Annotated in this window: 77 protein-coding genes, 1 tRNA gene and 1 pseudogene (1 of these 79 only partly in view); 53 read left to right on the plus strand and 26 right to left on the minus strand. The window is 61.8% G+C overall.

Annotated features, from left to right (window positions below):
* The 4 genes in view from glpK to ACKFRT_RS10570 are tightly spaced (at most 56 nt apart) and all read right to left on the minus strand, a layout consistent with a single transcriptional unit that may run on beyond the window.
* On the minus strand, positions 1 to 411 hold the 5' end (the start) of the coding sequence (gene glpK / locus ACKFRT_RS10555; protein WP_408925246.1) for a glycerol kinase GlpK. 1140 nt of this gene lie to the left of the window's left edge; only the first 411 of its 1551 coding nucleotides appear in the window; the start codon lies at positions 409 to 411; its stop codon lies beyond the left edge, outside the window.
* Between the two features lie 36 nt (positions 412 to 447).
* Entirely contained in the window at positions 448 to 1065 is a 618-nt protein-coding gene (locus ACKFRT_RS10560) for a hypothetical protein (RefSeq protein ID WP_408925247.1), read from the minus strand.
* A gap of 24 nt (positions 1066 to 1089) precedes the next feature.
* On the minus strand, positions 1090 to 2889 hold the full coding sequence (locus ACKFRT_RS10565; RefSeq protein ID WP_408925248.1) for an acetyl/propionyl/methylcrotonyl-CoA carboxylase subunit alpha: 1800 nt from the start codon (positions 2887 to 2889) through the stop codon (positions 1090 to 1092).
* A gap of 56 nt (positions 2890 to 2945) precedes the next feature.
* The gene (locus ACKFRT_RS10570; protein ID WP_408925249.1) at positions 2946 to 3812 is read right to left on the minus strand and encodes a sulfurtransferase; all 867 of its coding nucleotides are present in this window, start codon (positions 3810 to 3812) and stop codon (positions 2946 to 2948) included.
* Between the two features lie 151 nt (positions 3813 to 3963).
* Between ACKFRT_RS10570 and ACKFRT_RS10575 the strand changes: the two genes are divergently transcribed.
* The 3 genes from ACKFRT_RS10575 (at position 3964) to ACKFRT_RS10585 (ending at position 7891) form a co-directional block, all read left to right on the plus strand.
* On the plus strand, positions 3964 to 5028 hold the full coding sequence (locus ACKFRT_RS10575) for a Cj0069 family protein (protein WP_408925250.1): 1065 nt from the start codon (positions 3964 to 3966) through the stop codon (positions 5026 to 5028).
* A gap of 114 nt (positions 5029 to 5142) precedes the next feature.
* Positions 5143 to 6639: a 2-methylcitrate dehydratase PrpD gene (gene prpD / locus ACKFRT_RS10580; RefSeq protein ID WP_408925251.1), complete on the plus strand. Its 1497-nt coding sequence runs from the start codon at positions 5143 to 5145 to the stop codon at positions 6637 to 6639.
* A 19-nt stretch (positions 6640 to 6658) separates the two neighbouring features.
* The gene (locus ACKFRT_RS10585) at positions 6659 to 7891 is read left to right on the plus strand and encodes a bifunctional 2-methylcitrate synthase/citrate synthase (protein ID WP_408925252.1); all 1233 of its coding nucleotides are present in this window, start codon (positions 6659 to 6661) and stop codon (positions 7889 to 7891) included.
* 5 nt (positions 7892 to 7896) lie between these two features.
* On the opposite strand, the gene ACKFRT_RS10590 is transcribed toward ACKFRT_RS10585, so the two are convergent.
* Genes ACKFRT_RS10590 through ACKFRT_RS10600 form a run of 3 tightly spaced genes read right to left on the minus strand, consistent with a single transcriptional unit; the run spans position 7897 to position 10054 of the window.
* Positions 7897 to 8481: a Maf family protein gene (locus tag ACKFRT_RS10590; RefSeq protein ID WP_408925253.1), complete on the minus strand. Its 585-nt coding sequence runs from the start codon at positions 8479 to 8481 to the stop codon at positions 7897 to 7899.
* Positions 8482 to 8484: 3 nt separating this feature from the next.
* Positions 8485 to 8679, minus strand: coding sequence for an acyl-CoA carboxylase subunit epsilon (locus ACKFRT_RS10595; RefSeq protein WP_408925254.1), 195 nt, complete (start codon positions 8677 to 8679; stop codon positions 8485 to 8487).
* A 10-nt stretch (positions 8680 to 8689) separates the two neighbouring features.
* Positions 8690 to 10054, minus strand: coding sequence for an acyl-CoA carboxylase subunit beta (locus ACKFRT_RS10600; RefSeq protein ID WP_408925255.1), 1365 nt, complete (start codon positions 10052 to 10054; stop codon positions 8690 to 8692).
* A 55-nt stretch (positions 10055 to 10109) separates the two neighbouring features.
* Here ACKFRT_RS10600 and ACKFRT_RS10605 point away from each other — a divergent pair, with 55 nt between their 5' ends.
* The 4 genes from ACKFRT_RS10605 to purE are packed head-to-tail and all read left to right on the plus strand — an operon-like array spanning position 10110 to position 13239.
* Entirely contained in the window at positions 10110 to 10982 is an 873-nt protein-coding gene (locus ACKFRT_RS10605; RefSeq protein WP_408925256.1) for a biotin--[acetyl-CoA-carboxylase] ligase, read from the plus strand.
* Entirely contained in the window at positions 10979 to 11482 is a 504-nt protein-coding gene (locus tag ACKFRT_RS10610) for a hypothetical protein (RefSeq protein ID WP_408925257.1), read from the plus strand. The genes ACKFRT_RS10605 and ACKFRT_RS10610 overlap by 4 nt, the downstream gene beginning before the upstream one ends.
* Positions 11483 to 11487: 5 nt before the next feature.
* Entirely contained in the window at positions 11488 to 12723 is a 1236-nt protein-coding gene (locus ACKFRT_RS10615; protein WP_408925258.1) for a 5-(carboxyamino)imidazole ribonucleotide synthase, read from the plus strand.
* A 3-nt stretch (positions 12724 to 12726) separates the two neighbouring features.
* A complete protein-coding gene (gene purE, locus ACKFRT_RS10620; protein WP_287861887.1) occupies positions 12727 to 13239 on the plus strand; it encodes a 5-(carboxyamino)imidazole ribonucleotide mutase in 513 nt (170 codons plus the stop codon).
* Between the two features lie 34 nt (positions 13240 to 13273).
* Here purE and ACKFRT_RS10625 read toward each other — a convergent pair whose 3' ends face one another.
* Both ACKFRT_RS10625 and ACKFRT_RS10630 read right to left on the minus strand, forming a co-directional pair.
* On the minus strand, positions 13274 to 13726 hold the full coding sequence (locus ACKFRT_RS10625; RefSeq protein ID WP_408925259.1) for a hypothetical protein: 453 nt from the start codon (positions 13724 to 13726) through the stop codon (positions 13274 to 13276).
* Positions 13727 to 13833: 107 nt separating this feature from the next.
* The gene (locus ACKFRT_RS10630; protein WP_034992003.1) at positions 13834 to 14277 is read right to left on the minus strand and encodes a hypothetical protein; all 444 of its coding nucleotides are present in this window, start codon (positions 14275 to 14277) and stop codon (positions 13834 to 13836) included.
* Positions 14278 to 14456: 179 nt separating this feature from the next.
* Between ACKFRT_RS10630 and ACKFRT_RS10635 the strand changes: the two genes are divergently transcribed.
* The 7 genes from ACKFRT_RS10635 (at position 14457) to ACKFRT_RS10665 (ending at position 21119) form a co-directional block, all read left to right on the plus strand.
* Positions 14457 to 15656 carry a sensor histidine kinase gene (locus ACKFRT_RS10635; RefSeq protein WP_408925260.1) on the plus strand — a complete coding sequence of 400 codons (1200 nt, stop codon included), beginning with the start codon at positions 14457 to 14459 and terminating at the stop codon, positions 15654 to 15656.
* Positions 15657 to 16340, plus strand: coding sequence for a response regulator (locus ACKFRT_RS10640; RefSeq protein ID WP_408925261.1), 684 nt, complete (start codon positions 15657 to 15659; stop codon positions 16338 to 16340). It begins immediately after the preceding gene.
* A gap of 170 nt (positions 16341 to 16510) precedes the next feature.
* Positions 16511 to 17671: a DUF222 domain-containing protein gene (locus ACKFRT_RS10645; protein WP_408925262.1), complete on the plus strand. Its 1161-nt coding sequence runs from the start codon at positions 16511 to 16513 to the stop codon at positions 17669 to 17671.
* Positions 17672 to 17730: 59 nt separating this feature from the next.
* Positions 17731 to 18666, plus strand: coding sequence for an ABC transporter ATP-binding protein (locus ACKFRT_RS10650; protein WP_408925263.1), 936 nt, complete (start codon positions 17731 to 17733; stop codon positions 18664 to 18666).
* Positions 18667 to 18692: 26 nt separating this feature from the next.
* Positions 18693 to 19433, plus strand: a complete 741-nt coding sequence (locus ACKFRT_RS10655) for an ABC transporter permease (RefSeq protein WP_408925264.1) — start codon at positions 18693 to 18695, stop codon at positions 19431 to 19433.
* Positions 19434 to 19452: 19 nt separating this feature from the next.
* Positions 19453 to 20385, plus strand: a complete 933-nt coding sequence (locus ACKFRT_RS10660) for an ATP-binding cassette domain-containing protein (RefSeq protein WP_408925265.1) — start codon at positions 19453 to 19455, stop codon at positions 20383 to 20385.
* The gene (locus ACKFRT_RS10665) at positions 20385 to 21119 is read left to right on the plus strand and encodes an ABC transporter permease (RefSeq protein WP_408925266.1); all 735 of its coding nucleotides are present in this window, start codon (positions 20385 to 20387) and stop codon (positions 21117 to 21119) included. The genes ACKFRT_RS10660 and ACKFRT_RS10665 overlap by 1 nt, the downstream gene beginning before the upstream one ends.
* Here the strand turns inward: ACKFRT_RS10665 and ACKFRT_RS10670 are convergent.
* The gene (locus tag ACKFRT_RS10670) at positions 21112 to 21693 is read right to left on the minus strand and encodes a TIGR03089 family protein (protein ID WP_408925267.1); all 582 of its coding nucleotides are present in this window, start codon (positions 21691 to 21693) and stop codon (positions 21112 to 21114) included. The genes ACKFRT_RS10665 and ACKFRT_RS10670 overlap by 8 nt on opposite strands.
* A complete protein-coding gene (locus ACKFRT_RS10675; RefSeq protein ID WP_408925268.1) occupies positions 21693 to 23351 on the minus strand; it encodes an LCP family protein in 1659 nt (552 codons plus the stop codon). Before ACKFRT_RS10675 ends, ACKFRT_RS10670 begins: the two co-directional genes overlap by 1 nt.
* Positions 23352 to 23398: 47 nt before the next feature.
* Here ACKFRT_RS10675 and ACKFRT_RS10680 point away from each other — a divergent pair, with 47 nt between their 5' ends.
* The 4 genes from ACKFRT_RS10680 (at position 23399) to ACKFRT_RS10695 (ending at position 26941) form a co-directional block, all read left to right on the plus strand.
* Positions 23399 to 24223: an SDR family oxidoreductase gene (locus ACKFRT_RS10680; RefSeq protein ID WP_408925269.1), complete on the plus strand. Its 825-nt coding sequence runs from the start codon at positions 23399 to 23401 to the stop codon at positions 24221 to 24223.
* Between the two features lie 11 nt (positions 24224 to 24234).
* The gene (locus ACKFRT_RS10685) at positions 24235 to 25104 is read left to right on the plus strand and encodes a glycosyltransferase family 2 protein (protein WP_408925270.1); all 870 of its coding nucleotides are present in this window, start codon (positions 24235 to 24237) and stop codon (positions 25102 to 25104) included.
* 74 nt (positions 25105 to 25178) lie between these two features.
* The gene (locus ACKFRT_RS10690; RefSeq protein ID WP_408925271.1) at positions 25179 to 26261 is read left to right on the plus strand and encodes a sugar phosphate nucleotidyltransferase; all 1083 of its coding nucleotides are present in this window, start codon (positions 25179 to 25181) and stop codon (positions 26259 to 26261) included.
* A gap of 314 nt (positions 26262 to 26575) precedes the next feature.
* On the plus strand, positions 26576 to 26941 hold the full coding sequence (locus tag ACKFRT_RS10695; protein WP_034971252.1) for a WhiB family transcriptional regulator: 366 nt from the start codon (positions 26576 to 26578) through the stop codon (positions 26939 to 26941).
* Here ACKFRT_RS10695 and ACKFRT_RS10700 read toward each other — a convergent pair.
* Positions 26938 to 27393 carry a metallopeptidase family protein gene (locus tag ACKFRT_RS10700; protein WP_408925272.1) on the minus strand — a complete coding sequence of 152 codons (456 nt, stop codon included), beginning with the start codon at positions 27391 to 27393 and terminating at the stop codon, positions 26938 to 26940. The two genes, ACKFRT_RS10695 and ACKFRT_RS10700, sit on opposite strands and share 4 nt — an antisense overlap.
* 76 nt (positions 27394 to 27469) lie before the next feature.
* On the opposite strand from ACKFRT_RS10700, the gene ACKFRT_RS10705 reads away from it, so the two are divergent.
* Genes ACKFRT_RS10705 through manA form a run of 3 tightly spaced genes read left to right on the plus strand, consistent with a single transcriptional unit; the run spans position 27470 to position 30373 of the window.
* The gene (locus tag ACKFRT_RS10705) at positions 27470 to 27886 is read left to right on the plus strand and encodes a DUF3499 domain-containing protein (protein WP_408925273.1); all 417 of its coding nucleotides are present in this window, start codon (positions 27470 to 27472) and stop codon (positions 27884 to 27886) included.
* A gap of 15 nt (positions 27887 to 27901) precedes the next feature.
* Complete coding sequence (locus ACKFRT_RS10710; protein ID WP_408925274.1) at positions 27902 to 29278, plus strand: phosphomannomutase/phosphoglucomutase; 1377 nt, start codon at positions 27902 to 27904, stop codon at positions 29276 to 29278.
* 12 nt (positions 29279 to 29290) lie between these two features.
* Positions 29291 to 30373, plus strand: a complete 1083-nt coding sequence (manA, locus tag ACKFRT_RS10715) for a mannose-6-phosphate isomerase, class I (protein WP_408925275.1) — start codon at positions 29291 to 29293, stop codon at positions 30371 to 30373.
* Here manA and ACKFRT_RS10720 read toward each other — a convergent pair.
* A complete protein-coding gene (locus ACKFRT_RS10720) occupies positions 30351 to 31139 on the minus strand; it encodes a hypothetical protein (RefSeq protein WP_408925276.1) in 789 nt (262 codons plus the stop codon). The two genes, manA and ACKFRT_RS10720, sit on opposite strands and share 23 nt — an antisense overlap.
* A 168-nt stretch (positions 31140 to 31307) precedes the next feature.
* Here ACKFRT_RS10720 and ACKFRT_RS10725 point away from each other — a divergent pair, with 168 nt between their 5' ends.
* The 9 genes from ACKFRT_RS10725 (at position 31308) to secA (ending at position 42344) form a co-directional block, all read left to right on the plus strand.
* Positions 31308 to 31697, plus strand: a complete 390-nt coding sequence (locus ACKFRT_RS10725) for a DUF4259 domain-containing protein (protein WP_408926105.1) — start codon at positions 31308 to 31310, stop codon at positions 31695 to 31697.
* A 64-nt stretch (positions 31698 to 31761) separates the two neighbouring features.
* The gene (gene ahcY, locus ACKFRT_RS10730) at positions 31762 to 33201 is read left to right on the plus strand and encodes an adenosylhomocysteinase (protein ID WP_408925277.1); all 1440 of its coding nucleotides are present in this window, start codon (positions 31762 to 31764) and stop codon (positions 33199 to 33201) included.
* A gap of 2 nt (positions 33202 to 33203) precedes the next feature.
* Positions 33204 to 33854, plus strand: coding sequence for a dTMP kinase (locus ACKFRT_RS10735; RefSeq protein WP_408925278.1), 651 nt, complete (start codon positions 33204 to 33206; stop codon positions 33852 to 33854).
* Between the two features lie 5 nt (positions 33855 to 33859).
* A complete protein-coding gene (mtrA, locus tag ACKFRT_RS10740) occupies positions 33860 to 34537 on the plus strand; it encodes an MtrAB system response regulator MtrA (RefSeq protein WP_296213052.1) in 678 nt (225 codons plus the stop codon).
* Positions 34538 to 34675: 138 nt separating this feature from the next.
* Positions 34676 to 36337 carry an MtrAB system histidine kinase MtrB gene (gene mtrB / locus ACKFRT_RS10745; RefSeq protein WP_408926106.1) on the plus strand — a complete coding sequence of 554 codons (1662 nt, stop codon included), beginning with the start codon at positions 34676 to 34678 and terminating at the stop codon, positions 36335 to 36337.
* A complete protein-coding gene (gene lpqB, locus ACKFRT_RS10750) occupies positions 36330 to 38048 on the plus strand; it encodes an MtrAB system accessory lipoprotein LpqB (RefSeq protein WP_408925279.1) in 1719 nt (572 codons plus the stop codon). The genes mtrB and lpqB overlap by 8 nt, the downstream gene beginning before the upstream one ends.
* 116 nt (positions 38049 to 38164) lie before the next feature.
* Positions 38165 to 38737 carry a ComF family protein gene (locus ACKFRT_RS10755; RefSeq protein WP_296213058.1) on the plus strand — a complete coding sequence of 191 codons (573 nt, stop codon included), beginning with the start codon at positions 38165 to 38167 and terminating at the stop codon, positions 38735 to 38737.
* 130 nt (positions 38738 to 38867) lie between these two features.
* Positions 38868 to 39560 (plus strand): ribosome hibernation-promoting factor, HPF/YfiA family, encoded by a 693-nt coding sequence (gene hpf, locus ACKFRT_RS10760; RefSeq protein WP_296213061.1) that lies wholly within the window; start codon positions 38868 to 38870, stop codon positions 39558 to 39560.
* 180 nt (positions 39561 to 39740) lie between these two features.
* Positions 39741 to 42344 (plus strand): preprotein translocase subunit SecA, encoded by a 2604-nt coding sequence (gene secA, locus ACKFRT_RS10765; RefSeq protein WP_408925280.1) that lies wholly within the window; start codon positions 39741 to 39743, stop codon positions 42342 to 42344.
* Here the strand turns inward: secA and ACKFRT_RS10770 are convergent.
* Positions 42341 to 42841 carry an Rv3235 family protein gene (locus ACKFRT_RS10770; RefSeq protein ID WP_296213066.1) on the minus strand — a complete coding sequence of 167 codons (501 nt, stop codon included), beginning with the start codon at positions 42839 to 42841 and terminating at the stop codon, positions 42341 to 42343. The two genes, secA and ACKFRT_RS10770, sit on opposite strands and share 4 nt — an antisense overlap.
* Before the next feature lie 136 nt (positions 42842 to 42977).
* On the opposite strand from ACKFRT_RS10770, the gene ACKFRT_RS10775 reads away from it, so the two are divergent.
* A complete protein-coding gene (locus tag ACKFRT_RS10775) occupies positions 42978 to 43388 on the plus strand; it encodes an HAD family hydrolase (protein WP_296213069.1) in 411 nt (136 codons plus the stop codon).
* Between the two features lie 3 nt (positions 43389 to 43391).
* Complete coding sequence (locus tag ACKFRT_RS10780; protein ID WP_296213072.1) at positions 43392 to 43898, plus strand: DUF6912 family protein; 507 nt, start codon at positions 43392 to 43394, stop codon at positions 43896 to 43898.
* 8 nt (positions 43899 to 43906) lie between these two features.
* On the opposite strand, the gene rsgA is transcribed toward ACKFRT_RS10780, so the two are convergent.
* Together rsgA and aroA are read right to left on the minus strand one after the other, a co-directional pair.
* The gene (gene rsgA / locus ACKFRT_RS10785; RefSeq protein ID WP_296213075.1) at positions 43907 to 44911 is read right to left on the minus strand and encodes a ribosome small subunit-dependent GTPase A; all 1005 of its coding nucleotides are present in this window, start codon (positions 44909 to 44911) and stop codon (positions 43907 to 43909) included.
* Positions 44912 to 46201, minus strand: a complete 1290-nt coding sequence (aroA, locus tag ACKFRT_RS10790; protein WP_296213078.1) for a 3-phosphoshikimate 1-carboxyvinyltransferase — start codon at positions 46199 to 46201, stop codon at positions 44912 to 44914.
* Between the two features lie 72 nt (positions 46202 to 46273).
* On the opposite strand from aroA, the gene ACKFRT_RS10795 reads away from it, so the two are divergent.
* Genes ACKFRT_RS10795 through rsrA form a run of 3 tightly spaced genes read left to right on the plus strand, consistent with a single transcriptional unit; the run spans position 46274 to position 47823 of the window.
* Positions 46274 to 46906, plus strand: coding sequence for an SOS response-associated peptidase (locus ACKFRT_RS10795; protein WP_296213082.1), 633 nt, complete (start codon positions 46274 to 46276; stop codon positions 46904 to 46906).
* Positions 46907 to 46939: 33 nt separating this feature from the next.
* The gene (locus tag ACKFRT_RS10800) at positions 46940 to 47554 is read left to right on the plus strand and encodes a sigma-70 family RNA polymerase sigma factor (protein WP_296213085.1); all 615 of its coding nucleotides are present in this window, start codon (positions 46940 to 46942) and stop codon (positions 47552 to 47554) included.
* 5 nt (positions 47555 to 47559) lie between these two features.
* Positions 47560 to 47823 carry a mycothiol system anti-sigma-R factor gene (rsrA, locus tag ACKFRT_RS10805; RefSeq protein WP_408925281.1) on the plus strand — a complete coding sequence of 88 codons (264 nt, stop codon included), beginning with the start codon at positions 47560 to 47562 and terminating at the stop codon, positions 47821 to 47823.
* A gap of 66 nt (positions 47824 to 47889) precedes the next feature.
* On the opposite strand, the gene ACKFRT_RS10810 is transcribed toward rsrA, so the two are convergent.
* From ACKFRT_RS10810 to ACKFRT_RS10825, 4 genes are all read right to left on the minus strand, one after another.
* Entirely contained in the window at positions 47890 to 47964 is a 75-nt protein-coding gene (locus ACKFRT_RS10810) for a 50S ribosomal protein bL37 (RefSeq protein ID WP_380023015.1), read from the minus strand.
* 83 nt (positions 47965 to 48047) lie between these two features.
* On the minus strand, positions 48048 to 48314 hold the full coding sequence (locus tag ACKFRT_RS10815; RefSeq protein WP_296213091.1) for a WhiB family transcriptional regulator: 267 nt from the start codon (positions 48312 to 48314) through the stop codon (positions 48048 to 48050).
* A 425-nt stretch (positions 48315 to 48739) separates the two neighbouring features.
* Positions 48740 to 50035 carry a hypothetical protein gene (locus ACKFRT_RS10820; protein WP_408925282.1) on the minus strand — a complete coding sequence of 432 codons (1296 nt, stop codon included), beginning with the start codon at positions 50033 to 50035 and terminating at the stop codon, positions 48740 to 48742.
* Positions 50032 to 51363, minus strand: coding sequence for a DEAD/DEAH box helicase (locus tag ACKFRT_RS10825; protein WP_408925283.1), 1332 nt, complete (start codon positions 51361 to 51363; stop codon positions 50032 to 50034). Before ACKFRT_RS10825 ends, ACKFRT_RS10820 begins: the two co-directional genes overlap by 4 nt.
* 120 nt (positions 51364 to 51483) lie before the next feature.
* Here ACKFRT_RS10825 and ACKFRT_RS10830 point away from each other — a divergent pair, with 120 nt between their 5' ends.
* The 7 genes from ACKFRT_RS10830 (at position 51484) to ACKFRT_RS10860 (ending at position 63958) form a co-directional block, all read left to right on the plus strand.
* Positions 51484 to 51747 carry a DUF3107 domain-containing protein gene (locus ACKFRT_RS10830; RefSeq protein WP_408925284.1) on the plus strand — a complete coding sequence of 88 codons (264 nt, stop codon included), beginning with the start codon at positions 51484 to 51486 and terminating at the stop codon, positions 51745 to 51747.
* A 17-nt stretch (positions 51748 to 51764) separates the two neighbouring features.
* Complete coding sequence (locus ACKFRT_RS10835) at positions 51765 to 52724, plus strand: DUF3152 domain-containing protein (protein WP_408925285.1); 960 nt, start codon at positions 51765 to 51767, stop codon at positions 52722 to 52724.
* An 8-nt stretch (positions 52725 to 52732) separates the two neighbouring features.
* Positions 52733 to 53632 carry a TIGR02569 family protein gene (locus ACKFRT_RS10840; RefSeq protein WP_408925286.1) on the plus strand — a complete coding sequence of 300 codons (900 nt, stop codon included), beginning with the start codon at positions 52733 to 52735 and terminating at the stop codon, positions 53630 to 53632.
* Positions 53633 to 53720: 88 nt separating this feature from the next.
* The gene (locus ACKFRT_RS10845) at positions 53721 to 57086 is read left to right on the plus strand and encodes a PD-(D/E)XK nuclease family protein (protein ID WP_408925287.1); all 3366 of its coding nucleotides are present in this window, start codon (positions 53721 to 53723) and stop codon (positions 57084 to 57086) included.
* Entirely contained in the window at positions 57087 to 60761 is a 3675-nt protein-coding gene (locus tag ACKFRT_RS10850) for a UvrD-helicase domain-containing protein (protein WP_408925288.1), read from the plus strand.
* A 13-nt stretch (positions 60762 to 60774) separates the two neighbouring features.
* Positions 60775 to 61857: a potassium channel family protein gene (locus ACKFRT_RS10855; protein ID WP_408925289.1), complete on the plus strand. Its 1083-nt coding sequence runs from the start codon at positions 60775 to 60777 to the stop codon at positions 61855 to 61857.
* Between the two features lie 10 nt (positions 61858 to 61867).
* The gene (locus ACKFRT_RS10860) at positions 61868 to 63958 is read left to right on the plus strand and encodes an ATP-dependent DNA helicase UvrD2 (RefSeq protein ID WP_296213119.1); all 2091 of its coding nucleotides are present in this window, start codon (positions 61868 to 61870) and stop codon (positions 63956 to 63958) included.
* A 42-nt stretch (positions 63959 to 64000) separates the two neighbouring features.
* Here ACKFRT_RS10860 and ACKFRT_RS10865 read toward each other — a convergent pair whose 3' ends face one another.
* Positions 64001 to 64882, minus strand: coding sequence for a hypothetical protein (locus ACKFRT_RS10865; protein WP_408925290.1), 882 nt, complete (start codon positions 64880 to 64882; stop codon positions 64001 to 64003).
* A 113-nt stretch (positions 64883 to 64995) separates the two neighbouring features.
* On the opposite strand from ACKFRT_RS10865, the gene ACKFRT_RS10870 reads away from it, so the two are divergent.
* Positions 64996 to 65586 (plus strand): SprT-like domain-containing protein, encoded by a 591-nt coding sequence (locus ACKFRT_RS10870; protein WP_408925291.1) that lies wholly within the window; start codon positions 64996 to 64998, stop codon positions 65584 to 65586.
* A 21-nt stretch (positions 65587 to 65607) separates the two neighbouring features.
* Here ACKFRT_RS10870 and ACKFRT_RS10875 read toward each other — a convergent pair whose 3' ends face one another.
* Complete coding sequence (locus ACKFRT_RS10875) at positions 65608 to 67104, minus strand: zinc-dependent metalloprotease (RefSeq protein ID WP_408925292.1); 1497 nt, start codon at positions 67102 to 67104, stop codon at positions 65608 to 65610.
* Positions 67105 to 67246: 142 nt separating this feature from the next.
* On the opposite strand from ACKFRT_RS10875, the gene ACKFRT_RS10880 reads away from it, so the two are divergent.
* Positions 67247 to 68326, plus strand: a complete 1080-nt coding sequence (locus ACKFRT_RS10880) for a PDZ domain-containing protein (RefSeq protein WP_408925293.1) — start codon at positions 67247 to 67249, stop codon at positions 68324 to 68326.
* A 3-nt stretch (positions 68327 to 68329) separates the two neighbouring features.
* On the opposite strand, the gene ACKFRT_RS10885 is transcribed toward ACKFRT_RS10880, so the two are convergent.
* Entirely contained in the window at positions 68330 to 68890 is a 561-nt protein-coding gene (locus ACKFRT_RS10885; protein ID WP_296213132.1) for a PPA1309 family protein, read from the minus strand.
* Between the two features lie 128 nt (positions 68891 to 69018).
* On the opposite strand from ACKFRT_RS10885, the gene ACKFRT_RS10890 reads away from it, so the two are divergent.
* Complete coding sequence (locus ACKFRT_RS10890; protein WP_408925294.1) at positions 69019 to 72063, plus strand: UPF0182 family protein; 3045 nt, start codon at positions 69019 to 69021, stop codon at positions 72061 to 72063.
* Positions 72064 to 72159: 96 nt separating this feature from the next.
* A tRNA-Met gene (locus ACKFRT_RS10895) sits at positions 72160 to 72233 on the plus strand.
* A 126-nt stretch (positions 72234 to 72359) separates the two neighbouring features.
* On the opposite strand, the gene ACKFRT_RS10900 is transcribed toward ACKFRT_RS10895, so the two are convergent.
* From ACKFRT_RS10900 to ACKFRT_RS10910, 3 genes are all read right to left on the minus strand, one after another.
* Positions 72360 to 73739 carry an IS3 family transposase gene (locus ACKFRT_RS10900; RefSeq protein ID WP_408924681.1) on the minus strand — a complete coding sequence of 460 codons (1380 nt, stop codon included), beginning with the start codon at positions 73737 to 73739 and terminating at the stop codon, positions 72360 to 72362.
* A 63-nt stretch (positions 73740 to 73802) separates the two neighbouring features.
* Positions 73803 to 74987 carry an IS1249 family transposase gene (locus tag ACKFRT_RS10905; RefSeq protein ID WP_408925295.1) on the minus strand — a complete coding sequence of 395 codons (1185 nt, stop codon included), beginning with the start codon at positions 74985 to 74987 and terminating at the stop codon, positions 73803 to 73805.
* 316 nt (positions 74988 to 75303) lie between these two features.
* Positions 75304 to 76443: a YbfB/YjiJ family MFS transporter gene (locus ACKFRT_RS10910; protein ID WP_011273995.1), complete on the minus strand. Its 1140-nt coding sequence runs from the start codon at positions 76441 to 76443 to the stop codon at positions 75304 to 75306.
* A gap of 498 nt (positions 76444 to 76941) precedes the next feature.
* Between ACKFRT_RS10910 and ACKFRT_RS10915 the strand changes: the two are divergent.
* From ACKFRT_RS10915 to moaC, 7 genes and pseudogenes are all read left to right on the plus strand, one after another.
* Positions 76942 to 77232, plus strand: a pseudogene (locus ACKFRT_RS10915) (transposase); the annotation flags it as partial.
* A gap of 152 nt (positions 77233 to 77384) precedes the next feature.
* Entirely contained in the window at positions 77385 to 78368 is a 984-nt protein-coding gene (moaA, locus tag ACKFRT_RS10920) for a GTP 3',8-cyclase MoaA (RefSeq protein ID WP_011273993.1), read from the plus strand.
* 138 nt (positions 78369 to 78506) lie between these two features.
* Complete coding sequence (locus ACKFRT_RS10925; protein WP_005293793.1) at positions 78507 to 78740, plus strand: MoaD/ThiS family protein; 234 nt, start codon at positions 78507 to 78509, stop codon at positions 78738 to 78740.
* Complete coding sequence (locus ACKFRT_RS10930) at positions 78712 to 79158, plus strand: molybdenum cofactor biosynthesis protein MoaE (RefSeq protein WP_050760825.1); 447 nt, start codon at positions 78712 to 78714, stop codon at positions 79156 to 79158. The genes ACKFRT_RS10925 and ACKFRT_RS10930 overlap by 29 nt, the downstream gene beginning before the upstream one ends.
* Positions 79155 to 79919: a HesA/MoeB/ThiF family protein gene (locus tag ACKFRT_RS10935; protein ID WP_077536253.1), complete on the plus strand. Its 765-nt coding sequence runs from the start codon at positions 79155 to 79157 to the stop codon at positions 79917 to 79919. Before ACKFRT_RS10930 ends, ACKFRT_RS10935 begins: the two co-directional genes overlap by 4 nt.
* The gene (glp, locus tag ACKFRT_RS10940; RefSeq protein ID WP_011273990.1) at positions 79916 to 81154 is read left to right on the plus strand and encodes a gephyrin-like molybdotransferase Glp; all 1239 of its coding nucleotides are present in this window, start codon (positions 79916 to 79918) and stop codon (positions 81152 to 81154) included. Before ACKFRT_RS10935 ends, glp begins: the two co-directional genes overlap by 4 nt.
* Complete coding sequence (moaC, locus tag ACKFRT_RS10945; protein WP_408925296.1) at positions 81151 to 81621, plus strand: cyclic pyranopterin monophosphate synthase MoaC; 471 nt, start codon at positions 81151 to 81153, stop codon at positions 81619 to 81621. Before glp ends, moaC begins: the two co-directional genes overlap by 4 nt.
* Positions 81622 to 81632 lie beyond the last annotated feature (11 nt).

Below are 81632 nucleotides of genomic sequence, written 5' to 3' on the forward strand. Positions count from 1 at the left end.
GGCGTTGAGGCCGGTGCGCTCGAAGATCATGGCCTTTTGTTCGTCACTCAGGGCGTTCACGATTTTGTCGGTGCGCGTGTCTTGCCAGACGATAGCGTTGTAGATCGGCTTGCCAGTGTTGCGGTCCCACACGACGGTGGTTTCGCGTTGGTTGGTGATGCCCACCGCGGCGAAGTCCTCCATCGGGATGTCGTGAGAGGCTGCCGCGTCGGCCATCACACGCCGGGTGTTGCGACGGATCTCTTCCGGGTCGTGCTCTACCCAGCCTGGCCGAGGGAAGATCTGCCGGTGCTCCATGTGGCTGGAGCTGATGATCTTGCCGTGCGCGTCAAAAATGATGCAGCGGGTAGACGTGGTCCCCTGGTCGAGTGCCAAAACGTAGCCCCGCTTGGAGCTTTTCCATTTAGCCAAGGTTCCAGTCAGCTGGTTTGTTAGGTTCTCTACCACTTAGTCTTCGGTGTTCTCTTCTGCAGGAGCATCTACCTTCTTCCGCTGGCTCGCAAACGCCGCCAGAATCAGGATCGCCACACCGGCCGCGCCGCACAGCATCGTCACCCATCGCAGTGCTTGCAGAGTTCCGGAGGAGAACGTCGAGATGTAGATGTTGCCCTGGTTGCAGTTGTACTTGACGTTCTCGACGTCCTCGGCGAACTTAATCGAGGTGTACACGCCCTTGTTCTTCGTCAGCGGCAGCGAGACGTCCGTGATCTCCAGATCATCCTGGTTGAATTTCAGATCCGCGGCTTCGATGCGGTCGGCGAGGTTCCTGCTGTTGCCGTCGATCAGGGTGCACTGGTTGGCGTTCAGCGCCTCTTCGTCGGCCAGCAGGAAGTACTCTTTGCCGGCCTTCACGTCGTAGCCTTTGCTGAAGTCCTTCACACCCACCAGCGACACGATGGCCGTAATGACGGCAACGATCAGCAGACCGAGACCGAGGAAGACCATACTCTTCGGTGTCTTCTTCTCGTTTTCTTCCCGCTTTGCCGGGTGCTGCACAGCGGAAGCTTCCGCTGTGGCGTTGTCGAGGGTGGAATCGGAATCGTTGTCCGGGCTACGGTGAGTCATCGTGGCTGCTTCCTGTTAAGTAATTTATTCTGCGACACTATCAGCAGAGCTGTCATCCTTCAGCTCCATCAGTGCTTGGTTCTTTGTGACGCCATCACCGCTTCCGACGCTCAGCGACTGCACCACACCGGTCTTGTGCGCCTTCACGGCGTTTTCCATCTTCATCGCCTCCAGCACCAGCAGAACGTCGCCCTCGGCTACCTCGTCGCCTTCGGAGACTTCCACCTTGATCACGGTGCCCTGCATCGGAGCAGCTACAGTGTCGCCAGTGATGGCGATGTCGGCGGCGTTCGCACGGCGTTTCTTCGCCCGGCTCACGGAGCCGCGACCTGCCAGGATCTCTCCCGGTACCAGCACCTCCACGCGGCGCCCGTCGACCTCCACGACCAGCTTTTCCTTCGGCAGCTCAGCCTCAACAGCAGTGGCGAGAGTCTCCTCGTAGGCGGGTAGCTGATTGTCCCATTCTTCCTCGATCCAGCGGGTGTACACGCGGTAGTCGCCGCCCGCGGCGACGAAGGCCGGGTCGGTCAGTGCCGCCTGGTGGAAGGGGATCACCGTCGGGATTCCCTCGACTTCGTATTCTTCCAGCGCGCGCAGGGAGCGATGGATTGCTTCGTCGCGATCCGCACCGGTGACGATGAGCTTGGCGAGCATAGAGTCGAACTGGCCGCCGACCACGGCGCCGGTCTCGATGCCGGAATCCATGCGAACGCCGGGCCCCGCGGGCTCGCGGTAAGTCTGAATGCGCCCCGGAGCGGGCATGAAGTTATTGGTCGGATCCTCGCCGTTGATGCGGAACTCGATGGAGTGGCCGTGAATCTTCGGATCCTCCGTGTGGGAGAGCTCCTCGCCACGGGCAATGCGGAACTGCTCGCGCACCAGATCCCAGCCGGTGACCTGCTCCGTGACGGGGTGTTCCACCTGCAGACGGGTGTTCACCTCCAGGAAGCTGATCAGCCCGTCGGAGCTCACCAGATACTCCACCGTGCCCGCGCCGTAGTAGCCGGCCTCGCGGCAGATGGCCTTGGCGGAAGAGTAAATACGCTGGTTCTGCTCGTCGCTGAGGAACGGAGCTGGGGCCTCCTCGATGAGCTTCTGAAAGCGACGCTGGGCGGAGCAGTCACGGGTGGAGGCCACCACGACGTTGCCGTGCTTATCGGCCAGCACCTGCGCTTCCACGTGGCGGGCGCGATCCAGGTAGCGCTCTACGAAGCACTCGCCACGGCCGAAGGCGGTGATGGCCTCGCGGGTGGCGGATTCGAAGAGATCCGGAATTTCGTCCATCGTATAGGCAACCTTCATGCCACGCCCGCCGCCACCGAAGGCGGCCTTGATGGCAATGGGTAGTCCGTGGCGCTCCGCAAAGGCGGTGACCTCTGCGGCATCCGCGACGGGTTCCTTAGTGCCCGGAGTCATAGGGGCGTCCACACTAAGGGCAATGTTGCGAGCCGTAACCTTATCACCGAGCTTGCGAATAGCCTCCGGTGGCGGGCCAATCCAGTTCAGACCCGCATCGACGACCGCCTGGGCGAAGTCCGCATTCTCCGACAGGAAGCCGTAACCGGGGTGAACCGCATCGGCGCCGGACTTGCGGGCAGCGGCGATGATCTTGTCGATGTCCAGGTAGGTCTCCGCCGAAGTCTGACCGCTGAGAGCCAGTGCCTCGTCCGCCATGCGCACAAAGGGTGCCTCGGCATCCGGATCCGCGTAGACGGCAACGGTGGCGATGCCCTCGTCGCGCGCAGCCCGGATGACGCGCACTGCGATTTCGCCACGGTTGGCGATCAGTACCTTCGTCAAGGGGGCGGCGGTGCTGGAAGTCACGGGCAATCCTTTCGGGTTATTAGTTAGGGGTTAGTTAATGAGGCTACACGCCCGGGTTAGCCACGCTCGATGGGCACGCGCATCATGTTTCCCCATTCAATCCAGGAGCCATCGTAAACGCGCACATCCTCCCACCCCAACAGGAAGCGCAGAACGAACCACTCGAGTGCGGCCCGAGCGCCGTTGTTGCAGTAGGCCACAGTGGGGCGAGAACTATCTAGCTGCAGTTCCGCGTGGGTGGATGTGATGTGGTCGATGGGGCGGAAGCGGGAGTTGGCCAACAGTGAGGAATCAGCGCGGAGGTTCACGGCGCCAGGCACGTGACCGTTGCGCCGAATGGGGTGGCCGGGCAGGATGACGTCGCCGTTGTATTCCTCCGAGTTGCGCAGGTCGATCAACTGGGAGCCCTCGAACTTGGTGCGCAGCTCGTCGACGAAGATGCGGTTGGTGTGGTCGTTGCGGCGGGCGGCCACGGAATAACCGGTCTGGTTGGGGGATTCGTCCACCGCGTAGGAGATCTCGCGTTCCTCCTGCATCCAGGCATCGCGTCCGCCGTCCAGGATGCGCACGTCGGGGTGGCCGAATAGTTCGAAGACCCACAGTGCGTATACGGCCCACAGGTTGGCGTGGTCACCGTAGAAAACCACCGTGTCGTCCCGGGCGATGCCCAGGCGATCCATCAGTTTTTCGAACTCTCGGGATCCGATCAGGTCGCGCCACACGTGGTCAGAGAGGTCCTCGTCCCACTTCAGTCGTACCGCGGTGGGAATGTGACCAATATCGTATAGCAGCGCGTCCGCGTCGACCTCTACGACCTTGAGGCCGGGGGTGCCTAGCTTCGCTCCTAGCCACGCGTTCGTGACCAGCTTGTTTGGGTGGGCATATTGCTTCAGCTGAGGGCTGGGGTCGAACTCGATTCCCATGGGTTACCTGCCTTTCGATCGTTTGAAAGTCTAGCGCCTTGTGGCGCAGTTATCTTCCACTGCCGCAAAAGGTTTCCGGCCGTAGAATTGTATGTGTTGGCTAAACGTGGCCACACGCACCGCATTTTTACTTCTAGAGCTAGGGGAAACCGTGCACAAGAACATTGTTGTCTTTGAGGTCCAGGGCGGAAACGACAAGGGTGAGGACGGCCACCGCCGCGACACCATGCCGATCGTTGAGGCTATCCGCGAGAAGGGTTGGGGGGCCGAAGTTGTCTACTTCGACCCGGAGAAAGCCGACGAGATTTACGACGAGGTTGCTGCGACCTACGATGCCTACATTTCCCGCGTTAACCCGGGCCACATTCCCGGCGGCGAAAAGGGCTACTTCGACATGCTGACCAAACTGACGGAGGAGGCCGGCCTGATCGGTATGTCTACTCCGGCTGAGATGATGGCCTACGGCGCCAAGGACGCGCTGGTGAAGTTGAACGATACCGACCTGGTGCCGGACGATACCGCCGCTTACTACGATGTCGATTCCTTCCACAAGACCTTCCCCTCCTCTCTGTCTTACGGCGAGCGCGTGCTGAAGCAGAACCGTGGCTCCACCGGCTCCGGCATCTGGCGCGTGCAGCTGGAGGACAAGCAGCTGGCCGACACGATCGAGCCGGGCACCGCGCTGCCTTTGGATACCAAGCTGAAGTGCACCGAGGCTGTCGACAACCACACCGAGGTCCGCGAACTGGGCGACTTCATGGACTTCTGCGACCAGTACATCGTTGGCGACAACGGCATGCTGGTGGACATGCGCTTCATGCCGCGCATTGTCGAGGGCGAGATCCGCATCTTGCTGGTCGGTCCGCACCCGGTGTTCGTGGTTCACAAGAAGCCGGCCGAGGGCGGCGACGCGTTCTCCGCAACCCTGTTCTCCGGTGCGAAGTACACCTACCAGAAGCCGGAGGAGTGGCAGGATCTGGTGGACATGTTCGCCGAGGCTCGCCCGGTCATTGCAGAGAAGCTGGGTGGCGACAACATCCCGCTGATCTGGACCGCCGACTTCATGCTGGCTGATGACGACGAGACCGGCGAGGACACCTACGTTCTGGGCGAGATCAACTGCTCCTGCGTGGGCTTCACCTCCGAGCTGGATATGGGCATCCAGCAGCTGGTTGCCGAAGAAGCCATCAAGCGGGTCGAGGAAAAGCACGCCTAAACACAAACTGACGTTTTGGCGTCAAAAAATGTTTGTTTAACTACATAAATTGCCGCGGGGCGTTAGAGTGAGGCGCATCACAGCCTCAATTTCCGAAAGGACCTAACCCCCGCGATGATTAACCACGACGTTCGCGTCCACCCCTCTGCCGACGACTTTCCGCAGGAAGAACACCTCGCCTGGAAGGTCGCGCAGGTCGCCGCCGACCCGGTCGAGGTGCCGCAAGATACCGCGGACATGGTGGTCAACCGCATTATCGACAACGCGGCCGTCGCTGCTGCTTCCCTTGTGCGCCGCCCCGTTACGGCGGCGCGCACCCAGGCGCTGTGCCACTCCGGGCCCAGCGCCGTTTTTGGTACGGACGCCACAGTTTCCCCCGAATGGGCTGCCTGGGCCAACGGCGTGGCGGTGCGTGAGCTGGATTTTCACGATACGTTCCTGGCCGCCGAGTACTCCCACCCAGGTGACAACATTCCCCCTATCCTGGCCGTAGCGCAGGCGCGCGGGCTGGGCGGGCACGACCTAATCCGCGGTATTGCCACGGGTTACGAGATCCAGGTGGACCTGGTCAAGGGTATTTCCCTGCATAAGCACAAGATTGACCACGTTGCACACCTGGGGCCTTCTGCGGCCGCGGGCATCGGCACGCTGCTGCGCCTTGACCCACAGGTGATTTACCAGGCCGTCGGCCAGGCACTGCACACCACCACGGCCACGCGCCAGTCCCGCAAGGGGCTCATCAGCTCGTGGAAGGCCCATGCGCCCGCGTTCGCCGGAAAGATGGCGGTGGAGGCCGTGGATCGCGCCATGCGTGGTGAGGGCGCCCCAGCGCCGATCTGGGAGGGCGAGGACGGCGTGATCGCCTGGCTGTTGGACGGGCCGGACGCTCATTACGTCGTACCCCTGCCGGAGGCGGGGGAGCCGAAGCGGGCGATCCTGGATACCTACACCAAGGAGCATTCTGCGGAGTACCAGTCCCAGGCTCCGATCGACCTGGCCCGCCGCATGCGGGACGAAATCGGGGATCTCAGCCAGGTGGAAAGCATCGTGCTGCACACCAGCCATCACACCCACTACGTGATCGGCACCGGTTCGAACGATCCGCAGAAGTTCGATCCCCAGGCTTCGCGCGAGACGCTGGACCACTCCGTGATGTACATCTTCGCCGTCGCTCTCGAGGACGGCGAGTGGCATCACGAGCGCTCCTATGCACCCGAGCGCGCCCAGCGCCCAGAAACCGTGGAGCTCTGGCACAAGATCTCCACCGTGGAGGATCCGGAGTGGACCCGCCGTTACCACTCCACCGATCCGGCCGAGAAGGCCTTCGGCTGCAAAGCGGTGGTCACTCTGCGCGACGGCACCGAGATCGTCGACGAGCTGGCGGTGGCAGACGCTCACCCGTTGGGTGCTCGCCCTTTCGGCCGCGCCGATTACATCAACAAGTTCCGCACCCTTGCCGAGGGCGTGGTGGACGAGGCTGAGCAGGATCGCTTTCTCGCCGTCGCCGAGGCCACTGCAGACCTGGCGCCTGGCGAGCTCGGCCAGCTGAACCTAGTGGTCAGCGACGACGTGCTCGCACGCGCCCCGCAGATCCCCGGCGGCATCTTCTAATTCGAAAGGACACCTCACCATGACTAAGCCCATCAAGGTTTCTAACGCACCCTTCGACCGCGGACGCACCAACTTCACCACGCCCCGCGCCCAATCCAGCAAGACCTCCAACGCCACTGGTGCTGAAAAGAACATCAACAAGGGCCTCAACGGCGTGGTGGTGGACACGTCCGGTGTTTCGAAGGTGAACCCGGAGACCAACTCCCTGACTTACCGGGGCTACCCCGTCCAGGAGCTGGCCGAGCACTGCACCTTCGAGGACGTTGCCTACCTTCTCTGGAACGGCGAATTGCCGGACTTCCGTGAACTGGAGCAGTTCCGCCAGCGCGAGCGCGCCCTGCGCCCCATCGACCGCAGCATGCTGGACCTCATCAACTCTCTGCCGAAGACCGCCCACCCTATGGACGTGCTGCGCACGGCAGTCAGTGTGTTCGGCACGGAGGACCTCAACGCGGACGACCGCAGCCCCGACGCGGTACGCCGCACGGGGCTCACGCTACTGGCGAAGCTGCCGACGATCATCGCCTACGACCTGCGTCGTCGAAAGAATCTGGAGTACATCCCGCCGTCTCGCGACCGCGACATCGCCGAGAACTTCCTCTACATGTGCTTCGGCGACGAAGAGGGCAGCCCCGCTAACAACCGCGACGATGTGGAGGCCTTCGACCAGTCCCTCACCCTGTATGCGGAGCACGGCTTCAACGCCTCCACCTTCACCGGCCGCGTGATCAGCTCCACCATGAGCGACGTCTACTCCGCCGTCACCGGCTCCATCGGCGCCCTCAAGGGACCGCTGCACGGTGGCGCGAACGAGGCCGTGATGCACAACTTCCTGGCTGTCGAGGACCCGGCAGCCGCCGAGCAGTGGGTGCTGGATCAGTGCGACGCGAAGAACAAGATCATGGGCTTCGGCCACCGCGTGTACAAGAAGGGCGACTCCCGTGTGCCCACCATGGAGGCCGCCATGCGCCGCACTGCCGCCAACCACGACGGCCAACGCTGGGTGGATATGTACGACAACATGCAGAAGGCCATGGACCAGCGCACCGGCATCCAGCCGAACCTGGACTTCCCAGCGGGCCCGACCTACTACATGCTGGGCATCGATATCCCGTTCTTTACCCCGATTTTCGTCATGGCTCGCGTCGTCGGCTGGACCGCCCACATCGTGGAGCAAAACGAGGACAACGCCCTGATCCGCCCGCTATCCAGCTATGTCGGCCCGGAGCAGCGCTCCGTCAAGGCCGACTAGCCGAACTAGCCCCACAGGTCGGAGAAGTCGTAGCCGAATTGGTTCAGCCCCCGCCGCAGGGCGGGGAGCGATAGGCCGATCACGGCCGACGGGTGCCCGTCGATGCTCTCGATGAACCACCCGCCGAGGGCCTCCAAGGTGAAGGCGCCAGCACATTCCAACGGCTCGCCAGTAGCCGCGTATGCTTCGATCGCTCGTTCGGAGACGTCGGCGAACTGAATCTGAGTGGCCACTACTTCTTCGTAGATTTGGCCCGTGGTGGCGTCAATTAGCGCATGCCCGGTGACTAGCTCCGCGCGCTTCCCGCGCTGCTGGCGCCACCGGCGCACCGTCTCTTCGCGCGTGTGCGGCTTGCCCTGCAGCTCGCCGTCGATCAGCAGCATGCTGTCGCCGCCCAGCACTAGTTCACCGTCTACCGCCCGCGCCTTCGCGGTGGCCAGGTGCTGCACATACTGCGCCGGGGTAGGGTTCACCAGCTCCGCCACCGCGGCTTCTTCGTCCACGCCGGGGGAGACCTTGCGTGGGTACACCCCGGCGGCGTTGAGCACTTTCTCCCGCGCTGGCGAGGTGCTGGCCAAGGTTAGCTCCATGGCCTAGCCTCGCGGCATCCGTGGGTTGCGAAATGCCCCCGGGTTGCCGTGTAGCACGCTGTGGCCGTAGTGCCCGCGCGTATCCGGCTTCGCGTTGCGCAGTGCCTCGGCCTCCGCGGCCAGGTCGTCGAGGATGAGCTGCAGCGCCCGGGTCTCTACCTCGTTCGGGTTTCCCTTAATTACCTGAAAATCAGTCACGCGCTTCCTCCTAGAACGGCAGGTTGTCGTGCTTGCGCGGATAGCCGTCCTCGGCCTTGCGCTCCACTAGGCGCAGGCCGTCGACGATGCGGGCGCGCGTCTCGTGCGGCGGGATCACAGCGTCTACCAGGCCGAGCTCCGCAGCGGAGTAGGGCTCCGCCTGGTAGCTATCGTCCTGCGCGATCTGCGCGGTTGGCCATGCGTACACTAGGTCGGTGCCCAGGCGCTTCGCACCCAGGGAGAGGTAAGCATCCCCGAATGCCTTGCGAGTCACCACCGCGATCTTGCCCACGCTCGCCGCGGCCGTCACGCCGATCAGCTTCGCGGTGCGGCGGAACAGCACGTCCGGTGCGTAGCCCGCCGAGTCCACGAAGGTCACTAGCGGAACGTTGAAGGCGTCGCAAAAGCGGATGAAGCGCGCTGCCTTCTCGGCCGCCGCGTCGTCGATCGCCCCTGCCTGATGTTCTGGCTGGTTCGCGATGACGCCCACACTCCGGCCGCTCACCCGCGCCAGCGCCGTAATCAGGTTCGGTGCGTGGAACTTCTGGAGTTCCAGTACAGAGCCCGCGTCGACCACACGGTTCAGCACCTCGTGCATGTCGTAGGCTTGCACGTCCGAGTCGGGGATCAGGCCGTCCAGCTCGTCTGTAGCCGCTTCCGTCTCCGTCTCGTCCCCGCGCAAAGGGAGCGCCCGGTTGTTACTGGGCAGGTAGCCCAGAATGTCCGCGACGAGTCCCAGCGCGGAAGCGTCGTCCTCGGCGACGACGTGGGCGGTGCCGTCTGTAGCGTCATCTACCAGTTCGCCGGCTCCCTTGACCGCAATGACAACGTCGGACAGAACCACCGAGTGCACCAGCGCACCGCTGGTAGGGCCGGCTACCAGGGCGATCTGCGGAACCACGCCGGAGAGCTTCGTCTGCAGGCTCTGGATGCGGGAGAAGAACTCCAGGGCGGCGATGCCCTCGTTCGGGCGGGCGCCCGCGCCCTCGTAGATGCCGATCAGCGGGGTGCCGGACTTCACGGCCAGCTCCATGACCTTCAAGATCTTCTCGCCTGCGGTCTCGCCGATCTGGCCGTCGAACAGGGTCGCATCTTGCGAGAACACGCACACCGGGCGCCCGTCGATGGTGCCGTAGCCGGAGACAATGCCGTCGGTGAGTGGGCGGAACTTGTCGGCCTTGAAGGCGGTAGAGCGGTGGCGCGCCAGCGCGTCGGTCTCCACGAAGCTACCAGCATCCAGCAGTGCGTCCACGCGACGGCGGGCACGTGGGATATCGTCCCCCTGCGGCTTGTGGGTCTCCGCGAGACGATCGCGGAGGTCGGCGATCTTCCCGGCGGTGGTCGATGTGTCGGTGGTAGAGCTCATGGTCGCCATAATACGGTGTAAAAACTTCTATGCCGTTATTGGTGGGGCTAGAGTGTCTTGGGGAATGCATGTGAACAGAAAGGACGGTGCAGCCATGCGCGCCTCGCTGGACCCTCGCAACCTGGCCGAGCGCCTGGCCCCACTGGGCTATCGGCATGTCGAAATAGTCGAATCCACCGGCTCCACCAGCACCGATCTGGCCGACCGCGTGCGCCGCGGCGAGGACTTGCCCGACATGTCCCTCTTGATGGCCGAAGAACAGACTGCCGGGCGCGGCCGTAAGGGGCGTACCTTCGAAGCCCCGGCCCGCAGCCAGCTGATCTGCTCCGTACTGCTGCGGCTGCCGGACGTGCCGGTCGACCGAATTAGCCTGCTGCCGCTGTTGACCGGCCTGTCGATCGTGGAGGGCGTGCGCGCATCCGCCGACATTCCCATCCAGCTGAAGTGGCCGAACGACTGCGTGCTGGACGGACGCAAACTGGTAGGCATCCTGGTGGAAGCCGTGCACCTGGACCCGCACCCCGCCATCATCCTAGGCTTCGGCATCAACTACGACCTGCAGACCGACGAGCTGCCCGTCGCTCACGCCAGCTCCATCGACCTAGAATGCGCCCGCCTGGGGCAACCCTGCCCGAAGCGCGAAGACGTCGCGGTGGCCGTGTTCGCTGAGTTGGCGGCGAATCTGGAGAGGTGGCGTCGATTAGGAGGGGCAGCACAAACCGTCCTGCCGCGATACCGCCAGCTATCCGCAACCATCGGTACCTCCGTGCGCGCCTTTCTACCCGGCGACGAAGTAGTGGAGGGGACGGCCACTGACATCGACGACGACGGCGAGCTCCTTGTGCGTACTGCCGACGGCACCCGTGTGATCCGCGCCGGGGAGATCGTGCATCTGCGCGCTGACGGCACGGGCGACTACGGAGGGCGCTACGCATGAGCAAGATCACCTTCGACCCCGGCGAGCAGGTCCTTGCCGAGCTGAGCCCCGCCCGTCGTTCCATGTTCTTCCCTGTACTGCGCCTACTGCTGTGGACCGGTTTGTTCTGGATGGGCATCGGCGTTCTGGACCAGTACTTGGCCACCAATGCTTTGGACGCCCCTACCGTGGAAGCCTTCCTCTGGCTCCGCCGGGGCCTGCTGGTTGCGTGGCTGTGGGTCTGCTGGAGGCGCTGCGTGCGCCACCTGATCTTCCGCGCGCGCTCCCGCATGCTGCTGACGGACAGGCGGCTGATCACCGCCACCGGCCACCTGCGCAGCCGGATCGGGCAGATCCCGCTGGCTAATGTGGTGGACTGCCGCTCCCACCGCGGGGACGTGGCGGTGTATGTGGCAGGCGCCCGGGTGCCGCTGGTGCTGCATTCGGTTCCCTATACCCGCAAGTTCGAGAGGCTGCTGAAGAGCCAGCTTAGGCGTGTCGGCCCGGGGAACTATAGTTAGGAGCTGTGAGTGAAAACAACGGGAAGAACACAGCCGATTGGTCGCTAGCCCGCGAGGCAGCGCACGCGCCGGGCGCACCGCTGGTGACGATCATCGGTGACGGGCAGCTGGCGCGAATGACACAACAGGCGGCGATCGAGCTGGGCCTTAGCTGCCGCGTGCTGGCCGGGGCGCCGGATTCCTCGGCCGCGCAGGTGACCGCCGACGTGGTGCTGGGGGACTACGCGCTGGAGGAGCACGTCCGCGAGGTCTCCCGCGACTCCGACGCGGTGACCTTCGACCACGAGCACGTACCGAACCGCTTCCTGGATGCCCTTATCGACGAGGGCGTGAATGTGCAGCCGCAGCCGTCTGCGCTGATCCACGCGCAGGACAAGCTGGTGATGCGCAAGAAGTTGCGAGAGCTGGGTGCTCCGGTGCCGGCCTTCGCCGCGATCGAGTCCGCCGACGATATCGCCGGGTTCTTTGACGCCGTGGGCGGCCAGGTCTGTCTAAAGGCGCGCCGTGGTGGCTACGACGGCAAGGGCGTATGGTTCCCCGCCTCGGTGGAGGAAGCCCGCGAGCTGGTGGAGAAGCTGCTGGAGAAGGATATTCCGCTGATGGCGGAGAAGAAGGTCGCGCTGGTCCGTGAGCTGTCCGCTATGGTGGCTCGCACTCCGTCCGGTCAGGTGCAGGCGTGGCCAGCGGTGGAATCGCTACAGGAAGATGGCATCTGTGTGGAGGCCGTGGCCCCCGCCCCGAACTCCACGCCGGAGATCCTGGCCGCCGCCGAGCAGTTGTCCCGTGACGTCGCCACGGAGTTGGGTGTCACGGGTGTGCTGGCGGTGGAGCTGTTCGAGACTACCGACGAGAACGGCCAGCCGGAGATTATCGTCAATGAGCTGGCCATGCGCCCGCACAACACCGGCCACTGGACCCAGGATGGTTGCATCACCAGCCAGTTCGAGCAGCACGTCCGCGCCGTGCTGGACCGCCCGCTGGGCTCCACGGAGCCGACCGCGTCGGTGGTAGTGATGGCAAACGTGCTGGGAGCGGCCGAGGATCCGGCGATGCCGATGCACGAGCGCATGGATGCGGTGTGGCGTCGCTTCCCGAACGCAAAGATTCACATGTACGGCAAGGATTGGCGCCCACGCCGCAAGATCGGCCACGTCAATATGCTGGGGGAGGATCCGGTGCGCACACGCGAGCAGGCACGCTTGGCCGCAAAGTTCCTGGAAACCGCCGAATGGGAGGACTAACCGATGACTGAGAATGCACGCACCCCACTGGTGGGCCTGGTGATGGGCTCCGATTCCGACTGGCCGACTGTCGAACCAGCAGCCGAGGTGCTGGCCGAGTTCGGTATTCCCTTTGAGGTCGGCGTGGTCTCCGCCCACCGCACCCCGGAGCGCATGCTTGACTATGCCCGCACTGCCCACTCCCGCGGAGTAAAGGTGATCATTGCTTGCGCCGGCGGTGCCGCCCACTTGCCGGGCATGGTCGCCGCGGCCACTCCGCTGCCAGTGATTGGCATCCCGCGCGCTCTGGGCAACCTGGATGGCCTGGATTCCCTGCTCTCCATCGTGCAGATGCCGGGCGGAGTGCCGACTGCAACCGTCTCCATCGACGGTGCGAAGAACGCTGGCCTGCTGGCTGTGCGCACCCTCGCGGTGGCGGATGCAGCGCTGATGGACAAGATGGTCGAGTACCAGGAGAACATGCGCGACGCGGTGCTGGAGAAGGATCGTGCCCTGCAGCAGAAGCTGATGGGGTGAAGCGTTCTAACTGGGTAGTGCTCGGCGGGGCTGCCTACTCATCGACTTTGTGGAGAACGGGGAAAACTCCTTGAGGCCTGTCGGTAGCAGAAAAACTATCTTGCAAAGTTCTTATAAAACCATCTTCGCAGAGGATTAAACTATCTGGTTTCGTGTCGTCTAGTTTCGCGGCCTGAACTCGGTATTTATCCCCTAAATGTGTCAGGGTTACATCATCTATATGGTCAATGCTGCCAATTTTGTGAAGTCGAGTTCCTTTCTTGACGCTTATCTCTTGAATATTTGTGGAGTAGGATGATTTATCCTTGCTTCCTTGGTAGAGGTCGACAATTCCGGGAAGAAAATCAACTTCATAGTCCCCGTCGGGCGTGGTTATTCTTAGGAAGCTGACGGTCAGAATCTGCCCTGTGTCTGGATTGGATACAACATCTCCATCATTCGGGCGACTTAATGGGTTTCCGGATGGGTCGATGATTAAATAGGCCATAATTTACCTCATCTCGCAATTTGTGTAGCCCAAGAGACCGACTCATCCCCAGTAGGTGTGAATCGTATCGTCTGGATGGCTGATTTTAAACCAGGTATCAAAGAAAATCAAGATCCTCGATCGATAAGATTCTTATCGAACTCGGTAGAAGTATTCCTTGGGGGGATTAATGGCTCAAGAATCTCATTTAGGATTGCGCAAACAAGGGCGGCAATTAGGCAGGCATAGAAAGGCGTAAGGATAATGTAAAAAACAGCAGCCAAGAGAAAGGTGCCACCAATTGTGGACGCCCAGTACTCTGACGGGCAGATTCCGAGCATAATGAAAGCTCTAGCAACAATCGCAACTGAGATGTCCAATATCGGCGACAGGATGAGGACGGTTAAGCTCCACAGTGGCACAGCCCAAACGCCGCCGACGCTGAATCGCCAGTGCGCGTTTGGGATGATCCACTGCGTTGCAATCACAGTCAATACTATCGGGAGACATATGGCCGCAAGGGTGAGGGTTAATGCAATGAGTGAGCCAAGTTCGCCGATTTGCTTCTTCATCAGTTTTAGAAGCCTAACATGATCTCCAGCCAATCTGCCATGTCTCGGGCTAGGTCTGGCGACATCCTCTGGTTGATCATATAGCGTTCGAACGCCATTTGTTGTCGAGCAGAAGTTGTTTCGTCAATGGCCTGCTTGTTTACGGCGATAGGGTGCGACTGTAACTAGACTCTTCATACATGTCTTATGAAGCAGTTCCTCGCCCGGTGTGGTGGCGGGATGCCTCCTGGTGGGTGTTCGTATCCATCGCGGGCTTCCTATACTTCTTCCTCGGTGCCGGCGCGACATTCGGCAGCGGGATCGTTAGCGCCACCTGGCAGGTCGTGCTTGCAGTCGTTGGGCTGATCACCAGCTTCATCGGCCTGCTTCTGCAGAGGTTTCGGCCCGAGCCGGGCGTGGCAGTCGTGGCGCTCGGCATGTTTTTTTTCGCTGCGTCTGCGATGCTGGTCTGGCCTCTCGGCTACCTGGTCGTGGCCTACGAGGCTTACTTCATCTCCGCGAAGCTGACGCTGCGCCGCAAGCTGTGGCTGACTTTGCTGCTGCTCGGCTCTTTCTTCGCGATGGTGTGGGCGACTTGCTACAACGCGGGCACCACTGGGGTCGGCGTAGACTCTCGGACCGGCGAGTTCTGGCTATTCTGGGGGCTAATTGTCCTGCTCACCGTCTTGACCGTCGCCCTGATGTGGCTGACGGGCCGCTATTCGCTGCGCCGTGACCAGGCCGTTGAGGCGTTGGCCGCCCGCGCCGAACTCGCCACCGTCAGCGAGCGCAACCGTATCGCCCGCGAACTTCACGACATCGTCGCGCATTCCCTCACTGTCGTCATCGCGCAGGCGGACGGTGGTCGTTACGCGGGTCGCAAGGATCCCGACAAGGCCATCGAAGCCCTCGACATGATCGCCGCGCGTGGTCGTTCGGCTTTGACCCAGATGCGGGAGCTGCTCTCTGTTCTTCATGAGGACGCCCCCTCGCCGCGATCTACCAGCGTCACCCCTGGGGTGGCCGGCGTTCCCGACCTGGTGGCGGATGCAAAGCGCAGTGGGGTTCAGGTGGAGCTGCACGTCACTGGTGAACCACGTCAGCTGGATGAGGTCCGCGACTTGAGTGTTTACCGCATCGTGCAGGAATCCCTGACCAACGTGCTGAAGCACGCGGGTTCTGTGCCCGCGCAAGTGAGGCTGGAGTGGGAGCCCGCCCAAGTCACCATTAGCGTGGACAATGCACCTGGCGACGAGCAGATCGAGGGATCTGGCCGAGGCTTGACGGGTATCCGCCAGCGCGTTGCCATCCACGGAGGCCAGGCCAAGTGGGGTGCTTCCGCGGTGTACCCCGGAGGGTGGAACGTGACCGCGACGGTACCTTTTGCGAAGGAGGATTAAGTGATTCGGGTGGGTTTGGCCGACGACCAGCAGTTGGTGCGTGCCGGGTTTGGGCTGGTGTTGGATTCGCAGGACGATATCACCGTCCGTTGGCAGGCCGCCGACGGGCAGGAGGCCTGCGAGTTAGCAGAGTCGCAACCGGTGGACATCATCCTCATGGATGTGCAGATGCCCCGGATGGATGGCATCGAGGCCACCCGTCAGGTGGTCGCCGGCGGAACGGACGCGCGCGTGATTGTGCTGACCACCTTCGACAACGACAATTATGTCCTCGGTGCGGTCGAGGCCGGGGCCAGCGGTTTCCTCCTCAAGGACACCGACCCCGAGGATCTCATCTCCGCCGTCCGCACCGTTGGTGAGTCCGCGGCCGTCATCAGTCCGAAGGCCACCGCACGCCTGCTGCGCAACATCCGCATGGCGCAAACTCCGCGGCGCCGTGAGCCGGTGGAACTCGACCTTCCCGATCCTCTGACCCCGCGCGAGCTGGAGATTCTGAAGCTTATTGCGCTGGGCTTCAGCAACCAGGAGATCGCCGACAAGCTTTTCATTTCGCTGCCCACCGTCAAGACGCACGTTGGCCGGGTGCTCACGAAGACGCAGTCGCGCGATCGCGTCCATGCGGTGCTGTTTGCCTTCAAGCATCACCTGGTGGACTCTGACGATATACTAGATCAAACGTTCTAAAACCTCTACTGTAGGTTTAGGGGAATTTCCCCTGTTCGGGCTGGTGGCGTCAATAAAAAAGAAAAAGCTTCAGCTAGGGTATTGACGTGATTTGGTTGTGTGTTCTATTCTCTAATTAGGAAGTTTGGCGGGGAGCACCACAGCCCCGTCGTCGAATTAGGGGAAATACCATGGCTACCTCACCACCATCATTTCGAATAGCCACGTCGCAGGATCCGCTGACGGTTGCTGCGCGGCAGCTCAATCGGCAACAGTTCCAACTGATCATGGCATGCGCCCCGGACGGGGAGGATTTGGTGCCGGATTTCTGCACCCGCCTCGCCGTGCGCTTGGGTGTGTCCGCCGGTGTAGCGGAGGCGTGGGCAGAGGCCGCCTTCGTGCTGCGCGACTACCCGCGTCTCGCCGAGCTATTTGGCGAGGGCTGCTTTACCGCCCGGCACGTGCTACGGGTGGCGCAGGATCTGCTGCCGGTGGCGCCGGATGATCGCTCGTCCGTCGAGGAAAAGGTTCTTTGCGAATTGACGCCCTCGCGTCCCGACCAGCACGTATTCTCCCCGAGGACGATTCACAACCGCATCTCTAAGATTTTGCGGGAGGTGGATCGCGACGTCGTACCTAGGGATGAGGCCACGGCTACCGAGCAGAGTTTTAATGTGGACTGCCGCGACCCGGAGTACACCACGTTCACCTTGCGAGTTCCACGCATGGAGGGCATCGAGATCGACAAGATTGTGCGTGCCACTGCGGCTAAGTACGAATGCTCACAGCCCGAAGCGATGATGCGGCTGATCGCCGGCAAGGCCGAGGTTTCGGTTACCTTGAACCTGTACCACGACCCGGCCAACGACGGTGCGGTGCTGGGGGAGGATCACTGGCTGAACCGCTCCGCCTCCCAGACCTGGCTGCAGCGGGTGACGCACCTGTCCGCGCCGGGTTATGCGAAGTGTGAGGGGTACGTACCGACGGAGAGCATCAAGGCCGCGGTCGCGGGCCGCGACCTGCACTGTCGCTTCCCTGGGTGCGAGGTTCCCGCCTACAAGTGCCAATACGACCACGTAAGGCGATACGGCAGCGGACCGACGTCCACGGCGAACCTGCACCTACTCTGCTCGAAGCACCACAACCTCAAAACCGCTGGCAGTTGGGATGTCGCCCTGCACCCCGACGGGCACGAGGTGTGGACCTCCCACGGTGACGGGCACAGCGTGATCACCGAGGCGGAGGGGCCACTGGGGCGGGAGACCTTTGCTCAGCGCAACGTCCGCAAGACCAAGGCGCTGGCCGAGTACCACCGGGCAATAGAGGAAAGGGGAGGCGGACCATCGTACTGAGGTATGACACCTAAGATCAGCCCACCGTCCGATGTGGAAGCCCCACCTCGGGCGGCAGCATGGGAACCATGATCATCGTGGAAAACCTCAGCAAGAGGTACGGCAAGAAAACAGTAGTCAACGACCTTTCATTCACCGTCCCGGACGGGCAGGTGACCGGCTTCCTCGGGCCCAACGGCGCGGGCAAGTCCACCACCATGCGCTGCATGCTCGGACTAGATAGGCCGAGCGCCGGCAAGGTGGCCTTCAGCGGCAAGGGGTACGCCGGAGATTTCGCGAGCCTGGACAACAAGTCCAGCGTCGCCGGCGCAGTCCTCGACGCAGGCTGGTTCACGCCTGCCCGCAGCGGCCGCAACCACCTGCGCGTTATCGCGAAGGGCGCCGGCATCTCGGACAAGCGTGTCGATGAATGCCTCGACATGGTGGGGCTCACCAGCGCGGGCAAGAAGAAGGTCGGCGGCTACTCGCTGGGCATGAAGCAGCGCCTCGGGCTGGCCGCAGCCCTCCTCGGCGACCCGCAGCACCTGATCCTCGACGAGCCGGTTAACGGCCTCGACCCAGAGGGTGTGTCCTGGATGCGTCGCATTATCCGCCAGCTCGCGGACGACGGCCGCGGCATACTGGTCAGCTCCCACCTGCTCAGTGAAATGCAGCAAACCGCCGACCGTCTTGTGCTTATCGGACAAGGCAGGCTCATTGGCGAGCAATCCCTGCAGGATTTCCTCGCGGGCGGCGCCCACGTAGAGGTCGAGTGTAAGCAAGCGGTCCTGCTGGCAGACAGCCTGCGCAGCCGCGGCTTCCAGGTGGATCTGGAACGAGATCGGACGCTGCGTGTGGGCGTCGACAACATGCCAGAGCACGAGGTACGCGCGGCAATCGCGGCAACGGCGCTGGAGGAAAGGTTCGCGGTGACCAAGCTCGCGACGACAGCAGACAACTTGGAACAGCGCTTCCTCGCCGCCACGGCGGGGCAGCAGGAATACCGCAGCCACTAGGTCCAACAACAGAAAAGAGAACCACAATGTTTAAGGCAATTTCCTCCGAGGTCACGAAGCTGCTGAGCCTTCGCAGCACCTGGATCTACGTAATCTTGTTCACGGGCTCGCTCTACGGCCCAGTTACGCTCTACCTGCTTTTTAGCGACGCCGAAGGTCTCTACTTAAACTGGCCCGACCTGCTCATCGGCGGGATGATCTTCCTGATGATCTCCATAATTTTCGGTGCCTCGACGACCGGCGGCGACATTAGCAACCGCATGACGGCCCACGCGTTTCTCACTCAGAAGGGCAGGAGCGCCTGGCTACTGGCCCGCGCACTGGTGGCAGCCGTGTTCGTAGAGCTGAACTACATACTCGGCCTGGCGCTCAGTTGGGTAGTGGTTACTGTCTTCCCGGCCGGGCACTTCACCGGAGAAGATCAGTTACTGATGTGGGGCTACGCCGTCGCCGCTCCGGCATTCGCTGTGATGGCCGTCGGCATCGCCGCACTGCTGCGCAATCGAGTGGGTGCCATCGCGCTGCCGCTGGTGTGGATGCTGGTGGTCGAGGGGCTGCTGTACGCGGGCAGCGAGAAAATCTCCTTCCTCAAGACGCTGTACCACCTGTCCCCGGGCAGCCGCGTGCAAGATATGCAGGCGTGGATTTACACCCCGGACCACTCCGACATGGTCAGCCCCGGCTTCGGCTTCGCGGTGATGATCGCCTGGATGGTCGTCCTGCTGGCGCTGGGTTTGTACAGCAACAAGGTGCGCGACGTGAAATAGGATTTGATAGCCTGTCGGCATGATCGCAGTCAAAGAATTAACTAAAAAGTATGGGTCCACGGAGGTTCTCCATGGGCTCACTTTTTCTGTCCCAGATGGCCAGGTCACAGGTTTTCTGGGGCCGAATGGTTCCGGAAAGTCCTCCACGATGCGCTGCATTCTGGGGCTGGATACGATTGGCAGGGGAGAGGTCACTTTCGACGGCCAACCTCTGCATGCCTACCGTGCGCAGCGTCCTCACATCGCTGGCGCTCTTCTCGAACCCACCTGGTACATGCCGGGTCATTCCGCCCGGACGCACATCCGCTCCATTGCTCAGGCGGCGGGGATCTCGCAGTCCCGCGCCGACGAGTGCTTGGAGCAAGTCGGCCTGACAGGGGTGCAGAAGCGCAAGATCAAGAAGTTCTCCCTCGGTATGAAACAGCGCCTCGGCCTGGCCGTGGCTCTGCTGGGCGACCCGAAGCACCTCATCCTCGACGAACCGGTCAATGGACTCGACCCCGAGGGCGTGCACTGGATGCGCGAACTCATTCGTCGCAGCGCGTCCGAGGGGCGCGCCGTGCTGGTCAGCTCCCACCTCCTGCACGAAATGGAGCTCACCGCCGACCGCTTGGTCGTCATCGGCAAGGGCTCCCTCATCGGCGAATACACAATGGACGAGTTCCTCCGTTCGGGCACCCAGCCCACCATCCGGATGCGCGTTGCCGATCCCGATTCTTTTGTGGACGCCACCTCGCGCCTGGAGGGCATCAACCTCACCCGGCAAACCGACGGCTCCCTGGTGTTCGCCTCCGAAGCTCCCGACCTGGATAGGCTCCTCGGCGAACTGGCACGCGATACCGGTGCTGTGGTTCTGGAGATGGCACCCCAGCGCGCCGGCTTGGAGCAGAAGTTCCTGGACGCGACCGGGCAGGCAGTGGAGTACAAGACCCAGGGGAGGGAAGGCCAATAATGTTTGGAATTATCCGCAGCGAATGGACGCGCTCGCGCGCGATGTGGGGCACCTGGATCATGTTGGGCTTCGTCCTGCTGTTCTACGTGGGCGCCAACGTCTTGACCCTGAGCTACTACAGATCCGAGTACGGGGCCAACGAGCCCGAGGTGAACTTGGCGGAGCTGGGCGTGGGCCTGCTACCGGCCTACCTGATGATCCTGTCGCTATCGGCCGTGAGGGTCAGCGGCACCCGCGGGCACAACCTGCACGCGCAGTCCTTCTTGGTGATCCCCGCCCGCTGGCAGCAGCTGTTCGCGCAGATGTTCGTCAATGCCGCCCTGGCGGTGGTGACCATGGTTGTGGCGGTGGGCGTATCGCTGGCGATGGTGGCCACCCTGCCGCAGAAGATGAACACCGAGCAGCTGCCGCTGCTGGGCTACACGATCCTTTTCGCCGGTTTGGTTAGCCTCATGGCTTCGGCCATCGGCGTGTTGATTCCCTCCTCGGCCGGCGCGGTAGCGCTGCCGCTGGTGTGGGCCACTGCGGTGGAGCTGATCTCTCAACAGCTCAGCCAATGGATTGCCGACAACATCGCGCCCTACCTGCCATTCAACAACATCTGGATGGTGCTCGGAGGCAATGTCTCCGTAGGGGCGCACGCCACCCCGGTCAGCGTGGCGATCGTTTGCGCCTGGACCGTGGCGCTGGTGGCCTGGGCGTTCCTCGTCCACCAACGCAGGGACGTTAAATAGTCGCGTTCTCCGCCGCTGCGATCTCGGCAGTGGGCTCGGTGGCCATCACCACCGAGCCGCCGTCGCGCAGCGGCTTTAGTGTATCCAGCATCGACTGGGTATCAGTCCACGCGCGCACCAGCACCCGTGGGCCTTCTGGGGCGGGGGCTGCCGCCGGGCCGGGGTAAGCATCGGGCTGTACGCGCAGCTCAGGGGAAAAGTCGTTCACACCGAAGGGCAGCTCGCCACCGGACTCCTCCACGCCACGGCCGAAGGGGTCGTCGGAGAGTACGAAAACCTCGCCCGAGTGGGCCTCCGCCAGGGTTAAGTCGTCGGTAAAAAGCACGTCGCACGAGTCGGCGTCCACAATAGGAACATCAGTGCGCCAGCAACCCAGAACAATCATGAGCGGCTGCCACCCCGGGGCGCAGGCGATCCCGACCGAGGCCGGGGCGAGCGAATCCAGTAGGTGAGCGGCCTTCGACTGCCAGTTGTGCAGCGTCTGGGCGGACAGCTCCATGCGGCCGGCCGGGGTGTACGTAGTCAGCCGCGGGGCGGCCGGATCCTGGGCTACGAGGGGGGCAATAATATCCATTAGTTCACACACATCGGACCGTCGCCGCCGGCGTCGATCGGGTCTTTACGGTCGGTGCCCTCGCCGGAGCCCGGCGTGCCGACGGTGGTGGGCTTTTCGGTGTTGGTCGCGGAGCCGCTAGTAGTGGCGGTTTCGTCCGGGATGCCGTCACCGTCGAGGTCCTTAATGCCTTCGGTGAGCGTGCCCACGTTTGGATCGTCTGGCTTAGTCAGCGGGGCCGACTGCGCCAGGATGCCCGGGCCGGAGTAGGTGCCGGATAGGGTGACAGAGAGCTCGTGCTCGTCCAGCGAGGGATCCTCTACCACGTGCAGGCCACCCAGCTGCTTGGCTAGGGCGCGGGCGGCGGGATCATCGGCGCTTTTCGCATTGACCTGCGATTCCGACACCCCGGTCTCCGCGTAGTTGCCGACCTTGCCCGCCTTGTAGCCGTAGGCCTTCGTCAGGTCCGCAACGCGGGCGGCCAGGCCGGCCTGCTCGGAGGCGTTGAAGACGTTGACCTTGTAGTCTTTGGCCTCGTAGTCGGTGATGCTGGCCGGCTTGTCCGAGTCCTTCTTCTCTTCGCCTGGCTTGTCGCCCAGGAGCTTTTCGAAGAACTTGTGAACCTGGTCGGTATCTACCGTCACGACGGATTCGCCGTAGTCACCGGTGCCGTCGATGCTGGTCACGGGAATGGTCTGGAAGCTCACGTCGCCGCCGGCCATGTTCTGCATCTGCGTGGCCAGGCCCATGACATCCCAGCCGCTATCCAGCACCACGGAGCGCTGCACAGCGTCGTTGAGCTTGGACATGCTGCCGGGGTCCGTCAGGGTCTTGGACGACAGCACTTGGTTGGCCAAGCTGGCCATGTAGGCCTGCTGGCGGGTGATGCGATCCAGGTCGCCGCGCGGCAGTTCGTGGCGCTGGCGGACGAAGCTCAGCGCATCCTGGCCGTCGAGCGTCTGGCGGCCCTTCTTGAACTTCGCGCCGGACAGTGGCTCGTTCACCTTGTTCTTCAAACAGACGTCCACGCCGCCGACCGCGTCGGTGAGCAGCACGAAGCCCAGCAAGCCGACCTCGGCGTAGTGGTCCACGTTGATGCCGGTGAGGTCGGCCACGGAGCTGATCAGCGCCTGGCGCCCCGCCTCGGTGGATTTCTTGTCGATATCGGACTCACTGTTGTCGCTGTCTTTGGCCAGCTCCTGCGACTTCTCGAACTTCGCCGTGCCGTACACGCCGTTGAGCTTCATGTTGCCGTTGTCGCGGGTGCTGACGTACGTGTCGCGAGGCAGAGAGACCGCAGTGGCCGAGGAGCCATCGTTCGGAATACGGATCAGGATCATCGTGTCCGTGTTCGTGACGTCCTCTTCGCCCGCACGGAGCATGTCGATTTCCTTCTGCGACAGCGGGTTGCCCTGTGCGTCCGTTCGGGAATCCACGCCCACCAGCAAGATGTCGGTCGCACCGTCCGGCTGGTTGCCGAGGTTTAGGTTGTCGGCCTGAGCCAGCCCGTCGTTCAGGTTTCCGACGGTCATGTAGCCAATGCCCATGACTGCCAGCGCGAGTGCCGAGATCGCAGCCAGCACCCCGCGCGACCATCCGGAGCCGATCTGCTTGGCCTCCGGACCACTGGGAGCTGCCTGAATGCGCCGCGAATGGCGGCCTCTCTCATGCTCTGTCATTGTTCACACTTTAGCGGCAAAGATGGCGCTGGTGTAGTACTAAATTCATGAGTGTTTTGGTTTTCGGAGCTTCCGGTCAGGTCGGCCGGGCTCTGCTGCGCCTCCGCCCCGACTTTGTGCCGGTAGGGCGTGCGCACGCGGACCTCGCCCTCGCGGGTTCTGTGGACTCTTTCCTTTTGACGCCGCCGTCTCCCGTGTCGGCCATCGTCAACCTCGCCGCATTCACAGCCGTTGACGATGCCGAGAAGCCTGAGAACGCGAGCGTGGTGCATCAAGTAAACGCGGTAGCCCCGGGGAGGTTAGCCTCCTGGGCACAAGTGCACGAGGTGCCGATGTGGCACGTCTCCACCGACTACGTGTTCTCGGGGAATCTGCCGGTGGGCTACGAAAACCCGGTCGATGGCCAGCCTGGCCCGGTCAATGCCTATGGCCGCAGCAAGCTGGAAGGGGAGCGGCGCGTGCTGAACCTCGGCGGGCGCGTGGTGCGGACTGGCTGGGTCTATGACGCGACTGGGCGGAACTTCGCCACCACAATGGCACGCCTGGCTCGGACGGGCGTGAACCCCAGGGTGGTGGACGATCAGTACGGCCGCCCCACCCACGTAGACGTCTTGGCCACAGAATTGGCGGCGATGGTGGACGGGCGACAGGCCTCGGCAATTAGCCATGTGACCGGTTCTGGCCCGCTGACCACCTGGTGTGGCTTTGCCCGGGAGATCTTCGCCACAGTGGGCCACGACCCAGGCCGTGTGAAGGCAATTGCGAGCAGCGAGTATCCCACCCCGGCGTGCCGTCCGCACAACAGCGCCTTGCAGATTCCGGCGACCGGCCTGCCCGCGTGGCGGGATAGTTTGCGGGCAGCCCTGGGGTAACCTCAACGCCCATGACAGAGGCACCCATCGCGATTATCACCGTGACCTATTCACCGGGGGAGTACCTGAACAAGTTCCTGGACTCGGTGCCGACTAACGCGCGGGTCGTCATGGTGGACAACGGCTCCACGGACGGCGCTCCCGAGGCCGCTGCGGAGGCCGGCCGGGCAGAGTTGGTTTATAGCGGGGGCAACGTTGGCTACGGAGCCGGTATGAATCTCGGCGCCCGGCACCTGCGCGCGGCGCGGGAGGCTGGGGAGATCAACCCAGACTACCTGGTGATTTCTAACCCGGACGTCGTGTTCGGTGACGGCGCGATCGAGGAACTATTGGCGGCGGCGCGGCGTCATCCACGAGCAGGGTCGCTAGGCCCCCGCATCGTCGAGGCAGATGGCAGCGCTTACCCGTCTGCGCGCGCAGTACCGCAACTGGGCTCGGGCATTGGGCATGCGCTGCTGGGCAAGGTCTGGCCGTCGAACCCGTGGACGAAGCGCTACCTGGATGACGACGATATGGACACTGAGCGGACAGCGGGCTGGTTGAGTGGGTCCTGCCTGTTGCTGCGCTGGGATGCCTTCGAGGCTCTGGGCGGCTTCGACGAGCGCTACTTCATGTACATGGAGGACGTGGACCTGGGCGACCGATTGGGGCGCGCGGGCTGGCTGAATGTCTTTGTGCCCAGCGCCGAGATTCGTCACGCCAAAGGGCACGTGGCGGGTAAGCACCCGGACGTGGTGCTGAAGGCTCATCACGATAGCGCTTATCGCTTCCAGGCTGACCGTTTGCCGGGTGTGCGCTACCTGCCGGTGCGGCTGGTACTGAAGGCGGGACTCAAGATCCGCGAGAAGATTGCAATTGCGTTAGCACACGGCGTGGGGTGACCAGCAGGGCGCAAACAGTGACTAGTGTGTGAAAACCAATAGTAAGAGCAGTAAGGAATAGAAAGGCCAAAGAAGTGGTAGATCTCGCAGCCACGACCGATGCAGTGATCCTGGTCGGCGGCAAGGGCACCCGACTGCGCCCCCTGACTAACTCCATCCCGAAGCCGATGTTGCCGGTGGCGGGCGCGCCTTTCCTGGAGCACCTGCTGGCACGCATCAAGGAGGCTGGTATGACGCACGTCGTGCTGGGAACCTCCTTTAAAGCCGAGGTCTTTGAGGAGCACTTCGGTGATGGTAGCCACTTGGGTCTTGAGATCGAGTACGTGGTGGAGGAGGAACCGCTGGGCACCGGCGGCGGTATCCGCAACGTGCTGGATCATCTGCGCTACGACCGTGCGATGGTCTTCAACGGCGACGTCTTGGGCGGCACCGACCTGCAAGCCGTGCTCAACACCCACGTGGAGCAGGAGGCGGATGTTACTTTGCACCTGCTGCGCGTCTCCGATCCCCGCGCATTCGGCTGTGTGCCGACGAACGCCGATGGCCGAGTGAGCGCCTTCTTGGAAAAGACGGAGGATCCGCCGACGGACCAAATTAACGCGGGTAGCTACGTATTCAACCGTTCCGTGATAGAGAAGATCCCCGCCGGACGCCCGGTTAGCGTGGAGCGTGAGATCTTCCCCGGCCTGCTGGAGGCCGGTGCCCGCGTGTTCGGCCACGTGGACCAGGCGTACTGGCGAGACATGGGTACGCCGACGGACTTCGTGCGTGGATCCTCTGACCTGGTGCGCGGAATCGCTCCGTCGCCTTTGCTGGCTGGCCGTCACGGGGAAAGCCTGGTGGACGAGTCCAGTGCCATCGCCGGTGGTGCCTTGCTGTTGGGTGGCACGGTGATTGGCCGTGGTGTGGAAGTTGGCGGTGGCGCGCGCGTGGAGGAGTCCGTCATTTTCGACGGCGTGCACATCGAGGCGGGCGCCACCGTGGAGCGCTGCGTGGTGGCTGCGGGCGTGCGCATTGGGGCGCGGGCTCACCTGGTGGACTGTGTAATCGGCGAAGGTGCCGTTATCGGTGCCCGCTGTGAGCTGCGCGATGGCCTGCGTGTGTGGCCGGGAGTGACCCTGCCGGATGGCGGAGTGCGTTTCTCCTCGGATATTTAGGTTTTTTCGGGAATCTTCCCCTCTAAAGAAAAATTTTGGAAAATTTCACTACATCTAGTGTGTCCTGAACTAAAGGTTCAGGAAAATTTCCATATATTGTGGTTTCGAGTAGGGGGTCGCGCACACATTGTGGTCGTGCGCGGGACCATTTTCTTAGGGGGCTGGGGGAATTGGGGGCTGTGTGGCTGGTGTGACTCCAGTGACTGACGGGATTTCGCTAAAGCTTGACGCAGTGTAATTACCAGTGTGTAATCTTCAATAGAGCGACAAAGACAGGCCGGAAACCAAACACCCATCAGATGAGGAGAACCCCCGTGGACAAGTCAGTAGACACCGCCCTTCGTGGCCACTTTGCTGACGGCTCCTCGGCGGTGGAGCAGGAGGCGAACGTGGACAACGAAGCTCGCCAGAAGAACCTCTTCGACCTAACGCAGGACTTCGACCTGCTGTTCGATGCGGTGGAGCAGGATTGGCAGGAGCAGGCTCTGTGCGCCCAGACTGATCCGGAAGCTTTCTTTCCGGAGAAGGGCGGCTCCACCCGCGAGGCGAAGCGCATCTGCCAGGCTTGCGGTGTGCGCGACGAATGCCTGGAGTACGCACTGGAGCACGACGAACGCTTCGGTATCTGGGGTGGGCTCTCTGAGCGTGAACGCCGCCGCCTGAAGAAGCGGATCGGCTAGCTCATCCGAGGGTCGATCTGATCGGGAGAGACGTTCAGGTAGCAGGCCACCAGGCGGACGATAATCATCCGCAGAATGTTCTGTAGATCCAGTGCGGAAGCGGCGCGGGATTCCACCGGACGGCGGAAAATGATGATCCGCGGGCGCGTCGGCGCGCCCGCATTGTCCACGCCCGCGGCCACTAGCCGCCCCAGTGGTACCTGACCGTCGGCCACCACATCCTCCGGCCACTGCCGGTATCCTGCACTCAGACGCATGCGCGGTACGACGTCGACGGCGATGTCGAGGCTGGAAAGCTCGGCGTCAAAACGCTCCAAAATGGGCTCGAACGCATCGATGACCGCATCGTCGAAGCGCTGCGAACGGGACTTATTCCGAGGCACCTCCGGCAGCAAGATACCCCGAATGCCCCTGCCGCGGGGATCTTGCCTCATGCGCGCGTCCTGCTTCATAGGGACTCATCTTAACCGCGCCGCGGCGACATGCCACGAGGGCACGCTCGAAAGCGAGGGTAAAAGGGCTACACTAATGCGCGTGACTTTCATCCGACAATGCTCTCGCCCCGGCTGCGGCAAGCCTGCCGTAGCTACGCTGGAGTTCAACTATGCAGAGCAGCGTGCCATTGTGGGGCCGCTGAGCGTTAGCGGAAACCCTCACCGGTGGGATCTGTGTGAAAACCACGCCCGCCGTACTACTGTCCCGCAGGGCTGGACGTTGGAATTTGCCGACGAACCCGCCGAAGAGGCCGACGAAGAAGACCTCATGGCGCTGGCCGAGGCCGTACAACAAGCTGCCGAGCACGAGGCCGAGGTGGAGTCGCAGCCCGCCCCGAGGCTCTACCGGCGCTCCGAGATTCCGGAATCCACGCCGCATCACCCTTCCATGAAGAACCTGCCCAGGTCCACACCGCGCCGCCACCTGCGCGCGGTGCGCGACCAGCACTAGCGAAAGGAAACCCCCATGGCTACCCATTCCCCCACAGACGTAGCAGCGGCCATTAAGGCCTACGACGTCCGCGGAGTCGTCGGCGAGGGCGCCGGATTCTTGAACGAAGAGTTCGTGCGCGACGTGGCGGCATCCTTTGCCCGTCTGATGCGCGAAGAGGGCGCGCAGCAGATCGTTATCGGCCACGATATGCGCGACAGCTCCCCGAGCCTCGCCGCTGCCTTTGCGGACGGGGTGAATGCTCAGGGACTGAACACCGTTACCCTGGGGTTGACTAGCACTGACGAGCTGTACTACGCCAGCGGCGTGAAGCAGTGCCCGGGAGCTATGTTTACGGCTTCCCACAACCCGGCGAAGTACAACGGCATCAAGCTGTGCCGTGCCGGCGCGCGCCCGGTGGGCCAGGATTCCGGGCTGGATCGGATCTCCGCCGAGCTGGTCGCCGGTGTGCCCGCCTACGACGGTGAGCGTGGTGCCAACACCACCGAGGACGTGCTCGCGGGCTACGCCGAGTATCTGAACAACCTCGTGCCGCTCGATATCCGCCCGCTGAAGGTCGCGGTGGACGCGGGCAACGGCATGGGTGGGCTGACCGTCCCGGCCGTGCTGAAGCAGGACTCGCTGGAGATCTTCGACCTCTACTTCGAGCTCGACGGCACCTTCCCGAACCACGAGGCCAACCCGTTGGACCCGAAGAACCTGGTGGATCTGCAAAAGTTCACCGTCGACAAGGCAGCGGACCTGGGCATTGCCTTCGACGGCGACGCGGACCGCTGCTTCATCGTTGACGAAAAGGGAGAGGCCGTGTCTCCTTCCACCGTGTGCGCGATGATCGCCGAGCGCTACCTGGATGAGCAGCCGGGCGCGACGATCATTCACAACCTGATTACCTCCAAGTCGGTACGCGAGCTGGTGGAGGCCAAGGGCGGCAAGCCGGTGCGCACCCGCGTGGGCCACTCCTTCATCAAGGCTCAGATGGCAAAGGAAGGCGCAGTCTTCGGCGGAGAGCACTCCGCGCACTACTACTTCAGCGACTTCTTCAACGCGGATTCCGGCATGCTGGCCGCCCTGCACGTCCTGGCGACCCTGGGCGGGCAGGATAAGCCTCTGTCCGAGCTGAAGCGTGCCTACGAGACCTACCGCGCCTCCGGCGAGATCAACTCCGAGGTCGCCGACCAAGCCAAACGTACCGAGGCCGTGGTTGAAGCCTTTGCCGATCGTTCTGTATCCGTCGACCGACTGGACGGGGTGACCATCGAGCTGCAGGATGGCTCGTGGCTGAACGTGAGGGCGTCGAACACAGAGCCCCTGCTGCGCCTCAACGTCGAGGCGCGCGACGACGAGGGAGTGCAAGCCATCGTCGACGAAGCGCTCGCGGTAATCCGGGCTTAGGGGGGGGCACCTATGCAGCGCATTGAAGGTGCAGTGCAAAACTACGCCTGGGGTTCGCACGAATCCCTGGCGAAACTGCAAGGTCGGCCCCTGCCTACCGCGCAGCCCGAGGCCGAGCTGTGGTTTGGCGCGCACCCAGGGGCGCCGGGCGTGTTGCTGGACCTCATTGAGTCCGACCCAGAAGGGCAGTTGGGCAAGGGGCATACTCGCCTGCCGTTCTTGCTGAAGCTGCTGGCAGCCGAGCGTGCCCTCAGCATCCAGGTGCACCCCACCAAGGCACAGGCCGAGGCTGGTTTCGCCGCCGAGAATGCCGCGGGGGTTGATCGCGGCGCGTTTGAGCGCAATTACAAGGACGACAACCACAAGCCCGAGCTGCTGGTTGCCCTGGGTACGTTCGAGGCGATGGCGGGCTTCCGGCCGGCCGCACGCACAGCGGAGCTGCTGGACTGGCTGGCTCTGCCCGAGTTGGATTTCCTGCGTGGCGATCTACACGGTGCGGTCGAATGTGCCCTGAAGCTGCCGGAGAGGGAGCTTTCTGGGATTATTGACGCCCTCACGGGGCGCTGCCAGCAGCTCGCAGCCGACGCGGACGACTGGAAGGGCGAGGTTGCGGACCTGGTGCTGCGCCTGGAGGAGCAGTACCCGAACGACCGGGGAGTGTTCTTTGCGCTGCTGCTGAACCGCGTGGTCTTGGAGGAGGGCGAAGCCCTGTACCTGGATGCCGGGCAGCTGCACGCTTACGTGCGTGGCACGGGTGTGGAGATCATGGCGAACTCGGACAACGTGCTGCGCTGCGGCTTGACTTCCAAGCACATCGACGTGGACGAGCTACTGAGCGTGGTGCGTTGGGAAGAGCTCGACGACCCACGGCTGCGAGCCGACACGGACGGGGTTTACCACACCCCGGCAAAGGAATTTAGCCTCCGCCGACTGGAGGGAGAGGCAGGGGTCCCCGGCCCTGCGATCGTGCTGGCCGTTGGGGGTGTGGCACGGTGCGGCGAGCTGCATATCGATAGCGGCTCCGCCGCGTGGGTGCCCGCCGGCGAAGAGGCGCGCGTTAGCGGTCGGGCCTTTATCGCTCGTCCTGGCGAGTAGTAGTCTTTGGCCCCGCCGTGGTGTCGGTGGGTTCCGAGGGCTCAGCGGACTCAGTGGGCTCAGCGTGCTCCGAGAGCTCAGTAGACTCAGCGGGCTCGTCGGCATTGTCGGAGACGGAAGGGGCCTCCGTCGGTTTCGTGAAAATCGGGGTTTCGGTGCTCTGGTCCGTCGGCTGGCTAGGCTGTGTCGGTCGAGTCGGCTTCGTAGGATTGGATGGCTTTGTCGGAGGTGTCGTGGTCGGCGGCACGATCGGCCCGTTGTCCTGCTCGGGGCGGGTTTGGGGCTGGGGCTGGGGTTGGGGCTGGGCGGGAGCCTGTGTCTGGGTCCGAGTCGGAGCCTGCGTAGTCGCGCGCGGATCCAGACCCTCCGCGACGATTGTCCGGGATGGCTGCACGTTGGAAGTTTGGCGGCCGTTCCAGGCATTCGGCGGAAGGTAAGGATCCTGCCCCAGCGGAGCAATATTGCGGAAATTCGCCCCGTCGCCGGCCTCCGGACGGTGTGTCGAGTAAGAGGGAGCCTTTGGCTGTGACGAGGGCTCATCGGAGACCACGTCGTAATCCTGGGATGCTGCATCGGTGCTGATGGCAATCGTTGACTCGTCCGAAGAGTTCCGCTTCGGAGACGTCGCGTCCGAGCCCGCCTGCCATGTCCACACGCCGATTACCCCGGCCAGAACCAGGCCGACAATGGCGATGCCGCTGATGACGCGCGGCACCGGTGAGTGTTCCTCTTCGGTGGTGTAGAAATCTTCTTCCTCCGTGGCCATCTGGCTCACCTCCTTAGAATGGCTTGTGCTACCACAGTGCGATCACGACGAAGATCACAATTTGATTAAGGCAGAAGCGAGCCTATCAGGGATACCGTTCTTTCACCAGCGTTCCCGAGCGTGTAAACGCGCTACAGTCGGTAATTGAGCAACAGAAAGGGCAGCACGATGAGCAACTGGGACGAATTCATCTTCGCGCAGGAAGACAACGTGGACTTCCTTGACGAATTGGCAGACCTCGACGGCCCCGACCTCACTGAGGCTTTAGTGGATGCCGTAAACCTGGCCCTGCGCGACGACCAGCCCGGCTCGGTGGACCACTCCATCGGCCTCTGCGCTGCCACAGTCGCAGCCATTTGGGGCGGCGCGCCCTTTAGTACGGCCACTGTGGCCGACGAGCACCCCTTCATCCGCGCGCACATTGGAGAATGCCCGAACAGCTTGCAGGAGGTGGCGCTGCAGCTGCTGGATGGAGAGCTCGAACGCCGCGAGGGCCGCCAGGACGAGGACGCACTAGAAAACGAGGGGCTGGAAACCTTTGTCGAGGCCTTAAGCTAGCGGGCAAGCTAGTAGACTGTCGGAAGAAAATACAGCCCTGTAGTTACGAGGAGTAGCCCCACCCATGGAGTTTAAAGTCAAGGATCTCTCGCTGGCAGAGGCCGGCCGCCACCAGATCCGCCTGGCGGAATACGAGATGCCCGGGCTGATGCAGCTGCGTCGCGAATACGCGGAAGAGCAGCCCCTGCAGGGCGCCCGCATCGCCGGCTCCATCCATATGACCGTGCAGACGGCCGTGCTGATCGAGACTCTTGTCGCACTCGGAGCGGAGGTGCGCTGGGCTTCCTGCAACATCTTCTCCACCCAAGACGAGGCCGCCGCGGCCGTCGTTGTCGGTGACGGCACCCCGGAAGCTCCGGCCGGCGTGCCGGTCTTCGCTTGGAAGGGCGAGACCCTGGACGAGTACTGGTGGTGCCTGAAGCAGATCTTCACCTGGGGTGAGGGCATCGAGGCCAACATGATCTTGGACGACGGCGGCGATGCCACCATGGCAGTCATCAAGGGCATGGAGTTTGAAAACGCGGGTCTCGTACCCGAGGCTGAAGAGCAGGACGCTGACGAGTACAAGGCTTTCCTCGGGATGCTGCGCGAGGCGTTGGCGGAAGACGATAAGTTCTGGAACCGGGCGTCCCAAAACATCAAGGGCGTGACGGAGGAAACGACGACGGGCGTGCACCGCCTGTACCATTTCGCGGAACAGGGCCTCCTGCCTTTCCCGGCGATGAACGTCAACGATGCGGTGACGAAGTCCAAGTTCGATAACCGCTACGGCACTCGACACTCCTTGATCGACGGCATCAACCGCGCCACTGACATGCTGATCGGTGGCAAGTCCGTACTACTGTGTGGCTACGGCGACGTCGGCAAGGGCTGCGCCGAGGCGCTGGCGGGCCAGGGTGCAATCGTGAAGGTTACCGAGGTTGATCCGATCAACGCCCTGCAGGCGCTCATGGACGGCTTCGAGGTCGTGCAGGTCGAGGACTTTATTGGGGACGCCGACATCGTCATCACCGCGACGGGGAACCTCGGAATCATCACGTTCGAGCACATGCAGATGATGAAGAACCACGCGGTGCTGGGCAACATCGGCCACTTTGACAACGAGATCGATATGGCCAGCCTGATGCACCGCGATGACGTTAGCCGCGTGACCATCAAGCCGCAGGTCGACGAGTTTACCTTCCCTGGAGTAAACGGCGACCCGGTCTCCATCGTGGTGCTAAGCGAAGGCCGACTGCTGAACCTGGGCAACGCCACTGGCCACCCGTCGTTCGTCATGTCCAACTCCTTTGCCGACCAGACGATCGCGCAGATCGAACTGTTTACGAAGTCCGACCAGTACGGCAACGAGGTTTACCGCCTGCCGAAGATCCTGGACGAGATGGTCGCCCGCATCCACGTGGAGGCGCTCGGCGGCAAGCTGACGACCCTGACTAAGGAACAGGCGGAGTACATCGGCGTGGACGTCGCCGGTCCATTCAAGCCGGAGCACTACCGCTACTAAGCATGATCGTTAGCTTCGAAGGAGTCGATGGCGCAGGGAAGAACACCCTGGTCATGGCCGTAGAAAAGGAATTGGTGGCGCGCGAGGTGCCGGTGGCGCGTATCGCGTTCCCGCGCTACGAGGAATCTAACGCGGCGATGCTGGCACGCGAGGCGCTACACGAGAACCTGGGCGACCTGATCGATTCTGTGCACGGCATGGCTACTCTGTTTGCTCTGGACCGGGCTGAGATTGGAGTGGAGCTGGCGAGCTTCGACGCCGACGGTTATATGATTTTGATCGACCGTTACACGGCCTCCAACGTGGCGTATTCCGCTGCCCGTACGCATGGGGACGTGGCCGAGGTCGGCGAATGGATTATGCAGCTAGAGCAGGACATGCTGGGGATTCCCGCCCCCGATCTGCAGATTCTGGTGGATGTGGAGGCTCAGGTGGCCGGGCAGCGCGCGGAGTCGCGCGAGGCGCAGGACCAGACGCGGGCGCGTGATGCCTATGAGCGCGACAGGAGCCTGCAGGAACGCACCGTCCAGGCCTACCGGGCGCTGGCCGAGCAGCAGTGGCTGAGTCCGTGGGTAACAGTCGACAGTACCGGGGACGACTATGAGGGCCGCGCAGAGAAGGTCGCGGATCTGCTGGAAGAAATGAGAGGATGACAACCGTGGAAACAACAATTCTGGTGGTCGACGACGACCCAGCTATCGCGGAGATGTTGACCATTGTCCTGCAGGGCGAGGGCTTTCGTACCGTCGTCGTAGGTGATGGCGTAGAGGCAGTGAAAGCCGCCGAAGAGCACAACCCGGACCTCATTCTGCTCGACGTCATGCTGCCGGGGATGAACGGCATCGACGTCTGCAAGGCGATCCGGGAGAACTCCACGGTGCCGATCGTCATGTTGACCGCGCGCACCGACACGGTGGACGTGGTGCTGGGTCTGGAATCCGGCGCAGACGACTACGTACACAAGCCCTTCAAGCCGAAGGAACTGGTCGCGCGCGTACGCGCTCGCCTGCGCCGCACCCCGGAGGAGAACCAGGCGGCTTCCATCGAGGTCGCGGACCTGAAGATCGACGTCCCGGGCCACCAGGTGATCCGTGACGGCCAGGACATCGCCCTGACCCCGATCGAGTTCGACTTGCTGGTCACGCTGGCCTCTCGCCCCCGCCAAGTGTTCTCCCGCGAAGAGCTGCTGGAGAAGGTGTGGGGCTACCGAAAGTCCAGCGATACTCGCTTGGTGAACGTTCACATTCAGCGACTTCGTTCGAAGGTGGAGAAGGACCCAGACGACCCGAAGATTATCCAGACCGTCCGCGGAATCGGCTACAAGACCGGCGAATAGGTTTTCGTGGAGCAGGAGCAAGCCCGCCCAGTGAGGCGACTGCAAGCCGCGCAGCCGCGGCCGAAGAAGCGCAAGAAGCCCCGCCCGGCGCAGTCGGGTCCCACGCGCTGGCGCGACCCGGAGGCCACTTTCTACCCGTTGAAGAGGCGGAGGAAGACGTTAGGCGCAGGCGCAACGTTCCGATCCGTGCTGCGCGATTTCTTCCGCAGACCCCGGGATACTTCACGGCGCGCAATCAACTCGCTGCGGCTGCGCTGGCACCAGTCCATCCAGCTGCGCGTGATCGGCAGCGTGCTGGCCTCCAGTACATTCGCGTTCCTGCTGATCGGCTTCCTGCTGGTGGGCTTTTTGAGCCAGCAGCTGCTGGCTACAAAGTTTTCCGAGGCAGTCGACGGCATGGATCGGGCGCGCTCGTTGGTGGAGGAGCAAATCAGCGCCACCGATTCTTCCAATCCCGTTTCCGTGCGTCTGACCTCCGCCAGGGCTGTGCTGACGAACCGTTCGGCCGGGGTGAATCAGTCGAGCGGCTCGGTGTACGAGTCGGTGCTCATCGCCTCTAATGCGAGCGACGCCGAAACGCGGATCCCAGATAATGTCGACATCCCCGATAGACTCCGCGAATTTGTGCACCAGGGGCAGGTGGCTTACCAGTACGCCCGCGTAGAGGGCGATAACGGCAGCTACAAGGCTCTGATTATCGGCAGCCCCGTGTACTCCGACATCCCGGGGCTAGAGCTGTACCTGCTAGTGCCGCTGACCTCTGAAGAAGCCACCCTCGGCCTCATGCGCGGGTTGCTTTCTGCCGGCGGCCTGGTTCTGATCATGCTGCTGCTGGTGATTGGCTGGGTGTTCTCCCAGCAGCTGATCGGCCCCGTCCGCTCTGCTTCGAGGATCGCCGAGAAGCTTGCGGCCGGTCACTTGCACGAGCGCATGGTCGTCGATGGCCAGGACGAAGTGGCCAAGTTGGCTTACAGCTTCAACGACATGGCGGACAAGCTGTCAACGCAGATTCGCAACCTGGAGGAGTTCGGTTCGCTGCAGCGCCAGTTCACCTCCGACGTCTCCCACGAGTTGCGTACTCCGCTGACGACGGTGCGCATGGCGGCGGATATGATCGAGGACAACGCCGACGAGCTCGACCCGATTACCGCTCGCGCCGCGCACCTCATGACCAAGGAGCTGGATCGCTTCGAAACTCTTCTCGGCGACCTGCTGGAAATCTCCCGGCACGACGCTGGCGTGGCGAACCTCTCCGCAGAAAAGGTCGACGTACGCGGTGTGGTTCGTTCCGCTCTGCAGCAGGTGCGCGCCATCGCTGAGGATATCGGTACTGAGTTCAATGTGGATCTGCCGGCTGATCCGGTGGTCGTTGCTGTCGACTCGCGCCGTGTGGAGCGCGTGCTGCGCAACCTATTGGCCAACGCCGTCGACCACTCCGAGGGAAAGCCCATCGACGTGAAGATGGCCGTCGGCGACCACGCCTTGGCTGTCACCGTCACCGACCGCGGCGTGGGGCTCAAGCCCGGTGAGGAAGAGATGGTGTTCAACCGCTTCTGGCGCTCCGACCCCTCCCGCGAGCGCCGTACCGGCGGCACCGGCCTGGGCCTGTCTATTGCTAAGGAAGATGCGAACCTCCACGGCGGTCGCCTCGAGGCCACCGGCGAGCCTGGCGTGGGTGCGTGCTTCCGGCTGACGCTCCCGCTGGAACAGGGCCGCACCGTGAAGACCTCGCCGCTGCCTTTGGCGGTGGGGGATGAGGGCGTCGATAGCCACGATCAGGAAGGCGGCAGCGATGAGTAACAAGACCACGAAAGTGCTGGCCGCGGTGGCCGGGCTGGGACTGCTGGCGGCGTGCTCGACGTTGCCGGACGATACGAGCCCCGAAGCAATCTCCAAATACGCGCCGGCCCCTAGCGGGCAAGAGGCACCGACCCCGACCGACGGGCAGCCCTCCGACTTGCTGCTGCGCGACTTCTTTACCGCCAGCGCCCATCCGCTGCGCAACCACCAGGCGGCGAAGAAGTTCCTCACCGGTGGCATGCAGGGGCGCTGGCACTCCGAAGCACCGACGATGGTGCTCGACCGCATCGACATCGCCTCCGAAGGGCCGGGAGACGACTCGAAGATCACCTATCGGGTGCGCGGCAACATCGTCGGCACACTAGGCGTGGGCGGCGTATTCGACCCGCAGTACACCGCCTTTGAGACAAGCTACGAAATGCAGAACGTCGACGGGCAGTGGCGCATCAGTAATTTGCCGAACGTTGTGGTGCTCGACCGGCAGGACTTCGTGGGCGCGTACCGCGCGCACAACATTTACTTCCCAGACTTGGACGGCCGGGCGCTGGTGCCGGACCGCCGATGGATTTACACCGGACAGCAGTCCACCGCTGCCTCCCTGGTCTCGTTGCTGGTTGCGGGGCCGCAGGAGCGTTTAAAAAAGGCGGTGCGAAACCTTATTCCGGATGGCACCACTGCCCAAGTCGCCGACGACGGAGACCCCACCGTAAACTTCACCGGGCTGCAGGGCCTTTCGCCTGATGCGCGAAGACTACTGGCGGCGCAGGTGGTGTGGACGTTGGCGGGATCCGAGGTTCGCGGGCCGTACGAGCTCACCGCCGACGGCACGCCCATCACCGACGACATGCACGGCAAGTGGCTGGTGCAGGACCTTTCGCAATACGACCCGAACGTGCAGGTGCAGGTGCCGCTGCGAGCTGTTTCCGGCGGAGATATCTACCAACAGGACGGCGCACGGGCAAAGAAGCTGGACGGCTGGCTGACCCAGCGGTACGTCGAATCCGTGGCCTTGAGCCCGCGCGACGAGATGTACGCTGCGGTGACTGGGCGGGGCGACGAGCGGCGTCAGCTGATGATCGGAGCGAAGGAAGACCAGCCGGTGAGCTCCGTGCGCGCGGACTCTCTGACCCGCCCGACCTGGGGGCTGGATGCAACCACGGCTTACGTGGTGGCCGACGGCGAGCGAATCATGGAGGTCACGCGGAACCCCGAGACCGGCATCGCTGGCGAGCAGGAGGTGGATGCCTCCACGCTAGCGATGATCGATGGGGACAAGAAGCGAATCAGCGTATTCCGCCTATCCCACGACGGTGTCAGAGCCGTGATGGTCGTGAACGGGCGGGTGTACGTGGTGGTTTTGGAGACCACTGAGGAGGGCACGAAGCGGCTGGGTGCGCCGGTGGAGATTGGGTACGCGGTTGGCGATACCGCGGTGAGCGCGGATTGGTCCGACGACGGATCCGTACTGGTGGGCACACGAGCCAACGATGCCCCGGTGTGGGACATCGAGGTTGATGGCTCGTATTCGCAGCAGATCACGGGCCGCAACCTGGCTGCGCCGGTGGTCTCGGTGGCCACGGACGGCAACAAGATATACGTCACCGATGCCAATGCGCTGATGCAGTTCGACGTGACCTCAGAGGAATCGCGATTCTGGCGCGAAGTACCGACCATGCAGGGAAAGCGGGCGACACCGGTGTTGGCCGACTAGGCTGGCTGCCCGTGGGGATAACGGGGGATCTGAGCGCGCTCGCTGGGTTGGTGTGGCGCGCCGACTGTGTGTGCTGCGGTGCAGTAGCTGGCGGGCAGCTGTGTGAGGCGTGCGGCTTGCAGCTGCTACAGCCCTGGCAGCGCTGGCAGCCGCGAGTAGCAGCCGTGCCCGTGTTTGCGGCGGGAACCTACGGCGGAGCTCGGAGGATGCTGATTCTGAGTGCGAAGGAGCGGCTGCGGCCGGCGGCGATCGAGGTCGCCGGGCGAGTGCTGGCCGCCGGCATTCTGCACGTTAGCGGCCTGGGCTTGGTGCCTGACCCGCGCCTGGGGCGGGTGGTGTTGGTGCCCGCGCCCACGCGCCGGTCAGCGGCGCGGCAGCGCGGTGGGGATATCGTCACGCGTTTCTGCCAGGCGGCGGCCGCCTTGTACCCCGGAGTGGAGGTGTGCCCGGTGGGGTGGCTGGACGAGGCGAGCGTGGACTCTGTGGGGCTGGGCCGCCACCAGCGGCGCGAGAACGTGGCCCGCGGCATCCGCTGTGACCCGGTGGCTGTCGGCCAGTTGCGTGGGGTGCGGGAAGTGGTGATTGTGGACGACGTGTGCACTACCGGGGCGACGACGGCGCAGTTTGCGCTGGCCTTGTCCGCGCACGGGGTGCATCCACAGCTGGCGTTGGTGTTGGCGGGTGCCTAGACCGCATAAATAAGGGGTATATGCACAAGTGCAGTAGTGCCGATAGGTAGACTATTGGTTGGAACGATCACCGTTGGAAGGTGGGTAATCCGGCCCGATTTTGGCGGTGAATGACTTTGGAGGTTGAGCAATGTCGACCGGCAACAACTCGTCCAACCTTGGCAACGAGGAACTGGCTGCACCCGAGGCAGGCGTAGAGATCACCGGCCGCAACGTTGAGGTGCCGGAGCACTTCGCAGAGCGTGTCAATGGCAAGCTGGCAAAGATCGAGCGCCTGGATCCCACCCTCACGTTTTTCCACGTAGAGCTGCAGCACGAGCCGAATCCGCGCCGTGGTGACCAGCAGGATCGCCTGCAGATTACCGCTACGGGCAAGGGCCACATCGCTCGCGCAGAGGCCAAGGAAGACTCCTTCTACGCTGCCCTCGAGGTAGCTATCGGCCGTATGGAGCGCTCCCTGCGCAAGGTAAAGGCGCGCCGCAAGATCGCGCGCTCCGGCCACCGTGCCCCGATGTCTATGGGTGAGGCAGCTGCCAACCTGGTGGAAGAGGCACAGCCGCAGGCTGAGGCGAAGCCGGAGGAGGTCGGTCAGTACGATGTCGACCCTTACGAGGATCAGTTCAAGCCGGGGCAGGTTGTGCGTAAGAAGGTGCACAAGGCTTCCCCGATCAGTGTCGATCAGGCGTTGAGCGAAATGGAGCTCGTGGGTCACGACTTCTTCCTATTCATCAACGAGGAGAACGGCCAGCCGTCCGTGGTGTACCGCCGCCACGCGTTCGACTACGGCCTGATCACCCTGCAGGAGAAGGAAGCAGAGAAGTAATACCTCTCTCGCCCCGTTAAGCCGCCCCTGACGATTAACTCGTGAAGGGGCGGTTTTTCTGGTAGAAAATGCCGGGTGCAGTTGCCCGCGGACTTGGGGGTGGGGGTAGGATTGGCCGAAGCCAACAAGTTAGCTAACAAGTTTTAGAAATCTAGAAATCTAGAAAAGGACAGCATCAGCGTGCTAGGACTTTCGAAAATCCTCCGTATGGGCGAAGGGCGTGCGGTCAAGCGTCTCGCGAAGATCGCCGATCAGGTGATGGACCTCGACGAGGAATACACCGCACTGAGCGACGAGGAGCTGCGGGCCAAAACCGACGAGCTGAAGAAGCGAGTCCAGGACGACGGAGAGAGCTTGGACGACATTTTGCTCGAGGCCTTTGCCGCTGCGCGTGAGGCCTCCTGGCGCGTGCTGGGCCAGAAGCACTATAAGGTGCAGATCATGGGCGGTGCCGGCCTGCACTTCGGCTACGTCTCCGAGATGAAGACCGGTGAGGGTAAGACCCTGACCTGTGTGCTGCCCGCCTATCTGAACGCACTGTCCGGCAAGGGCGTGCACGTCGTCACCGTGAACGACTACCTGGCTAAGCGCGATGCCGAGTGGATGGGTCGCGTGCACCGCTTCCTGGGGCTGTCCACCGACGTGATCCTGAGCGGCAAGAACCCCGCCGAGCGCCGGGAGGCCTACAACGCAGATATCACCTACGGCACGAACAACGAGTTCGGCTTTGATTACCTGCGCGACAACATGGCGCACTCCCTGAACGACTTGGTGCAGCGTGGCCACAATTACGCCATTGTGGATGAGGTCGACTCGATCCTCATCGATGAGGCGCGTACCCCGCTGATCATCTCCGGTCCCGTGGATGGCTCCAGCAAGTGGTTCACCGCTTTCGCTGCCATTGCCCCGAAGCTGACCCGCGACATCCACTACGAAATTGACGAGCGGAAGAAGACCGTGGGCGTCAAGGAAGAGGGTGTGGAGTTCGTCGAGGACCAGCTGGGCATCGAGAACCTGTACGCCCCCGAGCACTCACAGCTGGTGAGCTACCTGAACAACTCCATCAAGGCCAAGGAGCTGTTCACCCGCGACAAGGATTACATCGTCCGCAACGGCGAGGTCGTCATCGTCGACGAGTTCACCGGTCGCATCCTGGACGGCCGCCGCTACAACGAGGGCATCCACCAGGCGATCGAGGCGAAGGAACACGTCGAGATTAAGAACGAGAACCAGACGCTGGCCACCGTCACGCTGCAGAACTACTTCCGTCTGTACGACAAGCTGGCCGGTATGACCGGTACGGCAGAGACCGAGGCTGCCGAGCTGAAGTCCACCTACAAGCTGGACGTCGCTGCGATCCCGACGAACAAGGAAAACAAGCGCAAGGATCACGTCGATCTGATCTACAAGACGCAGGAGGCAAAGTTCGAGGCGGTGGCCGAGGACATCGCCGAGTGCGTGGAGACCGGCCAGCCGGTGCTGGTGGGTACCACCTCTGTGGAGCGTTCCGAGTACCTGTCGAAGCTGCTGCAGCGCCGCGGTATCAAGCACAACGTGCTGAACGCGAAGTACCACGAGAAGGAGGCCGAGATCGTCGCGCAGGCCGGTCGCCTGGGCGCGGTGACCGTGGCTACCAACATGGCCGGCCGTGGTACGGACATTGTGCTGGGTGGTAACCCGGACATCATCGCCGACATCAACCTGCGCGAGCGTGGGCTGGATCCGGTGGAGACTCCGGAGGAGTACGAAGAGGCATGGGACGGCGAGATCGAGAAGGTTCGCGCCGAGTCTAAGGAAGAAGCAGAGAAGGTTCGCGAGGTCGGTGGCCTATACGTGCTGGGCACGGAGCGCCACGAGTCGCGACGTATCGACAACCAGCTGCGTGGTCGTTCCGCACGTCAGGGTGACCCGGGCGAGACCCGCTTCTACCTGTCCATGCGCGACGACCTGATGGTGCGCTTCGTCGGCCAGACAATGGAGGCGATGATGACGCGCCTCAACATCCCGGATGACGAGGCTATCGACTCGAAGATGGTCACCAACGCCATTAAGGGCGCACAGTCCCAGGTGGAGTCCGCCAACTTCGAGATGCGCAAGAACGTTCTGAAGTACGACGAGGTTATGAACGAGCAGCGCAAGGTGATCTATGGCGAGCGCCGCCAGATTCTCGAGGGCGAAGACGTGGAGTCGCAGATCCGCAGCATGCTCAAGGACACTGTCGAGGCGTACGTCGACGGTGCCACCGCTGAGGGGTACGTCGAGGACTGGGACCTGGATACCCTGTGGAACGCTCTGGATTCCCTCTACGGGCCGTCCTTCACCCACGAGGAGCTGGTCGATGGCAACGAGTACGGCCGCCCGGGCGAGCTGAGCTCTTCCCAGCTGCTGGATGCCGTGCTCGAGGATGCCAACCACGAGTACGACGAGTTGGAGGAGAAGGTCACCGAGATCGCCGGCGAGGAGCAGATGCGTGGCATGGAACGCGCGGCGCTGCTGAACGTTGTGGACCAGAAGTGGCGCGAGCACCTCTACGAGATGGACTACCTGAAGGAGGGCATCGGCCTGCGCGCGATGGCGCAGCGCGATCCTCTGGTGGAGTACCAGCGCGAGGGTGGCGACATGTTCAACCGCATGAAGGACGGCATCAAGGAAGAAACTGTCCGCCAGCTGTTCCTGGTGCGCAACCAGTTGAAGCAGGCCGGCCAGGTGCACGTCGACGATCCGGCGGCGGGTAACGAAGGCGTGGCCGTGGATCGCGCCACCCAGACCACCATGGGAGGCTAAATCAAGCTGAGGCTATCGATTGCCCAGACCTTGACCCCGCGCCGCGTGGAGCTGCGAAGTTGATGCAGCCCCGCGCGGCGCTTTTGCGTGTGTTGGGACATGGTGCCCGCTAGCGCTCGCACCCGTTCGCCCATCTGTACCGATGCGCAGAATCGTACACAGTCGCTCGCGCTGGGCTGTATGTGCAGGCTTATGATGTGCGCACCCTGTTCCGCCCGCCCAGCTAGCGGCTCCGGGCGCACGGCTCGGCGTACCCGCAGCTGCTCCAAGACCCGCTCACCGAAGGGTGCCCGGCGCAGACTATCGATTGGGCGGCGCCCCTCCAAAGCCTCCAGCCACATCTTTACAATCTGCGCGATGCGTTGGGGTGGCGGAGTGTGGGCGTCCGAAAAAGAATCAGCAACTTCCTCTTCGGTAGCCTGCACGGCGACGGCCGGCGTGGGCGGGCGCAGAAACACGAAATCCGCAAGTGGGCGCGCGGAAGCAGAAGTGGTCACGAAAGAAAATCCCCCTAGGTAGTGCCCGGTAGTGCCCCGGTGGCGCCTTCCCCCGAAGGCGCCGTACGGCCATAACTATAGCGAAGAGTGTGCCCTTCGGGGTGCCAGCGGGCGAAAAGATGGCAGAATGTAGGGCATGCGTGGACTAGTAGTTGATTATTGTGGCGTGCTGGACGGCGCCGAGGAAGACCGTCGACGGTGGCGCAAGCTGCTGTCGGCTGCGCGGGCGGAGGGCATTGCTACGGCGATCCTTTCCAACGATCCGGGCGGGGCGGGCGCGGCTCCCATCCGCACGTGGCTGGAGGGCGGCTACGTGGACGCCGTGATTTTGTCCGGCGAGGTAGGCGCCGAGAAGCCGTCGGAGGAAGTTTTCCGCATTACTGCCGAGCGCTTGGAGCTGCCGCAGCAGGATCTGGTGCTGGTGGACGACAACATCCTGAACATCCGCGGTGCAGTGGACGCGGGCTTGATCGGCATTTACTACCAGCAGTTCGACCGCGCGGTCGTGGAGATCACCGGCGTGTTCGAGCTGGAGGGGGAGTTCTAAACCATGCTGGTGTACATTCCCGCGACCTTTGACATGCTGGGCACCCTCGCGGAGCAGGGCGAGCACCCCGTGCGCTCTGCGGTGGGTTTTGCCCTGACCCCCGCAGTGCGGGAGTTCTACACCGGCGGCGACGAGGAAGAGCTGGCATACACCGCGTTCCTCGACGCTGCACGCGCCTCGCTGCGCCTGTTGAGCGCGGGCGGGGAGGAGCGCTTCCCACACCGTCGAGTGGTCATCAGTGCGGAGATCGACGATGCCGCGGTGACGCTGGCGCCGGAGGATGGCGAGTCCGTAGTGCGTCTGGACCCAGCCGTTGTTGCGGTGCGGCAGTTGTTGGCGATCCATGTTGATGACGCCGACGCGGAGGCCGCTACAGCGAAGGCGATCGAGTGCATCGACGCAGCTGACCTGGGGGATGAAGACGCGGAATTCGCGTTGGGGGACTGCGAAGACAACCTGATGAGTTGGTACGACGGCAAGGAGCTGCCGTTCCTGGTGGACCTAATGTAGCGGTTCTGCTACATTTCCCACTCGTTGTTGCTGCGTAGGGCCTCTAGCAGGCGACGGATCGCGGTGACGCGTCGGGCGGACGCGCCGGTGAGGGTATCCAGGGCGCACTCCGGATCCGCGGGTGGTCCCATGTGAGTGCAGCCACGCGGGCAGTCTTCGATGACTTCGCGCAGATCCTCGAAAACCTCCACGACCGTATCGGGGTCAACGTGCGCCAGACCCAGGCTGCGGATGCCGGGGGTATCGATGATCCAGCCACCCTGGGGTAGTTTGAGCGCGACCGACTGGGTGGAGGTGTGCCGGCCCTTGCCCACGCCGCTGACCTCGCCGGTGGCGCGCTCTGCGTCGGGGATCAGGCGGTTAAACAGGGTGGACTTGCCCACCCCGGAGTGGCCGACCAAGGCGCTAACATGGCCTGTGATGCGTTCGGTGAGCTCTTCCAAGGAGTCGTCCACGCCGGTGGTGAGGACTTCTACGTCGAGGTCGCGGAACTCGGCGGCGAAGGTGCTGGGGTCGGCAAGGTCAGATTTGGTGAGGCACACCAGCGGCGTGAGGCCGCCGACGAACGCGGCGATAAGGGCGCGCTCCACGAAGCCGGTGCGGGGCGGGGGATCGGCGACGGCGCTGACGATCAGCAGGTAGTCCGCGTTGGCGACGACGATGCGCTCGAAGGAATCCGTATCGTCCGCGGTGCGGCGAAGTACCGAGGTGCGGTCCTCCAACCGAACGATGCGCGCGAGGGTGTCCTTCTTGCCGGAGGTATCACCGACCACGCCCACGTGGTCGCCTACGACGACGTTCGTGCGCCCCATCTCGCGGGCGCGCATACAGGTGACAAGGGTGCCGTCTTCGTCCAACACCACCCCCCAGCGGCCGCGATCCTTGGAAACAACCAGGCCGCGCTTGGCGTTTTTGTGGCTGGGTCGGTCTTTGGTGCGGGGGCGGGAGCCCTTTCCGGGGCGTACCCGAACGTCGGATTCGTCCCAGTTGCGGGCGCTACTGCGGCGCCCCATCTAGCGCTCCTGGCCCAGCAGCTGCGCCCAGCGGCGGCGGAAGCCGGGGAGAGTCTTGGCGGTAGTGTCCACGTCTGAAACCTCGATGCCTTCCACGCGCAGGCCGAGGATCGCACCGGCGGTGGCCATGCGGTGGTCGGCGTAGGACTCCCAGCGGCCACCTTCCAGGGCGGCGGGGTGGATGACCAGCCCGTCGGCGGTTTGCTCGACGTGGCCACCCAGGGCGTTGATGTTATCCGCCAGTGCCTGCAGGCGGTCGGTCTCGTGGCCGCGCAGGTGTGCGATGCCGTATAGGTGACTGCGGCTATCGGCCAGGGCAGCAAGGGCGGCCACGGTGGGAGTCAGTTCGCCGATGTCGTGCATGTCCCAGGTGATGCCGTTGAGGTGGCCAGTGCCGGTGACGACAAGCTCGCCGTTGTGGACGTCCAACTCGGCTTCCGCGCCCATGTCCAGCAAGATCTGGCGGAATTGGTCACCCGGCTGGTTGGTAGTGGCGGGCCAGTTCTTGATGCGCACGCAGCCGCCGGTGAGCACGCCCGCGGCCATGAAGGGGGTGGCATTCGAGAGGTCGGGCTCCACATGCCAGTGGCGGCCGTGGATCGGCCCTGGGTGGACGGTCCAGCGGTTGAAGGAGGTCTCTACGGCCACGCCGGCCTCGCGCAGCATCTGCACCGTCATTTCCACGTGCGGCTGGCTGGGCAGGGAGTTGCCCCGGTGGATGACCGTCACGCCCTCGGTGAAGCGGGCGCCGGTGAGAAGCAGACCGCTGACGAACTGGGAAGACTGGGAAGCGTCTATAGTGATCTCGCCTCCCTGGATCGTCCCCTTGCCCTCGACGAAGAACGGTAGCCCCTCGGGGTTGGATTCGGTGGCGGCGTGCACTTCTGTGCCGAGGGCGCGGAGGGAATCGAGGGTGGTGGACATCGGCCGACGGCGAGCCTCGACGTCGCCGTCGAAAGCGACTGTCCCTTCCGCTAGCGCGGCGATTGGCGGGACGAAGCGCATGACGGTACCAGCCAAGCCACAATCCACCTGGCCACCGTGTAGCTTTTCTGCCGGTGTGACGTGCATCTGGTCGTTCTTTACCTGGATTTGGGTGCCCATGGCCCGTAGCGCGGCCATCATAAGCTCGGTATCGCGGCTGATCAGGCCACCAGTGATGGTGGAGGGTTCATCCGCCAGCGCGGCGAGGATCAACGCGCGGTTCGTGATCGACTTCGAGCCGGGGATAGCCACGGTGGCTCGCACCGGCTCGGTGGCGACGGGAGCCGGCCAGAGTTGTTCAGACATACCTGCAGACATACTCGTATTGTCTCACTTTTTTGATGGAAAAGAAGCGAGGGGTGGGCATAATGGGCAGGTATGTGTGGCCGATATGTATTGTTCAGCTCCCTGGAAGAACTCTCGGGTGACCTACGCCGCCGACTGGGAACCCGGCGCATCCCGCGCGCCGGAACGGGGGAATGGCCCGCCAACTACAATGTGGCCCCCACCGCGGAGGTGCCCATCGTCCGGGAATTCAAGGGCGAGGCGGCGATTGGCCCTGCGCGGTGGGGCTACCCGCCGAAGACGGTGTTTAATGCCCGGGGAGAGACCGCGTTTTCTAAGCCGATGTTCTCTAGTTCCCTGCCGTGTGCCTTCCCGATGAATGGTTGGTACGAGTGGACGGTGGGGGAGGACGGCAAGAAACAGCCCTGGTTTACCTCTGCCACCGACGGCCAACCTATGTATGCCGCTGGACTGTGCAAGGCCGTCGAGGGGCAGCTGTACGGCACCATCATCACCGTCGCGGCTCTGCCGGAACTGGAATGGCTGCACAGCCGCATGCCCAGGATTTTGGTGGGCGATGAGCTAGGTGCTTGGCTTAAGGGTGAAGGGGCGGAGGAGGTGGCGTCGCCAAACAGGGCAACAACAGTTGATAGCCGGAAGGCGGACAGAAAGGTTGGCTCCGTGGCGAACAACTACCCGGGGCTGGTGGGAATGAATGGGGGATAGAATTGCGTTGTAGGAATGGTGAGAGGTGAGCGAATGAGACGCAGCGAAGACACTGCAGATGAGCTGCTGCAAAGATTCGAGGCCGACGCACTGCCGTTGTTGGATCAGCTGTACGGGGCGGCGCTGCGGATGACGCGCAACCCGGCCGACGCCCAGGACCTGGTGCAAGATGCGTATATGAAGGCTTACCAGGCATTTGGTTCCTTTAAGGAAGGCACCAACCTGAAGGCGTGGATGTATCGAATCCTGACGAACACGTATATCAACAACTACCGCAAGGCGCAGCGGCGCCCGACGGAGTCCAGCGCTGACGAGATGACCGATTGGCAGCTGGCCGAAACGGCGAAGCACGACTCCGTGGGGCTGCAATCCGCCGAGGTGGAGGCCCTGAAGAACATTCCCGATAAGCGCATCCAGGATGCACTGATGAGCTTGGGCGATGACTACCGCATGGTCGTGTACTACGCGGACGTGGAGGGGCTGGCTTACAAGGAGATCGCCGAAATCATGGACACTCCCATCGGGACCGTGATGTCGCGGTTGCACCGCGGGCGCAAGCAGCTGCGCAGCAAGCTGAAGGACGTAGCCGCCGAGCACGGGATCGTGACGGAGACGGCACATAACAAGCTGACGGAAGCGAAGGGATAGAGCATATGTGCAAAGACAATTCGCGAAAAACGGACTGTGACGACCTGCTAGATGCCCTGTACGAGGTCGCTGATAGTGACGCCGACTGGGAGAGTCGCGAGCGCTTGCGCGCACACGCAGACGCGTGCCCGGAGTGCCTACGACAGTTGGGGATTGAGCAGCAGGTCCGGGACCTCCTGCGGAGCTGCTGCAGCCAGCCCGCTCCAGTGGAGCTGCGGGCGCGGATCTGCACGCAATTGCGGGTGATTAGCTACCGCGTAGAGGAGTAGGTACAGCAAAAGGCCGGCAGAGACACCGTTCTATGCGGTGTGCCTGCCGGCCTTGTGAGTTACGCCTTAAGAGTTCGGACGCTTGCCGTGGTTGGCGTTCTTCTTGCGACGATCCTTGCGCTTGCGGCCACGCTTGCTCATTGTGCAGCTCCTCGGTTTATACAGGGGATAGTTTCAACCAGTTCAGCTTAGCCGGGGCGCGAAGCTGGACAAAATGTCGGGGACTAAACAGTGATGCGCTTGCGGCTGCGGCTGCGGCCACGGTTGGTGCGGCGCTTCAGTGCGCGACGCTCGTCCTCAGCCATGCCGCCCCACACGCCAGCATCCTGGCCGGACTCGATGGCCCAGTTCAGGCACTGGGAAGCGACGGGGCAGCGGTTGCATACCAGCTTGGCCTTGGCGATCTGTGCCAGAGCGGGGCCGGAGTTTCCTACGGGGAAGAACAGTTCGGGGTCTTCTTCACGGCAAACGGCTTTGTGGCGCCAATCCATTGTTGTATTTCCCTTCTATTTTTTAGGCAATGAATGCCCGAGGTGTGTCGTCTGTGTTGTTGCGTTGGTGTGGGACACTTTTGGCTAGGGGATACCCTGGTGGGTTCCCTTCGCAATCGAAGTTGGGATCGACGAATAAACCTAGAGATTCTCTAGGCAAATTCAGGCAAAAGTGGTTGTGGCGAAGTGGCGTGCAGACCTGTGTGTAGAGGGGGTCGCGGCGGCTTCTCGCCTTCGATTAAGGCCTTGTTGGTTTGTTGTTAACCTTTTGGCCTCTTATCGGTTACTCGGATGATTTTGGCATGCTTTTGCCAGTTTGGCTAGAGTTAAAACTTAAATTGTGATGAAAGTCACAATAAAACGATTTGGTCAGGGAGGCAAAAGCGGTTATTGCACTGTGCCCACTGTGTTCACGGTGCCCACTGCTATTCGGCTCGCCCCAGCGCCACGACAGCCTCCCCGCGCTTCTCCACCAGCACGTCGCCTGACAGTTTGAGGGTTACTTGGCCGGTGTAGCCCTGGCGATCTACCGGGATGGTGCGCAGGATCTTGCCCTCATCCCAATCCACCACGGCGATGCCCTTGGCTGTGGGTACTAGTAGCCGTCCGTCGAGGGAGGTCGCTGGTCCGATAGCGCCTTCCACCGTGAACTTCGCCTTCAGCGTAGACGGGCTAAATGTGACAACGCGCGTGCCGTCAAACCAGCTCATCAGGTGTGCGGAGTCCGCGGTCTGAGCCCTAAACAGAGTCCCCTCGCGCTTCTGTGGATCCAGCAGGGGCGCCGGGTCGGCGGGGAACTGCTGAAAATTGCCTTCCATATCCAGCACTTGAAAGCGCGCACCTTCGTTGTCCATCTCGTCCTTCGCGCGGGTGCCATTGCCCGGCGCGTAGATCACTACCCGATCCACGCCGATGGCCACCAGCTCGCTGCCCGCGGGCACTTCGTACTCGTGGAACTTCTCCGGCGCGTCCGAATCCTCGGGCTGTGCTTTGAGCAGCCGGATCAGCTTCTTATCCTTTTCCGGGCACGTCTGTGCCGTTGCCAGCAAGTCCTTGCGCGTCAGCGCGGAGGTGAAACTGCACTCCAGGTACTTCTGCTTTCCGGGCTTAACGGCGGTCAGCTTCTCTCCGACCTCCACGCGCCGCACCAGGTCGGAACGCAACAGCTCTGTGCGGGAAGGGCTGAGCATGCCGAGGTTGTCCCGGCTTTGAAACAGTGCAACATCGTCAGTCGCCAGCATGTCGCGGGTGTGCCGGTACTCGCCGCTACCGCTATCCAGCGACACCACCTGCCCGCACCCCTTGGGGCCGTGCAGGAACAGGTTTGTTTTCCCCCAGTTCGCCGCCACGGCGCACAGGTCGTTCGGGGCGCGGTAGTGCCAAACCTCGGAACCATCCTGGCCGCGCACCATCGTCGCTTTCGTCCCCTCGGTCAGCACCACGCCGCCCTGATCCACTACCAGGTCATCGGAATCTGTCGTGGCGGTCCACAGTTCCCGCAGCTTCTCCGGCACCTGGGCGCCGAGTGCGGCCGCGTCCGGCGACTGGAGGGTTCTATCCTTAGCCGAGATCGGTTCGGCGGCAACCTCGTGCTCAACTGTGCGGGCATCCGATCCCAGCCACGTGGCGCCGCCTAGCGCCAGCACACAGCAAGCTAGCGCGGCGGCAACGATGTGGTCGCTGCGGCGCGCACGCTCGGGGGAGGGGAAGATGCGGCTCATCGGCGCGGCCTCCGCTGGGACTTCTTCACTTTCAACGCAGCGCCCTTTACACTGCGCGCTGGGCCAACCTGGTCGCCGACGTTATTCGGCAGGTCGAACTCCGCCAGGAACTCTTCGCTGGAAGAAAACCACTGCGGTGGATCCTGCAGGCCTAGGCCCAGAGCGTCGCTAATCGCGTTCCAGCGCGTGACCTCGTCCCAGCCGATGAGGCTCACCGCCGTACCGGTGTTGCCCGCGCGTCCGGTGCGTCCGATGCGGTGGACGTAGGTGCGCTCGTCGTCTGGCACCTGGTAGTTGATCACGTGCGTGACGTCCTCGATGTCGATGCCACGGGCAGCCACGTCGGTCGCCACCATCACGTCAACCTCGTTCCGGCGGAACTCGCCCAAGGATTTCTCGCGGTCGTTCTGTCGCATGTCGCCGTGCACTGCACCAACGCGGAAGCCCAGCTCTGCCAGCTCTTCGGCCACGTTCGCCGCCTGCCTTTTGGTGCGCGCGAACACGATGCTGCGGCCGCGCCCCGGCGATTGCAAAATCCGGGCGAGTGCGGAGAGCCTGTCGAGCTTGTGGGACTGGAACACCACCTGCCGGGTGGTGTCGTGGGTGGCCTCCGTCGCCGCACTGTCGGCTTGGATCAGTACCGGGTGGCGCATCAAAGTCCTGGTCAGTGCTGCAATCGGGCCCGGCATCGTGGCGGAGAACAACATCGTCTGCCGCATGTCGCTGGTCTGTGTAATGATGTCGCGCACGTCGTCTAAGAACCCCTGGTCCAGCATCTCGTCGGCCTCGTCCAGCACCACGATCTCGACTGCTCCCAACTGCAAGTAACCCTGCCGTGCGAGGTCCAGGAGCCGGCCCGGAGTGCCGACGACGACATCCACGCCGCGCGCCAACGCGGCGGTCTGCTTCTCGAATCCCACGCCACCGTACAGCGCCTGTATCTGCAGCGCGCGGGTCTTGTTGTTCTTTCTTTGGGACGCCCCCTCGGCCCCCACCGGCACCCGTAGATTTTGGGCGGCCAGGGTCAGATCGTCGGTGACTTGCAGGCACAGCTCTCGGGTAGGCACCACGATTAAGGCGCGCGGGGTGCCGTCGGGGGCGGTGACGGTGGCGTCATCAAAAACCCGATCGAGAACAGGAATGCCGAAGCCCAAGGTCTTGCCCATGCCCGTGCGTGCCTGGCCGATGACGTCGGAGCCTTTCAACGCAATGGGAAGGGTGTATTCCTGGATGGCGAACGCATGGGTGATACCGGCTTCTGCCAGGGCTTCCGTGATTTCCGCGGCTACTCCGAGGGTTACGAAAGAGGGGCCAGAACGTGCGTTCATGGGGGCTCCCACCTTCCTTCCAAACCTTCGAGAAACGTGCCTGTAGAATCGTGCAGCATCTTGCGTCGCGCATGCGGTAGCTATGATGGTCACAATACTGCACGTGAGTATAGAACGAATATGAAGGAAGGGTTCCCCATGCAGATCAAGGTCGGATTCGTACACAACGCCCGCGAGCTGGCAATCACCATTGACACCTCTGGCGAGCAGGCTAAGTCGCAGGACGACTACGTGGCGGAGATCGAGAACTTCCTGCGTTCCGAAGACAACCAGACCCTAACTATTGAGGGCGCCAAGGGTGCTCGCTACGTGCTGGTGCGTGCGCAGGTTGCCTACGTTGAGGTTGGCGCGGAGTCTAAGAACTCCGTCGGCTTTGTGAGCTAGGAGCAGCGGCTAGTTGTATGAATAGCGGCAGTAACATGGAGCGTCACCCGATCCCGCCGGCCCGGAAGACACCCGCGGTGAAGGGGGCGCAACAGGCGCCACGCGGGAAGTTTAGCTTCCGTAGCGTGGTGCTAATTACTGCCGCTTTTGTGTTGGTTACGCTGCTGGTGATGTATAGCGTGCTGCGTGGCCTGGCCACGACGGACAGCGCGCAGGGGGAAGATGGGGCAGGGCAGTCGGCGCAGGCCAGTGGCACTGATGGCAGTGCTGGTACCGACGGTAACGAATCCGGGGACTACGACGACCTAAAGCTCGGCGCGCTGCCACCGGGAGGGAAGTACGCCAAGAAGGGGAGCGGAAAGTTCCGCACTGTCGGCAAGCCCGGCAAGAAAGTCGGAAAGGGTAAGAAGAAGTTCACCTACGTGGTGGAAGTCGAGACGACGGTGCGAGCCGCGGACTACGGTGGCGACGATGCCTTTGCCGCGATGGTGGATGCCACTCTGGCCAACCCAAAGTCCTGGGTAGGGGCCCCGCAGTATTCTTTCCAGCACGTGGACGAAAAGAAGCTGCCGAAGGGTGCAGTTCCCGACATGCGGATCCAGCTGACTTCTACCGAGACTACCGCCGCGGACTGCGGGGATAGCTATGGCATCGAGACCAGCTGTAACTACTCGGGAGAGCGCCGAGTGGTGCTGAACGAGGCCCGGTGGGTGCGTGGCGCCATTCCTTTTGATGGCGACCTGGGAGCCTACCGGCAGTACGTGATTAACCACGAGGTCGGACACGCGATCGGGCACAAGGCGCACAAGCCGTGCACGAAGGACGGCAAGCTGGCGCCGATCATGATGCAACAAACCATCAGCCTGAACAATGCCGAAATCTATAAAATCAACCCAGACGAGGCCTTCGGGAAAGATTCGAACACCTGCAAGGCCAACCCGTGGCCTTTCCCATTCGGGTACAAGAAGAGCAAGTAAGCGAGCCCATGATCAACGACGACTCTCACAGCGACTTTAACTCCCCGCCGCCGGCGCACATTCTGGCAAGCTTCCAGGTGCCCTCCGCACACCCGGTGTTGCTGGAGCAGGAATGGAGCCAGGGGTGGCGCTGCGACCGGGCAGTGATATCGCGGGCGGACGAGCCGGCGCGGGCGGCGTGGATAGCCAAGATCATGTCGAAGGTGCGCCCGGCAGGAGTGTCTATGTCCCGACCCATCTTCTCGTCCGACGGGCGGTTTAGCGTATCCGGTTGGCGGGCACGAACCTTCATGTCTGGCCACCAGTCGCCGCGTTTCGACGAGATGGTGGCGGCCGCACTGCGCCTGAACGAGGCCCTGCGTGGCGAAAGGAAGCCGACGTTTTTGGCGCCCCCGGTGGCGGGGAAGAAGTGGTACGAATACGACTTGTACGCTGCGGCGGACCAGGCGGCCTTCGCCGAGGATCCGGCCGAGTGGGTCACCCCAGTGTTGGCACCGGAGAGTGTGCCGCGCGAGGACGTGGCCGCCGCACTCGTGAAAGCCGCGAGTCTGGCCGAGCTTCGCGGGCAGATTAAGGAGGCTGATCAGCTGGTACACGGGGACATTGCCGGATGCACCATCTTTGACGGCACCGCCGACCCCATCGTCACGGATCTGTACCCCGCGTGGCACCCGGCGGCGTGGACGGTGGCACTGTTGATCGTGGACACGATGGCTTGGGGCAATGCCCCGGATGCGTTGCTGGATCGCTGGGCGCACCTGCCCGACTTCCCGCAGCTGGTCCTGAGGGCCGTGATGTACCGGCTGTTCCTGCACGCGATGCTGCCAAACTCCCAGCCGGATTCGTGGGAGGGGTTGGCGCGCGTTGCGGATGTAGTGGCGGCCTGGGTGACGATGCAGGAGAGCTAGGTGCGAAAGTCCTAGCTACCACCAAAAATCGAACACGGAATAAGCAATTGTGGGGAGGGTGTCCCAGGCGCATGACAAACTAATGGTCATGGATCACGGCAGCCAGCACACCGCCCACAACAACTCGACTAAAAACCCTAACAACGACCTAGAAAAGCGCCTCGGCGCCAACGGAAAACCGAAAGTCCGGCTGGGACAGCCTACCGATGGAACAGCGGATCAGGAGCGCTTCGACGGGCTCGCCGGCGCCCTCGTCGAAGGCTCGACACAGGTTGATTATTCTCTGCCCTACGCGATCCTGGGCGGGCCGGGCACAGGTAAAACCTCACTATTGATCGCCGCAGCGCGGGACTTTCTGCTGCAGGGGGGATCGGCGTCCGAGATAATGTTTTTTGCACCGTCGAAGGAAGCTGCAACGGCCGTGCGCGCAGCGCTGTACCAGCGCATGGCGGGGGAGGGCGACTACGCTGCGTCCGGCACGTTTGTGCGTTCGGTGCACTCGTGGGCCTTCGCGTTTTATCGCAGTGTACAAGCGCTGCGTAGCCAGAAGCAGCCACGGCTTATCACGGGTGCGGGGCACGACATGCAGGTTCGTGAGATTCTGCGTGGCACCGCGGAGGACGGTAATCGGTACTGGCCCGCCAACGTCGTACCCGCGCTGAGCTACGCGGGCTTTGCCCAGCAGCTGCGTGATCTGCTGCTGCGTGCCACCGAGCGTGGTCTATCAGCCCAGCAGTTGCGGCAGCTAGGGGTCGAACACGACCGGCCGATGTGGGAGGCCGCGGGGCGCTTCCAGGAGGAATACCAGCAGGTCCAGCGCCTGAGCCGCTCGGAGAGCCTGAACGCTTCCGAGCTACTGCACGCGACCCTGGCCGCCTTTGAGGAGCCGGAGGGCGAACAGCTGGTCGAGCGGCAGCGGCAGAAGGTGAAGCTGCTGCTGGTCGACGACGCGCATAACCTGGACCCGGCCTCCGCCCGGCTGATCGAAAGATTCATGGTGCCGGGGACCCGGACCCTCATCGCAGGCGACCCGGACCAGTGTGTGTTCCACTTCCGCGGTGCCGATGAGGCTTTCCTGGACTCCTACTCGCAGGATCCGGACCACCGGGTGGTTTTGAGTGCTTCTTATCGTTTGACGCCACCTGCGGCCGAGTCGGTCAACGCCGTCCGTAGGCACCTGGGAGCTCAGCTGAGCCGCGTGGAGCTGCGCTCCGCCGGTTCGGGGGAGGGGACAGGTGGAGGCTCCACAGGCGCCGAGACTGTGCAGGTGACGATCACCCCGACGGAGACGGCGGAGCGGCTGAAAATTGTGGATGTCGTGCGGCGCGCGCACATCGAACAGCAGGTTGCGTGGGACGACATCGCGGTGATCGTGCGCGGCACCGGAAGTATTGCGCGGATACGCAGATCGCTGATGGCCTACGGCGTGCCCGTGAAGGTGGATCCGACCTCCGTGGTGCTGGCGGAACAACCCCTGGTGCGGATGTTGCTGCTGGCCGCAGAGGCGAGCTACCGGGACCTCACTGTCGCGGAGATGCACAGTGTGCTGGAAGGCAGCGTGGGCGGCGCGGATCCGGTGATGGTGCGCCGCGTACACCGCGCGGTGGCGCTGGCCATCCGCTCCGCGCAGATGACCGGGCAGTCGCTTCGAGCCCACGAGGACGGCAGGCCCTTCCAGGCCGCGGACTACGTCACGGAGCTGCTGAACCACCCCGACGATCCGGACAATCAGTGGATTCTTGGCCACTGCGGCCCCCGCGAGCAGGAGGTCATCCAGCGCGTATCCGCCGTGCTAGAGGCCGGGCGGCAGGCGTGGAAGAACCGCCAGGGCACGGAGATGGTGCTGTGGAAGATCTGGCAGGCCACCAAGCTGGACATGCACTTGCGTGCGCAAGCGCTGAAGGGCGGATCGCTCGGCGCGCAGGCCGACGCGGACCTGGACGCAGTGATGAGCCTGTTTGATATTTTGGGCGACTTCGCGGAGCGCAACCCGCATGCGCAGGTGAAGAGCTTCGTGGAGAACCTCCGCGCCCAGAAGGTGCCCACCGGCGGGCGCGACCAACGCGGCGTGCGCGCCGGGGCGGTGGAGATCCTGCCCGCCCACGCAGCGGCCGGGCGGCAGTGGAAGGTGGTGGTTATCGCCGGAGTGCAGGAAGGCGAATGGCCGACCGGCCCGACCGTCGGCGGGCTTTTCGGCCAGTTGGAGCTTGTGGACCTACTGGACCGGGGGATCGACCCGAGCGTGCCGGTGGCACGCATCAACGATGCCATCGAGGAGGAGCGCAGGCTCTTCCTGCTGGCACTCAGCCGCGCAACCGATAGTGTGCACGTGACAAGCGTCCGAAACTCAGGTGACGAGGCGATGGCACCCTCGCGCTTCATCGCCGAGATGGGCGTGGAGCCCACGGAATTGGCTACAACCGGCGAGGCAGAACAAGCCGCAGGCCACGCGGTCGCCGGGGTCGGCGCGGGTACGTTGCCGCGTGTGCTGGCACTGGAATCCCTGATAGCAGAGCTGCGGGATGCAGCCACCGATCCCGACCGTCCCGGCCACGAGCGTCGCGCGGCGGTGCGGAACCTGGCGAAGATGGCGCAGGCCGGGGTGCACGGTGCCGCGCCGGAGGACTGGTGGGGCATGGCCGAGCCATCCACGGAGGCACAGGTACTGGCGGGAGACGCGGTCCGGCTGAGCCCCTCCAAGCTGGAAGGCTGGAGCACCTGCGCCCTGCGCACGTTCCTGGACAGTAACGGCGGGGTCAGCGAAACCACCGAGCCGATGCGTGTGGGCATTGTCATTCACGCTATCGCGGAGCAGATCGTGCACGGAATGGAGCTTGACGAAGCTCAGTTGGCCGTACGGACGATCCTGCCGCACGTGCTCGACGGGCCAGAGTGGAAGGATGCCCAGACTGTGGCGCGCTGGGAAGGTGGCGTCAAGAAACTGCACGGTTTCATTACCAACTACAAGGAACAACAGTTCGAACTAGAGACCGAGCGAACGCTTAGAGCCCACGTCGGGCAGACACCCGATGGGGTAAAGGTAACGCTGAGCGGACGGGCGGATCTTTTGGCGACGAACCCGCAGGACGGGCTGACAGAGGTGATCGACTTCAAGACCGGAAAGACCGCAGTGTCGAAGAAGGTGGCAGAGGAAAGCCCGCAGCTTCGTGCCTACCAGTTCCTCCTGACGATGAACACACACCCGGGGGGCACCGGGCAAAACTACCGGCCGGGAGGGGCAGCGCTGGTCTTCCCCGGCGCTACGAGCACGACGATCACGAAGCCGCAAGCAGAGCTGACAGAGGAAAAACTGAGTGAAGTGCACGATCAATTGATGGCGGTGGCGCCGTTAACGGCGGGGCCGCAATACCTCGCTATGCCAAACGATGGCTGTAGACATTGCGGATTCAAGGCGATCTGCCCCGCACAGCCCGAAGGAAAGCAGGTGATTTAAGTGGAAAGCAACCGACACATTTTTAGCCCCCAGGAGCTATCCCAGCTGATGGGGCAAAAATTCGCCCCGACGGACGAGCAGGCTAACGTGATCCAAGCTGGACCATTCGGCAACTTCCTGGTCGTGGCCGGCGCTGGTGCGGGAAAGACTGAAACGATGGCGGCGCGTGCCGTGTGGATGGTGGCCAACGGCTTCGCCCGCCCCGAGCAGATCCTGGGCCTGACTTTTACCCGCAAGGCCGCCGCCGAGCTGGGCGAGCGCATCCGCCAGCGTTTGCAAACCCTGGCGGGCAGCGCCTTCATGGACCAGCTGTCGGCAGATGATCCGCGGCGGGAGGTGCTAAAGAACATTGCGCCGGCGGTGGCGACCTACGACTCCTATGCGGGCGATATCGTCCGCGAGTACGGCCTGTTGATCCCCTCGGAGCCCGCAGCACGGCTTATCACGAACGCAGAACGGTGGATGGTAGCCCGCGATGTGGTGCTGAACTCTAGCGCGTCAGTGACCGTTGACAGAGCCGTATCGACCGTCATCGCAGATGTGTGTGCGCTGTCAGACGAGATGGACAACCACTTGAAGGCCGCGGATGAGGTCGAGAGGAAGAGCAACGCAGCGAAGGAATCGCTGGAAGAGCTGTCTACGAGGGGTAGTACCGAGAGTAAGTTCACAAACGAAAACAAAAAATTTCTTAATGCCCAGCAGTATCGCATCGAGCTGCTGAGCCTAGTGCAGCAATACCGCGAAGCACTGCAGGAGCGCGACCTACTGACCTTCGGGCAACAGATGAGCAAGGCCGCGGAATTGGTGCGCGACCACGAGATTGTGGGCCAGGAACAACGACGGCGCTTCCGCGTGGTGATGCTGGACGAATACCAGGACACTGGCCACGCCCAGCGCATCATGCTGTGTTCGCTGTTCGGCGGTGAGGCCGTGAGTGACGGCGAGTTCTCCGCGATGGCGGTGGGCGACCCCATGCAGTCCATTTACCAATTCCGCGGGGCAACGGCCTCCAACCTGGAGAAGTTCCGCACGGACTTCCCCGATGCCAACGGCGAACCGGCGGCAAAGCTAGAGCTGCTGACCTCCTGGCGTAACCCCACCACTGTGTTGGACATGGCTAACAAGGTTTCCACCTGGTCCATGGAACGCAGCAGCCAAAGCACCGGGCGCCTGGTTTCCGAACTGCGGCCCCGCCCCGGAGCCGCAGCGGGCGAAACAGCAATAGCGTTCTTCGATGAGCGCGAAGCAGAACTCGACTGGCTGGCCGACAAACTGCAGTCGCAGTGGGAGGACTACCAACGGAAGCTGGAGATGGCCGACGACCTGACTAAGGTCAAGCCGTTTTCCGCCGCTGTGCTGGTGACGGTGAACAAGGACGCAGTACCGATCTACGAAAAACTGGTGGAGCGCGGGGTGCCCGCGGACATGACAGCCGGGCCGGGGCTGCTGGACATTCCCGAGGTCGCGGACGTGTTCGCCACTCTGCGCGTGCTGGTGGATCCGACGGATGACGTGGCTCTGCTGCGTCTGCTGACAGGCCCGCGATGGAACATCGGCGCCGCCGACCTCGCAGTTCTTACGCGACGGGCAGAACAAATCGTAGCCCGTGGGGCCGCTGCGACAGACGGTAAGGATGCCGCCGATGCTAATCACTCCGATGATGCCGGGGATGCAGCTGCGCTGGCTGGAGCCGTCGCCCAGATACGGCAAGAAAAGATGGACGAGTTTCGCTCTTCAGGTCTGCGAGAAGAACTCATCGAGCAGGTGCTAGAGGCCATCCCGGACCCCACCGAGTACACGGTGGGGCTGATCGATGCGCTTGCCGATCTGACTGATGCTGAGGAGATGGGCATGTCGGCAGAGGGCACCAAGCGACTGTCGCAGCTCGGCAGGGAGCTCGGTTACCTGCGCCGCCACAGCCTGGGTAAGAACCTGCCAGACCTAGTGGCTGACATCGAGAAGATGCTGGGAGTGCGCACGGAAGTTCTCACGCGCTGGCACCGCCGGCCCGAGCAGTCGATTGGCACGAGCCACCTGGACAAATTCGCGCAGATTGTACGCGAAGTCTCCCGCGTTAATACCGCCAACCCCAAGGCGCTGGTGGAGTACCTCCTGGCGGCTCATGCGGAAGAAGACGGCCTGGACCCGGGTGAAGTGCAGCGGAAAGACAACACCGTGCAGATCCTCACCGTCCACAAAGCCAAGGGGCTGGAGTGGGACATTGTCGCTGTGCCGCACGCCTCGCGCGAGCGCTACGGCGATTACTCCCAACCACGAAGCGAGTCCGCGTGGACCACCAACGCAAAGGTTATGCCGAGCAGCCTGCGCGGCGATGCCGGTAACACCCCGGGAGCGTACCCGAAACTGTCTATGGAAGGCGTAGCGGACCGAACGGGGCACACCAAGGTATATAAGGAGTTCAACAAACAGGTCAGCCGCTTCCGGGCCAAGGAAAACGACCGACTCTTCTACGTGGCTATCACTCGTTCCGAGCGAGTGCTCTACGTCAGCGGCTCAGCCTTTAAGGAGTCTGCAGTCAAGGGCAACGATCCATCCATTTGCCTCTCCCTACTTCGCGAGTACATGCAAGGCACCGGCCTCGAAGGCAACGTGGAACGGTGGTCCGATATGGGCAAGTACTACAAGGATCTGGATGACATGCTGAAGAACCCAGACCTGCCGATCGAGGACAAGCTCATGCTGCCCACCCCGCAGCTCAATGGCGAGCGCCTGGACTTTCAAGAGGATCGCAAAGAACGAGATGCCGTCGTCTCCCTCGGCGCTAGCTGGCCCAGTCCCGCGCCCGCAATGGCGACCCCTGGTATGGCCGAAGCCGCCGAGCAGGTGCGCAAGGAAATCGCAGCCGTGCCCGCGCAACGTGCAGAACACGCCCGACATGCACAGCATCAGCTCGGATCAGGCGCCACTGCGGGCAAAGCGCCGACAACTCTCGCCGAGGCATGGGACCTAGAGACAGCCCTGCTGCTGGAGGAGTTCTCCGCGATGGATAATGCCGAGCTGGTGGTTCCGCTGAACGTCCGCATGACCGCCACCGAGGCCGTGAGCCTACGCAAGGACGACCAGGAATTTGCCCTGCGTGCCCGCCGCCCCATCCCGCTGGAGCCCAAGCCTTACGCCAAGCGCGGCACCGCCTTCCACAACTGGGTGGAGGAGCATTACAAGCAGGTCAGTCTACTGGACGAAGAGCAGCTCCCCGGCGCCTCCGATGCAACGCTGGAAGACCCGTACCTCGAAACGCTGAAAGAAGCCTTCCGGCGCTCCGAGTGGGCTGACCGTCAGCCGGAGAGCGTGGAGGGTGCCTACTCCGTCACCATCGCCGGCCACGTGTTCGAAGGGCGGATCGACGCGGTCTTCCACGACGGCGACGACCCCACCGACGGCTGGATCGTCGTAGACTGGAAGACCGGGCGCAAACCCACTGGCGCGGATATGGACGCAGCCGCCATGCAGCTGGCCGTCTACCGGCTTGCGTGGGCGAAGCTGCTCAGCGCGAAAATGGGTGTAAAGGTGCCTGCCGACAACGTCCGGGCTGCGTTTCACTATGTCGCGGCCAATGAAACCTATGAACCGCGTACACTACTGTCTGCAGACGAGCTCGAAGGGATGCTTGGGGGCGTCACTAAGAAGACGACCCACGACCACGACGAGCAGTGACGAGAGGACGTAGATGAAGGATCGGTTGCGCGAACGCTTCCGCGCCGACGATGAGGTCGACGAGCTACCGCCGCACGCGCTACTCAACATCGTCCGAATCCCGACGTCGGTGGAGCAGAGCCCCTGGTGGCTAATCATCCGACGGATGTTCTATGCCTTCCTGCTGGTGCTGTTTGTAGCCTGCCTGGCCTACTTCGATCGCCACGGCTACGAAGGGATGGAGACGTTTGTTGACGCCCTCTATTACGCGTCGGTATCACTTTCCACCACGGGGTATGGTGATATCTCGCCGCAGACGCAAAACGCGCGCATCGTCAACACCCTCATCATCACCCCGGCCCGCCTGGTCTTCCTGATTCTGCTGGTCGGCACTACACTGTCGGTCCTTACCGAAGAGTCCCGCAAGACGTTCAACATTCGCCGCTGGAGGAAGAAAATGCGCAACCACACCATTGTCATCGGCTATGGCACCAAGGGGCGCTCTGCCATCGCAGCCCTGCTGGCCGACGGTGTCTCGCCCTCGCAGATCGTGGTCGTGGATACGGACCGGGAGGTGCTGGATCAGGCATCTGCGCAGGGCCTGGTGACGGTTCAGGGTTCGGCGACCCGCTCCGATGTGCTGAAACTCGCCGGAGTAAACCGCGCCCGCGCCGTCGTCGTGGCGCCGAACCAGGACGATACTGCCGTGCTGATCACCCTGTCGGTGCGCGAGATCGCGCCATCAGCAACCATCGTCGCCAGCGTGCGCGAATCCGATAACTCGCACCTGTTGCGCCAATCCGGGGCCGATTCGGTAGTCATTTCCTCCGAAACTGCAGGTCGCCTGATGGGGCTGGCCACCGTCACCCCGTCCGTGACGGAGATGATGGAAGATCTGCTGTCCCCGGACGAAGGCTTTTCCATCGCAGAGAGGCTGGTCAGCGAGGAAGAGGTCGGCGGCAACCCGCGCGTGCTGGAAGACGTGGTGCTGGGCGTGGTGCGCTCCGGCGAGCTGTACCGCATCGATTCCTCCGAAGCCGAAACCATCGAACCGGGCGACCGTGTGCTGTACGTGCGCTCCAACCCCGGAGCCGACGACATCCTGGGCATGAAGTAGGGGTGCTTGAGTGAGCTCCCTGCTAGACGGACTAGACCCGGAACAGGCGAGGGCGGCCTCGGCTCCACGCGGGCCGGTGAGCATCATCGCCGGTGCGGGTACCGGTAAGACCCGAACCATTACCCACCGCATTGCCCACCTCGTCGACGGCGGCTTCGTGAACCCGGACCACGTGTTGGCCGTCACCTTCACCGCCCGCGCCGCCGCGGAGCTGCGCGAGCGCCTGGCTCTGATGAACATCCCCAAGGTGCAGGCCAAGACCTTCCACGCCGCCGCGATGCGGCAGCTAAAGTACTTCTGGCCCGCCTACGCGGGGGATCTGCCGTGGACGCTGCTGGATAATAAGTTTCGCATCGTCTCTCGCGCCGCCCGCGCCGTCGGGGTGGAAACTAGCACGGCTATGCTGGCGGACCTTATCGGGGAGATCGAATGGGCGAAATCTTCCCTCATCAGTGCCGAAGACTACCCGGATTTCGTCGAGCCCCGCCGCCGCGATTGCCCGGTGGATCCCCAGACCTTCGTTAAGGTCTTCCAGGGTTACGAGAGCCTGAAGGCCACGCCAGAGGGCATGCTACTGGACTTCGACGACCTGCTGCTGCACATGGCAGCAGCCATCGAATCCAACACCGGCATCGCCGACGAGTTCCGTTCCCGCTACCGTACCTTCGTCGTCGACGAGTACCAGGACGTCACGCCACTGCAACAGCGCGTGCTGGATGCCTGGGTGGGCGACCGCGACGACCTCACCGTGGTGGGCGATGCCAACCAGACGATCTATAGCTTCAACGGCGCCACCCCGGAGTACCTGCTGGACTTCACCACCAAGTACCCAGAATCCACCACCGTCCGCCTGCACCGCGATTACCGCTCCACCCCACAGGTGGTGGACCTGGCCAACAACGTGATCGGCAAGGCGAAGGGACGGGTGGCGGGCACCCGGCTAAAGCTGGAGGGCCAGCGCCCCGCCGGCCCGCAGCCGCAGTTCCACGAGCACCCGGACGAACCCGCCGAGGCCGTGGCGGTGGTCAAGGAAATCCAGACGCTGATCAGCAAGGGCGTGGAGCCAGCGAACATCGCGATCCTCTACCGCATCAACTCTCAGTCGGCCAACTACGAATACGAGCTAGAACAGGCCGGCATTGGCTACCAGGTCAAGGGCGGGGAGGGGTTCTTCAAACGCGCCGAGATCCGTGAGGGCATGAACGCCATCGCCGCCGCGGCGAGGAAGTACGACCCAGCCCCGGAAGACGTGCCAGACGCTATCCGCGCAGCCCTCGTGCCAGTAGGCCTGACCACCACAGAGCCTTCCGGCGCCCAGGAACGCGCCCGGTGGCAGTCTTTGCAGGCATTGTTCGAGCTGGTGAAGGAAATCACCACCACCGCCGCTGAGCCCTTGAGCATGCCGGGCGTAGTTGCGTTGCTGAAGGAGCGCATGAGCGCGAAGAACCCGCCGAAGTTCCAGGGCGTTACCCTCGCCAGCATCCACGCCGCCAAGGGGCTGGAGTGGGACGCGGTGTTCCTCGTCGGCCTCAACGAGGGCACCCTGCCGATCCGCCACGCACTCAAGGGCGCGGGGGCTGACGAAGCGATCGAGGAGGAACGCCGCCTGTTCTACGTCGGCATCACCCGTGCCCGCGAGCATCTCCACCTCAGTTGGTCGCTGGCCCGCCAGGAGGGCTCCAAGGCGAACCGCCGCCGCACTCGCTTCCTCGACGGGCTAGTCCCACAGGAAGAAGCCATCGCGAAGCAGCGCGGTACGGGGCGCGATATCAAGCGCGACAAGCTCGGCGCCCCGAAGAGTGCCTGCGTGGTCTGCGGCGCCCGCCTGGGCAGCCCCGAACTGAAAATCCTCGGCAGGTGCGGCGAGCATGCCCCCGAGACCGACCACCTTTTGCTTTCTGAACTGCGCGAATGGCGCTTGGGCCTAGCTAAGGAGAAGGCGGTGCCGGCGTATGTCATTTTTACGGACGCCACGTTGCGCGCCATCGCCGAGAAGCTGCCCACTACGTCTGACCAGTTGGTGGCCGTGCCGGGGATCGGCCCGGTGAAAGTCGAGGAGTTTGGCGAGGACGTGTTGGCGATCGTCGGCAACTACGCCTAAAACGTCTTGTGCCTTGCGCGTTACCGCCTCACTCGACAGCCACTACACCCGCACCGCCCGGCAGGAGAGGCAATTATCGTCGAAAGGCACCTGATATGTGTGCGCGGCTCCGGTGGCGAAGTCCACCAGGCGCCGCTGGGTAAGAACTTCCGGGATCGCCGGCACCTCCGGTGGTGCCTCCTGCTGCACGCGCGCCTTCCGGCGCATCCGGATGAATTCCCGCTGCGCCCGCCACCAGGGCAGCACGTGCTCGTTCACCATCATCGCCAACTGCGTGGAAGCCGCCTGGATCAGGTGCCTCTCCGTGCTGCCAGGTCTGCCCGTCGCCTGCAGTCGCACTCCGCGCCAGCCGTCGTCGATCTGCCCGTAGTAACTGTCCGCGCAGGCCAGGCACGGCGTTACGCCGGGCACCACCAACGGGCCCAATACCGACCGGCCATCCACGATCCCGGCAGGGTAGTGGGCCACACGGTTGACCATCAGCGCGTGCTGCACGTCGGGAGTGGGAAACACCGCGCCGGGAAGAACCATGAGCGACCGCCGGGCCTCGCTGGGTGAAGAGGTGATGCGGAAGCGCAAGCTCAACGCCTCTAGCACGGGCTCCAGTCGCTCGCTGGCCACTCCGGAGGCCAGTACGTGGAACTCCACGCCCGCCTGGGAGGGGCGCAAGATCTTCGCCTGCACCATCTCGGAAAGCATCAGCCGCGCGTCTTCCGGTTTCAGCCCGCAGTATCCCAGCTTCTGGTGCAGCTCGTCGAACTCGATCCCTCCGCGTGCCAACGCGAATACGTGCGCGACCTGGCCGGGGTTCACGCTCTTCGGCAACGGCAGGATCATCGACTCGTGCGGCAGCACCCCGAACTGCAGACCAATCGTCGGCCTGGCCAGGATGGCTGTGCTCGACGGCAGGTTAAGCTCTAGCATGAATGCATTCCCCTTTTAAACCCCCTAGGCAGTCGCGCTCCCCGTGCGCGCTGTGCAGTCGCCTCTCACCCTAGCAGCGCAACATGGTCTTCGCTGGTGGAAAGGATGTTCTTGTGGCCCCCTCCCTCCGGTCCCGCGCGATAGATCCGCAGCAGCTGGCCCGCGAGGTGCAAAGAGATCTGGCCCTGCAGCTGGGCGCTGAAGCCACAGTTCCGCCCGTCACAATCCGCCTGTCCACCCGTCGCAAAAAGACGGTCGCCGTGCGGGAGGAGGGCGATGGTTTTCTGGTGATGTCGCCCGCGGCCATCGGGGAGGCCGAGCTGCGCAAGATCAGCGTAGAGCTGGTGGGTAAGGCGCTGAAAAGTCGGCGTCACACAATAGGCAACAACGAGCTCGCCGAGCGCGCGGCAAAGCTCAACAACAAGTACCTCGGCAGCCGTGCGATTATCGGCGAGATCAAGTTCGTCACGAATATGAACACGCGCTGGGGTAGTTGTTCGGTGCAGTCCAAGCGCATCCGCATCGCCCACCAACTGCAGGATGTGCCTGGCTACGTGCTCGATGCGGTGATCATCCACGAACTGATCCATACTTTCGTGCCGAACCACGGGGCCGAGTTTCACCGCTGGGAAGAACGCACCCCGCAGCTGGAGAAAGCGCAGGGGTACCTGGAGGCTTTCAAGCGCTGGGGGATGCGCGGCTAGTTACTCTCTTTACTCTCTGCCTTACTTTTCGTCGCTGTCGCTGTCGCTGTCGCCGTCTTCGTCGCGCTTCTCGTTGAGCTCCCGCTCTAGCTTTTCGATCTCGCTGATGGGGTTGAAGTCCTTCATTTCGTCCTCGTCGAATGCCACGTTGCTGATGAAGGCCGCGGGGTTGTCCAGGTCGGAGGCCACCGGAAGGAAATCGGGGTGGTCCCACACACCGTCGCGTTTGGCTACGCCCACAGCGTCATCCAGCTTGCGCCACAGCTCGGCTGCCTCGTTCGCCTTGGGAGCAGTGAAGCTGATCCCGACGGCCTTGGTCAGCGCATCCATCGCAGGAGAGCCGTTGTTGCGGAACTCAGACCAGGCGGCGCCGATCATGGCCGCGCTGGGGATGCGCGAATTCAAGGCGGAGCCCACGACATAATCCACCCAGCCTTCGATGAGGGACAGGCTGGTTTCCAGGCGCTCGCGGGCGTGGGCGTTGGCAGAGACAACCTGGGGGGAGAGATCCTGGCCCTGCATCCGCTCCATCATTTCCTGCATCTTCGCGGGGTCGTTCATGGATTCCGGGGTGAACTCGCTGGTGGCCTCCTCGATCGCGGAGTAGTCCAGCGACAGGCCGGCGGCGAACTCCTCAACATCGAGGATGAGGCGCTCTACCAGCCACGGCACGTGCTTAAACAGGCGCAGGTGTGCGGCCTCGCGGGCCGCAAGGTAGATCAGCGCCTCGCGCGGTTCGCAGCCCAGCTTCTTGGCCATGGTGTCCAGGTGCTCGGTGGCGATGGCGGCGGTATCGCCCTGCGCTAGTGGCACGCCCCACTGGGTGGATAGCACTACGTCGGTGGACATCTCACCCAGCGTGTTGCCCAGCTGCGCACCGAAGTTCATGGCATTGATCTGCTTCATCATTCCCGCCAGCGGGCCGAGCTGGCTGCGCATCTCCTCCGGCACACCGCCAAGCGCAGCATCGCCTAGCTTGTCGGCCAGGGGAGTGACCACACGCTTCCATGTCTCGAAGGTTTCGTCCAGCCACTGCGCAGGGCTGAAGGCCACGGAGCCGGACGCGCCGGCGGGCAGGTTGGTCACCTCGTCCAGCCACAGCTCGGCCAGACGCACAGAGTCGGCCACCGCCTGGGAATCGTTGTGGCTGGGAGTGGTGTCCTTGGAAGTAGCCGCGATCCGCTGGCGGGCGGTGCGCTTGGCCAGCGCGTAATTCACCGGCCCCTTACCCTCGGAGCTATTCATGTCTGAACCGAAGCCGGAGAGCATAGAACCGAACTGGTTCAGGATGTCGCCCAGGTTGCCAGCGCCCATGCTGCCACCCATGCCGCCGGAGCCCATACCGCCGGCGCCGCCGCTGCCCATCGGGCCGCCGAAGAAGAAGCCGAACGGGTTGCTGTCGTTCCCGTTGTTCTCGTGATCACCGTTATCGCCGCGGTGGTTGTCCTTATCGCGGTCCTTGTCGCGGTCGTCATCGGAATCGTGCGGGCCGTGGAAGCCAAAGCCGAATTTACTCATGTATCCCACCGTACCGACTGTTGCAGGGCGAAAACGACCTCGAAAGGCTGCCGTAGCGCCTAATTCCGTGTGCTGAGAGCGAACATCGCCGAGCTGCCCCGGGTGGGCAAACCTGGCAGAGGATGCATGTAAAGTTAGGCGGGTGAAATTCTGGAATAGGCGAAATCGCACCGTCGTCGTGGGCGCTGTGCCCGTCGTGGCGATCTTTTCCCTCCTCGGGCTGCCGTCGATCCCGGGCACAGACATCGACCTGACCGTCCCCTATGCCGCAGAGGGCAGCGGGCCGACGTTCGATACGTTGGGCGAAGTCGATGGCCGCGAAGTCGTGGAAATCAGCGGCGCGAAAACCCACCCCACCAGTGGGAATCTGAACATGACCACTGTGTCTGTGCGTACGAACATGACCCTCGCCCAGGCCCTGAAGCGCTGGTTCACCACGGACGACACCCTGGTTCCGATCGAGCACGTCTTCCCCTCTGGAAAGTCCTCGGAAGAGGTGCAGCGCCAGAACGCTGCCGCCTTTGCCAACTCGGAATCCAACGCCACGATTTCGGCCATGAATCACCTGAACAAGCCCCTGGAGACGATGGTGTTGGAAGTCTCCCAGGACTCCCCGGCGCAGGGCAAGATCGAGGTCAACGACATCGTCACCAAGGTCGATGGCCAGAAGATTACGCTGCCCAGCGAACTGTCCGAGAAAATCAAGGGCCACCGCCCGGGCGATGAGGTCACCATCACCGTCAAGCGCCAGGGCAAGGAAAAGGACATCGAGGTCAAGCTCGACGAGCTGCCGGAGGATGTGCGTGGCGACCACCCGAAGGGCACCGCGTTTCTGGGCGTGACGACTGTCGCCCAACCCGGCGGCGACATCAAGGTGGAATACAACCTCACCGACATTGGCGGCCCGTCCGCTGGCCTCATGTTCTCTATGGCGGTTGTCGATAAGCTCTCGCCCGAGGAACTGACAGGTGGGAAGTTCGTCGCCGGTACCGGAACTATCGACGCCGCAGGCAAGGTCGGCCCCATTGGTGGCATCACTCACAAGATCGCCGCCGCCAAGGAGGCCGGTGCAGAGGTGTTCCTCGTGCCGGAGCAGAACTGCGCCGAGGCCGTCCACGAGCCGCCGGAGGGAATTACCCTGCTGAAGGTCGATACGCTCGACGACGCGATCAAGGATCTGCAGGACTACAACGACGGCAAGCAGGCCGATACCTGCACGTAGCTTCTACTCGTCGGCCTCGAAGGTTGCGCGCAGGGTATGGATCACGCCAGGGGCGATGTCGTCCCCGCCTAGCAGCTGCACCTTGTCCTGGCCGAAGGGATCTTCCGCAAGCTCCTCCTCGCTGGGGCGTAGCTGAATGAGGGAGCGTTCGGGGCCGGAAAAGTCGGCGTCACAAAGAAGTCCGCTAAACAGACGAGCTTGGCGCGGGGCAGGATCGGCCCCCGGCGCGGCGTTGGAAAAGGTGATTTCCTGCGCGAGGATCGCGCCGACGACGGGCGCGGGCCAACGGATGGTGGCTAGGAACTGGCCGAGCTCTTCGCTGCCGGGGCGAATGTCCTCGGGGATGTCCTCCTGCACGACGAGGGCCAGGGGGTTGGCCGGGGCATCGTCGTCGAAGGCCTGCGGTGCGGCATCGGCGATCAGCGTGGCGGGTACCAGGGCGAACAGTGTGGCGGGCTGATCCCACCCCTCGGCCTGCACGAAGTCCACGGCCTCGCGCAGCGCGGCATTGAGCACACGCTCGTCCTGCAGATCGACGGACGGGAAGGAATCGGGTGAGGTCATGCGCGATGCCTTTCTAGGGTCGGGGGGGTTGGGAGTTGTTATGACGCTGTAAGAATTGTACGTATTCTGGTGGAAACATCGCGATCAGCGATAGAGACAGGCGCGATTAGTAGGAGAGTAACTAAGCCTTGAGCACGCCCACGCCACCGCCTTCGAACCGCCCGAAGCCGCAGTTCCCGTCCGCCCCAGGGTCGAGCAGTCGCTCGAAAATGCTGGGAATCCTGGTGGCGATCATCGCCATCGCCATCTTTATCGTGCCGGTGGTGGTGAGCACGTACACCGATTTCGCCTGGTTCCGCAGCGTGGAATACCAGGGAGTGTTCATGAATGTGATACTCACCCGCCTGGCACTGTTTGCGATCTTTGGGCTTTTCGGGGCGTTGATCTCCTGGCTGGCAGCATTCTTGGCCTACCGGGCGCGGCCGGACGAGATCGACTCGCTGGGGTCCTCTTCGCCGTTGGCGGAGTACCGTCCGCTGATTCGCCGCAATATGCGCCCGTTCCTGGTGGGAATTCCGCTGTTCGTCGGTGTGATTACCGGCATGATCGTGCAGACCAACTGGCGCTCCGTGCTGTTGTTCCTCAATGGTTCGAACTTCGGTGTGCACGACCCGCAGTTCGATAAAGACCTAGGTTTCTACGCCTTCAACCTGCCTTTCCTGCAGATGTTGGTTTCTACCTTTAGTGTGCTGCTGCTTCTAGCCTTCGTGATTAACGGCATCGGCCACTACCTACTGGGTTCTATCACGACGGGTAACCCGCGTGTAGGGGAGAAGGCTCACATCTCCGTTGGCGCCCGCCGCCAGTTGGCAGTAATCGCCGGCGTGTGGATGCTGCTGAAGGCGGTCGGTTACTGGTTTGACCGTTACGGGTTGCTTACTCGTTCGCACGAAACTTTTACCGGTGCTTCCTACACGGACGTGAACGCGGTGCTGCCGGCGCAGATCGTGTTGCTGGTGATCTCGATCTTCGTGGCGGCCATGTTCTTTGTCACCATCGTGCTGCGCGATCTGCGCATTCCGGCGCTGGCAGTGGCGCTGATGGTGGGTTCCTCGCTGACGGTGGGGTTGGCGTGGCCGGCGATGCTGGAGCAGTTCTCCGTCAACCCGAACCGTGCGGAGAAGGAGCGCGAGTACATTGCCCGCAACATCGAGGCCACTCGCTACGCCTACGGCATCGGCGACGACAAGGTTTCTTACGACCGCGATTGGGGTTCCTCGCAGGATGCCGCCTCGAAGGAGCAGAAGAAGGCCGTGGCCGACGACTCGGCCACCCTCTCCAATGTTCGCCTGCTAGACCCCGAGGTGCTGAGCCCGACATTCACCCAGCAGCAACAGCTGCGTAACTTCTACGGCTTCCCGGACGAGCTGGCTATCGACCGCTACAAGGTAGACGGCGAGATGCGTGATTTCGTGGTGGCAGCTCGAGAACTGAACCCGAACACTCTGGACGGTAACCAGAACGACTGGATCAACCGCCATACCGTATACACGCACGGTAACGGTTTCGTGGCCGCGCCCGCCCGCAAGGTTGATGAGGTTGCCCGCGATGTCGGTTCGGCACGCGGTGGCTACCCGGTGTACACGGTCGCGGATCTGCAGTCGATGAACTCCGGCAAGCAGGGCGGCGAGCTGAAGCTGGACGTTAAGCAGCCGCGCATCTATTTCGGCCCGGTTATCGCATCGTCGGCGCAAAGCAACTCTGATTATGCGATTGTCGGCAACACCGAGGGCGAGCCGCTGGAGTACGATACCGACGCTTCTAATTACTCCTACACCGGTACGGGTGGCGTGGATGTGTCCAACTACTTCAACCGCCTGATGTTCTCGGCCCACTTTGAGTCGATGAACATGCTGCTGACCGACCGTATCGGCGAGGGTTCTAAGATCCTCTATGAGCGCGATCCGCGCGAGCGTGTGCACAAGGTTGCCCCGTGGCTGACCACGGATTCCAAGACCTACCCGATCGTCATTGATGGCCGCGTGAAGTGGGTCGTCGATGGTTACACGACGTTGAACAACCTGCCCTACTCCGAGCGGATTGGGCTTACTGATTCTACTGCGGACGCCCTTAATCCCAATGGCGTGAGTGAGACCCAAGTCGTTGACAACGAGGTTGGTTACATTCGCAATTCCGTGAAGGCCGTGGTCGATGCCTACGACGGCAGCGTGGACCTGTACGCCTTCGACGAGTCCGACCCAGTGCTGAAGGCGTGGCGGGGAGCATTCCCGGATGTGGTGAAGCCGCGCTCCGAGATCAGTAAGGAGCTGGAGAATCACCTGCGCTACCCGGAGGATATGTTCAAGGTGCAGCGCGAGCTCATTGCCAAGTATCACGTCTCTGACCCAGGGGTGTTCTTCCAGAACGACTCGTTCTGGTCTGTGCCGACGGATCCGACCGCACCTCAGGATCGCCAGGATAACGCGCAGCCGCCGTACTATGTCGTGGCAGCGGACCCGAAGACGAATAAACCTTCCTTCCAGCTGATCACCCCGTTCCGCGGCTTGCGTCGTGAGTTCCTGGCGGCGCACATGTCCGTGGGCTCCGACCCGGATAACTACGGACAAATCAGCGTGCGGGTGCTGCCGACGGGAACGCAGACGCTGGGCCCGAACCAGGCACAGGACACGATGATGTCCTCCGACGAGATCGCCCGCGAGCGCACCCTGTTGAAGGGTACGAACGACCTGACGAACGGCAACCTGCTGACGTTGCCGGTGGGCGACGGGCAGATCCTGTACGTCGAGCCGGTGTACTCGCAGCGCAGTGGCCAGGATTCGGCCTTCCCGAAGCTGCTGCGCGTGCTGGTGAGCTACAACGGCCAGGTGGGCTATGCCCCGACCATTGCCGAGGCTCTGAGTCAGGTGGGCATCAACACGTCCTCCACCACTGACATCCGGGAGATCGACGGCTCGGTAGTGGATCCGAATAAGAACAAGAGCGATAAGTCCAAGGACGACAAGAAGTCCGACGCGAAGGGTACTGCCGGCAAGTCTGGCCAGAGTGATTCCGACAAGTCTGAAGACAAGGGCACTGATACCGCTCCGGAGCAGCGCGTGCGCGATGCGATGGACAAAGTGAATAAGACCCGCGAGTCCGGCACCTTCGAGGAGTTCGGTAAGGCGCTGGACGAGCTGGATAAGGCAGTGCAGGACCTGCAGACTGAGCGCTAGTCTCTGGTGAAATCGCCTATGACCAGGCGATTTCACTTTATCCAAGCTCTGCGTTACAGTAGGGGAGTCGCTGACGCGATGGCGTACAGCACTCGTCGCGGGGTGGAGCAGCTCGGTAGCTCGCTGGGCTCATAACCCAGAGGTCGTAGGTTCGAATCCTGCCCCCGCTACAAATTGATCCCCTCGTTGGTTTAGATACCGGCGAGGGGATTTTCTCGTTGAGAAGGCCTAGTCCAAGTCGAATAGGGGTTAAAGGACAAAAGGGGATGCGGACGTTTTTTTGGACAGTTTCAATCTCACGCTACATTGACTTTTCGGTATTCGGCAATGCTCAAACCATCGAGGCTGATCTTGATTCGGTAATCGTTGTAGAACTCAATGTATGTCGCGATTGCTTCTTTGAGCTCTTGGGGGTTCTGCCAGGTTCTGCCGTAGTACATTTCGTTTTTCATTCGGCCGAAGAACCCCTCGCATGCTGCATTGTCGGGGCTACAACCTTTCTTCGACATCGAGCGAAGTATTCCGAACTTCTCGGTCATACTTCGCCAGCTGCTGCCTCGATAATGTGCTCCGCGGTCTGAGTGAATCACCAAGGAGCCATCCATTGCCGGCTTTTCGGTTGCGATTGCTGCGCACAAAGTTTCTTCTGCTAACTCCATGGTGGGATGAACACTTGTTTTTGCTGCCACGACCTTCCCGTCAAAACAGTCGATGATGGCAGACAGGTACACGCGACCTTGGTTAGTAGCGAAAACACTGATGTCAGTCAGCCACAACCGATTTGGATGCTCAGCATGAAAATTGCGGTTCACCAGGTTAGGTGGTGCGGGAGAAATTTCCCCTTGATAGCTGGAGTAACGCCACTTTCGTTTCGGGAACCAGGGACGAATTCCCTCTTCGTGCATGAGACGGCGGACGACCTTCTCACTGATAACGATCCCGCGATGGCGCAGTTCCCACCAAAGTCGGCGATAGCCGTAGGTGTTATTCGACTCAGAACTAATCTCATGAAGCAATTCGCGGATATGCGCGTGCTTATCCGGAGCAAATCGCTGTTGGAGTTGGTAGTAGAAGCTTGATACCGCAAGATCAATAGCAGCAAGCAGCATAGATAACGGAAACTCGCCGCGTAACGCGTCAACCACTTCAGCCTTGTGCTTATTGCTGAGCTGACCCGGGATGACGCTGACGTCTTTTTTTACAAGTTCCAGCTCCTTTTCCAAAACAGCCTTGTCAACGAGCAGTTGAGCCATTTGCTTTTTCAGTTCTGCAGGATCATCGGCTAATGATTTCTCGAATGCTGCTCGGGTGGGCATGCGAGTGTGCTCTTTGCGTTCTCTTTTCGACATCAAACCCCATTTTCCCTCTTCACGGTGGCGTTGTGCCCAAGAATAGACACTCATCTTTGAGCGCAGCTCGCATTCCACAGCGATGTCAGCTGGCCTCCAACCAGCGTTGAAGAGCTCAACAGCACGAAGCTTGACCTCAAACGGGTAGCGGGTCAATGTTTTTGACTGTTTGCGGGGTCGACCAGGTTTGGCGGGTTCACGCAACCATTTGTACAGCGTCCATCGCCCTGGATAACCAAGTTCACGGACGGTCTTGGTCACCGATTGAGTGCGCTTGTAAACCTGCAGAGCTCTGCGTCGCTGCTCCTTGGTGTATGAGCGGTTCATGATGGAATCCTCCAAGATTCCGTCCGCATCCCCAAAAGTGTGTCTTTCCCGGGTGTGTCGTGGCTATTTGACCCAGCCTTTTTGGATGCCGAGGTTGTGTTGGTAGCTGGTGTCGATGGCGGTGTCGTATTCTGCTGGTGCACCGATGTCATTGGTAGTGGCTGTGGTGTCGTGGGTGATCAAGTTTGTTGCTGTGGAAAGTGCGTCTTGACCCCATCGCTGGTCCCTGGCGATCTTGACCGGATCGTCAGGGACTTCTGTATGTAGGTACAGCCACCAATCCATTACTGTGCGTTGATGCGGTAGTGATAATCCGCGGTGTCTGCGGGCTAGTTCTTTTATTGGGGCGTTGATGCCGCCTTCGAGACTGTTTGTTGTTGCTGCTAGTCCGTCAGGATTGATGGTTGTTGGTGGTGGTTGCAGGTAGGTAAACAACAGGTCTCTGCGGTGCAGGGATAGCAATGATTGATAGGCCGCTCGGACGCGTTGGTGGGTGTAGACCCTGCTGTAGGCACCGCTGGCAGGGTCGCGGATGGTGGTTTTCTCGTTCATCCACACCTGGTAGGTGTGGCTGAATTCGTGCAGGTGTGTGACCCATTCGGTTGCGTGGTCAAGGTCTGTGATGCCAGTGAGTTTCAGGGCTAGACGGTAGATGGTTTTGCCTGCGTCAGTGCGGGGATTGCTGGTGGTATGGCGGCGGACTGTTCGTTGGGCGTGGACGAGGCAGCGTTGGATGCGTGTTGTCGGCCAGCAGTGGTGGATGGCTGATTGGGCGCCTTGTCCGCCGTCTGTCACTGCGACAAGTGGTGCGGCAATGGGGCGTAGGAGTTCGGTGTAGGCGGCGGTGGTTTCATGTCTGGCCCAGGTCCAGTTGATGACGTGGGTTTTGCTGGCAGCGATAAGGAGGCAACCAGATTTTAGGTAGGTCGCGTCGAGGAAGATCTGGTCGTAGATACGGAAAGTATCGATGGTGGGTGTGGGGATGATCCACCAGCACCAGTGGAAGCGGCGTTGCAGTGTTTTCGCTGAAACGTGTTGTGTAACTGCAATGTGTGACAGTGGTTGGGTGCCGGTGACCCATTGGATGAACCAGGTCATGGTAGCGGCGTTTTTGTTGTGTGTTTGGGTGCTGCGGGTAAAGGAGTGTCCGCATGTGGTGCAGCGCCAGCGGGTTGTTCCTTTGCTGGTGGTGCCGTTTCTCTTCATTTGCCCAGTACATACGGGGCATCGTGGTCTGTTAGGTGTCACCGGCAAAGCTAACCAACATCCGGCTACCACACTGGGACGCCGTTCCGGTGGATTGAAGGAAAAACGCGCCCGAATAAGGTCTGGAACCTTATTCAAGCCCGCTTTACATAGTCTGATCAGCAGATATGCTGGAAACCAGACACATTTTTGTCACTTAACCCGCGGTAATTTTCACTGAATCAGCGTATTGCAAAAATGGAGCCATCTTCGGTGAAAACTACGAGCCATTAATATTGTATGGTAGAACTCTCATTTCAGTCGTGACGGCCGCCTTTGGCGCCAAGGATGATTGCAACAAAACGAAGATAAACGCTTATCACAACCGTGAAAGCTTAATTGTTGCCATGCCGATGGCGATAGCGATAGTCGCAATAATAAATGATGCTTTAATTGAATCTGATAAAAATAGCCCGATAACTGCTGGTCCTACGACTTGTCCTAGGCTATACCAAGTCGTTAATCGGGCAGCCCCGCCATTTATTCCATAGGCGACGCCTATTGAGATTGTAAGCATTGTAATCCCCATGAAGGTAGCGCCGAAAATTATTGCGGCAACCATTAGTAAGAAAACTGAATTTCCAAAAATAGCTGCAATCGCTCCACCAACTTGAAGTGTATAACAGCTAAGTAGCGTATGGCGCCGACCGTAACGCTTTGCCAATGCTGACCAGAGGTAGGGTGAGGGAATTGCTGCGATGCCAGCCACGGCCCATGTGATGGCGGCTGCTGATGAGCCGAAAACAGGGTTAGCTAGTATAACGAGATAGGTTCCGATAATAATGTACCCAAAGCCTTGAAAGAAATAGCCTGTATCTAATAATCGGAAAGCTCGCTTAAACTCCGAAGTAGATCGATCCGCGGAACTGTCCGGAATCTTTCGATTTCTAGGGGGCGCTTCAGTGCTAATGGGCCAGGTCCAAGCTACGATGCTAAATAGGGTACTAATTAGGGCGGCAGCTCCCCATAAGTGTGCCCATGCCAAGGTTTGGCCTAGTAGCCATACTGCTATTCCAGAAACAGTGATGCCTAATCCAACACCACCATAAACAAAACCAACCAGAGAAGGGGAGTGTAAATTCTGGCTGGCAAACTGTGTAATACACACGAAGATGAATGCAGACGCTATTCCAGCCAAAAATCGAATGAAACTATGTATTCCTGGGTTATCTGTCAATGCCATTGTGGCAAGCAGTAATGTCGAGCAAATTAGCGATCCACGATAAACGGGCGCCGTTTTGGGAACCCAGTCTTTAGAAAGGGCTAATGATCCGAAAAGATAACCAAGATAGTTTGCTACTGCAATCCAAGACGAGATGGAGCTTGACCAGTTTAGAGCGGCCGCCATGAGGGGAAGTAGTGGAGTATAGAAGAACCTGCCGATTCCCATTGCTACTGCAAGTCCAAGTGTGCCTTGAATGCTTGAAAATGGTGCTCGCTTATATCTGGATTCTGCCATTTATGAAGTTCCTTGTAGCTATCCCTCTTCGGTTCGTTGAGTCACTTTATTTCCCTCTACTGCTGTGGGCAACCCGGGATCTGTACCAGGATGAAGGATCATTTCGGTAGTATCTCGGTTGCGTCCCTTAATTCGGTGTATCTGTAGCCCGCGGTAAACCTCGAGTCAGTGCGCATTGGGCGATCATTGCGTGTAACTATCGAATCAACTCCTACCTACTCTTGAAAGAAACGCACTTTCGGTGGCCGTGAAATTTCCTTAGGGCAATCCCACTATCTATTCCCAAGGCTTACTGCCCCAAATTTTCCCAGATTTGCCGCGTCAAATGCCCGGAGATTTCATTAATCAGATTATCTCTACTTAGGCTGACAGCGTCTGCGGCGGCAAGTGCGCCACCGTATAGCCAGAAAGGACTAAAACCCGTCATGGACACTGCCGCGGCCAACTTGACACCAGAGTCGGGTTTGTGACGTAGCCATCTCTAAGCTGCGTACGGAGCCGGGCCCGCTGGCGATTACGGCAGCGCCGTCAGCAGTGTGGCCCAGATCTGGTCGAATACCCCGCTGTTGGACTCAATCGGAAGATTCGACGATGCACGAATAACGTGGGAATCTTCCCGGATCGTGCTGCTTTCATTCGCCTTGTTGGCGCGGAACGGGCTGAACAACATGATGGGTGGATACAGCAAAACGTTACATTTCGCTGACTAGTCTGGCCCAGACCAAACAGGTCATCGCAGCCAACGCTGTCGACGGCATTGCTACTGGCAGCAGGGAAATCGCCACATGATCACCACCTGCTGTTCGCGAGTTGACCCATGACACACAGTCCAAAGATAGCCACAGATACGATAGCCAGATACGCCATTAGGGCTTGACCTATTTCAAGAGCGAGCGTACATAAGCGTACATAGATGAGATGCAAGATTTGGAGGTTATTCGATGAAGCTTGTGGACAAATTCGGTAGGGTAGCGACTGATTTGCGTATCTCTCTGACAGATCGGTGTAATCTCCGATGTACTTATTGTATGCCTGCTGACGGTATGGATTGGTTCCCTACATCGAACCTACTCTCTGATTCCGAGGTCGTACGGTTGGTGAAAATCGGGGTTCGAGACCTAGGCGTAACAAAGGTACGGTTTACTGGTGGTGAGCCGCTTCTACGCAAGAACCTTGAGGGGGTTATTGCTGAGATTTCAGAATTGGAACCTCAACCAGTTCTGGCCTTGACGACTAACGCAACTGCACTTACGCATCGCGCCGAGAAGCTGCGAGAAGCTGGGCTTAGCAGAGTCAATATTTCTTTGGACACCGTGAATCGCTCCCGATTCGCTGCGCTGACTCGGAGGGATCGCCTACTCGATGTGCTGCGGGGAATTGAAGCGGCGATTTCCACGGGCATGACAGTAAAAATCAATGCTGTTTTGCATCATGAGGATGATCCGGCAGCGCTTTTGTCTTATGCTTTGCGTGTTGGCGCGTCGCTGCGTTTCATCGAGAACATGCCAATTGGCACGGAGAAATGGGATCCATCAGTTGTAGTGACCAGTGCTGCCGTGAAAGAGAGGTTGACCGATGCTGGTTTTGAGTTGGGGCTTGCGCGCGAGCGAGGATCAGCACCAGCTGAGGTTTTCCCGGTGAGGGGAAAAGGTCTCCCAGATGGAGATGTGGGCTTCATTTCGTCGGTGTCTGAGCCTTTTTGTGGTGCGTGTTCGCGTACCCGCATCACTGCTGATGGAAAGGTTCGCTCGTGCCTTTTCTCGACAAGGGAAACAGATTTGATGGAGCTAATGCGCGGTGGCGCTACTGATAGTGAGATAGCTGCTGTGTGGCGTCAGGCGATGTGGGGGAAACCTCGTGAGCACGGTATCGAGCAAGTCGGGTTTGCGACGCCGTCGCGGACGATGTCAGCCATCGGTGGGTAGGTATCGAAGTGATCTGTCCGAGTGGTGTGCTTTTGGCAACGGTACGGCACGTTGGTAAGGGTACCGAGACTGCCGTATCGAAAACGAAAAGCTATTTTACTCTTAAAAGAGAGATTTGAGGTGAAAATTAACGTGAAGGTGGAATTCTTTGCGGCCGCCGCTAGTGCGGCGGGGTGTTCGGAACGTGATATTCAGGTTGACGGTAGAGTCGTTCTTTCAACCGTGTTGAACACACTGCGACAGGAAAACTCTGAGCTCGCACGGGTTTTGGAACATTCCACGTTCCTTGTTGATGGTGTGCGGGCTCGGCGGGATTCGTTGGTGGGGCCTCAATCAGAGCTCCATGTTTTGCCTCCATTTGCGGGAGGATAGGAGAGTGCCATACGCATTTATTTCGGTACAGCCTCTTGATGCCCAAGCATTGGAAGAGTTAGCTGAGGATGAGCGCTGTGGTGCAACTGTCGTATTTCGCGGCGTGGTACGAAACCACGATGGAGGACAACTCGTAGCTGGTATTCAGTATTCAGCGCATCCTTTCGCCGAAGATGCTTTGGCGGACATCGCCGAGGGCGTTGCGAAGCGAGACCAAGTTCACCAGGTTGTAGTGGCTCATCGAGTAGGTGATTTGGAGGTTGGGGATGATGCTTTCATTGCAATTGTCTCTGCAGAGCATCGGGCTGAGGCGTTCTCGGCCTGTTTAGATATCGTTGAAGAGATCAAAACGCGCGTCCCGATTTGGAAACTCCAGCAGTTTTCTAACGGCTCTACGAGTTGGAGTGGTCTTCCGTGAAAGGCCTTAGTGAGAAGGCATTAGCACTCCATAATCCCGTTAGATCGCTATCTCCCCGTGAGCGAGAGCGGCATCAACGCACAATCTCAGTTATTGGGGAAGAAGGCCAGGCGAGACTACTTGCTGCCCGGGTGCTTGTCGTGGGCGCTGGTGGCCTTGCCAGCCCAGTACTGAGCTACTTGGCTGGCATGGGGGTTGGGCACATTGGGCTGTGCGACGCTGATGTCGTCGAGACCGGTAACCTACCACGCCAAATAATCCATAATGAGGCGGCACTGGGAATGCCAAAGACTTCCTCAGCGCGTAGGAGCATTGAAGCACTTAACTCGGATGTCGATGTGGCGGAATACGGTTGGGCTATGCCAAATTTGCTGGACCAAGTTGCGGGAAGCTACGACATTGTCCTCGATTGTTCTGACACTTTCGAATCGAAATACACCGTGGCCGATTGGTGTGCGGGGTCTGGGCATCCTCTGGTATGGGCGGTGGTCGCAGCGACTACTTGGCAGGTCTCAACATTCTGGTCAACTAGTCCGAATAAACCGACGACTCTTAGAGACCTACATGCTGCTCCGCCTCCACCTGGTGCTGTTCCGACCCCTGCCGCGATGGGGGTCGTCGGACCTGCTGTTGGAGTGTGTGGTTCCCTGATGGCCGGAGAAGCGATGAAGCTATTGACAGGTTGTGGGAGTCCACTCATTGGCCGTGTCGCAGTCGGCGACGTTAAGTTTTCAGATTTTAAGGTGTGGCGATTTTTATGATGACTCCTGAAGAGTACTCAAACCGCTTGCAACGCTTAGTTAGGGTTACTCCAGTTGAGGAGGTGTCGGTCGGCGAAGCAGTGGGGCAGTGCTTAGCGGAAGCCGTGCGAGCTGAGGTTCCGGTGCCGCCCTTCGACAACTCATCAATGGACGGCTATGCAGTGGCTTACCGCGATATTGCGGTTCTCGCTGAGAGCTCGACAGGGTCGGTAACCTTACCAGTTTCAGGTGATATTCCGGCAGGGGCAGTACCTCGAGCGCTGCGTGGAGGAACCGCGATGAGAATCATGACAGGCTCGGTTCTGCCCTCCGGAGCGGATACTGTCGTTCCTGTAGAGCTCACGGATCAACCCCCGGGTGCTGGACCTGCACCACGGGAGGTGACAATTACCGGACACGTAGAGCAGGGAGCGAGTATCCGTTTTAGAGGGCATGACATAGAACGAGGAAAGATGGTCGCTTCCGCCGGCGAGCGAGTCACTCCGTCACTTCTTGCGGGAGTTCTCGCGGCTGGTGTTGCCAGGGTGTTGGTTCATAGGCGCCCGCGCGTAGCGGTGATTGTTACTGGAGACGAACTAACGGAGGCCGGTGAATCGTTACATCTAGGGCATATTCCCGATTCCAACGGCCCGATGCTGGCATCGTTGGTAAGACAGGCGGGAGCGGACATTGTTCAGCAGTCTCGCAGCGTAGACCGGGAAGATGAGTTCCTTTCGCTACTTTACAAGGCTGCTTCGTGCGCCGATTTAATTCTCACCACAGGCGGTGTGTCTGCAGGAGCCTTCGAAGTGGTGAAGCAGGCTATGTCAATAGAGACCAAGGATGCTGATTCGCCTCGAATGAGCTTTGTAAAGGTTGCTATTCAACCTGGAAAACCGCAGGGGTACGGTACCGCAGATGGGACACCGATTATCGGGCTTCCGGGAAATCCTGTCAGTGCGTTTACGAGTTTCCATGTTTTTGTTCGGCCGTTTCTCTCCGCGTTGTCGGGGGGTCCGGGCATGCTTTCAACCCAGCCTGTAGAAGTCGGTACGGGCTGGGTGTCGCATCAGGGAAAAGCACAGGTTATGCCTGTATGTCTGGTACCGAAGGCGGTGCCATCTCATGCATTGGGCTCGGCATCGCACGCCATAGCTAGCCTTCATCGGGCCGACGCCTTGGCGCTGATTCCGCTAGAAGTTACGCAAGTGAAACCGGGCATGATTGTGGACGCGATAATCTTGGAGGGAAAATGAGGTTCACGCACCTGACTTCGACGGGAGAGGCACACATGGTCAATGTGGCCGCTAAGCAGCCGACTATCCGAACCGCAACAGCTACCGGAATAGTAGATGTATCACCGGAAGTCCTCGCAGCGATTCGAAGTGGGGAAGTTCCCAAGGGGGATGTACTTGCTGTGGCAAGGATCGCCGGAATTCAGGCAATTAAGAAAACTCCGGATTTGCTTCCCCTTGCTCATGTCATAAGTGTGCAAGGGGCACAAGTTGAAATTGACGTTACCGAAAGTGAGATACTCATTTCGGTCGAGGTGACTACCGCCGACCGGACAGGCGTTGAAATGGAAGCATTGGTGGGCGTGAGTGCGGTTGCGTTAGCCATCGTGGATATGGTGAAAAGCGTAGACCGTACGGTGACAATTAGGGAAGCAAAGATAGTTAGGAAGACTGGCGGCCGTTCGGGTACTTGGGTTCGCGAGGATTAGCCGCCCCGCAC

The sequence above is a fragment of the Corynebacterium jamesii genome (assembly GCF_046097395.1).
Lineage (GTDB): Bacteria > Actinomycetota > Actinomycetes > Mycobacteriales > Mycobacteriaceae > Corynebacterium.

Excerpts from the sequence above, each read along its gene's own strand:
- ACKFRT_RS10560 (WP_408925247.1), bottom strand. The coding sequence starts at position 1,065 with ATGACTCACCGTAGCCCGGACAACGATTCCGATTCCACCCTCGACAAC.
- ACKFRT_RS10570 (WP_408925249.1), bottom strand. The coding sequence starts at position 3,812 with ATGGGAATCGAGTTCGACCCCAGCCCTCAGCTGAAGCAATATGCCCAC.
- prpD (WP_408925251.1), top strand. The coding sequence starts at position 5,143 with ATGATTAACCACGACGTTCGCGTCCACCCCTCTGCCGACGACTTTCCG.
- ACKFRT_RS10585 (WP_408925252.1), top strand. The coding sequence starts at position 6,659 with ATGACTAAGCCCATCAAGGTTTCTAACGCACCCTTCGACCGCGGACGC.
- ACKFRT_RS10590 (WP_408925253.1), bottom strand. The coding sequence starts at position 8,481 with ATGGAGCTAACCTTGGCCAGCACCTCGCCAGCGCGGGAGAAAGTGCTC.
- ACKFRT_RS10600 (WP_408925255.1), bottom strand. The coding sequence starts at position 10,054 with ATGGCGACCATGAGCTCTACCACCGACACATCGACCACCGCCGGGAAG.
- ACKFRT_RS10605 (WP_408925256.1), top strand. The coding sequence starts at position 10,110 with ATGCATGTGAACAGAAAGGACGGTGCAGCCATGCGCGCCTCGCTGGAC.
- ACKFRT_RS10610 (WP_408925257.1), top strand. The coding sequence starts at position 10,979 with ATGAGCAAGATCACCTTCGACCCCGGCGAGCAGGTCCTTGCCGAGCTG.
- purE (WP_287861887.1), top strand. The coding sequence starts at position 12,727 with ATGACTGAGAATGCACGCACCCCACTGGTGGGCCTGGTGATGGGCTCC.
- ACKFRT_RS10625 (WP_408925259.1), bottom strand. The coding sequence starts at position 13,726 with ATGGCCTATTTAATCATCGACCCATCCGGAAACCCATTAAGTCGCCCG.
- ACKFRT_RS10630 (WP_034992003.1), bottom strand. The coding sequence starts at position 14,277 with ATGAAGAAGCAAATCGGCGAACTTGGCTCACTCATTGCATTAACCCTC.
- ACKFRT_RS10635 (WP_408925260.1), top strand. The coding sequence starts at position 14,457 with ATGTCTTATGAAGCAGTTCCTCGCCCGGTGTGGTGGCGGGATGCCTCC.
- ACKFRT_RS10645 (WP_408925262.1), top strand. The coding sequence starts at position 16,511 with ATGGCTACCTCACCACCATCATTTCGAATAGCCACGTCGCAGGATCCG.
- ACKFRT_RS10650 (WP_408925263.1), top strand. The coding sequence starts at position 17,731 with ATGGGAACCATGATCATCGTGGAAAACCTCAGCAAGAGGTACGGCAAG.
- ACKFRT_RS10655 (WP_408925264.1), top strand. The coding sequence starts at position 18,693 with ATGTTTAAGGCAATTTCCTCCGAGGTCACGAAGCTGCTGAGCCTTCGC.
- ACKFRT_RS10660 (WP_408925265.1), top strand. The coding sequence starts at position 19,453 with ATGATCGCAGTCAAAGAATTAACTAAAAAGTATGGGTCCACGGAGGTT.
- ACKFRT_RS10665 (WP_408925266.1), top strand. The coding sequence starts at position 20,385 with ATGTTTGGAATTATCCGCAGCGAATGGACGCGCTCGCGCGCGATGTGG.
- ACKFRT_RS10670 (WP_408925267.1), bottom strand. The coding sequence starts at position 21,693 with ATGGATATTATTGCCCCCCTCGTAGCCCAGGATCCGGCCGCCCCGCGG.
- ACKFRT_RS10675 (WP_408925268.1), bottom strand. The coding sequence starts at position 23,351 with ATGACAGAGCATGAGAGAGGCCGCCATTCGCGGCGCATTCAGGCAGCT.
- ACKFRT_RS10680 (WP_408925269.1), top strand. The coding sequence starts at position 23,399 with ATGAGTGTTTTGGTTTTCGGAGCTTCCGGTCAGGTCGGCCGGGCTCTG.
- ACKFRT_RS10685 (WP_408925270.1), top strand. The coding sequence starts at position 24,235 with ATGACAGAGGCACCCATCGCGATTATCACCGTGACCTATTCACCGGGG.
- ACKFRT_RS10700 (WP_408925272.1), bottom strand. The coding sequence starts at position 27,393 with ATGAAGCAGGACGCGCGCATGAGGCAAGATCCCCGCGGCAGGGGCATT.
- ACKFRT_RS10705 (WP_408925273.1), top strand. The coding sequence starts at position 27,470 with ATGCGCGTGACTTTCATCCGACAATGCTCTCGCCCCGGCTGCGGCAAG.
- ACKFRT_RS10710 (WP_408925274.1), top strand. The coding sequence starts at position 27,902 with ATGGCTACCCATTCCCCCACAGACGTAGCAGCGGCCATTAAGGCCTAC.
- manA (WP_408925275.1), top strand. The coding sequence starts at position 29,291 with ATGCAGCGCATTGAAGGTGCAGTGCAAAACTACGCCTGGGGTTCGCAC.
- ACKFRT_RS10720 (WP_408925276.1), bottom strand. The coding sequence starts at position 31,139 with ATGGCCACGGAGGAAGAAGATTTCTACACCACCGAAGAGGAACACTCA.
- ACKFRT_RS10725 (WP_408926105.1), top strand. The coding sequence starts at position 31,308 with ATGAGCAACTGGGACGAATTCATCTTCGCGCAGGAAGACAACGTGGAC.
- ahcY (WP_408925277.1), top strand. The coding sequence starts at position 31,762 with ATGGAGTTTAAAGTCAAGGATCTCTCGCTGGCAGAGGCCGGCCGCCAC.
- ACKFRT_RS10735 (WP_408925278.1), top strand. The coding sequence starts at position 33,204 with ATGATCGTTAGCTTCGAAGGAGTCGATGGCGCAGGGAAGAACACCCTG.
- lpqB (WP_408925279.1), top strand. The coding sequence starts at position 36,330 with ATGAGTAACAAGACCACGAAAGTGCTGGCCGCGGTGGCCGGGCTGGGA.
- hpf (WP_296213061.1), top strand. The coding sequence starts at position 38,868 with ATGTCGACCGGCAACAACTCGTCCAACCTTGGCAACGAGGAACTGGCT.
- ACKFRT_RS10775 (WP_296213069.1), top strand. The coding sequence starts at position 42,978 with ATGCGTGGACTAGTAGTTGATTATTGTGGCGTGCTGGACGGCGCCGAG.
- ACKFRT_RS10780 (WP_296213072.1), top strand. The coding sequence starts at position 43,392 with ATGCTGGTGTACATTCCCGCGACCTTTGACATGCTGGGCACCCTCGCG.
- rsgA (WP_296213075.1), bottom strand. The coding sequence starts at position 44,911 with ATGGGGCGCCGCAGTAGCGCCCGCAACTGGGACGAATCCGACGTTCGG.
- aroA (WP_296213078.1), bottom strand. The coding sequence starts at position 46,201 with ATGTCTGAACAACTCTGGCCGGCTCCCGTCGCCACCGAGCCGGTGCGA.
- ACKFRT_RS10795 (WP_296213082.1), top strand. The coding sequence starts at position 46,274 with ATGTGTGGCCGATATGTATTGTTCAGCTCCCTGGAAGAACTCTCGGGT.
- ACKFRT_RS10800 (WP_296213085.1), top strand. The coding sequence starts at position 46,940 with ATGAGACGCAGCGAAGACACTGCAGATGAGCTGCTGCAAAGATTCGAG.
- rsrA (WP_408925281.1), top strand. The coding sequence starts at position 47,560 with ATGTGCAAAGACAATTCGCGAAAAACGGACTGTGACGACCTGCTAGAT.
- ACKFRT_RS10815 (WP_296213091.1), bottom strand. The coding sequence starts at position 48,314 with ATGGATTGGCGCCACAAAGCCGTTTGCCGTGAAGAAGACCCCGAACTG.
- ACKFRT_RS10820 (WP_408925282.1), bottom strand. The coding sequence starts at position 50,035 with ATGAGCCGCATCTTCCCCTCCCCCGAGCGTGCGCGCCGCAGCGACCAC.
- ACKFRT_RS10825 (WP_408925283.1), bottom strand. The coding sequence starts at position 51,363 with ATGAACGCACGTTCTGGCCCCTCTTTCGTAACCCTCGGAGTAGCCGCG.
- ACKFRT_RS10830 (WP_408925284.1), top strand. The coding sequence starts at position 51,484 with ATGAAGGAAGGGTTCCCCATGCAGATCAAGGTCGGATTCGTACACAAC.
- ACKFRT_RS10835 (WP_408925285.1), top strand. The coding sequence starts at position 51,765 with ATGAATAGCGGCAGTAACATGGAGCGTCACCCGATCCCGCCGGCCCGG.
- ACKFRT_RS10840 (WP_408925286.1), top strand. The coding sequence starts at position 52,733 with ATGATCAACGACGACTCTCACAGCGACTTTAACTCCCCGCCGCCGGCG.
- ACKFRT_RS10845 (WP_408925287.1), top strand. The coding sequence starts at position 53,721 with ATGGATCACGGCAGCCAGCACACCGCCCACAACAACTCGACTAAAAAC.
- ACKFRT_RS10855 (WP_408925289.1), top strand. The coding sequence starts at position 60,775 with ATGAAGGATCGGTTGCGCGAACGCTTCCGCGCCGACGATGAGGTCGAC.
- ACKFRT_RS10865 (WP_408925290.1), bottom strand. The coding sequence starts at position 64,882 with ATGCTAGAGCTTAACCTGCCGTCGAGCACAGCCATCCTGGCCAGGCCG.
- ACKFRT_RS10875 (WP_408925292.1), bottom strand. The coding sequence starts at position 67,104 with ATGAGTAAATTCGGCTTTGGCTTCCACGGCCCGCACGATTCCGATGAC.
- ACKFRT_RS10885 (WP_296213132.1), bottom strand. The coding sequence starts at position 68,890 with ATGACCTCACCCGATTCCTTCCCGTCCGTCGATCTGCAGGACGAGCGT.
- ACKFRT_RS10900 (WP_408924681.1), bottom strand. The coding sequence starts at position 73,739 with ATGAACCGCTCATACACCAAGGAGCAGCGACGCAGAGCTCTGCAGGTT.
- ACKFRT_RS10910 (WP_011273995.1), bottom strand. The coding sequence starts at position 76,443 with ATGGCAGAATCCAGATATAAGCGAGCACCATTTTCAAGCATTCAAGGC.
- moaA (WP_011273993.1), top strand. The coding sequence starts at position 77,385 with ATGAAGCTTGTGGACAAATTCGGTAGGGTAGCGACTGATTTGCGTATC.
- ACKFRT_RS10930 (WP_050760825.1), top strand. The coding sequence starts at position 78,712 with ATGTTTTGCCTCCATTTGCGGGAGGATAGGAGAGTGCCATACGCATTT.
- glp (WP_011273990.1), top strand. The coding sequence starts at position 79,916 with ATGATGACTCCTGAAGAGTACTCAAACCGCTTGCAACGCTTAGTTAGG.
- moaC (WP_408925296.1), top strand. The coding sequence starts at position 81,151 with ATGAGGTTCACGCACCTGACTTCGACGGGAGAGGCACACATGGTCAAT.